Genomic DNA, 113,699 nt, shown 5'->3' with positions numbered 1-113,699 from the left:
ACGACTCGCTGCGCAGGCCGGTGCCGCCGCTCCAGACCTCGAAGCCCGCCTGCACCCGGCACAGGTAGGACTCCTTCGGGACGTATCCGCGCGCCATGGCGTCGGCGGTGAACAGCCGCAGGTTGAGGCCGCGCGTGGTGTGGGTCGGCGCTGTGCGCACGTAACTGATCACGCTGTGCGGGCCGGTGATCGGCGCCTGGAACACGTTGTAGGCGGCGTCCCCGACGGTCTGGGCGTCCGTCACCTTGGCCCCGGCCGGCTTGACGTTGTCGGTGGCGTCCAGCCAGATCATCACCTCGGCACTCTCCCCCGGCAGGCAGTTGTCCGGGCTGGAGCCGTACCAGAGGTCGAAGGAGAGGTTGAAGGAGCCGCTCACCCGGCCGTTGGCGTCCCAGTCGGCGGTCGCGTCGCCCAGCGCGCTGACCGGGACGGGCAGTCCACTCGCGCCGGGGGCGGTGGAGATGTTGGGGTAGGCGCCCGGGGCCAGCGGGTTGTGCGGGACGAAGTCGCGCACCTGGGTCACCGTGAAGCCGGTGCCCCCGGAGGCGTCCAGGCAGACGGTGCCGGCGGTGTTCCACGGGTTCGGTTCGAGGATCTTCGTCCCACCGTCGACCTGCAGCTTGGGGAAGGGGTTCTGCGCGGACGAGCACAGCCCCTGCGCGGACGGCCGCCCCGCTTCGGGTGACTCCTCGCCGCCCGGCGGTCGCGTCGAGGCCCCGAACCCGCCACCGCAGCCGACCAGCAGTGCGGCGGCCGCGCAGAACGCGGCGACCGCCCGCAGTCTTCGCGCCGGCCGTCCGGCGGTACCGTCCACGACGCTCATCACTCTTCCTCTGAACCGTTCTCGCTCGCCGGGCGACAACCGTACACAGGTGCTCCGCCCGCACCCGGTCCACGTCACGATCGGAACTCGATATCGGTTCCGTATGGCCGGCGGAAGAGGGGGGAGAGAATTCAGGACGGCCGGTCCCGTACGATCCTGCCGTCCCCGCGCTGACCGTACGACAACGGCTGCCGGGCGGGATAGGTTCAGATCAATTCGGCTTCCGGGGGAGTAGAGCCACGTGACTGTCACCGAGGGCACCCGTCTCGCGGGCAGCCGCAGGGCACCCGTCTCGCGCCGGCGCAGCCGCCGGGACCCGGCCGCCCGCAGTCAGTGGGGCCTGTTGCCGCAGCCGCCGGACAACACCGAGAAGTACACCTACGCCCGCAGCCGGCTGTGGATCCTCACCTGCTTCTCCCTCATCAGCTTCGCCTGCATGGTGGCCAGCGAGATCGGCCTGCTCAGCGCGACGCCGTGGTTCCTCCTCTTCGTCCCGCCGCTGGCCTTCACCATCGTCTACTACCTCATCTCCCGCTGGGTGCACGGCTTCAACGAGACCTTCGACCTCGCGGCGCACCGCGCGCTGGTGAAGGACTGGCGCCCGGAGCACTACCCGACCGTCGACATCTTCCTGCCCGTCGCCGGTGAGCCGATCGAGGTCCTGCACAACACCTGGACCCACGTCGCCCGGCTGCGGGACCAGTACCCGGGCGAGGTCACGCCCTACGTCCTCGACGACAGCAACAGCCCGCAACTCGCTCAGATGGCGGTCGATTTCGAGTTCGTCTACGGCACCAGAAACAAGCTGGGCTGGTTCAAGAAGGCCGGGAACCTCCAGTTCGGCTTCCGCAACTCCGACAGCGAGTACGTCCTCATCCTGGACGCCGACTTCGCCCCCCGGCCGGACCTGCTGACCGAGATGCTCCCCTACATGGCGGCCAACCCCCGCCTCGGCATCATCCAGTCGCCTCAGTTCTTCCGCATCCTGGACACCCAGAACTGGATCGAGCGCGGCGCGGGCGCCGTCCAGGAGCTGTTCTACCGGACCGTCCAGGTCTCCCGGCAGCGCAACAACGGCGCGATCTGCGTCGGCAGTTGCGCCGTCTACCGGCGGGCCGCCCTGGAGGAGAACGGCGGCACCACGCTGATCGGGCACTCCGAGGACGTGCACACCGGCTTCGACCTGCGCCGGCTCGGCTGGGACCTGCAGTACATTCCGATCGCCCTGGCGGCCGGGGTCTGCCCGGACAACGTCGGCGGCTTCTTCAACCAGCAGTACCGCTGGTGCACCGGGTCGATGAGCCTGCTGGGCAGCCGCAAGTTCTGGGAGACCAAGCTGCGGCCGGTCACCCGGGCCTGCTACCTGTCCGGGTTCTTCTACTACATCCACACCGCGCTGTTCACCCTCGTCTCCCCGCTCATCCCGATCGTGCTGCTGCTGGCCAGACCCGACCTGATCCGCTGGCAGAACACCATGCTGGTGCTGCCCGGCCTGCTCTACGCGACCGTCGTCTTCCCGCTCTGGCACCGCAACCCCTACCGGCTGGAGGCCTGGGCCGCCCGCATGATGTACGGCTGGGCGCACGTCTTCGCCATCTGGGACATCGTGCGCCGCAACCGGATGGCCTGGCAGCCGACCGGCTCCAGCGGGGCCAAGAAGAACAAGACCCGGCGGTTCTGGATCGGCATGACCGTCTGGAGCGGCGGGACGGCCGTGCTCTGGGTCGGCATCGGCATATGGCGGATGCTCACGATGGGCCCGCTCAACTTCACCCTCGTCCTCGCGTCCGGTCTCTTCTACGCGACCATCGTGGGCCGGGTCCTCGTCCAACCGCGCCCCACGGAAGCTGTGTGATCGCCATGTCCGCCCACCCCCGACGGGCCGGCCGGTACCGTCGGCTGACGCTCCCACTGCTGACGGCCGCACTGCTGCTCGTCACCGCCTGCGGCCCCGAGGACCCGGGCTTCGCGATGCAGGACACCGAGGACCTCGCCCAGCCCGCGCCGGCCGCCGCCGCCACCCCCGCCGCCGCCACCCCCGGCGCCGCCACCCCGAACGCGTCGGGCGCCCCGAGCGCGCCGGCGAAGCCGAAGGCCGTCCCGGTCGGCGTCCCGTACGACGTCACCCCGCTGCTCAAGCCGGCCGGCAAGTACCTGGGCGCCGCGCTGCCCGACGTGCCCGGCTCGATGGACGCGCTGGCCCCCTACACCGCCGCGATCGGCAAACAGCCGAACGTCCTGGAGTACTACGCCCACTGGCGGGGCGGCTTCGACACCGCGGGAGTCCGCCGGATCTACGAGGCCGGGGCCCTGCCCTACATGGCGTGGGAGCCGCTCGACCACTCGCTGGCGGGGATCGCGGCCGGCGAGACCGACGACTACGTCCGGGGCGTGGCCAAGGCCGTGGCCAGGCTCGACCTGCCCATCGCCGTCAGCATCGCGCACGAGATGAACGGCGACTGGTACCCGTGGGGGCGGCAGGCCGCCAGCCCTGAGGACTTCGTCGCGGCCTGGCGCCACGTCCACGACATCTTCGACCGGGCCGGCGCGACCAATGTCATCTGGGTCTGGAGCCCGAACATCACCGACCCCGCGCCCAACACCCGGCTGGCGCCGTACTACCCCGGCGACACCTACGTCGACTGGGCCGGCATGACCGGCTACTTCACCCGCACCGGCCCGAAGACCTTCGACACCCTGTACGGGCCCACCATGGCCGAGATCCGCACCTTCAGCAAGAAGCCCTTCTTCATCAGCGAGACCGCCTCGGAGCAGGGCAAACGCCAGCGCGCGGACATAGACCAGCTCTTCTCCGGCCTCGAAGCGCACGACGACGTCATCGGCTTCGTCTGGTTCAACATCGTCAAGCGGGCGGACTGGCGCGTCGAGGCCGTCCCGGACACCCTCGCCGCCTTCAGGCAACGCGTGGCCGACCCCCGCTACGGCTTCGACATCAGGAACCCACGATGAGCGCGGCCTCCGAGCCACCCCTGACCCCGGACAGCCCCGTCCCTGCCCCCGGCGGCACCGCGACGCGCGCCGGGAGCAGCCGCCCCCGGCCGGACGCGGACACCCTGCCCCGGCCCGCCGCCGAGCGGGGCACCGCCGCCCCCGAGGACGACAACCAGGCCGTCGAGCTGGCGCCGTACACCATCCCGCAGGTCCCCGCGATCGGCTGGGACCCGGCCCCCAGCCCCCGGCGCCGCTGGATAGCCCGCGGTCTGCTGCTCGCCGTGCTGATCGTCCAGGCCGCGCTCTCGCTGCGCCTGCTGGCCGCCGCGCACCCCGACGAGGCCGCGACCATGGTGGCCGGCCGCCAGCAGCTCGCCCACCTGCTGCACGGCACCGCCGTCACCTCCGACCTGGTCGGCCGGACACCCGGCTCGCCCTGGCTGTACCCGCCGCTGGCCGGCGCCGCCGCCAACGCCAACGGCATCTTCGGCGCCCGGGTACTCAGTCTCTGCTTCGCCCTGCTGACCACCGTGCTGCTGTACTCGCTGACCCGCCGGCTCTTCAACGAGCGGGTGGCCATCTGCTCCATCGCCGCCTACGCGGTGGTGCAGTCGACCGTCGTCGTCGGCTTCTACGCCGCCCCCGAGGCGCCGGCCGTTCTTCTGGTCGCCCTCGCGGCCTGGATCACGGTGTTCACCGCCCGCCGCCCGGTGGCCCTGGTCCTGCTCGCCGCACCGGCCGCCGCCCTCGCCTGCGCGGTCGCGTACGCCTCGACGCTCGCCATGCCCGCCCTGGCCGCCCTCGCGCTGGCCACCGCCTGGCCGCACCGGCGGCTCGGCCCGGCCGCCCTGCGCGCGCTGCTGCTCGCCGCCGGCACGGCCGGCGCGCTGCTCCCCTTCGGCGTACTCGGCACGATCGCGGGATGGTCCCCGGCCCGCGGCCAGGCCGGCCGCACGGTCGGCGGGATCCTCCTGGACACCGTCCAGTGGGGCGGCCTGTTCACCGTCCTGGCGGTGGCCGGCACGATCGCCTACGTCCGCCGCGAGCAGATGCACGAGTCCCCGGAGAACGGCGGCGTCACCACCACCCGGGCCCAGCGCGCGCTGCTGGGCACCGCGCTGACCGCCACCGCGCTGCTGGTCCCGGCGATCCACCTGGCGCTGGGCTCCTCCGGGGCGATGTTCCGCCACCTCGGCTTCGGGATGCTGCTCGCCGCCCCGCTGGCCGGGGTCGGCCTCACCCGGCTGGTCGGCGCGCACTTCCGCCACCCGCAGCTGGGCATCCTGGTGTGGGTCGCCCTGCTCGCGCTGGGCCTCGAACAGTCCGCGCTGCGCTACCAGAACGGGCCAGACTCCGGGCGGCTGCTCGCCGTCCTGCGGGTGCACGCCGAACCACAGGGCCGCTACCTCACCGAGGTCGACGGACTCGCCGAGTACTACCTGGGCACCGTCAGTACACCTGAGCAGTGGGTCTCGGCGCGCAACGGGACCGACTACCGGGACGCCGCCGGGGTGCAGCACCACGGCGACGACGGCAGCGCGGCCGCCATCCGGGACGGCTGGTTCACCATGGTCGTCCTCGACAGCACCGCGCCGGCTGCCACGGACCGCGCCCTGGCGGCCGCTCTGGCCGCCGGCGGACAGTACCGGCTGATCGCCCAGTTCACCTCGCCGACGGGCGACTCCAGCACCTACAAGGTCTACCTGAAGCACTGACGCCCCGCCGAGCCTGTCCGGGCTCGCGACACGACGGCCACAACATATGGTGCCGCCACAGTCGACCGCCACTAGATGTATGCTCACTCCTGCTGTCGACGCAGGGGAACCCGGTGCGAGTCCGGGACTGCCCCGCAGCGGTGTGCGGGCCTCTGGAAGCAGGGCCCGCGAGTCCGAGTACCTGCCGGCGGCGTGCCACCGGCCTCCCCGCAGAGGCCCCGAAGCACTGCACCACGTCCGGGCCTCGCGGGCGGGCCGGGGATGACACTGTCGCGCGACGCCACCGGGCGTTCGCGCCGTGCTCCCCTGCCCCGAACGGTCCGGCACCCCGATGCACCGACGCCGATCGCCGCCAGGAGAGAGCGCCTTGACCACCGCTGCCTCAGCCACCCTGCCCGCCCAGGGTTCCAGCTTCGCCCCCGTCGACCCGACGGTCTCCGACCCCGGCGGTGCGCTGCTCCGGCTGCTGACCGACCGCAGCGCCGATCTCCCCCAGGTGGACCCCGGCCATGTCGCCGCCGCCGCGCTGCGCGGCCGCCACGCCGGCTCGGACTTCGCCGAGCTGCGCGGGCTGGCCGTGGACGCCGCCGCGTCGATGATCGCCGAGGACCCGCAGTACTCGAAGCTGGCCGCGCGCCTGCTCGCGCTGGAGATCGTCGACGAGGCGGTCAGCCAGGGCTCGGTCTCCTTCTCCGCCTCGGTCGCGGTCGGCCACGCCGAGGGCCTGATCGGCGACACCACCGCCGCCTTCGTCGCCAAGCACGCCGCGACCCTGGACGCGCTCGTCGACCCGCGGGGCGACGACCGCTTCGAGTACTTCGGCCTGCGCACCGTGCAGTCCCGCTACCTGCTGCGCCACCCGATCACCCGCAAGGTGGTCGAGACCCCGCAGCACTTCCTGCTCCGCGTCGCCAGCGGCCTGGCGGTCGGCGACAACGAGCAGTCGGTGCGCGAGGTGGCCGAGCTGTACGGCCTGATGAGCCGGCTGGAGTACCTGACCTCCTCCCCGACCCTGTTCAACTCCGGCACCCGGCACCCGCAGATGTCGAGCTGCTACCTGCTCGACTCCCCGCTGGACAACCTGGACTCGATCTACTCCCGGTACGCCCAGATCGCCCGTCTCTCCAAGCACGCCGGCGGCATCGGCCTGTCCTACTCGCGGATCCGCTCGCGCGGCAGCCTGATCCGGGGCACCAACGGCAAGTCCAACGGCATCGTCCCGTTCCTGCGCACCCTCGACTCCTCGGTCGCCGCCGTCAACCAGGGCGGCCGCCGCAAGGGCGCGGCCTGCGTCTACCTGGAGACCTGGCACGCGGACATCGAGGAGTTCCTGGAGCTGCGCGACAACACCGGTGAGGAGGCGCGCCGCACGCACAACCTCAACCTGGCGCACTGGATCCCGGACGAGTTCATGCGCCGGGTCAACGCCAACGCCGACTGGTCGCTGTTCTCCCCCGCCGACGTGCCCGAGCTGGTCGACCTCTGGGGTGCCGAGTTCGACGAGGCGTACCTGAAGGCCGAGCAGTCCGGCAAGGCCGTCCGCACCATCCCCGCGCAGACCCTGTACGCCCGGATGATGCGCACCCTGGCGCAGACCGGCAACGGCTGGATGACCTTCAAGGACGCCTCCAACCGCGCCGCCAACCAGACCGCGCTGCCCGGCCGCACGGTGCACAGCTCCAACCTCTGCACCGAGATCCTGGAGGTCACGGACGACTCCGAGACCGCCGTCTGCAACCTCGGCTCGGTCAACCTCGGCGCCCACGTCGCCGCCGGCGCCACCGCCGACGACCTGCTGAACGCGCTGGACTGGGACCGCCTGGACGCCACCGTCCGCACCGCCGTCACCTTCCTCGACCGCGTGGTGGACATCAACTTCTACCCGACCCCCGAGGCCGGTGCCTCCAACTCCCGCTGGCGCCCGGTGGGCCTCGGCGTGATGGGCCTGCAGGACGTCTTCTTCCAGCTGCGGATCGACTTCGACTCCGCCGAGGCGAAGCGGCTCTCCACCCTCATCGCCGAGCGCATCATGCTCACCGCGTACGAGCGCTCCAGCGAGCTGGCCGAGCAGCTGGGCCGCCACGAGGCGTACGGCGAGACCCGGGCCGCCCGCGGCGAGCTGCACATCGACCACTTCCCGAGCGCCGCTCCGGAGTGGGCCGACCGCTGGGCCGCCCTGCGGACCAGGCTCGCCGAGACCGGCCTGCGCAACTCGCTGCTGCTGGCCATCGCGCCGACCGCGACCATCGCCTCGATCGCCGGCGTCTACGAGTGCATCGAGCCGCAGGTCTCCAACCTGTTCAAGCGCGAGACCCTCTCCGGCGAGTTCCTCCAGGTCAACCCGTACCTGGTGCGCGAGCTGAAGGAGCTCGGCGTCTGGGACCAGCAGACCCGGGACGCGCTGCGCGACGCCAACGGCTCCGTCCAGGACCTCAACTGGCTGCCCGCCGAGGTCCGCTCGCTCTACCGCACGGCCTGGGAGCTGCCCCAGCGCGCGCTGATCGACCTGGCCGCCGCCCGGATGCCGTACATCGACCAGAGCCAGTCGCTGAACCTCTTCATGGCCGCGCCCACCATCGGCAAGCTCAGCTCGATGTACGCGTACGCCTGGAAGGTCGGTCTGAAGACCACCTACTACCTGCGCTCGCGCCCGGCGACCCGGATCGCCCAGGCCGCCTCGGGCGCCGCCCGCGCCGCCGCCCCCGTCCCGGTGGCGTCCCCGACCCTCACGCCGGAGGAGGAGGCCGCCCTGGCCTGCTCCCTGGAGAACCCCGAGTCCTGCGAGGCCTGCCAGTAATGTCCGACGATCGCCAGAAGATGCTGCTCGACCCCGGCTTCGAGCTGACCCTGCGCCCGATGCGCTACCCGTCGTTCTACGACCGGTACCGCGACGCGATCAAGAACACCTGGACCGTCGAGGAGGTGGACCTGCACTCCGACGTCGCCGACCTGGCCAAGCTGAGCGAGGGCGAGCGCCACCTGATCGGCCGGCTGGTGGCGTTCTTCGCCACCGGTGACTCGATCGTCTCCAACAACGTGGTGCTGAGCCTCTACAAGCACATCAACTCGCCCGAGGCCCGGCTCTACCTGTCCCGGCAGCTGTTCGAGGAGGCCGTGCACGTCCAGTTCTATCTGACGCTGCTCGACACCTACCTGCCCGACCCCGAGGACCGCGCGGCGGCCTTCGACGCGGTGGAGAACATCCCCTCCATCCGCCAGAAGGCGCAGTTCTGCTTCAAGTACATGAACGCGGTCGACCACATCGACTCGCTGCAGACGAAGGAGGACAGGCGGGCGTTCCTGCTCAACCTGATCTGCTTCGCGGCGTGTGTGGAGGGGCTGTTCTTCTACGGTGCGTTCGCGTACGTGTACTGGTTCCGGTCGCGTGGTCTGCTGCACGGCCTGGCCACCGGTACGAACTGGGTGTTCCGCGACGAGTCCATGCACATGGACTTCGCGATGTCGGTCGTGGACACCGTTCGCGAGGAGGAGCCCGACCTCTTCGACGACGAGATGGCCAAGCAGGTGACGGAGATGCTGGAGGAGGCCGTCGAGGCCGAGCTCCAGTTCGCCCAGGACCTGTGCGGCGACGGCCTGGCCGGCATGAACACCGAGTCGATGCGGCAGTACCTGGAGGCCGTGGCGGACCAGCGCCTCGCGCGGCTCGGTCTGCCGATCCGGTACGGGTCGACCAACCCGTTCGGCTTCATGGAGCTCCAGAACGTGCAGGAGCTGACCAACTTCTTCGAGCGCCGGGTGTCGGCGTACCAGGTGGCGGTCGAGGGCTCGGTCGCCTTCGACGACGACTTCTAAAGAAGAAGACGAAACGACGCTGCCCCGCACGGCCTGTGGCCGTGCGGGGCAGCGCTGTTGGTTCAGAGGGACGGAAACTCCCCGCCCTTGACCCCGGCGAGGAACGACGACCATGCGTCGGCCGCGAACAGCAGCGCGGGCCCGTCCGGGTCCTTGGAGTCACGTACGGGCACAGCGCCGATCAGACCACTGGCCACCTCGATGCAATCGCTCTGTGCGCCGGAGTAGGAGGACTTGCACCACTCAAGTCCGGCAGCGGAAACAGACGGCAGGAACATACTCACCATTTCTAGACCTTGTCCTTTGCACGCTCGATGAGTGCGACCGATTCGGTGCGCGGCAGCGACTCCGCCAGAGCACGGCGAAACAGGTTGGTGTACTTGAACACTTCCTCCGGCTCCTCGATGTAGAGCGTGCTGAGGAGGCTGTCGACGTACACCACATCCGTCTCTGTCGCCTCGGGGAAGCTCAGGATGGCAACAGGGCCGAAGAGTGCAGCGTGAACGTCAGATTCCTCCGGCAGGACCTGGACGTTGATGTTCGGCTGTTCGGCACTCGCCATCAGGAAGTCGAGTTGCTCCCGCATGACCGACCGGCCACCAATCCGATGCTTCAGCACGGATTCCGAGAGAACGACCCACATGCGAAGTGGCGCCTCCCGCGTCAGCACTGCCCGCCGTTCCTGACGAACCTTCGTGAGCCGCTCGACCTGCTCCGCGGTCGCATCCTCTATCTGGGCACGGACCACCGCACGCGTGTAGTCCTCCGTCTGCAGCAGTCCCGGCACCAGGAACGTCTGGATGCTGTACATGTCCGACGCGTCGGATTCCAGCGCGATGTAGTCGGCATAGAGCGGCGACAGCGTGTCCGAGTAGCGGTCCCACCATCCGCGCAGACGACCTTCGCGCGACAGTGCCTCCAGCCTGCTGCGGGTCGCCGACTCCACCACCCCGTACAGGTCGAGCAGCAGCCGAAGATCCACCAACCGAATCCCTGACTGCGCGGCCTCGATTCGACTGATCTTGCTCTCGGCGCAGGCAAGCTGCCGAGCCGACTGGGCAATCGTCAGATCCGCTTCCGCCCGCAGCTCCTTGAGCGTTCGAGCCAGCCGTCGCTGCCGAACTGTCGGATTCCGGTTCACGGGCACCGTCGCGACCTCCCCACTTCTGTGATCTGCCAGTCTGCCCTCCCCTGCCACCCGACAACAATCTTTGACCGGTTCCAAAGTGGGGACTTGCACTTTGGAATCCCCCAGGAGCATGCTACTCAACGTAGCTCACCATTCGACACAGCGTGATGATTGTGGGCTCATCACCCGGGCATCCCCATGCCTTCTTCAGTCGTCTTCACCCCTCACCCCTCAGAGGTGGCGCCGCCATGCCTGAAACCGTCTCCCCCGCCCCCACCGAACACGCCTGCTGGCTCCCCCGGCACCGAAAGTCCGCCGGCGCGGCCCGCCAGGAGCTGCACCACTTCCTCGCCCACCACCAGGGCGTCGAATACCTGCTCTACACCGGCGAGTTGCTGCTTTCCGAGCTGGTCGCCAACGCCGTGCAGCACGCCCGTACGCCCCAGGGCCGCCTGATCCAGATCCGTTTCGGACTCTCCGAAAACCTCCTGCGCATCGAAGTCCACGACGCCGACAGCGAGAAGCCCGCGCTCCGAACCACCTCCACCTCCGACGAATCCGGCCGAGGGCTGTTCCTCGTCAAGGAGTTGGCCGCCCAGTGGGGCTGCTGCCCGCGTGCGGGCGGCATCGGCAAGTTCATCTGGTGCCACATCTCCGCCCCCGCCGAGGCCGCCGCGTGAACGCCGTGCGGGCCGAGATCACCGGCATCATGCTCCCGACCGTCTTCCCGAGCCTCGACCACGCGCTCCCCGTCCTCTGGGAGCACGTCCGAACGCGCCCGATCCGCGCGGCCCACCGCGACTTCATCCGCCTCTGCATCGGCCCCGGCGGCGGCGACGGTGTCGCCCGCTGCCTCACCCGCGGCGGCCTCTGGAGCATGACCCTCTGCATCGGCGAGCTCACCGACTGGACCGCCCACCCGATCACCATCACCACCCACCAGCCCTGAACTCCCCCGCCCCGCCCGCGCGCGGGGCCTGCACCTTGCTTCGACGCCGCACCACCACGGCCGAGCCACAGCCATCCGTTCCGGCGGACCCTTGCCCCCCGCAAGGGTCCGCCACAGAAGCGGCACCGTCGTAGCTGAACTTTTGAGTGCCTGTTCGAAGTTGAGCTGGTTTCCAGTATCGGAAACGCGAACCTCTTGCCTGCGCCCGGCTCAACTCGGGAGCATCGTCGGGAGACCGAGCGAGGAGACAACGTGGAGCTGACACGGCTTGTGGGTTCCTGCGACGAGGGCGAGTGCCCGACGCTCTACCTGACGGACCGAGGCACCCTCGCCGTCCAGGGCGAGCATCTGACCGAGCACGATCTTAAGATTCCGGCGCACGAGACGCTGGTCGAAATTCCCATCGAACTCGTTCGAAAGGCCATCCGTGACAACCTCATCTAGGACCCTCGGAGACTGGTTCTCGAATTTCAATCGAGAGGCGTTCCGGCTGGAAACGCTGGACGACTACAGCCAGTCCGGCGGAGTGGACGCCTATCACGCCTTCCTCGCAGGCGAGGAGCAACCGGAGGGCTACAAGTCCGCTGGCTGGGTCACGACCGTAGCCGATGCCACCCAGGCCGGTAAGCGCATGTATCGGGTGCACGTCCTCTCTCGCCCGCTCACGGATTACCTCCGGTTCGAGCTCGCGTGGGGATACCACCGCAACATGGCGGCTGGTGAAGAGTTCTTCATCCTCGACACCACAGGCCAGGAGAACCCTGTTCCCGAGGCGCCGGACTTCTGGCTCTTTGATGACGAGACCGTTGCCGAGATGAACTATGACGGCAACGGAAAGTATCGCGGAACTGGATTCCTCACCGGCAGCCGGATCGCCCAGTTCAAGGCATACCGTGACATTGCGATGGCGAAATCCGTCCCGTTCACGGAATGGTGGGCCGAACACGGCGAGTGAACAGAACACGGCTCGGGGCAGCACTGCGGGAACTTCGGCAGGCTTCTGGCAAGGAAGCCAAGGCCGTGGCCCGTGGCGCTGTCATGTCCCCGAGCAAGTTGAGCAAGATTGAAACTGGCAAGGTACCACCCACCGTCGCAGACGTGGAACGCATCCTTACGGCCATAGGCGTGTCCGACGAGGTCAAGGCCGAGTACATGGCCGCTGCGAGAGCCGAGGCCACGGAGACGACGGCCTGGCGCCTGATCCGACGTCTGGGGCACCACCGCAAGCAGCAGCAGATCAAAGCGCTGGACGACTCGACCGAGCTTCTTCGCGTGTTCCAGCCGTCTCTTGTTCCTGGGCTGCTTCAGACCCCTGAATACGTGCGAGCCGTATTCGGGAGGAAAGACCTCAGTGAGGAGCAGCTGTCTCGGGCGGTTTCAGCGCGGCTTGTAAGACAACAGTCCCTCTACGACGCCACCAAGACGCTGCAGTTCGTCATCACCGAGCCCGTTCTTCGCTGGCGCCTCGTTCCCGCCGCGATGATGGCCGGACAGCTGGACCGCATCATCTCCGCTTCCCGCCTCGGCCATGTCGACATTCGGGTCGTTCCGCTGGCTGCACCTCAGTCCGACGTGCCGGCGCACTCCTTTGTCATCCGCGATGACCGCATGGTCACGGTCGAGACCGTGCACGCTGAGGTAACGGTCACCGACCCGCGCGACATTGAGGTGTACGTGCGGAAGTTCAACGGGTTCTCCGACGCCGCCGTGTCCGGCGACGTGATGCGGCACATGCTCGAAAACATCCGGGACGAGTTCCTGGGGGACCAGGAAGGCGCCCCGTAGCACCTCCCATCTCACCGCCAACGCTTGGCAAATGGTTCCGACGGCCCCCTTGCTCCTCGCAAGGGGGCCGCAGGAAGTCAGCCGTATGGTCCCCCTGAAAATCCACAACGCCTTTGTGGCGCTTCCTCGTTGGCCGGCAGGATTCCTGGGCGAGATCTTCAGTCCAGAACGGGAAACGCCTCCCTCCCACCGGGACAGGGCTTCATGCAGATCCCTGGCATCGTGACCAAGAAGCCGAGGGAGTAGCGATGGACAACAGGTCGGATTCAACACGGATCGCGGGTACAGAGTGCACGAGTGGGCTTCCCGCCATCGGGAGACGCCGCAGGATCTCTGCCGATAGCCGAGTCACCCGACAGGAACCGACCCCAGCAGGCCTTCGCGGCGCAGGAAGTCGGCCGGTCCGAGTTGATTCCCGGGTTGCTCCAGAGCGCCGAATACGTCTCGGCCGTTTTCGCCCTGCACCCAGAGTTGTCGTCAGAGGCCAAGACAAAGACCATCGCGGCTCGACTGGAGCGCCAGGCCGTCCTGTACGACCGCCATCGAGAGTTCCATTTCGTCATCTGCGAACATGTACTGCGGTGGCGGATATGCCCTCCCGCCGCCATGGCCACACAGCTCGATCGCCTGGTGTCACTGTCCCGACTTCCCAATGTGACCATCGGAGTTCTTCCTCTCTCCAGGCTCATGCCTGACTTCCCGATGACCTGCTTCAGCATGTATGACGATCGCCTGGCCATCGTGGAGACGTTCCATTCGGAGATCACCACGCACGATCCGAGGGACGTCGGAATCTACTTGTCAAAATTCGCCGCATTCGATGCTGCGGCACTATATGAAGATGACATGCGCGCACTGACCGAAGGAATCCGAGACGAGTTCTTTCAGGAACAGGAAAGCGCGTAGGAATCTCCCCGCATCTCTCGTAATTTGGTGACTCGCCGAAACGATCCGAGAGTCACGGGAGCACTCCATGTCCGCCGCCGATCTCGCACAGCCGGCCGACACGAACTGTCCGCCGAAGCGTCGCCGTACCCACGCGGAACTCATGGAGCGGATCGGCGACAACCCGGTCCGGAAGGACCTGGCGATCGGCCATCTGGCCGAGCTGGTGGGGTGCGGGACGGCAGGGCCCTGGCCCGGCCGCTGTTCGAACCGGGTACCTCGCCGTGACCGCCTCCCGCGGCTCCTCCCCTTGAATCTTCCCGCCCAAGTCCTGGGCGGGACGGGGCCGTTCCATGCCCCGAAGTGATACCGGAAGGTGCAGGCGATGACTGAGCGCAACCTGTACGAACTCGACCTCTCGCAGGTCGAGTTCAACCGTGCGTGCGGCGGCAACCAGGGCGGGGGTGACGACGGCGAGTCGTGTGTGACCCTCGGCGTCGTGCCGCAGGCCCCGGGTGTCTTCGCCCTGGGCGACAGCAAGCGTCCCGACCACCAGCCGCTGCTGTTCACCGTCGAGGAGCTGACCGAGGCGGGGATCGACCCGGCGCGGTTCGGTCTGTCCGTCTGAAGTCCCCTGACAGCCCCGGCCGCCCGCAGCCCCGTGCGGCCGGCCGGGGCACCAACGCCACCGAGGAGAAGCGCAGTTGCACTTCCACGGCTACAAATGGGCCGGCGACGGCCGACTCCTCGCCAAGGAGTCGGAGCGCCGACCGATCGAGAGCGGCGGGTTCCGGCTCTCGGAGCTACCGCCGATGATGACGGGCTGGTGGCTGCTGCGGCCGACCTCCCAGCTCCGGGGCACCTGGGAGACGCCGACCAGTGCGGCCGACTGGCTCGCGCAACGGTACGGGGAGCACACACCGGGCGGTGATCCCTGGCTGCCGATCGAGGCACGGCGGCTCCGCGCGGTCGAACAACTGGCCAGGGCCGCTGACGTCGTGTGGTCCCGATGGATCTCCGACAGCCGCTGGACGGGCCACTACGCAATCGCCTGCCCCAACCGCACCTGGCCGAATATCCCCTGCCCCACCAAGCACGCCACCCGGCCGCCGGCCTCGGACTGACACAGTGCCCCGCCCCGCCCGGCGCCCACGCCGGGCGGGGCGGCCACATCCGCGCGTGGCCCCATGCACAGGAAGTCGACGACGCCGACTTTCTGTGCACATGCTCCCGTCGGCCCCAGTGGCCCGGACACCGCATCGATCGCCACCGCGACCGGGCGCGGCCCCTGCCCGTAGATCGCGGTCACCCCCGGCTCGCCGTACCGGTGCCAGGACGCGCTGTCCTCCCGGCCCCTCGAAACGCCGGCGACCACCCCACCCGGAGCAGCCTCGACCGGCTCGGGGGCCATCCCGAACCGCAACGGCCCGACCCCCACCATCCGGATGAACTCCCGGGCCACACCGGCAGCACACGCGTACGCACGATCCGCCCCCCGCTACGGTCCGGCGCACAGCCGAACGAAAGGGGTACGCCGTGACGACCGGAATCCTGGACTACCGGAGCGACGCGATCGTCCAGCTCATGAACATCCCGGAGGAGGACTGGACCGGGCAGGAGCTCAAGGACGCGCTCCAGCGGGCGATCATGCTGGAGTTGTCGACCATCCCGCCGTACGCCACCGCGCTCTGGTCGATCACCGATCCGGACAACAGCCAGCCGGTCCGCCACACCATCCGTGAGATCGTCTTCGACGAGATGTCGCACTTCGGCCTGGTCTGCAACATGCTCACCAGCATCGGCGGCACCGTCGTCCTCACCGACCCCGCCACGGTGCCGAAGTACCCGGGCGAGCTGCCGGGTGGCGTCAACCCCGGGCTGGAGGTCTTCCTCAGCGGGCTGACCCGCGAGTCGGCGGGCCTCTTCTCCGACATCGAGAAGCCCGAGAACCCGCTCGCCTTCGCCGCCGACGGCAATACGATCGGCGCCTTCTACCAGCGGATCGTCAATGTCTTCCCGAACTTCGCCCACCTCCTCACCGGGCAGCGGCAGGTGAGCTTCCCGCTCGGGTCGAGCCACGGCGCCGGCAACGACATCGTCCCGATGAACACCATCGACGACGTCCTGAAGGCGCTCGACATCATCCGGACCCAGGGCGAGGGCACCGACGCCTCCCCGGACAACCCCTTCCCCGGCGCCCCCGGCGAACTCGCCCACTACTACGCCTTCAAGGAGATCGCCGTCGGCAGGAAGCTGGTCCAGAACCCCACGACGAAGAAGTTCGAGTTCACCGGCCCCGACCTCCCGCTGCCGGACGCCCACCCGGTCGCCCGCGTCCCCGCCGGCGGCTGGGCCAACGACCCCGGCAACAAGCCCGACCAGGCCACGGCCGACCTCCTGCACACCTTCGACCAGCAGTACAGCGACATGCTGCGCGCCCTCGAACAGGCCTGGGGCGTTGCCGGGTCGGACTCGCTCTTCCAGGCGATCGGGCTGATGGGCCAGTTGCGCGGCACCGCCCAGCAGATCAACGGCGTGAAGCTCCCCGCCGACCCCCGCTTCACCTACGGCCCGGAGTGGCTCTTCGTCTCCGCCTGACAGAACGCCGCCGCCCCGTACGGAACTCCGGTACGGGGCGGCGGCGTTCGGCCGCTCAGCCCTTGACCGACCCGGCGGTCAGGCCCTGGGCGAGGCAGCGCCCCCGCCATCCACGATGGGCCACCGAGGGCCGTCCGGATCGCGCAGCCACACCCACTGGCGCTCCGGCGTGACGGTGATCCCGTAGTCGTACGGCGTCGGCCGGCCGTGCGCCTCCCACTGTTCCCACGCGGTCAGCAGTTCGTCGCCGATGCGCCGCCGACCGCCCTGGTGCAGCACCGCACTGCCGTCGCCACACGCGGACAGGGCCGCCCACGATGCGTTGCCGTCGTGGATCCAGGCGTTGACGCCGTCCTCGTCCCGGCCGGTGATCACCACGGCGTCCGGAACGGCGACGCGCACCGCGAACCGCAGGTCCCAGTCACCGGCGAGCGGGGCGAGGGCGCGTTCCAGGATCCGCTCGGCGCCGGGATCGCCACTGCCTCGCACCTTCACATACCCGTCGTAACCGGCTGACGCCGGAACCCGGCCGCACCGGTCAGCCATGAACCGCCCGAGACCCTGCACCCAGCCGCTCGCACCGCGCCCGTCGGCGGCCACCGTGAGCGCCACGTGCCCGAGCCGTCCCCACGGGTAGACGATCCGACCGCCCGGTCTGACGGCCTCGATCCACTCGTACGGGACGGTCTCCACCGCGTAGGTCGCGTGGATCCGGTCGAACGGACCCCCGGGCGGCACGCTGCTGGTGCCGTTGCCGACGAACACCTCGGCGTCGACCCCACCGGCGGCAAGCCGCTCGCGAGCAGGCACGACGAGGTCCTCGTCGATCTCCGTGGAGACGACCAGGCCGGGCCCGGCCCGCCACGCCGCGAGCGCGCAGCTCCAGCCCTGCCCCGTACCGATGTCCCACACCGTGTGACCGGGCTCCAGCATCAGGCTGTCCAGCATGTCCGCCACCACGGCGGGCGCCGAGAGGCTGGAGGACGGAAGCCCGTCGGTGACCTGGGTGACCGCCGCCGCGTCCGGGCCGGCGTACAGCTCGTCCGCCCACGCCGCCGGATCGGTCTGCCGGTCGAGCGGCACATAGGCGTGGCCCTCCCAGCGCCACAACCGATCCGGCGCGAACGCGTCGCGGGGCAGCGCGGCCATGGCCTCGCGCAGCCACGGCGAGTCGGCCGGCCACGCCCCACGCTGCTCCATCACCGCGTCCATCCGGGTACGACGGCCGGCCAGGTCGGCACTCACTTCTTGTGCTTCCCGCCGCCCGGCGGCGGAGGCGGCACCTGCCCGTCGGCATTGCCCGGCGGCGGGGTCCCCTGGCCCGGGTCCGGCGGCGGCTTCTCGTGGTCACCCATGCGTCGCTCCCTTCGGGTACGGAACACGTCCGGCCGGCCAACTCTGCCCGGCCCCGACGCTCGACGGCAGCCGCGCAGAGGATCACCCGGAGGTGGTGCGCCCACCCGAGGGGCGCGCCGGTGCGACCGCCCGCCCGCCGGAGTCGCGATTCGGAAGGACCTGGCAACCGGGCGCCTGGTCGAGTGGCACCGCCGGGCGGGCCCCGAACGCCACTCTGGACTCTTATGACGACTCCGGTACCGGCCGAACCGGTGAGGGAGGACGCTGGTACCGGTCCCGCCCGCACGAGACTTCCGGAGGAACGGTGAGCGCAGCACCCCTGCACGGCCGCCACGACGACCAGCAGCCCATCCCGCGGACCCAGGACGCCGTCGCCGTCGCCCTCCCACCAGCACAGCGGATGGAGTTCTACCGGGAGATGGGCGAGGCCGACGACTCGACGATCGGCGGCGTCCTGCGGCGTTGGTGGCTGCGCGCCCAGCTCTACCGCGACCCGGAGGGCGACCGTATCCACGCCGCCATCCAGTCCGGCACCGCCCCCGGAACCCCGGCCTCCACAGTTCTGCGCCGTCTCGGGGCCCTGTGAGCGACCGCATCCAGAACCCGGACGAGGACGACCCGAGCACGTCGGCCGACGTCTTCTCCGCCGTCGTCGCTTTCCTCGTCGATCTGCGCGAGAACCCCTCCCCTCATCTGAGCATGCCGATTCCAGGGAGACCCGGCATGCACTCGGCGCCGCTACGCCGGGATCTCGGGCTGGTGGAGTACGCGGTGGACGAGGGCCAGGATCCGTCTCGTGTCTACGTGTCCCGGATCCTGCGCGCGGACTGATCAGCCCCGCCTTGGGAGGGCGGACCTGTCCTACAACTATGGGTCCGGCCAGTACGTGGTCGTGTGCCCCGGCCAGATGCCCGCCCCGTACGGATCTCCCGTCCGGGGCGGCGGCGTCCGGCCGTTCAGCCCTTGACCGACCCGGCGGTCAGGCCCTGGGCGAGGTAGCGCTGGAGGAACTGGTAGACGACGATCACCGGCAGCGAGGTCACCAGCGCCCCGGCCGCGAACAGGCCGTAGTTCTGGTCCTGCTGGCCGGAGATGATCCCGTACAGGCCGACCGCGACCGTCTTGGAGTCGTTCGAGGTCAGGAAGATGTTCGCCAGGATGACGTCGTTGAGCGCGGCGGTCAGCGACAGGATCGAGATCACCACCAGCATCGGCGCGGCGAGCGGCAGGATCAGCCGGAAGAAGATCTGCGCGTGTCCGGCGCCGTCGACCTTGGCGGCCTCGTCGATCTCGCGCGGGATGGTGTCCAGGTAGCCCTTCATCAGCCAGGTGTTCACCCCCATCGCGCCGCCGAGGTAGACCAGCACCAGCCCCCACGGGGTGTCCAGGCCGATCGCCGGCACGATGTCGCCGATCTCGGCGAACAGCAGGTAGAGCGAGATCACCGCGAGGAACTGCGGGAACATCTGCACCAGGAAGACCGCCATCAGCCCGATCCGCCGGCCCCGGAAGCGGAACCGCGAGAAGCCGTACGCGGCGCACATCCCGAGGAAGACGTTCAGCACCGCGAAGCTGCCGCAGACCAGCGCCGTGTTGCCGAGCCAGCGGGCGAACGGGTACTGGTCGTTGGTGAACAGCGCGGTGAAGTTGGCGAGCGAGGCGTGCTCGGGCACCAGCGTGGACGACTGGAGCGTGCCGAGCGGGTTGAGCGCCGCCGAGAGCACGAACAGCAGCGGGAACAGCGCGAAGCAGACGGCGAGCACGGCGATCAGGTGCCGCCAGCCGAAGCGGCGCAGCCATCGGGTGGTGGTCATGCGTTCAGCTCCTCAAGGGCGCGGGTGCGGCGGAAGCCCACCAGGGTGATCAGACCGACCAGCAGGAAGATGACGATGGAGAGCGCGGCGGCGAAGCCGTACTGCGCGCCCTGCCCGCCGAAGGCCAGCCGGTAGGTGTAGCTGATCAGGATGTCGGTGGACCCGGCCGTGCCGCCCGCGCCGTCGAACGGCCCGCCGCCGGTGAGCAGTTGGATGGCGTTGAAGTTGTTGAAGTTGAAGGCGAACGAGGAGATCAGCACCGGCGCGGCGGCGACCAGCAGCAGCGGGAAGGTCACCGCCCGGAACGCCGTCCAGGGCTCGGCACCGTCGATCCGGGCGGACTCGTTGAGTTCGGCGGGCATCGCCTGCAGCACCCCCGTACAGATCAGCAGCATGTTGGGGAAGCCGAGCCAGAGGCTGGTGAGCAGGACCGCGAACCGGGCGTTCCACGGATCGCCCAGCCAGTCGATCCGGGTGTGCAGCACCTGGTTGAGCAGGCCGAAGTCCCGGTTGTACATGCTCTGCCAGATCAGGATGCCGATGAACGCGGGCATCGCGTACGGCAGCAGCAGCAGCGAGCGGTAGGCCCGCTGCCCGCGCAGCCGGGGGTGGTGCAGGGTGAGCGCCAGGCCGAGGCCGAGGGCGAAGGACGCGCCGGTGGAGAGCAGGGCGAAGCCGAAGGTCCAGGCGAGCACGCCGAGGAACGGGCCGCGGATCGCGGGGCTGGTGAGCACGGCGGTGAAGTTGGCGAAGCCGACGGTGCGGTGCCAGCCGGTGGGCAGGGTCCGCCCGGAGCCGTCGGTGGCGGTGAACCAGCCGTCCCGGGGCTGGTAGACGGTGCCGTCGCGGGTGTCGGTGAGGGTGTCGGCCTGCCGGTCGTACACCAGGACGGGCCGGGCGGTGGTGGCCGTGGAGAGGCCCTGGCTGACGATGAAGCCGCCGTCCACCGGCACCCGGAGGTCCTTGAGCTCCCCGGCCCTGCCGTTGATCTGGCCGAAGGTCAGGACGGTCAGGCCGGGCGCGGCGGTCACCCGGCCGTCCGGCGCGGTCGTGGTCCCGGCCGGGGCGGGGGCGAGGCCGCGTGCGGTGCCGGCCGAGACCTGCCCGGTGGCCGGGTCGGTGAGCAGCAGCACCAGGGGGCCGCCGTCCGCGCCGGTGGCGACGGTGAGCGTGTACGCGGGGCTGTCCGGCACCGGTTCGGCGGAGTGGTCGACGAGGGTGCGGACCGCCTGGTCCTTGGTGAGCAGGTGCCCGTCGCCGTAGTCGGTGAAGGAGACGGCGACGATGTACAGCACCGGGTAGGCCACGAAGGCGAGGAACAGCGCGGTGGCCGGGAGCAGGTACTTGGCGGGCAGCCGGCGCGGCGACAGGTAGATCCAGAACGTCGCGCCGACGGCGGCGGCCAGCACGCCCAGCGCGGCCCAGTGCCCGGCGTCGTACAGCTTGGGCGCGGCGTACAGGGCGACGGCGGCGACACCGGCCAGCAGGGTGATCTTCACCAGCTGCGCGGTGGCGGCGCCGGCCCGGCGCGGGGGCCGGCCGGGCGGGCGGCCCGGGGCCCCGGCGGAGGGGTCGGCCGGGCGCCTGCTGTCCTGAAGGGTGGGGGAGGTCATGGGTGGTCCCTGGTCCGGAGGGCGCCCGGCGGTGGTGGCCCGTCCGGGTGTCGGTGTTCGGGCGGTCCCACGGGGCGGCCGGGCGTGCCGACCCGTGGGACGGGCCCTACTTCGCGAGGGCCGCGCGGATGGCGTCGCCGGCCTGGCGCATGGTCTCGGCCGGGTCGGCACCGGCGACGATGCCGGCCTCGGCCTGGCCGAGCGGCCCCCAGATCGCGTTCATCGCGGGGATGGTCGGCAGCGGCTGGCCGCCGGCCCCGGCCGCCGCGAAGGAGCCGATGTCCGGGTCGGTGGCGGACACCTTCGCCAGCGCGGAGCTGAGCGCGGGCGGTTCCGGCGAGGCCTGGTAGAGCGCCAGCTGGCCCTCCTCGGAGCCGACCTCGCGGAGCAGGAACTCCTGGGCCAGCGGCTGGTTCCTCGCCTTGGCGGAGAGGTAGAAGCTCTGCACCCCGATGAACGGGCGGGCCGGGCCCTTGCCCGCCCAGCCGGGCACCGGCGAGATCGCGTACGGCAGACCGGCCTGCTTGACCTGTCCGAGCGCCCACGGCCCGGCCACCAGGAACGGGGTCTTCTTCCCGGTGAACAGCGAGATGGCGTTGGTGTCCACCGAGCGGTTGAGGAGCCCGGCGCCCTTCTCGCCGTACTGCCTGAACAGCTCGCCGGCCGCGATCGAGCCCGGCCCGCCGACGCCGAGGTCGGCGGTGTCGTAGCTGCCGTCCGCCTTGGTGCCGAACAGGTAGCCGCCGGCCGAGGTGAACAGCGGCTGGAGGGCGTACGCGTTGCCCTGCTGGCCGACCGGCAGGGCGAGCGGGACCTCGGCCGTACCGGCCTTGACGGCGGCCTGCGCGGCGCCGGCGAGGTCCTCGAAGGTGCCGGGTGCGGTGGGCGCCAGCTCGGTGTTGCGGAAGAGCACCAGGTTCTCGGTCGCGTACGGCAGCCCGTACTGCTGGCCGTTGTAGGCGACGGCGTCCAGCGCGGCCGGCTGGAACAGCGCCTTCTGCTGCCCGGTCAGCGGGACGGGCGCGACCACGCCGTTCTGCACCAGGTTGCCCAGCCAGTCGGAGGCGCCGACCACGAGGTCGGGGCCCTTGCCCGCGTTGGTGGCCGAGACGTACGCCTGCTGGGTGTTGACGGACTGCGGGACGACGGTGACCTTGACCCCGTGCTCCTTGCCGAACCGGTCGGCGAGCGGCTGCAGGGCGGCGGCCTGCTGGGTCTGCGCCCAGATCACCAGGTCGCCCTCGGCGCTCCCGATCGGCGGGGCGGTCATCGGGTCACCCGCCGCGGCCGTGGCCGGGCCGCTCGCGGACGGGGTGCCGGCGGGCGAGGTGCCACCGCAGGCCGTGGCGGTGGCCAGCAGGGCGAGGACGCCGAGCACGGCGTGTCTCCGGTAGCGCATGGTCCGAGACTCCTTCGTCCGGGAGGGGGCGGGGTTGCGGGGGGCGGGGATTGCGGGGGCGGGCGGGCGCGGACGGTCAGATGCCGTCCGCGGGCCGGTTCCAGCGGTCGACGGTGATGTCGAGGCGGGTGTGGCGGTCCACCCGCAGCGGGTGCAGCACCCGCAGGCCTTCGGCGTCCACGGCGTCCAGGCCCCAGCCGCGCGAGACCCCGCCGTCGAAGCCGGTGCCGCGCGGGACGGCGATCCGCCCGCGGAACCGGCCGGGTCCGTCGGGCCGGCAGGGCACCGGGCCGTACATCACCGGCGCGTCCTCGGGGGTGCCGGCCGGGACGGCGACGGTGACCTCCAGGACCGGCCGGGCCGGCAGCTCCGGCTCCACCCGGACCTCGGTCCTGGCGGTCAGCCCGTGGGCGCGGACGGTGAGCTCCGTCCGCCCGGCGGCGAGCGGGCGCAGCAGTCCGTGCGGCGAGACGGCCGCGACCTCGGGGCGCTCCACCCGGTAGCCGGCCTCCAGCGCGGTGTACCGCACCCCGTCGGCGCGGACGGCGACCGGGTTGACGGCGCTCCACGTCTCACCGGGCGCGAGCGGGATCGACGGCTCGGCGGTGAGCGAGACGACCGGCGAGGGGCCGCCGAACAGGTGCAGCAGCGCGTGCCGGGCGCGCGGGCGCCAGGCGTTCTCGTGGTGCGGCGCGACCGGGTCCTCGTAGTAGAGGAGGTCCGTGCCGGAGGTGTAGCCGGCCTCGTCGATCAGCTGGACGGCCAGGTCCCGGGCGGGCCGGGCCATGATCAGGCCCTCCCGCCCGCCGATGTCCAGCCAGAGCCGGCGCGGCCCGCGGCGGCGGTAGCTCTCGTAGACCACCCGCTCGCCGAGGTCGGCCGGGTCGACGTGGGTGAGGAACGGCGAGAGGACGGCGGCCAGGCCGAAGACCTCCGGGCGGCGGAACGCGATGTGGTAGCTGACCAGGCCGCCCATCGAGGAGCCCATCAGCGCGGTGTGCCCGGAGCCGGTCCTGGTCCGGTAGCGGGCGTCGACGAACGGCTTGACCTCGTCGGTCAGGAACGCCTCGTAGCGGTGGCCCTTGAGCGGGGTACCGGGGGTGCGCCAGTACTCGGCCACGTGCGAGTACTCGGTGCCGCGCTCGGCGCCGGCGTTGGGCACGCCGACCGCGATCAGCTCGGGGATCAGCCCCTCCGCGTACAGCTGCTCCAGTGTCCGGTCGACCGCCCAGGTGGGCTGCTGTCCCTGGTCGAAGACCTGCTGGCCGTCGTGCAGGTAGAGCACGGGGTAGTCGGCGGCCGGGTCGTCGTCGTAGCCGGGCGGCAGGTGGACCAGCAGGTCCCGTTCGTTGCCGAGGAGTTCGGAGCGGAAGCCGGGGATGCGCTCGATCCGGCCGCGGCGCGGGGTGGTGGTCACCGGGCCACCGACCAGACGTGCACGGCCGGGCCCTCGCAGGGCAGGTCGCGGCCGGGGACGAGCTGGGGCCCGCCGAGGAGGTGGGTGGCGTGCCACTCGCCGGCCACCGGCGGGTGGTCGGCCCGGCTGATCTGCACCAGGATCCGCTCCCGCTCGTCCTCCCGCTCGAACAGCAGGACGTCGCGCTCGGCGAGCAGCCAGCGCAGCCCGCCGCCGCTGAGCGCGCTGTGGCTGCGGCGCAGCCGGATCAGCTCGCGGTAGGTGCGGTAGGTGTGCTGGTCCCAGGCGGACTCGTCCCAGGGGAACGGCTTGCGCCCTTCCTCCAGGCCCTCGCCCTCGACACCCACCTCGTCGCCGGAGAACACCATCGGGGTGCCGGGCAGGGTGAACAGCAGCGCCGCGCCGAGCAGTTGGCGCTCCGGGCCGGCGAAGGTGCGGAACCGGGCGGTGTCGTGGGAGTCGAGCAGGGTGAGGTTGTGCGCGCGGCTGCGCCAGGGCAGCGCGGCGCCGAACGCCGTCATGGTGGCGCGCAGTTGGGCGCCGGTGTAGTCGGGGATCGGCCCGGGCACCGCCCAGAAGTCCTTCTGGTCGTGCCGTTCGGCGAGCCAGCTCCAGACCGGCCGGGTGAAGCCGGCGTAGCTCATGGTGCCCTGCCAGCCGTCGCCCTTGAGGGCGAGCGAGGCGTCGTGCTGGTGCTCGGCGAGCAGCACCGCGTCGGGGTTGGCGGCCCGGACGGTGGCGGCGGTGGTGGTGGCGACCAGTTGGTTGAGCTCGACCTCGCCGCGCCGGCCGGCCATCTGCGCCACGTCGACCCGCCAGCCGTCCAGGTGGAAGGGCGCCCTGAGGTACTTGGCGATCACCGAGTCGGGGCCTTCGTAGAGCCGGCGGCGCAGTTCGGCCGAGCGGTGGTCGAAGGTCGGCAGGGTGTGGACGCCCAGGAAGGTGGCGTAGTCGTCCGGGCCGCCCTCGCCGAAGAAGTAGAACCCGGCCTCGGGGCTCTCCGGGTCGGCCTGCGCGGCGCGGAACCACTCGTGCTCGTTGCCGGAGTGGTTGAGGGTGATGTCGCCGATCACCTTGATGCCGCGCCGGTGCGCCTCGGTGATGAGCGCGACGAGCGCCTCGTCGCCGCCGAGCGCGGGGTCGACCCGGTCGAAGGAGACGGCGTCGTAGCGGTGGTTGGAGCGGCCCTCGAAGAACGGGGTGAGGTAGATGACGGTGGCGCCGAGGCGCTGGATGTGGTCGATCTTCCGGGCGACGCCCCACAGGTCGCCGCCGTACATCTGCTGGAGGGCGGCGGCGTCGCCGGTGTGCAGCGGGGTGTCCCAGTCGGCCGGGCGGGCCCAGGCGGCGAGCGGGGCGTCGCCTGCGCGGGCGTAGCGGTCGGGGAAGATCTGGTAGACCACCGCGTCGGCGGTCCAGGCGGGCGGGGCGGGGTGGGTGGTGAGGCGGAAGTCGCTCGCGTCGGGCAGGTCGTGGTCGTGCAGGCCCGCGGCGGTGAGCCAGCGCCCGCCGGCCGGGGTGTGCAGCCAGAACCGGTAGTTCATCTCCGGGTTGACCATCGTCAGGGTGGCCCGCCACCACGTCCCGTCGGCGTCGGTGCGGTCGACCGCGGCCGCCTCGAAGTGCGGCTCGCCGTCCGGGACGGAGCGCAGGAAGACCCGTTCGACCTGGTCGCCGGCGGGCACCCGGACCAGCAGGTCGACCTTCTGCCCGAGCTGCGGGGCGAGGTCTCCGACATACCGCGCGGAGCCGTCGTGGTGCGGCTGGTGGCGGGCGGCGAGGCGGTGACTGCTGGCCGTGTCCATGGGGCTCCTCGGGACGGGTGGACAGGTTAACGGATGCCGGCATTCCGTTTACCGGGGCCGACGAGGGAACCGTAACGGCGATGAAACCGTTGCGCAATACTTTGCTAAGATTGTTTCAACCACCTCGCGGGCCTGCCTGCCGGGGATTTGTAAGATGCAGGCTCGACCAGTCGGGAGGACCAATTGAGCGGCCCGTCACTGCGGGACATCGCCGCCCGGGCGGGCGTCAGCGCCGCCTCGGTGAGCAGGGTGATCAACGACCGGCCGGGCGTCTCGGACGACACCAAGGTCAAGGTCGCCGAGGCCATGCGCGAACTCGGCTGGCAGCCCGACCAGGGCTACGACCCGCACCAGGGCGCGCTGATCGGCATCGTCGTGCCCGAACTCGACAACCCGGTCTTCCCGCTGCTCGCCTCCGCGATCGAGGTGCAGCTCGCCAAGCACGGCCTGACCGCCGTGGTCGGCACCTCCACCCGCCAGGGCACCGCCGAGCTGGGCTACATCGACGTCCTGCTCCGCAAGGGCGTCTCCGGCCTGGTCCTGGTCTCCGGCCGGCACGCCAACCCGCACGCCGACCACGGCTTCTACCGGCTGCTGCACGAGCGCGGCATCCCGATGGTGCTGGTCAGCGGCAAGGTCGAGGGGCTGGCCGTCCCCACGGTCGCCACCGACGAGGCGCTCGCCGCCCGGGCCGCCGTCGCCCACCTGCGGGAACTCGGCCACCGGCGGATCGGGCTGGCGGGCGGCCAGGGCTATCTGCGCCCCTCCATCAACCGGCTGGACGGCTACCGGCGCGCGATGCGCGAACTGCTCGGCGAGGACGCCCCCGCCGACTGGTACGCCGAGTCGTCCTACTCCATCGCCGGCGGCGCCGCCGCCGCCCGCCAGCTGCTCGACGCGGGCGTCACCGCGGTCGTCGCGGGCAGCGACCTGATGGCCCTCGGCGTCGTCCAGGCCGCCCGCGAGGCCGGCCGCACGGTACCCGGCGACCTCTCCGTGGTCGGCTACGACGACTGCTACCTCGCCGCCCACAGCAATCCGCCGCTGACCACGGTGCGCCAGCCGATCGAGGAGATGGGCGCCGCCGTCGCCGAAGCCCTCTGGCGCCAGCTGGAGGGGCACGGCGGCCGCGCCCGGGACTACCTGTTCACGCCGGTCCTGGTCGCCCGCGAGTCCACCGGCCGGCTGCGCGACTGACGGTACGCCGAAGGGCCGGGACACCCGTCCCGGCCCTTCGGCGCACGCGGTACCGGACCGTCAGCCGTTCGCCACCGTGGCGTACCGGGGCGTGCCCTCGGCCATCTGCCGCAGCGCGTCCTTGCGGTCCCGCTTCGACAGCTTGTCGATGTAGAGGAAGCCGTACAGGTGGTCGGTCTCGTGCTGCAGGCAGCGGGCGAAGAAACCGGTGCCCTCGACCCGGATCGGGTTGCCGTCCTTGTCCTGGCCGGTCACCACCGCGTAGTCCGGACGGGGCAGCTCGGCGTACGCGGTGGGCACCGAGAGGCAGCCCTCGTTGCCGTCGTCCAGCACCCGCTTGCGACCGGCCGGCAGCTCCTCCAGCACCGGGTTGATGACATGGCCGACGTGGCGCACGCCCTCGTCGTCCGGGCAGTCGTAGACGAAGACCTTGAGGTCCACGCCGATCTGGTTCGCGGCCAGGCCCACGCCCTCGGCCGCGTACATCGACTGGAACATGTCGTCGATCAGCGCGGACACCTCGCCGTCGAAGGCGGTGACGTCCTTCACCTCACGGTGCAGGACGGGGTTGCCGTAGACGGTGATCGGGCGCGCGGTGCCCTTCGAGAGGTCCGGCTCCTCGCCGACCACCTTCACCGGCTGGGCCTCGCCCTGCGCGGGCTCGTGGTCGTGGTCGTGCTGGTGGTCGTGCTGCTCCGCCATCGCTGCTTTTCCGCTTCCGCTTCCGTGGACTGCCTGGGTCTACCGGTCAAGGGTAAGCGGCCCGATCAACAGACTTCTTCGAGATCCCGATATGCGCGGGTGGCCGGCGCGGCCGCCACCCAGCGGTCCAGCAGGGTGCGCACCAGTCCGGCCGGGGCCGCGATCCCGCACTCGCGTTCGACCAGCCACGACATCCCGCCGGCGCCCTGGCTGAGGTGGCTCAGATGGCCGGGGTGCGCGGCGTCGCCGTCGTCGTGCGGGTCGTGGTGCGCGGTGTGCCCGTCGTCCGAGGCCATCCGGCTCTCCGAACAGGCCCGGCAGAGCAGCCGTACCGAGGACGTCCAGTCCTCCGCCGCGTAGCCCGCCTCGGCCACCATCCGCTCCAGCGCGTCCCGGTCCACCGCCGCGGCGGCCTGCAGCAGCACCACGTACGTCGGCACCGGGGACGGCGCCCACAGCTCGATCTCGTCGAACACCGGGTACGCGACCCCGTCGGTGACCCGCTCGCCGTGCGGGGCGCCGTCGTGCAGCACCACCTCGCCCCAGCGGCGGCCGGAGGACGGCAGCGGGATGGACAGCACCTCGATCCGGGCCGGGTCCAGCCGGCGGCCCCAGACCACCTCGGACTCGCCGTCCGGCGAGAGCCGCACCGGCGTGGTGCCGAGGTCCAGGCTGACCGGCCCGTCCGGCTGGGTGCCCGGCCCCCCGGGCAGCCGCAGGCCGTACGCCTGCCAGGCCCGGCGGGCCAGCGGCCAGTCCTGCAGGGCGGTGGCCGTGATGCCCAGGTTCCACCAGTCGGGGGCGCCCTGCTCGCGGTCGAGCAGCGCGACGGCCCGCAGACCGGCCGCCCTGGCCTGCTCCCAGTCCCGGCGGAACTTGTGCAGCAGCGCCAGGTTGAACCAGGAGTCGGAGAGCCACGGCTCCAGGTCGGCGGCCATCACCAGCAGGGCGCCGGCGTCCTCGAAACGGCCGTCGCCGATCAGCGTGAAAGCCCGATCGGTCGTCTGCCGCCAGGTGGCGGACGGCCGGTGCCGTGCCCGGTGGAAGATCCTCACGTTCGTCCCTGCCGTCGTCGTCCGCTCAAGTCCCGTACCGGCGCTCCCGTGTCCGCTCCCGCGGCGCGGGCCCGGTGCCCCGGGTCGGTGTTCCACGCTACGACCGCATCCAACCACGCCCGCCACCGCCCGCGCTCCCCACCGCCGGGGTTGCATCCGCTTCCTGCCCCGCCCCTACCCAGCCTGCCCGCCCCACCGCCCCGCCTCAACCCCGGCGGCCCCCGGCAGCCCCCGAAGTGCGCCCGCGGCACCCCGGTACGCCCGGCGCTCCCGCCGGTCAGCGCCGGCCCCGGCCGCCCAGCCGCGCCAGCGCATCCACCACCCGCGCGTCGTAGACCCGGCCCCGGCCAAGCCGCAGCGCCTCCAGCGCCTCCAGCCGCCCCACCGCCTCCCCCGCCCCCCGGCCGCGGGCGGCCGTCAGCAGGTCGTCATGGGCGTTGGCCACCCGGATGATGCGAGCCGCCAGCGGCACCGGGCGCCCGGTGCCGTCCGGACCGTGGCAGGGATCGGCCAGCCGGGCGACCTGCTCGGCGACCTTGTGGGGCACCCCGGTCCGGCTGATCACCTCACTGCCCAGCCGGGCGATCCGCTGCTGCTCCGCGTCCGGCAGCAGCGCCGTCGCGCCGTCCGGCACCGGCTCGACCAGCGACAGCTGCCCGATGTCGTGCATCAGTGCCGCGTACTCCAGCAGGGCGAGCTCGCGGGTGGAGAGACCCAGCTCGCGTCCGAGCGCGCACGCCGTGTCCGCGACCCGGCGCGCGTGGCCGGGCGGGGTGTAGCCGGCCACCTCGGTGGCCTTGGCCAGGCTGGCGATGGCCTGCCCGGTGGTGGCCCGGATTCCGGCGGCCCGCCGGAACGAGACCTGCGCCAGCAGCAGCGGCGCGCAGAACAGCGGCAGCGCCCAGAGCCCCACCTCGCCGGCCGCGAGGCTGACCAGCATGCCGGTGGCCACGATCGCCGAGCCGATCCCGAACAGCGACCGCAGCTCGTCCTCCAGCACCGCCGGGAACCGCAGCCCGCTCCTGGCCCGGCGCAGCAGTGCCGCGAGGGTGGCGTCGCAGAGCGCGGCCAGGGCGGCGACGGCGGTCAGGAACGCCCCGTACGTCGGCCCCTCCGCCGAGAACCGGTCCACCAGGCCGCTGGTGTAGAGCGGCTGGAAGACGGCGGCCGCGAAGCCGACCCCGAGCAGCCGCCGGGCGGCACCGTCCCGCCGGGCCGGATCGGCCCAGGGCGGGCGCCGGCGCGGTCCGGCGCCGCGGGGCAGCAGGACGGGCGCCGGCAGGGCGAGCAGCACGGCGACCAGCAGGCCCGCCCCGGTCACCGCGACCACCTGGAGCCCGCCGTGCGCGGTCGGCAGGCCGCGCAACGGCCCGAGCAGGGCGTACGCGAGGGCGCCGGCCGCCCCGATCGGGGCCTGTTCCCGGTCGCCCGGAAGGGTGATCCGGACGCACTCGCCGACCGCGATCAGCGCGACGAAGGCCAGGGCCACGCCGGGGTCGGCCACCCCGCGCACCGCGACCGCGCCGAGCGCCACGGCCAGCAGCGCGGCCGCCCCGGCGTGCACCGCGGCCACCTCGCGCGGGAAGGTGCCCGTCCCACCCGCGCACCGGTCGCCGGCACCGTCCCCGGCCGCGCCACCCTCCATCGCGCCACCTCCCGCCGCGCCACCTCCCGCCGCACCGCCTCCGCCGGCCCCCCGGCCGGCCGGCGCGCTCACGGCTGCCCGGCCGTCGGCACGGTGCCGCCCTGGGCGGGCAGCCCACCCGGGGCGGGCAGGACCGGCGCGGGCCGGACCGGTTCGGGGACGCCCAGCGGGATGTCCGGCACCGCGCGGATGCAGTCCCCGGGCGGCGGCAGCACCGGCTGCCAGTCGTGCACGGCGAGCGCGTCGATCAGCGCCCGGACCATCACCGGGTCGAACTGGCTGCCCGCGCAGCGCTCCAGCTCGGCGACGGCCTCGGCGACCGGCCGCCCGCGCCGGTAGGACCGGGTGGAGGTCATCGAGTCGAAGGCGTCCGCGACCGAGATGATCCGCGCGAACTCGGGGATCCGCTCGCCCGCCAGCCCGCTCGGATAGCCCCGGCCGTCCATCCGCTCGTGGTGGTGCAGGATCCCGTCGTGCGCCTCGCCCAGGAAGGCGATACCGCGCACCAGCTCGTACCCGTGCACCGGGTGGATCTCCACGGCCCGCCGCTCTGCCTCGCTGAGGGGACCGTTTCTTCGCAGCAGCTCGGTGGCGACGCCGAGCTTGCCGACGTCGTGCAGGATGCCCGCGAACCGCAGGGTGCGCAGCCGGTCGGCCTCCATCCCGAGCTGACGGGCGATCAGCACAGAGGCCCGGCCGACCCGTTCGCTGTGCCCCCGGGTGTAGGAGTCCTTGATCTCGACGGCCTGCACCAGGGCCTGGACGGTGGCCTGGTGGGCGGCCCGCTCACGGTGGCCCTGGGCGAACACCCAGGCCGAGATGGAGAGCGGGAGCAGCGCCAGCAGCGCCGCGAAGGCACCGTACGGGCCCTGCCAGAGCACCGCGACCATCAGCCCGCCGGCCGCGTGCACCAGCACCGGCAGCCCCGCCGCGGCGGCCGAGCGGCGCAGCAGCACGATCGGTCGGCGGCCCTCGGCCAGCACCAGCATGCCGCCCACCAGCACCCCGTTGACCAGGCAGAACGCGGTGACGGCGGCGAGCCCGGGCAGCAGCGCGGCCGGGAAGCGGGAGCCGAGCAGCAGTTGCGGCCCGGCCAGCAGATGAAAGGCCACCGAGGCGGCGAACGCGGAGAGGGCGAGCTGCGCGCCGTTCCACACCTGCCGCGGCCGGCCGTGCGCCTCGGTGGGGCCGAACAGCCCGGCCGGCACCGCGACCAGGGCGGCAGCGGACGGCGGCAGCATCAGCGCCCCGGCGAACAGCACCGGGAAGAACGCGTTCGCGCACGGCCGGGCCGGCGCCCGGTCGGGCACCGGCGGCCGGCGCAGCAGGGTGCGGACCAGCCGCAGGCAGGGGGTGGGCAGCCCCTGGGCCAGCGACTCCCAGCACCCGTGCAGGCAGGCGAGCAGGCCGACCTTGGGCCAGTCCACCGACGCGCCGAGCCAGCGCGGCAGCCCGAGCGGGCCCGACGCGGGCAGCAGCGGCAGCAGGCAGCAGACGGCCGCCACCGGGACGGCCAGGAGGTAGCGCGTCGCGCCTGTCGGCAGGACCGCGTCTCCATTGTCGATAGCGATCTGGACCTCCCCGCCGTCCCGGCACGCTCCGCACTCAGCGCGCCGGACGGACCGGCGGTGAGCGTCCGTCAGGAGGATAGGCCGCCACCCCCGCACGGGGACGCGCGATCGCGGAACGGCGCAGCTGGCGCACCGTCAACTCACTCGAACGAGTGAGGGTGCACGCCCCACAGACAGCGCGGCCCCGGGAGCTGCACGCTCCCGGGGCCGCCCGGTCGTTCATCCTGTCGAACTCGCGCGCCCTGACCGGCGCGTGACGCCCCCGCGGCCCGCCGGACCGGCGGGCGGCGCTCACTCCGCCGGGGCACCCGCCTCGACCGGAGCGCCCGGCCGGACCGCCGCCTCCGCGGTGACCTCCCGGGCCTCCCGGGCCTCCCTGACCTGACGGCCCTGCTGAGCCGCCTCGGCGTGGCCCTCGACCGCGGCATCGACGGCGACCACCACCGCCTCGCCCGAGCGCTGCCCGGCCCGGATCGAGTCGATCCTGGCCAGGACCTTCCCGCGCAGGTCGGCCGGGGTGTCGTCACACCCGCAGCAGCGCTTGATCAACGCCTTGATGGCCTGCTCCAGACCGTACTTCTCCAGGCATGGCGAGCACTCTTCGAAGTGCACCCGCAACTTGTCGTAGTCGCCCTCGGCCATCTCGTTGTCGAGGAATTCATAGAGGTGGTCGAGGACCTCGCCACACTCGGTGTCGTGCGGATCGCCGCAGCTCATGAGCCCGAGCCCTTCGCTTCCTGCCCTGCCCCGCTACCGGCCGGGACCAGCCCGCGCTCACGGGCGTAATCCTCCAGCATGCCGCGCAGCTGACGGCGGCCGCGGTGCAGCCGGGACATCACCGTACCGATAGGAGTACCCATGATGTCCGCGATCTCCTTGTACGCAAAGCCCTCTACATCCGCGAGATACACGGCGATACGGAATTCCTCCGGGATGGCCTGGAGGGCGTCCTTCACATCGCTGTCCGGGAGGTGGTCGAGCGCCTGGGTCTCGGCGGACCGCAGACCGGTCGACATGTGCGACTCGGCCCGGGCCAGCTGCCAGTCCTCGATCTCCTCGGCCGCGGTGCGCTGGGGCTCCCGCTGCTTCTTGCGGTACGAGTTGATGAACGTGTTGGTGAGGATGCGGTACAGCCAGGCCTTGAGGTTCGTCCCCTCACGGAACTGGTGGAAGGACGCGTACGCCTTCGCGAACGCCTCCTGGAGCAGGTCCTCCGCGTCGGCCGGGTTGCGGGTCATCCGCAGCGCGGCCGAGTACATCGGATCCAGGTAGCCCAGGGCGTCGCGCTCGAAGCGCTCCCGCCGGGCCGCCTCGCTCTCCTCCGCCGACACCCTGAAGGTGTCCTCACCGATCGCCTCGGCCAGCTCCTCACCGGTGAGCGCCTCGCCCGTGGGCAGGCCCTCCTCCGGGCCCCGGCCCGGTTCGGCCTCGTGCTCGGTCCCGACGACCGGACCCACCTCCTCGGCATGGCGGGCACGACCCACGGCGGGCCGCCCCGAAATGGAGGATATCGGCCCGACGGGCTTCTCGCCCGCGACTAGCCAGTCCGACCACGTGGGGGCGAAGGCCGCTCCGGCCTCACGCTCCTCTGGCCGCTCGGGGCACGCGATCGAACCCATCTGTGCTGCCTTCCATCGGGACTCAAGCTGACGAGCTTGTCAACCATGCCGATGACGCCCGCATTCCCGCCCCGACGGCCCGTTCACTCGCACGGGTGAGCGGACGGAAAGGTCCCGCGTCCGGGCCGCTCAGAGCAGCCCGAGCACCCAGTCGCCGACGGCCCCGGTGATCAGCTCCAGCACCTCGTCCTGCCCCATCGGCGCCCGCTTCGGCACCTCGAAACCGTGGCCGCCGTACGGCACCGGCACCAGCGCGCACCCGGGCGGCGGCTCCGGGAACTCGGCCGGCCCGCCGAACGGATCGGCCACGCTCTGCACCACCAGCGTCGGCAGGCCGGCCCCCAGCAGCTCCTCCGCCCGGCTCTTCTCCGGCTTCCCCGGCGGATGCAGCGGGAACGCCAGCGCCACCACCCCGACCGCCCCGGTGGCCGCGCCCGTCCGGCAGGCCACCCGGGCCCCGGCGCTGCGCCCGCCGACCACCAGCGGCACGCCCTCCCCGGCCAGCAGCTCCGCGACCGGGGTCCAGCCCGCGTCCAGGGTCTTCGGCGCGGGTGCCACCCGCCTGCCCGCCACCCGCCACGGCTGTTCGACCAGCGCCACCGTGATCCCCAGCGGCGGCAGCGCCGCGGCCAGCGCCACCAGGTCCCGCGCCTCGATCCCGCCGCCGGCCCCGTGGCCGAGCGCGAGCACGGCCTTCGGCGCCGCCGCGCGGTGGTAGGTGATCCGGGCCTCCCCGGCCGGGGTGGGGACGAGTTCGGCGGTCATGGCGGCGGGGCTCCGGTTCGGCGGGTCAACGGATCGACGGGGAGGCGGTCAGCGGTCAGCGGTCAGCGGTCAGCGGTCAGCGGTCAGCGGTCAGAACAGCGTCGTCTCGTGCTCGACCTCGGTCCACGGCCGGGTCAGCTCCGGGCTGTTGTTCCGGATGCTGCCGACCGCCGGCGAGACCGGGGTGGCCAGCAGCGCACCGGGCGGCGGCGGTATCAGCAGCCGGCGCAGCTCGTCCGGGTCGCTCAGCCCCGGGTCCAGCCAGTCGTCGAACGACGCCCGGTCGAGGAAGAGCGGCATCCGCTCGTGGATCGGCGCGAGCAGTTCCTCGGCCTCGGTGGTGACGACGGTGAAGGTCACCAGCCAGGCCTCCGGGTGGTCGGCGGGCACCGTCCGGTTGCGCCAGAACTCGTACAGGCCGGCCAGCGCGAGCGGGCCGCCGTCCGCCCGGGAGACGAAGAAGGGCTTCTTGCGGGGCTTGCCGCGCTCGCCCGGTAGGGTCTGCCACTCGTAGTACCCGTCCACCGGCAGGATGCAGCGGCGGGAGGCGAAGGCCTGGCGGTAGGCCGGCTTCTCGTGCACCGTGTCCGACCGGGCGTTGATCATCTTCACCGCCGTCTCGGCCGACTTCGACCAGGCCGGCACCAGGCCCCAGCGCAGCACCCGCAGCTGCCGCACCGGCGCCGGCTCCCCCTTGGGCACCCGCTCCAGCACCGCGAAGGCGCGGTCCGTGGGCGCGACGTTCCAGCTGGGGGCGAGCGTCTCGGCCGGGTCCCACTGCTGGACGCCGAAGAGCTCGACGATGGACTCGGGCCTGCTGCTGGAGGCGAAGCGACCGCACATACCGTCAGCTTGCCATGTCCGTCACTCTCATCACTTCCTCATCCCCGAAGAGAACCGCCCGTTCCCGCCGGACCGTCCCCGCATGGGAGGCTGCCACCCCGGTACGGCCGAACGGAGGCGAGCGCGCACATGAGCGGACAGATCAACGGACAGATCAACGGACCGAGCGGCGGCCAGGGCACCGCGCAGACCGTCGGCGAGCTGTGGGACCGCGTCACCGGCACCCAGGCCGCCCCGCCCTCCTGGCTCGTCCTGGCCACCGGCGCCGTCGCCCTGGTCGCCGTGCTGTACCGGCCGGTCTGGCGGTACAGCCGCAACGCCGTCACCATCGCCCACGAGGGCGGCCACGGCCTGGCCGCCGTCCTCACCCGCCGTCGGCTGGCCGGCATCCGGCTGCACTCCGACACCTCCGGCCTCACCCTCTCCTACGGCCGCCCGACCGGCCCCGGCATGGTGCTCACCCTCATCGCCGGCTACACCGCCCCCGCCCTGCTCGGCCTCGGCTGCGCCGCCCTGCTCGCGACCGACCGGATCACCGCGCTGCTCTGGCTGGCCGTCGCGCTGCTGCTCGCCCTGCTGATCCGGATCCGCAACGCCTTCGGCCTCTTCTCCGTCCTGCTCACCGGCGCCGCGTTCTTCCTGGTCTCCTGGTTCGGCAGCGCCGAGGTGCAGGCTGGCTTCGCCTACCTGGGCAGCTGGTTCCTGCTGGTCGGAGCCGTCCGGCCGGTGCTGGAGCTCCAGCACCAGCGCCGCGGCGGCCGGGCCGGCGGTTCGGACGCCGACCAGCTGGCCCGGCTCACCGGCATCCCCGGCCTCGCCTGGGTGGGGCTGTTCCTGGTCACCGCGCTGGCCTGCCTGGCCCTCGGCACGAGCTGGCTGCTGCGCCCGCTGTGAACCCCCCGGCCCCGACCGCCGGACCACTCGCGGGGACAGTTCCCCTGCGGCCCCTAAACTTGCCCCATGACCGAGACCCTGTGGCCCGCCCCCGTCGCGACCGCCCCCGTTGACGCCACCGTCACCATCCCCGGCTCCAAGTCGGTCACCAACCGGGCCCTGGTGCTGGCCGCCCTCGCCGGCGAGCCCGGCTGGGTGCGGCACCCCCTGCGCAGCCGCGACTCCCAGCTGATGGCCGACGGCCTGCGCGCCCTGGGCGTCGGCATCGAGGAGCGGGTCAACAACGACGCCGGCGGCACCGGCGGCGGCGAGGCCTGGCGGATCATCCCCGCGCCCGCCCTGCTCGGCCCGGCCAGCGTCGACGTCGGCAACGCCGGCACGGTCATGCGCTTCCTGCCCCCGCTCGCCGTCCTGGCCGACGGCCCGGTGCGCTTCGACGGCGACCCGCGCAGCTACGAGCGCCCCCAGCACGGCGTGATCAACGCCCTGCGCGCGCTCGGCGCCCGGATCGACGACGGCGGCCGCGGCGCCTTCCCGCTCACCGTGCACGGCACCGGCTCGCTGGACGGCGGCACGGTCGAGCTGGACGCCTCCGCCTCCTCCCAGTTCGTCTCCGCCCTGCTGCTCTCCGGCGCCCGCTACAACCAGGGCGTCGAGGTCCGGCATGTCGGCGGCCCGGTCCCCTCGCTGCCGCACATCCGGATGACGGTCGAGATGCTGCGGCTCGCCGGGGTCCAGGTGGACGCCCCCGAGGACGGCGGTGAGAAGGACGTCTGGCGGGTCACCCCCGGCGCCCTGATCGGCCGCGACATGGTGGTCGAGCCGGACCTCTCCAACGCCGCGCCGTTCTTCGCCGCCGCCCTGGTCACCGGCGGCCGGGTGACCGTCCGCGACTGGCCGAAGCACACCACCCAGCCCGGCGACCAGCTGCGCGACCTCTACACGCGGATGGGCGGGCGCTGCGAGTTCACCGACGAGGGCCTGCAGTTCACCGGCACCGGCCGGATCCACGGCATCGAGGCGGACCTGCACGACGTCGGCGAGCTGACCCCGGTGATCGCCGCCGTCGCCGCGCTGGCCGACTCCGAGTCCCACCTGTACGGCATCGCCCACCTGCGGCTGCACGAGACCGACCGGCTCGCCGCGCTCGCCAAGGAGATCAACGACCTCGGCGGCGATGTCACCGAGACCGAGGACGGCCTGCGGATCCGCCCGCGCCCGCTGCACGGCGGCGTCTTCCACACCTACGAGGACCACCGCCTGGCCACCGCCGCCGCGGTGATCGGCCTGGCCGTCGACGGCGTCCGGGTGGAGAACGTGGCCACCACCGCCAAGACCCTGCCGGACTTCCCGAAGATGTGGGCGGAACTGCTCGGCGAAGCGGTGGCGGGCGCCTGAGCGGAGACTGAGCACATGCGCCGCTACGGCAAGGACGCCGACGAGGACGACATCCGCAACCGCCCGGGCCGCAAGGGCTCCCGGCCGCGGACCAGGATCCGGCCCAAGCACGAGGACGCCGCCGAGGCGATGGTGCTGACCGTCGACCGGGGCCGGCTGACCTGCCTGGTGGACGCCGGGACCAGGCAGGAACGCGAGATCACCGCCATGAAGGCCCGTGAGCTGGGCCGCAAGGGCGTCGTCGTCGGCGACATCGTCAACCTGGTCGGCGACCTCTCCGGGGACGCCGACACCCTGGCCCGGATCGTCCGGGTCGAGGAGCGCACCTCGGTGCTGCGCCGCACCGCGGACGACGACGACCCGTACGAGCGGATCGTCGTCGCCAACGCCCAGCAGCTGGCCATCGTGACCGCGCTGGCCGACCCGGAGCCCCGGCCCCGGCTGATCGACCGCTGCCTGGTGGCCGCGTACGACGCGGGCATGGAGCCGCTGCTGGTGCTCACCAAGTCCGACCTGGCCCCGGCGGCGCCGCTGCTGGAGTCCTACGCCCCGCTCGGCATCACCTATGTGGTGACCCGGCGGGACGAGCTGGCCACCGCCGGCGCCGAGGCCGTCCGCGCGTACCTGCGCGGCCGTTCCACGGTGTTCATCGGGCACTCCGGTGTCGGCAAGACCACCCTGGTCAACGCCCTGGTGCCGGAACACCAGCGGTCCACCGGCCGGGTCAACGCGGTGACCGGCCGCGGCCGGCACACCACCGTCTCCGCCCTGGCACTGCGGCTGCCCCCGCCGCCGGGCGCCAAGCCCGGCTCGAAGAAGGCGCTCGACCCGGGCTGGGTGATCGACACCCCGGGCTTCCGCTCCTTCGGTCTCTCCCACATCGACCCGTCCCGGGTCATCCTCGCCTTCCCCGACCTGGAGCCGGGCACCGCCGACTGCCCGCGCGCGTGCAGCCACGACGAGCCCGACTGCGCGCTGGACGCCTGGGTCGCGGAGGGCCACGCCGAGGCCGCCCGGCTCTACTCGCTGCGCCGGCTGCTGGCCAGCAAGGACACCCGCGAGGGCGACTGACGGGCGTTCGCCTCGGACCGCCCCGCGGGTTTTCGGGGCGTTCGAGGTGTCGGAGCACCCATGCCTGGTGATCATAGGAAAGTCGGGCCGGATCGCGGTCCGGCCCGTCGATCGACAGGGAGAGCACGCGATGGCATGGGCCCTGGTGATCCTGGCCGGTCTGCTGGAGACGGGCTTCGCGATCAACCTCAAGCTCAGCGAGGGCTTCACCAAACTCTGGCCCACCATCAGCTTCTGCGTCTTCGCCCTCAGCAGCTTCGGCCTGCTCACCCTCTCCCTGAAGAACCTGCCGGTCGGCCCCGCGTACGCGGTCTGGACCGGCATCGGCGCGGCCGGCACCGCGATCTACGGCATGGTCTTCCTGGACGAGGCGACCTCGGTGCTCAAGCTGGTCTCGATCTCGCTGGTGATCGCCGGTGTGATCGGCCTGCAGCTCAGCGGCTCGGTGCACTGATCCGGGCGGACGGCCCCCGGGGCGCCGTCCGCTCCGCGTGCCCGGCTGTCCCGATCGGGGCGGGCTCGCTAGGGTTTCTGGCATGGCCGATTACCACGACGATCTCCGACTCGCCCATGTCCTCGCCGACTCGGCCGACTCGGTCACCCTGGAGCGTTTCCGCGCGCTCGACCTGAAGATCGAGACCAAGCCCGACCTCACCCCCGTCAGCGACGCCGACAAGGCCGCCGAGGAACTGGTGCGCGGGGTGCTGCAGCGCGCCCGCCCGCGCGACGCGGTGCTCGGCGAGGAGTTCGGCCTGCAGGGCTCGGGCCCCCGTCGCTGGGTGATCGACCCGATCGACGGCACCAAGAACTACATCCGCGGTGTGCCGGTCTGGGCCACCCTGATCGCTCTGATGGAGGACGGCCCGGACGGCGTGGAGCGCCCGGTGGTCGGCATGGTCTCCGCCCCGGCGCTGAACCGCCGCTGGTGGGCGGCCAAGGACCTCGGCGCCTTCGCCGGCCGCAGCCTGGCCAAGGCGAGCCGGATCCACGTCTCCGGCGTCTCCCGGATCGAGGACGCCTCGTTCTCCTACTCCTCGCTCACCGGCTGGGAGGAGCGCGGCCGTCTCGACCCGTTCCTGGACCTCACCCGGGCCTGCTGGCGCACCCGCGCCTACGGGGACTTCTGGTCCTACATGATGGTCGCCGAGGGCGCGGTCGACATCGCCGCCGAACCCGAGCTGTCGCTCTGGGACATGGCCGCCAACTGCGTCATCGTCGAGGAGGCCGGCGGCCGCTTCACCGGTCTGGACGGCATCCCCGGCCCGGGCGGCGCCGACGCGGTCGCCTCCAACGGCCTGCTGCACGAGGAGGCCCTGCGCCGCCTCAGCGTCTGAGGTCCCCCTGCCCCCGGCGAGCAGCAGGCACGGGCCTGCTGCTCGCCCGGGTGTCCTACTGCTGCTGCTTGCGCAGCTCCCGCACCGCCGCCTCCAGGCGCCGGCCGTAGTCGGCGTCGGCCTTGCGGAAGTTCTCGATCGCCCGCTCGACGATGTCGTCGCGGTCGGCCGAGACCTTGGCGATGAAGCCGGCCAGGTTGGCGATCAGCCGCTGCTTCTCGTCCTCGTCGAACAGCCGGTACAGGTTGCCGGCCTGCACGAAGTCGTTGTCCTCGGCGTGCGAGGGCGCCTCGTGGGTGCCGGTGCCGCCGGTGACCTGGGTCGGGGCCCAGAGCGGACGGCCGGTCTGGACCGGGCCGCCGAAGCTGTTCGGCTCGTAGTTCTTCTGCCGGCCGTGGCGGCCGTCGTACAGGGAGCCGTCCCGGCTGTTGGTGCGCGCCTCGGTGGCGTGCGGGCGGTTCACCGGCAGGTGGTCGGCGTTGATGCCGACGCGGTAGCGGTGGGCGTCCGCGTACGCGAACAGACGGCCCTGCAGCATCTTGTCCGGGGACGGGCCGATGCCGGGCACGAAGTGCGCCGGGGAGAAGATCGACTGCTCGACCTCGGCGAAGATGTTGTCGGGGTTGCGGTTGAGCTCCAGCTTGCCGATCTCGATCGGCGGGTAGTCCGCGTGCGGCCAGACCTTGGTCAGGTCGAACGGGTTGAAGCGGTACTGCGCCGCGTCCGCCGCCGGCATGATCTGGACCTGCACCGTCCAGGTCGGGAACTCGCCGCGCTCGATCGCCTCGCGCAGGTCGCGCTGGTGGCTGTCCGGGTCCTCGCCGGCGAGCCTGGCGGCCTCCTCGGCGGTCAGGTTGCGGATGCCCTGGTCGGTCTTGAAGTGGTACTTGACCCAGAAGTGCTCGCCGGCCTCGTTCTGCCACTGGTAGGTGTGCGAGCCGTAGCCGTTGAGGTGGCGGTAGGACGCCGGGATGCCGCGGTCGCCGAAGAGCCAGGTCACCTGGTGGGTCGCCTCGGGCGACAGGCCCCAGAAGTCCCAGACGTTGTCCGCCTCCTGCGAGCCGGTGTACGGGTCCCGCTTCTGGGTGTGGATGAAGTCCGGGAACTTGGTGGCGTCCTTGATGAAGAACACCGGGGTGTTGTTGCCGACGAGGTCGTAGTTGCCCTCCTCGGTGTAGAACTTCAGCGCGAAGCCGCGCGGGTCGCGGACGGCGTCGGCGGAGCCGAGGTTGCCGGCCACCGTGGAGAACCGCAGGAACGTCTCGGTCTGCTTGCCGACCTCGGAGAGGAAGGCGGCCCGGGTGTAGGCGGACACGTCGGCGGTCACCGTGAAGGTGCCGTACGCGGCGGCGCCGCGGGCGTGCACCACCCGCTCCGGGATGCGCTCGCGGTTGAAGTGCGCGAGCTTCTCGAACAGTTGCTGATCCTGGATCAGCGCCGGGCCGCCGACACCGGCGGTCTCGGTGTTCTGGTTGTCGGCGACGGGGGCACCCGCCTCCGTGGTGAGGGTGGGGCGCAGCTCGTCCTGGGTAGTCATATGAGGGTGCCTCCGCGTGATCCGGTCGTTACGACTCGATCCTAACTTGGACTTTGTCTAAGTCAACACTGGAACCAAGTTCGGAGTGTCACCTACCCTGTATCCATGAACGACCTGCTGGAACGACTTCGCGGACGTGGGTGGCGGCTGACCTCGCAGCGCCGGGTCGTGGCCGAGGTCCTCGATGGTGAGCATGTCCACCTCACGGCGGACGAGGTGCACGCCCGCGCCGTGGAGCGCCTGCCCGAGATCAGCCGCGCGACGGTCTACAACACGCTCGGCGAACTCGTCTGCCTCGGCGAGGTCCTGGAGGTCGCCACCGACGGCCGCGCCAAGCGGTACGACCCCAACGCCCACCACGCCCACCAGCACCTGGTCTGCTCCGGCTGCGGCGCGATCCGCGACGTCCACCCCCAGGGCGACCCGCTGGCCTCGCTGCCCGCCTCCGAGCGGTTCGGCTTCGTCGTCTCCGGGGCCGAGATCACCTACCGCGGGCTCTGTCCGGACTGTACGACCGGGCCCTGAGCCCGCACGGGCACAGCCCCCCGCCGGGGCGCTACGCGCTCAGCTCGGCGTGCAGCGCGCCCAGCAGCCGCCCGGCCCGCTCCGCCACCTCGGCCGGACCGTGGTCGGCGGCCCGCCGGCACCAGTTCTCCGCCTGCACCGGCTCGCCGCGCCGCAGCGCCAGCAGGGCCAGCCGCAGCGCCGCCCGCCCGTGGCCGGCGTCGGCGGCCCGGGTGTACCAGAGCATCGCCTCCGCCTCGCTGTCCTGCCGGGCCAGCAGCAGCCCCAGATTGAACGCGGCACTGCGGCTGCCCGCCTCCGCCGCCCGCCGGTACCAGCTCTCCGCGATCTCCAGCGCACCCCGCTCGGCCGCCCGCACACCCATCCGCACCTGGGCCCGCCGGTGGCCGGCGTCCGCCGCGAGCGCGTACCAGTGCTCGGCCTCCTCGTCCGCGTCGCCGCGCCGGTCCAGCACCGAGGCCAGCCGGAACGCGCCCTCCGCCGAACCGCCCGCCGCCGCCTGCCGGTAGCGCTCCAGCGCGCCGGCCAGGTTGCCCCGCTGCTCCTGGACCACGGCCAGTTGGAGCGCGGCCTCGCCGTGCCCCTCGGCGGCGGCGCGCGCGTACCACTCGTACGCCTGCCGGTGCTCCCCGCGCCCGGCGTGCAGGACGCCCAGGTTGAAGGCGCCGTCCACGCTGCCCGCCTCGGCCGCCTTGGAGAACCACGGCTCGGCACCCGACTCGTCCCCGCGCTGCAGCAGCACCACGGCCAGCGCGTTGCACGCCTCCCGGTGCCCGGCGTACGCGGCGCGGCGGTACCACTGCTCGGCCTGCTGGTCCCGGCCCGCGCCGGCGCAGAGCAGACCGAGGTTGAACGCGCCGTTCTGGTCGCCCGCCTCCAGCGCGCCGCGGTACCAGTGCTCGGCCTCCTTGGCCTCGCCCCGGCTCGCGTGCAACGCCCCCAGGGCGTTGGCGGCGTTGCCGTCCCCCGCCTCGGCGGCCTCCCGCCACCACTCGGCGGCGGCCGCCGGGTCCCCGGCGTCGCGCAGCAGGAAGCCCAGCGCGCAGGCGGCCCGCGGCTCGCCGTTCTGCGCCGACTGCCGGTACCAGCGGGCGGCCTCGTCCAGCAGGGAGCGGTCGGTGCGGGCGCGCTCCTCCAGCAGCACGCCCAGCCGCAGCGCGGCGCGGGGGTGGCTGCGCGCGGCGGCGGTGCGGTACCAGGTCTCGGCGGTCTCCTTGTCCCCGGCGGCCTCGCGCATCCGGGCCAGCCGGTAGGCGGCCTCCCGGTGCCCGGCGTCGGCGGACACCTTGAACCAGCGCTCGGCGCGCACGTCGCGCCGGTGCTCCATCAGGTCGCCCAGCGCGTAGGCGCCCAGCGGGTGGCCGTGGTCGGCGGCGAAGTGCAGCCAGTACTCGGCGGCCTCCTCCTCGCCCTGGTCCCGCAGTTGCAGCCCGAGCGCGTGCGCGGCGGGCGCGCTGCCGGCCACCGCGGCCTGCCGCCACCACTGGGCGGCCTCGGCCCGGTGGCCCTGCTGGTGCAGCAGCACACCGAGGTTGTTGGCGGCGGCGCGCAGCCCGGCGGCGGCGGCGCCGCGCAGGTACGGCTCGGCGTCCTCCAGGTCGCCGCGGCGCAGCAGCAGGGTGCCGAGCCGGCCGGCGGCCTCCGCGTCGCCCCCGTCGGCGGCCTGGCGGTGGCGGGCCTCCAGGGCGGCCTGCTCGCGGGCGGCCAGGGCGGTCTCGAAGCTGGTGGAGTCCAGCCCGGCGGTGTCGAGGCCGGCGGAGCCCCGCTCGCCCGGGCGGTCGGCGGCCTCGGCCGCGGCGCCGTACGGGCCGATGCCGGCGGCGAACTGCCGGGCGGAGACGTGCACCAGGCTGTCCGGGCCGTAGCCGTCGACCGGACGGCGCTCCGTCAGGCCGCTGGTGCGCTGGGCCGGGAGGGCGCCGGGGTGCTTCGCGGGACTCTCCGCCCAGGCGTCGGTGTCCGCCTCGGTGGTCGCAGCGGGCTTGGCTCCTGGTCCGTTCCTGCCGATCAGCCTCATGCCGACTCCCGCTCCCCCAGAGTGTCGCGGCATCCTCCCCCAGCCTTCGGCCGGGGGGACCCCCAGGGGACCCGCCGGATCCGACGGCTGGTCAGCAGCCGTGCACCGTCCCCCATGTGCCCCATCGTCGCATCACCCGCAACCCGCGTACACCTGCCCCGGCCGATTTCGGCGGGGCAGACCCGAAGCCGACGAAATTGCTTCGGCGCTTTGTCGATTTCCCGACACTTGGGCCCCACAAACCCCGATGCCGGCGTCATTGGCGACGGTCGATCCTACCGGAGCGCACCCTGCCACCCCCGGGCGAAAACGCCAGAGGCCCGGAGGATTGAATCCTCCGGGCCTCTGTGCTACTGAGTAGCGGGGACAGGATTTGAACCTGCGACCTCTGGGTTATGAGCCCAGCGAGCTACCGAGCTGCTCCACCCCGCGTCGGTAGCTGAACCATAGCACGGGTCCGGGGTGGAACAGGAATCGGTTCTCCCAGCTCAGGGGCTCGTGCTCGCCCCGGCGCTCGGCGAGGTGCCCTGGGTGGGTGTCGGGGCGGGCGTGGCCGGCGCGGTGCCGCCGTCCTTCTGCTGGGCCGCCCCGGCCGCCTTGATCGCGTCCCCGATCGCCTTCTGGGCCTGGCCGAAGGCCGCCCAGTCACCGCTCTTCAACGCGTTCTGGCTGTCCGTGTAGGCCTTGTCCAGGTCCGTCAGGGCCTTCTGCAACTCCGGCGAGGCCGCCGTACCGGTGCCGGTGCCCGGTGTGGGCGCCGGCGTGGTGGGCGCGGTCGGGCTGGTCGGCGTGCCCGGGCTGGTCGGCGCGGTCGGCGTGGTCCCGGGGGCGGCGTTGGCGAAGACCTTCTTCAGCGCCTCCTCCAGGGTGTTCTCGAACGCCACGTTGTCGTTCCCGTACACCGCGAGGACCTTCTGCAGCGTCGGGTACTTGGCGCCGCGGCCACGCACGTACACCGGCTCGACGTTGAGCAGTCCGCCGCCGACCGGCAGGGTCAGCAGGTTGCCGTACTCCAGCTCGGAGTCACCGCCGCTCTTCAGCAGGGTGATCTGCTGGGCCACCTCCTGCCGGGAGTTGAACTGCGACTGCACCAGGTTGGGGCCGAGCGTCTTGCTGTCCCCGGGCACCTTGAGGATGCGGATCTTCCCGTAGTCCGGCCCCGGATCCGCGTCGACCGCCATGAAGGCCGCCAGGTTGTCCCGGCCGCTCGGCACGAAGGTGCTGGTGAGCGAGAAGCTGGCCGAGGTGACCGCCGGGTCCGGCATCCGCACCGTCAGGTAGTACGGCGGCTGGACCTGCTTGGTGTCACTGGTCGGGTCCACCGGGACCTGCCAGATGTCGCTGCCGTTGAAGAACGAGTTGGCGTCCGTCACGTGGTACTGGCCGAGCAGGTCGCGCTGCACCTTGAACATGTCCTGCGGGTAGCGCAGGTGCGGCATCAGCGTGTCCGGGATGTCGGCCTTGGGCTTGACGGTGTCCGGGAACGCCTTCATCCAGGTCTTCAGCACCGGGTCGTTCTCGTCCCACTGGTAGAGCGTCACCTCGCCGGTGTACGCGTCCACGGTGGCCTTGACCGAGTTGCGGATGTAGTTGACCTGGTTGGCGACGGTCAGCAGCTCACCACGCTGGTTGGTCAGCGAGTCCTTGGTGGCCGTGCCCAGCGTCGTCTTGGACGCGAACGGGTAGCCGTCCGAGGTGGTGTAGCCGTCCAGCACCCAGACCACCCGGCCCGGCTGCCCGTTCACGCCCGGCTCGACCACCGGGTACGGGTCGGCGTCGATGGAGAGCCACGGGGCGACCTTCTCGACCCGCTCCTTGGGCGTCCGGTCGTAGATCACCTTGGCGCCGTCGGTGATCGCGCCCGCGTACAGGATCTGCGGCTCGGCGAACTTCACCGCGTACGCGGCACGGGTGATCGGGTTGTCCAGCGACACCCCGCTGCCGGCGGTGTACTGGTACTCCTTGTTCTCGCCGGAGTCGGTGGTGTAGTCGATCTCCTGGTTGGACCCGCCGACGATCGAGTACGTGCCCGTCTTCTCGCCGTAGTAGATCCGCTGCTGGTAGTCGCCCAGCGAACCGGTGGCCGGCAGACCGGACTCGGTGAAGACCGGCTGGCCCTTGTCGTTGACCTGGTTGCCCTTGGCCACCACGGCGCCGTAGCCGTGCGTGTACTTGAAGTGGTCGTTGATCCAGTTCCGCTGCACGCCGTTGAGGTCCAGCTCACGCAGACCGATCACGGTGTCCTGCGCACCCTCGCCCTTGCCGTACCGGTCCACGTCCAGGGTGGACGGGAACGCGTAGTACGAGCGCTGCTGCTCGATCGACTGGAAGGTCGGGGAGACCACGTTCGGGTCCAGCAGACGGATGTCCGCGATGGTCTGCGCGTCCGGCTTGAGCGCCTCCGCCGTGGTCGAACCCTGCGGGGTGTACTGGGTGGTCTGGCTGTCCGCGATGCCGTACGCCTGCCGCGTCGCGTCGATGTTCTTCTGGATGTACGGCGTCTCCTTGGCCTGCTCGTTCGGCTTGACCTGGAACTGCTGCACGATCGCCGGGTAGACCCCGCCGATCAGCACCGCCGACAGCACCATCAGCCCGAGGCCGATCAGGGCCGGCGCCCAGGTGCGGCGGATCGGGGTCAGGAAGAACAGCACCGCGCAGATGATCGCGACGAAGAACAGGATGGTCTTGGCCGGCAGGAACGCGTTGGCGTCCACGTAACGCAGGCCCGTCCAGCCCGAGACTCCCTTGTACGAGCCGGTCTTCACGGCCAGCGCGTACCGGTCCAGCCAGTACGCGACCGCCTTCAGCAGCACGAACACACCCAGCAGCACCGCCAGGTGGCCCTGCGCGCCCGCACTGGCCCGACGGCCCGGGCCCTGCAGCCGCAGGCCCCCGTACAGGTAGTGCACCAGCACCGAGGTCAGCAGCGAGACGATCACCGCGCTGAACGCGAAGCCCAGCAGGAACTCGTAGAACGGCAGCTCGAAGGCGTAGAACGAGACGTCCATGCCGAACTGCGCGTCCTTGACGCCGAAGGACGTCTCATTGGTCCACAGCAGCCAGGTCCGCCACTGGCCGGACGCCGCGGCACCGGCCACCAGGCCGATCACCAGCGAGACGCCGATCAGCGCCCAGCGCTTGAACGGCGCCAGGCCGGCCCGGTAGCGGTCCAGGCTCTGCTGCTCCACCGACATCGCCGACAGCGGCGGCCGGAGCCGGTGCGCCAGCCAGATGTTGGCGCCCACGATCAGCGCCATCAGCAGGCCGAAAACGGCGAACAGGCCGATCTTCGTCCAGAGCTGGGTGGTGAACACCGAGGAATAGTGGACCGACTTGAACCAGAGCCAGTCCGTCCAGAATCCGGCGAACATGACGAACAGCAGGAAGAGCACCGCGAGCACGCCCAGGGTCAGCAGGAGTACCCGCGCGCGCCGGGAGGGCGGGCCTACTCTGCGCCGGAAACCCGGCCCTGAGCGTTCCGGCATCTGGAATACCACGGTGGCACCTCAGCTGTGTCGTCTGGAAATGGGTCGGTCGTCAGTGCAACTTAACCAGGCTTTAGCCGAGTTCCCACCGTTAGCAGACGGTTACGACAACGTTCCCCCTCCCTCCCCCCGGCACGCGGCACCGCCCCGGCGGTCCGGCGTGTGAGGATTGAGGCATGTCCGATGTCTCCCCTTCCCCCGACGACGTCTCCAAGCTCCCGGCCGCGACCCCGCTCACCCGGGCCGCCCTGGAGATCGACGAGTACGCCGCCACCCTCGGCTGGGACCTCCCGGCCCGGCTGTTCGCCCTGGTGGACAGCGCCCAGCTGCGCAAGGCCGACCCCCGGATCGCCGAGCAGCTCGGTCTCTCCGGCGGCGACGAGCCCGGCCTCACCCCGGTCGAGCAGGACGAACTGCCGGACGGCATGGAGCTGGACAAGTTCCTCGGCACCATCGCCTGGCCCGCCGCGGTGGCCGGCTGCGCCCTGGTGGTCGAGCGGCTGATGCTGCCGCCCGGCGCCGAGCAGTCCCGCCCGCGCAACGCGACCGACGCCCAGCTCGCCGACTGGGTGGCCGGCCACCCCAAGCGCGAGGAGGTGCGGATCACCGCCGCCGTGCTGCGCGACGGCAAGAAGGAGATCGCCCTGCGGCTGCGATCCAAGGACACCGCCCGCGAGGTGCTGACCGGCCCCGACCTCGTGCCGGGTCTGACCGCCGCGCTGCTGGCGACGTTCTCCTGACCGACGGGCGCTCGCCCGCGGCTACTTGACGCAGGACGGCAGCGCGGAGGCCTGCCCGGAGCGGATCTGCTCCAGCGACTTCAGCGCGCCGTCCAGCGTCTCGGCCTTGACCAGGGTCAGCCCGGACGGGGTGTTCTTGGCGGCCTCGGTGCAGTTGGCGGCCGGGGTGAAGAAGTACTCGGCGCCGGCGTCCCGGGCGGCGATCAGCTTCATCGATATCCCGCCGATCGGGCCGACCTTGCCGGAGTCGTCGATGGTGCCGGTGCCCGCGACGAACTTGCCGCCGGTGAGGTCGTCGGGCGTCAGCTTGTCGATGATGCCCAGCGAGAACATCAGGCCGGCGCTCGGCCCGCCGACGTCCTGCAGCCCGATGTCGATCTGGAACGGGTAGGTGTGCCGGATGCCCGGGTAGATGCCGACCATCGCGTTGCCCGTCTCGGGGGACTTGGCGGTGGTGACGGTGACATCGGTGCGCGCCGCCGGATCGGCCTTGCCGCCGTCCTTGACCCGCGGCACCACGGTGAAGACCGTCTTCTCGCCCGGCTGGTGCCTGGTGACCGCCTCGGTCACGCCCTCGAGGGTGGAGACCGGCGTGCCGTCGATCGCGACGATCTGGTCACCGGCGTGCAGCACGCCCTCCGCCGGGCTGTGGGCCGTCACGGCCTTGACGATCAGCTCGTTGCCCACCGGAATGCCGAGTTCGGTGAGCGCCGCCGTCCGCGCGCTGTCCTCCGACGACGCGAACTCCTCGGCGTTCTGCCGCTTGGCGTCGGCGTCCGTCTGCCCCTTCGGGTAGACGTTGTCGTGCGGCACCACCAGCACGTCGTCCCGCAGCCACCCGACCACGGCGGAGACCAGGCTGGGCTCGTACTTGGCCCCGGTGACCTGGACGGTGGTCATGTTGAGGTGCCCGCTGGTCGGGTACGACTCGCGGCCGGTGATGGTGATCACCGGCGTGCCCGTCTTGTCCTGCGTCCCGAGCGTGTTGTACGTCGGCCCCGGGCTCATCTCCGTGTACGGCACCTTCATCAGCACCGAGACGCAGAGCAGCGCTATGAGCAGCAGGGTGGCGGCGAGCATCGTCGCAGAGCGGCGTGGCATGCCTCGACAGTACGGGACGCGCGTGACAGCACGCCCGCCGGGCTATCGGCCGGGACGCTCACCGGGGCCGGTGGCCGCGGTGCTGTCGGCGGTGGTGCGTTCCATCGCCGCCATGAAGCGCCGGTGCTCGGCGAGCGAGGCGGGATCCCCCGTGGCCTTCGGCGCCCGCTGGGCCCACCCCGCCCAGACGGCGGCGACCAGCGCGGCGACAACCGGAATGATCAACCAGGCGAGCGCAGCCATATCCGTCACTCCCAGCTCGTCGTGTCTATGAGCAGATTAACCACTCCGGCGGACAACGCGGACGGCGCCACCCGGGTTACGGCACCGCCGATCGGCTCACCGCCGGGGAGTATTCGGAGCAGCCGGCCACACCCGTTCGGGTGAGGAACCGGCGCGCCTGCGTGCAGAGCCGCCACGGCCGCCATCGGGGCGGCAACACGAGCCACGCGGGGTCAGCAGCCTCCGGCGCCGACCCACTCCTCCTCGCCGTCGGAGAACACCTGGTGCTTCCAGATCGGCACCTCGTGCTTGAGGTCGTCGATCAGCCGGCGGGCGGCGGCGAACGCCTCCCCGCGGTGGGCGCACGAGACGGCGACGATCACGGCCTTGTCGGTGATCTCCAGCCGCCCGATCCGGTGCACCGCGGCGAGCGCCCGGACCGGGAAGTCCGCGACGACCTTCTCCGCGATCCGGCGCATCTCCTGCTCCGCGGTGGGGTGACAGCTGTACTCCAGCGCGGCGACCGGCTTGCCGCCGTCGTGGTCACGGACCGTCCCGACGAAGACGGTCGTACCACCGGCCGCGTCGTCGCCGACCGCCTCGTACACCTCGTCGAGCGAGAGCGGGGTGTCGCGGACGGCGAGCAGACGGATGGGGTCGTGATTCTCGGACATGACCTTATGATTCCCCATCCCTGGCGCTTTCGGACAAGAGTCTTCCGCATCACGACGGTGAAATTTCGCATCGCGAGAATGCCGCCACCGGTCGCGGCCGGTGGGCCACGGCCGACGACCGGAGACCGACGGCCGCCGCCGGGGGCCGGGCACGGGTCAGAAGCGCCGCCGCTTGCGGGCCCGGCGCACCAGCGCGGCCGTACCGACCAGCGCCACCGTCGCCCCGGCCGCGCCCAGGCTGGTGGCGGCCTCCTTGCCGCCGAGCCGGCGGCCGGCCACCGCGTGCTTCCCCGAGACCTGCGCCAGCAGCTCGGCCAGCACCTGCTCATTGGTGTACACCGGACGCCACCCCGCCTCGTGCAGCCGGCTGCCGGAGACCACCCACGGGTACATCGTGTAGGCGAGGTCACCGGCCGGGGCCGGGGTCAGACCGAGCCGGTGCAGCCGGGCCGCGGTGCCCAGCGCCAGCGAGGCCGGCAGCTCCATCCGCCGGATGCCCGACAGCCGCTCCACGTCCTCCTGCTCCAGCCAGCCGTCGCAGCCGACCGTGACCTCCCCCTCGACCAGCCCCAGCGCCGCGTACTCCAGCGCCGCCGCCAGATCGTCCACGTGGCAGAACTGCCAGCACGGCCGGGACCCCGCCACCACCAGCAGCCGGGGCGCCTCGAAGTGCCGGGTCAGCACGGTGTCCACCCCCGGCCCGACCACGACGGCGGGCCGCAGCACGGTCACCTGCAGCCCCGGGTGGGCACGGGGTGCCCGCCGGGCGAGGCGCTCGATCTCCAGCAGGTCCCCGACCAGCGAGGCCTCCTCGGTGGCCCGCAGCTCCGAGTCCTCGGCCAGCGGGACCTCGTTGTCGGCCAGCGCGCCGTAGACCATCGCCGAGGTGCAGAGCACCACCCGGTGCACCCCGGCGGCCGCGGCGGCGGTCAGCACGGTCTGCGCGCCCCGCACGTTGTAGGCGCTGCGGGCGCGCGGGTCGGACTCCATGCCGAGGTCCATCGCCAGGTGGACCACCACGTCGACCCCGGCCAGCCGCTCGGCCACCGCGGGGTCCCGGACGTCCAGGACGCGCCACTGCACGCCGGGCACCTCCCCGCGCCGGTCGTCGACCGCGAGGACCTTCCTGACCCCTGGCGAGGCCACCAGCCGGGCCGCGACGCGTTCGCCGAGGACACCGGCGGCGCCGGTCACGGCCACGGTCAGCGGTCTCCCGCCGTAGGCTGGAGGCGGCGACGCCGTGGTGTCCAGGGCGTCCTCTCCTCCGGTCAGCCCAGAGCGAACGTCCGAAGGCGGGGAACTCACCGGCCATCCTCCACGGTTAGCTTTATGTGCGTGCGTACGTGTGTCACGTACGCCCATCCTGCCCGAGGCGAAGGCCCGGCGGTGCACCCGGCGCGGTCCAGCCGTGCGGGAGCCGCCCACCGGCCGCGAGTCCCCCACTCCGCCGACCTCCTCGGGCGCCGAGACTTTTCCGCCACCACCCGCATGACGGCCGACCGGATCGAGGACCCCGTGAGCGACCTTCCCTTCGGATTCGGCGTTCCGCCAGAGGAGCCCGAGGACGGCAAGGCCAAGCCCGAGGACGAGCAGAAGAAGAAGGACCAGGAGCAGAGCGGTCCCCCGTCGTTCGGCTTCGCCGGGAACCCCTTCGGCGCGCTGTTCGGGATGGGCATGCCCGGCGGTCCCGGTACGCCCGGGGCACCCGGCGCTCCCGGCGGTCCCGGCGCGGACAACCCGTTCGCCGCGATGTTCGGCGGCCTCAACCCCAACGACCTCGGCGCCGCCTTCCAGCAGCTCGGGCAGATGCTGTCGTTCGACGGCGGCCCGGTGAACTGGGACCTCGCCAAGGACATCGCCCGCCAGACCGTGGTCGCCGAGCCCACCGAGGGCAAGAGCAAGGACCGCTCGGTCAGCGCCGCCGAACGCTCGGCCGTCGCCGAGGCCGTCCGCCTCGCCGACCTCTGGCTGGACGGCGCCACCGAGTTCCCCTCCGGCGCCGGCACCGCCGTCGCCTGGAGCCGGGCCGAGTGGATCGAGGCCACCCTGCCGGTCTGGAAGGACCTGGTCGACCCGGTCGCCGAGCGCGTCGGCAACGCCATGGGCGGCGTCCTGCCCGAGGAGATGCAGGCCATGGCCGGCCCGCTGATGGGCATGATGCGCTCGATGGGCGGCGCCATGTTCGGCACCCAGATCGGCCAGGCGCTCGGCGCGCTCGCCGGCGAGGTCGTCGGCTCCGCCGATGTCGGCCTGCCGCTCGCCCCGGCCGGCAAGGCCGCGCTGCTGCCGCAGAACGTCGCCGAGTTCGGCGAGGGCCTGAGCGTGCCCGCCGACGAGGTCCGGCTCTACCTCGCCCTGCGCGAGGCCGCCCACCAGCGTCTGTTCGCCCATGTGCCGTGGCTGCGCGCCCACCTGCTGGGCGCCGTCGAGGCCTACGCCCGCGGCATCAAGGTCGACAGCTCCCGGATGGAGGAGCTGGCCGGCCAGCTCGACCCGAGCAACCCCGAGGCGCTCCAGGAGGCACTGGCCGGCGGCCTGCTCCAGCCCGAGGACACCCCCGAGCAGAAGGCCGCGCTCGCCCGCCTGGAGACGGCGCTCGCGCTGGTCGAGGGCTGGGTGGACGCCGTCGTGCACACCGCCGCCGAGCCGCACCTGCCGCAGGCCGGCGCGCTGCGCGAGACCGTCCGCCGCCGTCGCGCGGCCGGCGGGCCCGCCGAGCAGACCTTCGCCACCCTGGTCGGCCTGGAGCTGCGCCCGCGCCGGCTGCGCGACGCCGCCCGGCTCTGGGCACTGCTCGCCGACGCCCGCGGCATCGAGGGCCGCGACGACCTCTGGCAGCACCCCGACATGCTGCCCACCGCCGCCGACCTCGACGACCCGGACGCCTTCGTGCACCGGGGCACCGGTGACCTGGAGGGCGGCATCGACTTCGACGCGATCGACAAGCTGCTCGGCGAGGCGGCCGCGGGCGGCTCCCCGAAGCACGACCTCACCAAGGACGGCGGCGAGGACGGCAAGAACGACGACGGGAAGGGCGAGCCCACCGCATGACGGTCACCGAGACGGGCGCGTCCGCCCTGCACGCGGACGCCGTCCGCACCCTGAGCCGCTGGCAGCCCGCCGACCCGGACCAGGACCGGTTGCGCCGCGACTACCTGGACCACCTCGCCGAGCAGCCCGAGGGGCTGTTCCGGTCCTGCCTGCCCGCCCACATCACCGCCAGCGCGGCGGTCGTCGACCCGACCGCCGGGCGGGTGCTGCTCACCCTGCACCCCAAGGTCGGCATCTGGCTGCAGATGGGCGGCCACTGCGAGCCGGGCGACCGGGACCTGGCCTCCGCCGCACTGCGCGAGGCCACCGAGGAGTCGGGCATCGCGGACCTCACCCTGCTGGCCGTCGACGGCACGCCGGTGCCGACCAGGCTCGACCGGCACCAGGTCCGCTGCACCGGCAAGGACCAGCCGGAGAACATCCACCTGGACGTCCAGTACGTCGCGGTGGCCCCGCCGGGCGCGCAGGCGCTGATCAGCGAGGAGTCACTGGACCTGCGCTGGTTCGACTACGACCGGCTGCCCGAGCTCACCGACCACTCGGTGCGCGACCTGGTGGCACGGGCCCGGAGGCTGACGGCCTGAGGTACGACGGATAAAGGGGGCGCGGGCCGCATCGGCCCGCGCCCCCTTCGTCCGTCCTCGCCACCGTGCCGCCGGACCCGAGCCGGGCGCGGCTCCGGGGGAACCTAGCCGCAGGATTCGGCCGGATCGGGCTCCGGGTCCGCATGCCGGGCGCCGGGGATGTGCGGCAGCCGGGCCGCCGAGACCACACCCTCCAGATAGCCGCGGGCCCGCTCGGTCCGCGGATACGCCTCCAGCAGCGCCCAGAAGGCGGGGCCGTGGTCGGGCACCAGCAGGTGGGCGAGCTCGTGCAGCAGCACATAGTCGACGACGTACTCCGGCATGCCCTGGAGGCGGTGCGAGAGCCGGATCGTCCGCTCGCTGGGGGTGCAGGAGCCCCAGCGCGAGTTCTGGTTGGTGACCCAGCGCACCTGGGCCGGCTGGGCGCGACCGCCCAGGTAGGCGGCCGACAGCTCGCGGGCCCGGGCCGCCAGCGCGTCGTCCCCGAGGACCCGGCGGCTCTCCTGGGCGGCCAGCTTCTCCAGCATCTGCGCGACCCAGCGCTGCTCCTCGGCGTGCGACATCCGGGCCGGGATCAGCACGACGGTGCGATCGCCCTCGCGGTACGCGGACACGGTACGGCTGCGACGGGCACTCCGGCGGACCTCCACCCGGGAGCGGTCGGCATGCTTCCCGTCGAACCGCTCGGTATGCGACTCGGGGGGCTGCGCGGCGGGGGGCTGCGGCGGTTGCGGGGGCCTCTGCTGCTGATCCGGGCGCCCGCGTGTGCTCGGCGCGGCGACCTGCGACCCGGACGCTGCGCGGGCACGCCGACGCGACGCCGGGGGATGGGAGTCCCGTTCGGCTGCCATGCCACACGACGTTACCCGGTACCACTGACAGAAGTCCGCTGCCGTGGCCGAAATCTTTCGTGGAGTGATCGGGAACGAAAAGCCGACAGCGGGTGTCCGGAAACCGTCTCGGGACCGCACGGCAAGTTATCCACAGGGCGTGCGAACAGATCTTCCGATCATGAGGCCGGACCTGTGGACAACGCACAGCACGATGTCGGGCCGATCGGGCATGCTGCCGTCAGCCGTCCGGAAACGATCGGAAGGAGAACCGTCGTGCGCCTTGTGCTGAAGCCCGCCCTCTCCCGCAGCTGGCGGGACTCGGAGACCCTGCAGTTCGGCACCGTCCGCCAGTACGCGGGGGTGCTCGAACGCGCCGACAAGGCCCTGTGCGACTTCCTCGGGCTCGTCGACGGGACGAGGGACCGGCCCGCGCTGCTCGACGCCGGTGAACGGGTGGGCTTCGGCCGCGACCCGGCCGACGCCCTGCTGGACGAACTCGAACAGGGCGGGCTGCTCGACGACGCCGACGCGGTGGGCGGCGCGCTGGCCCGCTTCCCGCAGCCGCATCGCGAACTGCTCGGGCCGGACCTCGCCTCGCTCTCCCTGGTGCACTCCAGCCCCGGCGCCGCGCCCGCCGTACTGGCCCGCCGGGCCGACACCCGGGTGGAGGTCCGCGGTGCCGGACGGGTCGGGGCGGCGCTCGCCGCCGTCCTCGCCGCCGGCGGCACGGGCACGGTCACCGTGACGGACGGCGGCCGGGTCACCCCCGGGGACTGCTCCCCCGCCGGGCTGCCACCGGGCGAGGTCGGGCGGCTGCGGACCAGCGCCGCCCGCGAGGCCGTCCAGCGGGCCTCGGCGCGCCGCCCGGCGGCGGGCGCCCGCCGTGCCGCCCCGAACGGGCCACCCGACCTGGTGGTGCTGGCGCCGAGGGACGGCAGCGGCGCGTTCGCCGGCGGCACCTACGAGGCGAGACAGCTGCTGCGGGCCGGGGTGCCCCATCTGTACGCCGGGGTGGTGGAGGAGATCGGGGTGGTCGGGCCGCTGGTGGTGCCGGGCCGCTCGGCCTGCGGCCACTGCCTGGTGCTGACGAGGGAGGACGAGGACGCGGCCTGGCCCCGGGTGCTGGCGCAACTCGCCGACGAGGGGCCGGGGCGGGCCCGTACCCCGGCCTGTAACACCGCCCTCGCGACGGCCGTCGCCGGTCTCGCCGCGCTGCATGTGCAGGTGTATCTGGACGGCGGACGCCCGCCCAGCGTCGACGGCTGGTGCGAACTCTCCGCCATCGACGGCATGCCCCGTCGGTTGCGGCTCAAGGGCCACCCCGACTGTGGCTGCCTCTGGCAGCCGCTGCCGCCGAACTGAGCGGAGGCCCAGGGACGGAACTCCGGCGGTCCGCCGGCAATACCGTCGTCTGGCGGGTCGGCTGCTGCAGCAGCCGACCCGGACCGGCGAGCCACCACGCGGGGCCCGACGTGGGCTGCGCGGGAACGCGCAGGTGGGCTGCGCGGGAGCATGCACGTGGGCTGCGCGGGAGCGGGCAGGTGTGCTCGCTCCCCGTCCGGCCCGACAAGCCAAGATCACGGGAGGCGGGTGGGTGGGAGGGGGTGGGGGGTGGGCCCCCGGAAGCTCAGCCCAGCCCAGCCCGTCGGCCTCGGCCGCAAGCGCCCGAGGCCGACGAAACAGCCGACAGACCCGGCCCGCTGCCCGGGGCGGCGGGCCGAATGGAAGCCCAATCGCCTCGAACCACCGCGCACAGGAAGTCGGCCCGACCGACTTCCTGTGCGCAACGCCACCCGGTGCGGTCGAGGCGCGGCCCTCCGCCCCACGGCAGCGGGCAAGGCCCACCCCTGGCCCTCTGCTGGCGCTCTGCTGGCCCTCTGCCGACGGACGGGCCCCGGGCGGGGCGCGCGAGGAGAGCGGCGGAACCGGCCGGAGGCGGGTGCCCGGTGAACCGTTGCAGCAAGTGGCAAATGCGGCCGGGGGCGGAGTGGGGAGCGGGCACAATGGCGTAGTGATGGTCGGCCCCCGGTCGTGGGGTGCCGGGGGCGTGTGGATTGGAGGCCCGGGTGAGCGATCTTCCGCGCAAGGCAGTGACCCGCACGGCACGGCTCGCCGCCCTGCCGCTGGGGATAGCCGGCCGGGCAACGCTCGGACTGGGCAGGCGGATCGGCGGGCGCTCCGCCGAGGTGGTGACCGCCGAGCTGCAACAGGCCACCGCGGACCAGCTGTTCAAGGTCCTGGGCGAGCTCAAGGGCGGGGCGATGAAGTTCGGGCAGGTGCTGTCCGTCTTCGAGGCCGCGCTGCCGGAGGAGGTCGCCGGGCCGTACCGGGCCGCGCTCACCAAGCTCCAGGACGCCGCTCCCCCGATGCCCGCCGCCAAGGTGCACACCGCGCTGGAGCAGCGGCTCGGTGAGGGCTGGCGCGAGCTGTTCCGCAGCTTCGACGACCGCCCGGCGGCCGCCGCGTCGATCGGGCAGGTGCACCGGGCGGTCTGGCACGACGGGCGCGAGGTCGCGGTCAAGGTCCAGTACCCGGGCGCGGGGGACGCGCTGCTGGCCGACCTCTCCCAGCTGAGCCGGGTGGCCTGGCTGCTCGGCCCGCTCATCCCCGGGCTCGACATCAAGCCGCTGATCACCGAGCTGCGTGAGCGGGTCGCCGAGGAACTGGACTACGAGCTGGAGGCCGGTGCCCAGCGCCGGCACGCCGAGGAGTTCGCGGGCGATCCGGACATCGTGGTGCCCGGGGTGGTGGCGCAGGCCGACCAGGTACTGGTCACCGAGTGGATGGACGGCGTCCCGCTGGCCGAGGTGATCGCGAACGGCACCCAGGAGGAGCGCGACCGGGCCGGGCATCTGCTGGCCCGGTTCCTGTTCGCGGGCCCGTCCCGGACGGGTCTGCTCCATGCCGACCCGCACCCTGGCAACTTCCGGCTGCTCAAGGACGACGGCCCGGCGGAAGGCTGGCGGCTCGGGGTCCTGGACTTCGGCACCGTGGACCGGCTGCCGGGCGGGCTGCCCGCCCCGATCGGCGCCTCGCTGCGGATGGCGCTGGCCGGGGACGCGGCGGGCGTGCTGGACATGCTGCGCGAGGAGGGCTTCGTCAAGCCCTCGATCGAGCTGGACCCGGACGCGGTGCTCGACTACCTGCTGCCGATCATCGAGCCGGCCGCGGTGGACACCTTCCACTTCACCCGCAGCTGGATGCGGTCCCAGGCCGCGCGGATCGCCGATCCGCGTTCGCCCGCCTACAACCTGGGCAAGCAGCTCAACCTGCCGCCGGCGTACCTGCTGATCCACCGGGTCACGCTGAGCACCATCGGGGTGCTCTGCCAGCTCGGCGCGAAGGCGCCGTTCCGTACGGAGATGCTGGCGTGGCTGCCCCAGTTCGCGGACGAGGCCGCGGGCGGGGGCGCCGACCAGGCCGAGGCGCCGGAGCCGGAGCCCGCGAAGAAGCGCGGCGGCGGCACCCGCAAGCGCTGACCCCCGGCACAACGGCCGCAGGCCGCTCCCCATGGTGGGGAGCGGCCTGCGGCACGACGGGGGTGGGGCGAATCCGGCCCCGCGCCTACATCAGCGCGACGGCGAGGGCCTTGCGGGCGCGCAGCGAGGCGCGTTCGGCCTTCTGCTTGAGCCGGCCGGCCCGGGCGATCCGGGTGACGAGCCGTTCGTGCTCGGCTTCCTGCAAGCGCTCTTGCATATGGGCACGGGCCAGGGATTCGTGGAGAAGTTGCATCTCGAGGGTCCTGTTCTGGATCTGAAGTTCGGTGGTCTGCTCTGCGCGGACGGTCGGATCGATGGCGGCGGCGGTCATGTCGTGGTCCTGCTCGTGGTGCGACGTGGGGAAGTGGACGGTGCGGGCTGCGTCGGCTTTGGCGGCGGCGAGACGCACGGAGCGGCGCAGGGCGCTGTCCAGCGGGGGCTGCTCTCCCCGACGGACGGCCGCGGCTCCGAGCGCGGGGTTCACGCTGCGACCTCGGTCTTGCGCGGGCGGCCACGCGGCCGCTTGCGGGCCACGACGACACCCTGGACGAAGAGCTCGCCGCCCCAGACGCCCCACGGCTCACGCCGCTCCAGCGCGCCGGTCAGACAGACGTCCTTGACCGGGCAGGTGCCACAGAGGGACTTCGCGTACTCGACGTCGGCCGGCGTCTCCGCGAAGAAGACCTCCGGGTCGAAGGCGCGGCACGGGATGGGGAGACCGAGCGCCTCGGCCTGCTCGATCGAGGTGAGCTGCATAAGAGAAACCTCCGGGGGGTCGGCCTGGTCGGCCTTGGTGTTCTGGCTTGTCGGCGGTACGGACGGGATGGGCGGTGTGATGACCGTGGACACTGTGGGCGTCTTCCTCGTCTTTTCAGTGGGTCCGGCTCAGCTGACTGGTGGGGCTGGGCCGGAGGCCCCGGGGGGCCTGGGTGGTCTTGCGTACCGGACAAAACAGAAGGGCCGCGGATCCCGGTGTGACGGGTTCCGCGGCCCTGGAGGTGCCGACCTGAGGCTTCCTCAGGTTCGTTCTCTCCAGGGTTCAGGCCCGCGGAAGGCCCGCATCCGGACGGCCATGGCGCCGGTAAAGGCGGCCTTGGCCTGGTTAATCTGCTGCTCGTTCTGCTTCTGGGCGTTTCCGGCACCGATGACCTGCGCATAGCCGCCATGCATGGCAAGGGCTACTGCCGCCTTCGGTGCCTGGGTCGGTCGCTCATCACGCAGGGAGCGCGACGTGCCGGCCGACGCCCAGTCACGGGACAGACCGGTCTCGACGGAGGTGCCTTCGATGCCGCCCGTGACACCCGTGATGCAGAGATCAGTGTGTCCAGGACCACTGACAACGGGGACGACGGAGACACCGGTGGTGTCGAGACCCAGACCGGTTCCACCCAGCTCGGCGAGAGCCCGCAGGCGGGCGGCACGCAGGGAGGAGGTAGCGACGACGGTCTGGCCAGTCAGTTTGGTGATCGTGATGGTTTCCACTGTCTTCGCCTCCTCTCGGCGCCTCGCGAGGCCTGGTCTCCCGGGCCTCGAACTGTTCGGATGTCTGTCTCGGTGGTGCGGGTGGAGCTGGTGAAACTGTAGATGTGGCTCTGGTGCGCAAGGGAACAAGGCGCAGGTGTCACCCCGCACGATCGCGTCCCCTTGACCGCTCCGGCAGGCTATTGCGCTCCCGGTACGACGCGCAAACTATTTTTCCGGCGAGTTTCCCGGCGGGTTCCGAAGCACCCCGGGCGACCGCTTCCGGGCCGGCTCGGACCAGCCCGGTCCGGCTCAGGCCGGTTCGGCCGGATCGCCGTCCTCGACGTCGACCGGATCGTCCTCGGGCTCCTCCCCCGCGCACAACGAGAGCACGGCGGCCCCGTACTTGTCCAGCTTCATCGCACCGACCCCCGAGATCACGGCCAGCTCCTGCCGGTTCGCGGGGACGTCCTCGGCGATCGCCATCAGCGTCGCGTCGGTGAAGACGACGTAGGCCGGCGCGCCCTGCTTCTTCGCCTGCCCGGCCCGCCACTCGCGCAGCCGCTCGTACAGCCCCTCGTCCATCGTGGAGGGACAGCTCTCGCACCGGCGCAGCTTGCGTTCGACCGCCTCGGTGAGCACCCGCTCGCAGACCCGGCACTTGACCGGCCCGCGCACCCGGCGCCCGGCGGAGCGCTCGCCGGGCTCGACGCCGCCCCGCCCGCTCCGGCCTCCGGCGCGTGCGCCCGGTGCGCCGGAGTTCGGCCGCAGGCCGTCCAGGAAGCGCGTCGGCTTGCGGCTGGCCCGGCCGCCCGGGGAGCGGGAGAGCGCCCAGGAGAGCGAGATGTGCTTGCGGGCGCGGGTGACGCCGACGTAGAGCAGCCGACGCTCCTCCTCGATCTGCTCGTCGGTCTTGGCGTAGATGATCGGCAGCGTGCCCTCGGTGAGGCCGACCAGGAAGACCGCGTCCCATTCCAGGCCCTTGGCGGCGTGCAGCGAGGCCAGGGTGACGCCCTCCACCGCGGGTGCGTGCTGGGCGGCGGCGCGGGCGTCGAGTTCGGCGACGTACGCGGCGAGGTCGGCGCTCTGTCCGTCGGCGGTCCGGGTGCGCTCGAACTCCTCGGCGAGCCGGACCAGCGCGGCCAGCGACTCCCAGCGCTCGCGCACCGCGCCGGAGCCGGCCGGCGGCTCGGGGGTGAAGCCCCGGGTGGCGAGGACGGCACGGACCTGGGCGGCCAGCCCGGGGGCGCCGTCGGTGAGCGGGTCGGAGCCGGCCCGGGCGGCGCCGCGCAGCAGCACTCCGGCGTCGCGGACCTCGGGCCGCTCGAAGAACCGCTCGGCGCCCTTGAGCTGGTAGGAGACGCCGAGGTCGGCGAGCGCCTGCTCGTAGACCTCGGACTGGCCGTTGGTGCGGAACAGCACGGCGACCTCGCTGGCCCGCACGCCCGAGGCCAGCAGCTCCTTGATCCGGCGGGCGGTGGTCTCGGCCTCGGTCGGCTCGTCCTCGTACTCGGTGTAGACGGGTTCGGGGCCGGCCTCGCGCTGCGAGACGAGCTCCAGCCGGTGCCGGGCGGCCTGGCCGCGGGCCTGTGCGAGCAGGCCGTTGGCGAGGTGGACGACCTGCGGGGTGGAGCGGTAGTCGCGGACCAGCTTGACCACCGTCGCCTCGGGGTGGCGGGTGCGGAAGTTCAGCAGGTAGTCGGGGGTCGCGCCGGTGAAGGAGTAGATGGTCTGGCTGGCGTCGCCGACGACGCAGAGGCTGGCGCCGCCGCCGGGGCCGGTCCACTGGTCGAGCAGCCGCTGCTGGAGCGGGGAGACGTCCTGGTACTCGTCGACGGTGAAGTGCCGGTACTGGGTGCGGACCTGGTCGGCGATGTCCGGGCGGTCCTCCAGGATGGCGGCGGTCAGCAGCAGGACGTCCTCGAAGTCGATGACGCCGCGGCGGCTCTTGGTCTCCTCGTAGACCCGGTAGACCTGGGCGGTCTCGGCCGGGTCGCGGGGGGCGTCGCGGCCCGACTTCTGCACCGCGGCCGGATAGTCGTCGGGGCCGATCTGGGTGACCTTGGCCCATTCGATCTCGGCGGTGAGGTCGCGCAGTTCGGTGCGCTGGACCCGCAGCCCGCAGCGTCCCGCGGACTCGGCGACCAGCTGGACCTTGCGTTCCAGCAGCTGGGGCACCGGCCCGCCGACGGCGCGCGGCCAGAAGTACTGGAGCTGGCGCAGCGCGGCGGCGTGGAAGGTGCGGGCCTGGACGCCCTCGGCGCCGAGCTGGCGCAGCCGGCCGCGCATCTCGCCGGCGGCGCGGGCGGTGAAGGTGACCGCGAGGACCTGCTGGGGCTGGTAGACCCCGCTGCGCACGCCGTAGGCGATCCGGTGGGTGATGGCGCGCGTCTTGCCCGTGCCGGCGCCGGCCAGGACGCAGACGGGCCCCTGCAGGGCGGTGGCGACGGCCCGTTGCTCGGGGTCGAGCCCGGCGAGCACCGCGTCGGGGCCGGAGGGGGCCCGGTAGTCGTCGAACGGGCTGCCGCTCAAGAGGTCTTCCTGCATGCCTTCCATCCTCTCAGCCCGGTGGGACAACTCGGGCGGGCTTGTCCACAGGCGCGGTGTGATCGCAGGATGATCACCACGCCTCCCGGCGTGCGGAATGGCGGCTGCGCCCCCAAGGGTGAGAGGTCGCCCCTCACTCCGGGCGTCCGCGGAATGACCGTCGCGCGGCGGACGTTCTCGCCTGAGACCGTACGCCCCCTCCCGAAGGAGCCCCCTCGATGTCCGGCAGCGTCACGATGTACAGCACGACCTGGTGCGGGTACTGCAACCGACTCAAGAGCCAGCTGGACCGTGAAGGCATCGGCTACACCGAGATCAACATCGAGGAGGACCCGGCGTCGGCGTCCTTCGTCGAGTCCGTCAACAACGGCAACCAGACCGTCCCGACCGTGCTGGTGCAGCCGGTCGGCGGCGGCGAGCGGGTCGTGATGACCAACCCGAGCCTGATCCAGGTCAAGAAGGCCCTCGCGGCCTGAGTCCACGGCGTCCCCGGGCCGGTGCGCTACGGCGCGTCGGCCCGGGCCGCGTCCGCCCTGGCCTGGTCCGCCCTGGCCGGGTCCACCGGGGTGGCGGGCGCGGGCAGCGAGGCGCGGGCGGCGAGGTCGCCCACGCCGTAGACGAGCCGGCTGCGGTCGGCCGAGTAGCGGGTCTCGATGACCCGGACGGGCCCGCGCCGGTCGTAGGTGACCCGGGTCTGGACCATCAGCGGCACCCCGGGGCCGCCCTGGAACCACTGCGCCTCCTCCGGCCCCGGCATCCGGGCGACCAGGTGGTCGACGGCGCCGATCTCGGTGCGGCCGAGCACGGCGAGCACCGCCTCGTCCCCGCCGTCGATCTGGTCGGGCTCCATCAGCGGGGTGCCCGCGGCGAGGCCGGCCCGGTAGTGGCTCTCCTCGATCGAGTACGGCTCGCGGTCCAGCATCCGCAGCTGGCGGCGGACCACGATGGCCTCGCCGGGCCGCAGTCCGAGCCGCTCGGCGATGTCGACCCGGGCCCGGACGATCATCATCTCGAAGTCGACGGTGAGCTCCCGGCCGGCCTCGACGGCCTCGCCGAGGTAGACGGCGGTGGGCACGGCCAGACAGTCCCGTGGCGCGGGCGGCAGGGTGGGGCCGAAGGCGCGGTGGTCCAGGACGGGATGCTCCCGGAGATAGGTGCCCTTGCCCTGGAGGCGGACCAGCCGGCCCTCGTTGACCAGCACGTCGACGGCCAGCCGGACGGTGTTGCGGGCGACTCCGTACTGTCGCTCCAGTTCGCTCTCGACCGGCAGGGCCGCGTCGGCGGTGAACTCGCCCTCGGCGATCCGGCGGCGCAGATCGGCGGCGAGACGCTGGTATTTGGGGGATTGGGCGGTGCCCCGTGGAATTGTCACCCGAGTGAATGTAGCGAGGGAGGTGACCCCGTCCGGCCGATTCCGGCAATGTCCTCCGTATCGGTGACGGCGCACCCGGGGCGCACGCCCTCCCCCGGGGGCCTAGGTCCCTCCGGATACGAACATCCGCACGGCAGGTCGGCCGGGCCTCGGCCGCAGCAACCGGCCCCGACGGCCAGGACCGCGATGACCCGAGCAGCACGGGGCTCGAAACGGAAAATTGGGGCGCACGAATTTATCCGCACGCCCCATTTCGCCGCATTACCAGCGCGCCGCCGACGGCAGCGGTTCGCCGTACCAGAGTTCGACCAGGTGACGTGCGATCGAAATCCCGGACGGCGGCAGGATCTCGCCCGCCGCCATCCCGGCCCGCAGCTCCTCCCGGGAGAACCAGCGCGCCTCGGCCAGCTCCTCGCCGTCCACCGTGATCGCCGTCCCGTCCGGGGCCGCCTTGCCCATGAAGCCCAGCATCAGGCTGGACGGGAACGGCCAGGGCTGGCTGGCGACGTAGCCAACCTCGGCGACCCGCACACCGGCCTCCTCGAAGACCTCGCGGATCACGGCCTGCTCGATCGACTCCCCCGGCTCCACGAAGCCGGCCAGGGTCGACCAGCGGCCCTCCGGCCAGATGGCCTGGCGGCCGAGCAGGCAGCGGTCCTGCTCGTCGGTGATCATCATGATCACCGCCGGGTCGGTGCGCGGGTAGTGCTCGGCCGCGCAGGAGGTGCAGCGGCGGATGTGCCCGGCACCGGCCTTCTCGGTCGGGTGCCCGCAGCGCGAACAGAAGCTGTGCAGCCGGTGCCAGTGCTCCAGCGCGACGGCGTGCACCAGCAGCCCGGCGTCCCGGTCGGAGAGCAGCCCGCCGACCTCGCGCAGCCCGGCCGGCCGGGCGTCGCCGTCCAGCCGCCCGGGCAGGCTCTCGCCGGCCAGTGCGAAGTACGAGACGCCGTCCTCGTCGGTGCCCAGGAAGTAGCGGTCACCGGTCTGCGGCGCCTCGAAGGAGGGCAGCAGGACCAGTTCGGTGCCGTTCCCGGTGTCCACCACGAACGCCTCGCCCCCGGCGATCGGCAGGACCTTGGTGTTCGGGTGGCTCCACGCGGCCGCCAGCCAGGGTTCGTCGAACCGGTGCTGGGCCGCCCGGTCCACCCCGACCCGGGCCAGCGCCAGGTGCCGCGGGCGTTCGGTCTCAGGCACGGTGCTCACTTCGTTCCATCCCCACGTGATGAATCATCCGGATGAGTGATCTCGCTGTCAGGGCGGGCCCTGTGGCCCTCACACGCCCTCGCCGCCCGGCCGCCAGTTCTCGGCCAGGTCGCCCCAGAGATAGGCGGCCGTCTCCACGCCCTTGGCCAGCAGGTCCAGCTCGACCTTCTCGTTGACCGAGTGCCAGCCGTCCGACGGCACCGAGATGCCGAGGAAGAGCACCGGCGCGCCGAGCACGTCCTGGAGGTCGGCGGCCGGGCCGGAGCCGCCCTCGCGGGTGAAGAGGATCTTCTGCTGGAACGCCCGCCCCATCGCCCGGACGGTGGACTGCAGCGCCGGGTGGTCCAGCGGGGTCAGGCAGGGCCGGGTCGCGCCCGGGAACACCAGCTCGTACCGGATGCCCTCGGGCACCCGCGCGGCCACCCAGTCCCGGACGGCCGCCCGGACCTGCTCCACCTCCTGCCCGGCGACCAGCCGGAAGGAGAGCTTGAGGTGCGCCGAGGACGGCACGATGGTCTTGCCGCCGGGGCCGGTGTAGCCGCCCCAGATGCCGTTGACCTCGGCGGTCGGCCGGGCCCAGACCCGCTCCAGGGTGGAGTAGCCGGCCTCGCCCCGGGTGCCGTACGACTTGGCGACCTTCAGCCACTGCGCCTCGTCGAAGGGCAGCTCGGCGAAGAGCTCCCGCTCGCGCTCGGTCAGCTCGACCACGCCGTCGTAGAAGCCGGGCACGGAGACCCGGCGGTCGGCGTCGTGCAGCGCGGCGGCCAGCTCGGCCGCGACCGCGGCCGGGTTGGGCACGGCGCCGCCGAAGGAGCCGGAGTGGATGTCGGTGTCCGGGCCGTACAGGTCGATCTGGGCGTCGGCCAGACCGCGCATGCCGGTGCAGACGGTCGGCGTGGTCTCCGACCACATGCCGGTGTCCGAGATGATCACCACATCGGAGGCCAGTCGCGCGGCCTCCCGGCGGACCAGGTCGGCGAAGTGCGGCGAACCGGACTCCTCCTCACCCTCGATCAGCAGCTTGAGGTTGACGGCCGGGGCGGTGCGCCCGGTGGCGGCCAGGTGGGCCCGGACCCCCAGCGTGTGGAAGAAGACCTGGCCCTTGTCGTCGGCCGCGCCGCGGGCGAACAGCTGCTTCCCGACCACGGTCGGCTCGAACGGCTCGGTCGCCCAGCCGTCCTCCCTGGCCGCCGGCTGCACGTCGTGGTGCCCGTAGACCAGCACGGTCGGCGCGGACGCGTCCCCGGACGGCCACTCGGCGAAGACCGCCGGCAGGCCGTCCGTCTCCCAGATCTCGGCCACCGGGAACCCGGTGTCGCGCAGCTTCGCGGCCAGCCACTCGGCGGAGCGGCGCACCTCGCCGGCCCGGCCGGGGTCGGCGGAGACCGAGGGGATGCTCAGCCACTCGGAGAGGTCGGCCAGGAAGGCGCTCTGGTGCCGGTCGATGAAGGAGCGGACGACGCTGTCCGGGGTTTTCGTCATACGGACGACTTTAGTTCGCCCGCGCGGGTGTCCGCCCCGGCCGTCCGGCGCACGAGACCTGTAACGTCCGTCACCCCCGGCCGCACGGAGACGGCCGGGGGTGACGAGGGGTGGTGGCGGCGGACCGCGCGTCAGCCGGAGCGGCGCAGCAGCGAGATCCGCGAGCGGGTGAGCAGCGTGGCCAGTACCACCGCGAGCAGCGGCAGGACGACCACGGTGACCCCCACGTTGAGCCACGGGAAGACCACCAGCGACCGGTTCGCCACCTGCTCGGGGCTCATCCCCGGGAAGACCGCCGCGGCGGCCTCGACCTTGAGCAGCGCCACGGCCGGCACCACGCCGGCGACGACGCCGAGCAGGGTGCCCATGGTCGCGATCACTCCGCACTGGAAGCCGGAGAGGGTGCGGCGGATCCTGGGCTCGGCGCCGACCGCCGCGAGGGTGGTGAGGTCGCGCTGGGAGTCGGCGGCGGCGAGACCGGTGGCGATGCCGGCCGCGCCGAGCGCGACCAGGGCGGCGAAGGCGGTCAGGCCGAGGGTGACCAGGTCGCGCTGGGAGTGGTAGCCGCGCTCGACCTGGAGGTAGGTGTGGTCGGCGAGCTTGCTCAGCGCGCCCATGGCCTTCTGTTCGGCGCCGTCGGTCGGGGCGGTCTCGGGCAGCCAGACCGAGCCGGCGTCGGTGGTGGTCAGGCCGAGCCGGTGGGCGGTGTCCGGGGTGATCAGGGTCTGGCCGGCGGTCGGGATGACCGCGGTGGCCAGGTAGGCGTCGACGGCGACCTCGTGGACGACCTCCTCGACCGGCTTGCCGGGCTTGGCCGCCGACCGGTCCTGGGGCTCGGTCAGCTCGACCAGGACCGTGCCGTCCTTGACGTACTTGGGGTCGAAGACCACGGCCTTGCCGGCCGCCAGCGCCTGGCCGACGGCCGGGTCGGTGATGCCGAAGAGGTTGTGCAGCACGGTGGCGTCACCGGACACCAGGGCGCCGAAGGTGTTGGACCGGCTGGTGTGGCCGCTCTTGCAACGCTCGTCCTCCTTGCGGAGCCGGTTCGCCTCCTCGTCGCTGATGTCGACGAAGCCGTTCGCGTCCAGCGGGCAGCGCCGTTCCTTGGGCATGTTGACGGTGACGAAGCCGCAGCTGCCCTCGGTCACCGAGCAGTCGCCCTTGTAGCCGACCTTCTGGACGTCGGCGCGGGTGCCGAGGCCGGGGATGCTGCTCTCGACGGCGTTGCGCATCTGGGGCAGCAGTTTGCCGTCCGCGGCGGAGCCCCAGCCGCTGTCCAGGGTGACCGCTCCGGCGGGCGCTCCGGCGGTGTACTCCCGGCGTTGCTGCTCGTCGGTGCTGAAGGTGTAGATGCCCATGGCGACCGACCCGGCGACGGCGGCCATCACGGCGGCGACGGCGGGTGCGGTGCGCCCGCGGTGGCGGACGGAGTCGCGCAGGGCGAGGCGGGGGCCGAGCGGCAGCCAGCGGCCGATCCGGCCGAAGAGTCCGACCAGGTAGGGGGTGAGGGCGACCATGCCGAGTTCGGCGACCGCCGAGCCGCCCAGGACGGCCAGGCTGGTGTTGCCGAAGCCGCCGGTGGAGCCGAGCAGGGCGAGGGCGGCGCCGCCGCCGAGCATCAGCAGACCGAGCAGGGCCAGCTTGCGGCTCGGCGGCTTGAGCGAGTCACGGCCGGTGAGCGCGGCGACCACGTCCTGCCGGGAGGCCTGGACGGCGGGGACGACGGCCGCGAGCAGGCCGGTGACCAGGCCGATGGCGAGGACGCCGAGCAGGTCGAGCGGCTGCACGTCGAAGTGGCCGAACCGCTGCCCGGCGTACTCCTCTGCGTGGGTGCGCACCAGGGCGACGGTGCCGAGGCCGAGGCCGAGGCCGAGTGCGGCGCCGGTGGAGCCGAGGACGATGCCGCCGCCGAGCACGACGGCCCGGATGTTGGCGCGGTCACCGCCGCCGGCGGCGAGCAGGCCGAGCTGCCGCCGGGAGCGCCTGGCGCCGACGGCGAAGGCGGGGCCCGCGAGGAGCACGATCTCCAGCAGGGCCATGCCCATCACGGTGGCCAGGATGACGACCCGGGTGCGGTCGAAGTAGCTGGTCCCGCCGGATTTCCGCTGGTCCTCCTTGACGTAGTAGGGCACGTCGGAGCGGGCCGGCGGGTCGAGCATGACGTTGCGCGCGGCGAGGGTGAAGCCGTACCGGTTGAGCTCGCTCACCTTGGGCCAGTCGAACGTGGCCCCGGCGGGGAGTTTGACCAGCCACCGGTCGGTCCGGTCGTCGGACGGGGTGCGGCGCGAGCCCTGGCCGGCGGCGTACGCGTTCAGGGGGTCGATCAGGGAGCCGGGCCGGGCGACCAGTTCGGTGGCCCGCAGCTCGCCGGGGTACTCGACGACGGCGGTGATGGTGTAGGGGGTGGCTTCGAGGCCGCGCGGGGCGGTGCGGTCGCCGAGCTTGAGCCCGGAGCGGTCGAGGAAGGCCTGGGTGACGGCGATCTCGTGGCCCGCGCCGGGGGCACGGCCCTTGACGAGGTCGATCCGGCCCTTCCAGACCGGGTCGTTGAGGTCGGCCTCGGTGGTCTGCACGCTGAGCAGGCCCTGGGCGGTGCTGGTGGAGGTGAACGGGCCCCGGCGCTCCGGGATGAGCGTGCTGCCGGGCGGGAGCAGTTGCCGGGCGAGTTCGGCGGGCTCGGTGTCGAGGCTGCGGCGCTGCTCGGGGGTGTACTTGGGCCGGCCGTTCTCCTGCTCGGCCGCTTCGGGGCTCTCCATGTCGTAGCCGGTGTCCGGGTCCGGGGCCTGCATGATGATGGCGCCGCGCTCCACGAGCTGGAGTTGGGCGTTGGCCTGGCCCATGGCGCGGACGACCCGCTCGGCGGGGTCGAGGTCGGCGCTGCGGAAGACCACGTCGGCGCCGGTGACGCCGAGGACGGGCAGGGCGACCATGGCGACGACGAGGGCGCTGCGGCCCTTGGCGCGCAGGGCGTCGCGGCGGGCGATGCGCAGGGCGACCCGCCAGGCGGTGAGCTTCACTGCTGCACCGGGCCCTTCCCGCTGTTGGCGGCGGCGGTGACGAGCAGGCTGGCGGCGTCCTGGCTGATGCTCTCGTCGACCATGCGGCCGTCGCGCAGGAAGACCACGCGGTCGGCCCAGGCGGCGTGCCGGGCTTCGTGGGTGACCATCATGGCGGCGGCGCCGGCGTCGCAGCGGGCCCGCAGGACGGCGAGGACGGATTCGCCGGTGGTGGAGTCGAGCGCGCCGGTGGGTTCGTCGGCGAGGACGAGGCGGCGTTCGCCGATCAGGGCGCGGGCGATGGCGACGCGCTGCTGCTGGCCGCCGGACATGTCGTCGGGGAAGCGGTCGGCGAGTTCCGGGATGCCGAGCTCCTCCAGGGCGGCGAGGGCCTCGCGGCGGGCCGCGCGGGTGGAGAGGCCGTCGAGTTCGCGGGGCAGTGAGATGTTCTCGGCGGCGGTCAGGGCCGGTATCAGGTTGTAGTCCTGGAAGACGTAGCCGATGGAGCGGCGGCGGACCTCGGCCAGCCGCTTGCGGCTGAGGCCGCCGAGGCCGACGCCCTCGACCAGGACCTGGCCGGTGGTCGGGGTGTCCAGGCCGCCCGCGAGGGTGAGCAGGGTGGACTTGCCGGAGCCGGACGGGCCCATGACGGCGACGAACTCGCCGGGGTGGACCTTGAGGTCGACCCCGCGCAACGCGTGTACTTCGGACGCGCCCTGTCCGTGGACCCGGGTGACGTTCTCCAGGTGCAGAACGGCTTGGGTGCCGCTGCGGGTCGGATCGGTGTGGGTCACGCTTCCCCCTGCTGTTCTGGGCTCCTGGTCGGGAGCCGGTGGTTCTGGTGGTGGTGCGGGGCCGCGGTCCGGCCCCCGGCCCGTGCTGCGGGGCACGGGTTCAGGCCTTGGTCCGCCGGCGGCCGGGGCGGCGGGTGGTCCTGGTCTCGGTCTCGCGGGCCTCGGCGGCTCTGGCCTGTTCGATCTCGGCCTGCTGGGCGAGGCGGGTCTCGCAGTGGTCGAGCCAGCGGATCTCGGCCTCGGTCTGGAAAATGAGCTGTTCGAGGACGAGCAGCCAGGCGAGGTCGGCGCCGGGGCTGGTGGACCGGCCCTGGCTTCCGGCGTTTCCGGGGCGGGTCTCGCCGGCCAGGGCGCGGCCCTTGAGCCGGGTGTAGTCCTGGAGGGCCTTGATGCTGTGGCGTCGCTGGCCCTGGACGACGGCGGGCACGTCCACCCCGGGGACGGTCACCGCCATGGCGAGCTTGATCGCCAGTTCGTCGCGCGGCGGGTTGGTCCGGGGCACCGGGGTGTCGAACCAGGCCCGCAGTTCGGCCCGGCCGGCCTCGGTGACGGCGTAGAACTGGTGCCCCTCCTCGTCCTCCCCGGCGGGCTCGACCAGGCCGTCGCGCTCCAGGCGGGACAGGGTGGTGTAGACCTGGCCGACGTTGAGCGGCCAGGTGGCACCGGTGCGCGCCTCGAACTCGGTGCGCAGCTGGTAGCCGTAGCGGGGGCCCTGGTCGAGCAGGGCGAGCAGACCGTGACGGATGGACATACCGAGTATGTATACCCGGTATGCCCGGTGGCCTCAAGCGGCGCCCCCTCCCCCGGCGAGCGGGTACCGTCGTGCGGTGTGAGCCAGTTGCGCATCGCCACCTTCAATCTGCTGCACGGTCAGCCGCTCGCGGCGGACGGCACCCCGCTGCCCTACCCGGCCGACCCCGGAGGGCCGTTGGCGGAGGCGGTGGCCGCGCTGGACGTCGACGTGCTGGCCCTTCAGGAGGTGGACCGGCACCAGTCGCGCTCGGGCGGCGCCGACCAGGCGGCCGTCGCCGCCAAGGCGATGGGTGCGGCCGACTGGCGGTTCGCGGCGGCGCTGCACGGCCGCCCGGCGCCGGTGGCCGGCTGGCTCCCGGAGCCGTCCGCCCCCGAGTTCCAGGTGTACGGGCCGGGCGAGGTCGGCGACGGCGCCCCGCCCTCGTACGGCACCGCGCTGCTGACCCGGCTGCCGGTCCGCCACTGGCGGGCCCGCCGGTTCGCCCCGGCGCCGTTCGGGCTGCCGCTGCGGGTGGCCGGGCGGCGCGGGCTCACGCCCGTCCCGGACGAGCCGCGGGCGGCGGTGGCGGCGGTTCTGGAGGGCGAGCGGGGGCCGTTCACGGTGGTGGCCGCGCACCTGTCGTTCGTCCCGGGCTGGAACATGGCGCAGCTGGCCGGGATCCGGCGCTGGATCGCCGACCTGCCGGGGCCGTACCTGGTGCTGGGCGACTTCAACCTGATCGGCGCGGTGCCCCGGACGGTGCTCGGCGGGGCCACCGCGCTGGACCGGACCGCGCCCCGGGCGCGGGTGCGCGAGCTGCGGGCGGCCCGCCGGGCCCGGCCGCGGCTGGTGGAGCCGCGCCGGCGGCGGGTGCGCGAGCCGCGGGCGCGGCTCCAGGGCTGGCACGACCTGGCGCGCACGCCCACCTATCCCTCGCACCGGCCGGCCGTGCAGTTCGACCATGTGCTGGCGGTGGGCGTGCCACGCACCGCGGTGGGTCCGGCGGCCGCACCGCGGGCGGCGGTCTCCGACCACCGGCCGCTGGTGGTGGCGGTGTCGCTGTAGTCCCAGGAAGCTACCGCCGGGTCAGCAGCCCGTTCTGGTGCGGCAGCTGGGCTCCGGCGGCCGGCGGGGGATCGTACTGGAGCAGCAGCATCGCGGCGTCGTCCCCGAGCTGGCGGCCGACGTGCCGGACGACGTCCTCGTGCAGCCGCCGCAGGACCTCGGCGGGCCGGCCGTCCGCGTGCCGCGGCAGCCGGTCGGCGAGCGGGTAGAAGGCGCCGGAGCGGTCCCGGGCCTCGATGACGCCGTCGGTGAAGAGCAGCACGCGGTCCCCCTGGAGCAGCGGGACCCGGTGCACGGGCGGCCGGACGTCGGCCGGGTCGAGGACGCCGAGCGGGGGCACCGTCTCGGCGAGCTCCAGCGGCCGGACGGGCTCGGTACCGCGCAGCAGCAGGGGTGAGGGGTGGCCGCAGTTGACGATCTCGGCGGTGCCGTCGGGCCGGACGCCGATCAGCACCAGGGTGACGAACTCCTCCTCCACACCGGGGTGGTCGTTCTCGTGCAGCGCGCGGTCGAGGCTGACGGCGAGCCAGCCGGCCACCCGGTCCAGCGCGGACTCCTGGTGGGCGGCCTCGCGGAAGGCGCCGAGCACGGCGGCGGCGGTCTCCACCGCGCCGAGCCCCTTGCCGCGCACGTCACCGACCACCGCCCGGACGCCGTGCCGGGTGTTGACCACCTCGTAGAGGTCTCCGCCGATCCTGGCGTGGGCGGCCGCGGCCTCGTAGTGGACGGCGGCGCGCACCGTGCCGACCCGTTCGGGGACGGGCCGCAGCAGTACCCGGCGGGCGATGGAGGCGACCAGCTGGGCGTCGGCGAGCGCCTCCTCCTGGCGCAGCCGCAGGGTCGCGCTGACCCAGCCGATCGCGGCGACCAGGAGGATGGCGAAGACGGTGGCGCTGTGCACGGACTCGCCGAGCACATCGTTGTGGAAGGCCATCAGGAAGGCGCCGGCCTCGGTGCAGGCGCCGATGGCGAGCGGGTACCAGGTGCGTCGGCTGACCACGGCGGCCAGCGCGGGGACGGCGGTGAGGGCCGGTTCGACCGTCACCGCGGTGTTGCTGATGTAATCGAGGACGACGACCAGCGTCATGCCGATGAACGGCAGCGCGAGCGCCGTTCTCGGCCAGGTGCCGGTCGCACCGGCCGCGGGCCCCGGGGCCGGCCCGGCGAACCGCTCTCTGATCCATCCGGTCGCGCTCAACTTCGGTCTCTCCAGCAGAAGACGCCGATGCCGGGGGCACCTGCGGCGATGACTGAGGGTTAGGGAATGCGGGCCTCGCTGGCGGCCGGAGCACGGGGGTTGACCGGTTACCGACCCCACAATAGGCGCGAAACGTGCACGACGCACAGGTTTCGCGCGATGCCGTGATGACTTGACTGCTCTCTGTGACTCATTCTTCACTGTTCCCGATCAGGAGCCGTTCCAACTCTTTTCGGTCGGGAAGTCCTGCGGGTTGTTCGATCCGGCCGCTGCGGACATACAGGAACGACGCCGTGACCTGCTCCAGTGGAACGCCCAACTGTTCGGCCCAGGCGACCCGGTAGACGGCGAGCTGGAGCGGGTCGGCGGTCTCCTCGCGATGGGTCTTCCAGTCCACCACTTCGTAGCGTGACGCCGCACCGGATTCTGACCGGCCGTCACCTTCACGATAGACCGCGTCGATCCGGCCGCGCACCACCCGGCCCGCCAGCACCAGCTGGAACGGCGCCTCGACCCGGTACGGCGTCCGGTGCGCGTACGGGGTGCGCAGGAACGCCTCCTTGAGGCGCTCCAGGTCCTGCTCGTCCTCGATCCCGTCGTCGTCCGCGCCCGGCAGCGCGCCCGGCCCGATGAGCAGCAGCGGCTCGATCCTGGCCTGCACCCAGGCGTGGAAGCGGGTGCCCCGGCGGGCGGCGGGCTGCGGCGGGCGCGGCATCGGGCGGGCCAGGTCGTGGGCGAAGCCGTCCGGATCGGCGGCCAGCCGCAGCAGCTGGGTGGCGGAGAGCGCGGGCGGCAGCGGCACCTCCCGGACGCCACGCCGGGAGCGCTCCAACTCGCCGAGCAGCGCGGTGAGGTCGCGGTCCCAGGACTCCACCTGGCGGCGGTCCTCGACGCCCATCGGCTCCGGCTCCGGGGCCGGCTGCCCGGCCAGCCGGCGGCGGACCACCTCGGCGACCCGGCGGCGGGCGTGCTGGGCGGCCGGGTCCAGCGGCAGCGGCCAGGGCCGTTCCACCGGGGCGGCCAGCGCGGGGTTCTCCGCCCCCTTGGCGGGCTGCTCCGCCCAGTGCTCGGTCTCGCCCGCGCCGGGCCGCTCGCAGTGGGCGCGCAGCGCCTCCAGGAAGGCGGACGGGCCGCGGACGGTCTTCTGGGTCGGCCCCCACCAGTGGCCGGAGGCCAGCAGCAGGGAGCGCGGCCGGGTGAAGGCGACATAGCCGAGGCGCAGCTCCTCGGTGGCGGAGTGCTCGGCGAGCTGCTGCCTGAACGCGGTCATCGACTTGCCGGTCCAGCCGCCGCGGACGTCGGGCAGGGTGGCCGCGTCGCCGCGCAGCGCGTGCGGGAGCACCCGTTTGGTGCTGGTCCAGCGCTCGCGCGGGGCCGAGGACGGGAACGCCCCCTTGACCAGGCCGGGGACGGCGACGACGTCCCACTCCAGGCCCTTGGACTTGTGGGCGGTGAGCACCTTCACGGTGTCCTCGCCACCGGGCAGGCTGCTGTCCAGGCCGCGCTCGTACTGCTGGGCGGCGCGCAGGAAGCCGAGGAAGGCCGGCAGGCCCGGGTCGCCGTCCAGGTCGGCGAAGCCCGCCGCGACGTCCAGGAAGGCGTGCAGGGTCTCCCGGCGGCGGGCGGCCAGGGCCTTCGGCGAGGCGGCGAGTTCGACCTCCAGGCCGGTGACCGCGAGCACCCGGTGCAGCACGTCCATCAGCGGCTCGGCGAGCGAGCGGCGCAGCTCGCGCAGCTCCCGGGCGAGGCGGGCGAACCGCACCCGGGCCTCCGGGGAGAACGGCAGTTCGTCGGGCTGGTCGGCGTCCAGGAAGGTCTCCAGCGCGTCGGCGAGCGAGACCACCTCGGTGGGGTCGGTCTCGGCGACGGCGGCGGCCAGCGCCTCCACGCCCTCGGGCCGGGCGGTGCGGACCAGGTCGGCGGCGCGGCGCCCGAGCAGGGCGAGGTCGCGGGCGCCGATCCGCCAGCGCGGGCCGATCAGCAGCCGGACCAGCGCCGCGTTGGCGGTCGGGTCCTGCAGCACCTCGCAGACCGCGACCAGGTCGGCCACCTCGGGCAGTTGCAGCAGTCCGCCGAGGCCGACCACCTCGACCGGCACCTCGCGGGCGACCAGCGCCGCGTGGATGTCGGGGAACGCCGCGCCGCCCCGGCAGAGCACGGCGATCCGGCCGGGCGCGGTGCCGGTGCGCACCAGGTGGGCGATCGAGTCGGCCAGCCAGTCGATCTCGGCGGCGTGGGTGGGCAGCAGCGCGGCCCGGACGTATCCGTCCTGCTCGGCGCCGGGCGCCGGGCGCAGCGCCTCGACGCCCGCGTGCATGGCGCGCAGCGGCGCGGCCAGCTCGTTGGCGAAGGCGAGCAGCCGGCCGCCGCTGCGGCGGTTCTCGCTGAGCGCGTACCGGGCGGCCGGGGTGCCGCCGGCCTTCGGGAAGTGCCGGGGGAAGTCGTCCAGGTTGGCGACGGAGGCGCCGCGCCAGCCGTAGATCGCCTGGCAGGGGTCGCCGACGGCGGTGACGGCGTGGCCGCCACCGGCGCCGTCCGGGCCGGCGCCGAAGAGCCCGGCGAGCATCAGCCGCTGGGCGACGGAGGTGTCCTGGTACTCGTCGAGCAGGACCACCCGGAACTGGCCGCGGAGCAGTTCGCCGACCTCGGGCCGCTGCTGGGCGAGGCGGGCGGCGGCGGCTATCTGGTCGCCGAAGTCCATCAGCCCGGCGGCGGCCTTGCGGCGCCGGTACTCCTCGACCAGGCGCAGCAGTTCCAGCCGGGCCCGGGCGGTGCCGGGGACGGCCCTGAGGTCGTCGTTGGTGAGTTTGGCGGTGGCCAGGGTGTCGAGCAGTTCCTCGTCGTACGCGCGCAGGGCGGCGGGCTCGACCAGGTGCTCGGCGAGTTCGCCGTCCAGGGCGGTGAGGTCGGCGACCAGGTTGGCGAAGGTGCCGGTGAGCGCCGGGAAGGGGCCGCGGGCGGTGCGCAGCACCTTGGCGGCGAGCTGGAAGCGGGTGGCGTCGGCGAGCAGCCGGACGTCGGGCTCGATGCCGATCCGCAGGCCGTGCTCCTTGAGCAGCCGGCCGGCGAAGGCGTGGTAGGTGGAGATCTCGGGTTCGCCGAGCGGCTCCTCGTCCGGTTCGGCGACGCCGGCGCGCAGCAGGGCGGCGCGGACGCGTTCGGAGAGTTCGCCGGCGGCCTTGTTGGTGAAGGTGAGGCCGAGCACCTCCTCGGGCCGGACGGCGCCGGAGCCGACCAGCCAGACCACGCGGGCGGCCATCACGGTGGTCTTGCCGGAGCCGGCGCCGGCCACGATGACGGCCGGTTCCAGCGGGGCGCCGATGGCCGCCATCTGCTCCGGGTTGAAGGGGATGCCCAGCAGGTCCTTGAGCTGGTCGGGGCGGCTGAGCACGGCGGTCACCCCCCAACGCTAACCGGACGGGCGGACAGTCCCTCACCCGAACGGCCCCGGCGCTCCCCGGCCGGTTACTCGACGAGCTGCGCGCCGTCCCGCTGGGCGGAGCAGCTGCGGCGGAACGAGCACCGGTCGCAGCCGCTGCCGGTCTGCGGGACGAAGCGTTCGGCGAGGACCCTTCCGGCGGCGTCGGCGAGCAGGTTCTCGATCCAGGGCTCGCCCTCGGGCGGGTCCTGCCGCTGCACCTTGGGCGCGTCGGGCAGGGCCTTGGCGGACGGCTCGCGCAGGTGCACCAGTTCGGCGCCGCCGGTCTGCGGCGGGTGGTCGTCGAAGCCGGGCAGTTCGTTGAGGGCGCCGGCCCGGACGGCGAGCTGGTAGACGGCGAGCTGCTTGTGCTCGGGCAGCGACTTGTCGGTCGGGATCTGCTTGCCGGTCTTGAAGTCGACCACGTAGGCGCGCCCGGCGTCGTCCTTCTCGACCCGGTCCATCGAGCCGCGGATGCGTACCGAGACGCCGCCGACGTCCAGGCTGACGTCGAAGCCGTGCTCGGTGGCGACGAGATCGCGGCCGCGTTCCAGCACGTGCCAGTTGAGGAAGCGCTCCAGGGCGGCGCGGGCCTCGGTCTTCTCCTGCTGGGACTTCCAGGGGGCGTCGAAGGCCAGCGCGTCCCAGACCGTGTCCAGCCGCTCCATCAGCACGGCGAGGTCGGCGGGGGTGCGGCCGGAGCCGACCTCGTCGGCGAGGGCGTGCACCACGTTGCCGAAGCCCTGGGCGGCGGAGCCGGCGCCGCGCGCCTTGACCTCCTTGTCCAGGAACCACTGGAGCGAGCAGTTCTCCAGCTGTTCCAGGCCGCTGCCGGACAGCCGCACCGGCAGGCCGGCGTCGCGCAGCGGGTCGGGGGCGGCGGTGGCGTCGTCCAGGCCCCACCAGCGTTCGGGGTGGGCGGCGGGGACCAGTGGCAGGCCGTCCTCGTCGGCGGCGGCCGCGAGGGTGGCGAGCCGTTCGGCGGCGGCGCGGCGCAGTTCCGGCGAGCGGGCCGGGTCGACGGTGACCGCGCGCAGCTCGGCGACCAGCGCGGGCACCGAGAGCGGGCGGCGCGGACGGTGGGTGATGTCCTCGACGGTGACCTGGGGGGTGCGGCGCAGCACCCGGCCGGTTCTGGGGTCGAGTTCCTCGCGGTAGAGCTCGCGCAGGAAGCGGGAGGGTTCGTCGCCGTCCTCGGCGGGCGCCTTGACGGCGGTGACGATCAGCCGTTCCCTGGCCCGGGTGGCGGCGACGTAGAAGAGCCGGCGCTCCTCGCCGAGCAGGGCGGCCGGGGAGAGCGGTTCGGCGAGGCCGTCGCGGCCGATCCGGTCGGCCTCCAGCAGCGAGCCGCGGCGGCGCAGGTCCGGCCAGAGGCCGTCCTGGACACCGGCGACCACGACGAGGCGCCATTCCAGTCCCTTGGAGCGGTGGGCGGTCATCAGCCGGACGGCCTCCGGGCGGACGGCCCGCACGGTGAGGGTGTCGGCGGCGATGTCCTGGGCCTCCAGCTCGGCGAGCAGGTCGAGGGCGCCGCGGTGCCCAGTGACCTGTTCCTCGGCGCGGGCGGCGGTCTCGAACAGGGCGCAGAGCGCGTCCAGGTCGCGGTCGGCGTTGCGGCCGGCCGCGCCGCCGCGCAGGGCGGCCCGTTCCAGGCGTTCGCGCCAGCGCCGGCTGCCGTCCCAGAGGTCCCAGAGGGCCTCCTCGGCGGTGCAGCCGCCGGCCAGCCGTTCGCGGACCTTGCGCAGCAGGGTGCCGAGGTCGCGGGCGCGGCGGGCGTAGGCGGGGTCGAGGGCGACGAGGCGCTCGGGCTCGGCCAGGGCCTCGCGGATCAGTTCCTCGGCGGGGCGCAGCGCGGCGGCGGGCAGGTCGGCCGCGCGCAGCACCGCGCGTTCCTCCTCGCGCAGGGCGCGGCCGAGGCGGCGCAGGTCGGAGCCGTCCATGCCGCCGAGCGGGCCGGTGAGCAGGGTGTGGGCGAGCTCGGTGGTGAGGGGGTCGGCGGTGTGGAGGTCGGCGGTGGTCTCCTCCTCGTGGTCGTGCCGGTCCCGGGCGGCCTGCCGGACCGCCTGCTCGGCGCAGACCCTGAGGGCGAGCAGCAGCTGGGCGACGGCGGGTTCCTCGCGCAGCGGCAGGTCGTCGCCGTCGATCTCCAGCGGGACGCCGGCCGCGCTGAGCGCCCGCCGGACGCCGGGGATGGAACGGCCGCCGGCCCGGACCAGCACGGCCATCTCGCCCCAGGGCACGCCGTCCTCCAGGTGGGCGCGGCGGAGCAGGTCGGCGATGGAGTCCAGCTCGGTGCCGGGGGTGGGGTAGGTGTAGACCTCGACCCGGCCGCCCTCGCGGGAGGGCAGCAGGGCGCGGTGCTGGGCGAGCTTGTCGGCGGGCAGCCGGCCCATCGGCATCCGCCGGGCGAGTTCGCGGGAGGCGGCGAGCAGGACGGCGCCGGAGCGGCGGGAGACCCGCAGGACCTTGACCTCGGCGGGGCCGCCGTCGGCCCGCCGGAAGGCCTGCGGGAATTCCAGGATGCCGTTGATGTCGGCGCCGCGGAACGCGTAGATCGACTGGTCGGGGTCGCCGACGGCGACCAGCTCCCGCCCGCCGCCGGCCAGCCGGCGCAGCAGCCGGACCTGCGAGGGGTCGGTGTCCTGGTACTCGTCGACGAAGACGGCCTCGTAGCGCTGCCGCAGGTCCTCGCCGACCTCGGCGCGTTCGGCGAGCAGCACGGCGCGGTGGACGAGTTCGGCGTAGTCGAGGACGCCGCGCAGGTCGAGGACGTCCAGGTAGTCGGCGAGGAAGTGCGCGGCGGCGGCCCAGTCGGGGCGCTGGACGCCCTCGGCGAAGCGGCGCAGCTCGTCCTCGCCGAGGCCCAGTTCGCGGCTGCGGGCGAGCACCGCGCGGACCTCGTCGGCGAAGCCGCGGGTGGTCAGGCAGGCGCGCAGGTCGAGCGGCCAGCCGATCCGGCCGCCCGTGGCGGGGCCGTCGTCGGACGCGGCGAGGCGGGCGTCCTCGGCGCCGCCGGCCAGCAGCTCGCGGACCATGACGTCCTGCTCGGGGCCGGAGAGCAGCCGCAGCGGCTCGGCGTAGTCCTGCGGGTCCTGGTGGGCGCGGAGCAGGGCGTAGCAGAAGGAGTGGAAGGTGGTGGCCTGCGGGGCGGCGGCCGAGGCCCCGAGCCGGCCGGACATCCGGTCGCGGAGCTCCATCGCGGCCTTGCGGCTGAAGGTCAGGACCAGGATCCGCTCGGGGTCGGTGCCGCGTTCGATCCGCCGGGCGACGGCCTCCACCAGGGTCGTGGTCTTGCCCGTCCCGGGCCCGGCGAGCACCAGCAGCGGGCCGCCCGTGTGCTCGACCACGGCGCGCTGGTACTCGTCCAGCACGGGCGGGGCGGGCTGGGCGAGGGGGCTGCGCACCAGACGGTAGGGGGAGGTCACGGAGTTCCTGGGGGTTGTGCTGCGGGCAACGTCGGACGGGCCCGCCCGGGGCCCGCCCGTATCGAGCCTACGATCCTGCCCCGTCATTCCCGTCCGCGCACCCGGTTCCGGGAAGGTCCGGGGTCACCGGCCGTCCCAGCGGGCCCGCTTCAGGTCGACCCGGGGCGGGTCGGCGAGTTCGCGCAGCGGGGTGCCCTCCTCGCCGTAGTGGGCGAGGGCGCGGTGCTCGTGGCCGGGCAGGAACCGGCCGTCCGCGCGGATCACCCGCCACCAGGGCACGGCGCCGCCGTAGAGTGCCATGACCCGGCCGACCTGGCGGGGTCCGCCCTGGCCGAGGTATTCGGCGACGTCTCCGTAGGTCATCACCCGGCCGGGTGGAATCCGCTCGGTCAGGTCGAGCACCAGTTCGGCGAAGGGTGGCAGCGCGTCGTGGCCGCCGTCGTCGGTAGCGTCCGTCACCTGCGGCATTCTTCCCCATCCGGGCGCCCGGGAGGTCCGTCGTGGACGATCCGCCGCGCCCGATCCGCCCCCTGTCCAGCACGGGGCGCCGAGGCATGCCACCATCTTCGGGGCGGTGAGTGGTGATACGAGGACAAGACCAGATGACCGGGACGGCTGACGTGGGCGTGGACGAGGACTCCGACGAGTCCGCCGACGCCGTGCCCGCACGTCCCGGCGGCGAAAGCGCCGCCGAGCCGTCACCGGAAGTCTCCCTGATCAAGGACCGGACGATCAAGACCCCCCAGCCGACCGGCCCCGAGGCCGGGCTGCCCGGGCCCGCACCCGAGCCGACGACGACCGGTGTCCCGGCCCAGCAGCCCGCCCCCGGGCCGGCGCCCGCACCGTACGAACCGGCCGGGCCGCACGGGCCGCACGAGCCGTTGGACGACACCCCGCACCTGGACGTGGACGAGCCGCTGCTCGCCGCCCGGGCGCACCGCCCGTCCGATCTGATCCGCTTCCTGGCCGGCGTCTTCGGCATCGTCGCGGTGTTCGTCCTGGCCGGCGTCGCGACCTCGACCACCACCGGCATCGAGCTGGACATCGCCTCCAACGCGCCCCGGTTCTCCCCGGTGCTCTCCACCATCACCGGCCTGGTCTCCAGCGTCGCGGTGCTCGCCGTCCCGCTCGCCTTCGCGGTGGAGCGGCTGATCAAACGCGACGGCCTGCGGGTCGCCGACGGTGTGCTCGCCTCGGTGCTCGCCTACGGCGTCTCGCTGGGCATCGACTGGTGGGTCGCCGAGGGCGCCTCCGATCACATCCGGGACGCCCTCACCAGACTGCCGCTGGACAGCAACGGCACCCTCACCGACCCGGTGCACGGCTATCTGGCGCCGGTGATCGCCTATATGACCGCGGTCGGCATGTCGAGCCGGCCGCGCTGGCGGGTCGCCCTCTGGGTGGTGGTGATCTTCAGCGGGATCACCGAGCTGCTCGGCGGCTACACCACCCCGCTGTCCCTGCTGCTCACCGTGCTGATCGGCTGGTCCGTCGCCTACGGCACGCTGTACGCGATCGGCTCGCCGAACATCCGGCCCACCGGCCAGCACCTGATGATCGGCCTGCGCAAGGTCGGCTTCACCCCGGCCAGCGCCCACCGCGCCCCCGACGCGCCCGGCGGCACCCGCCGCTACTACGTCGCCCAGCAGAGCGGCCCGCCGCTGGACGTCCACATCATCGACCGCGAGCAGCAGGCCTCCGGCTTCTTCTACCGCGCCTGGCGGCGGCTGCGGCTGCGCTCGGTGGCCGTCCGCCGCAGCCCCCAGTCGCTGCGCCAGGCCCTGGAGCAGGAGGCGCTGATCGCCTACGCGGCGGCCGCCTCGGGCGCCCGCGCCCCGCAGCTGGTCGCCACCTCCGAGCTCGGTCCGGACGCCGCGATCCTGGTCTACGAGAACGTCGAGGGCCGCATCCTGGACGACCTCGGCGAGGGGGAGGTCACCGACCAGGTGATGGCCTCGCTCTGGGAGTCGGTCGCCGCCCTGCACGAGCGCCGGATCGCCCACCGCCGGCTCACCGGCGAGTCGCTGCTGGTCGTCGACGAGAAGGCGGCCTGCCTGGTCAACCTCTCCGGCGGCGACATCGCGGCCACCGATCTGACGCTGCGCATCGACATCGCCCAGCTGCTCACCACCTTCGCGCTGCGGATCGGCCCGGAGCGGGCGGTCGCCACCGCCAACGCCGTCCTCGGCGCCGAGCGGGTGGCGCAGGCGCTGCCGCTGCTCCAGCCGGTCGGCATGAGCCGCTCCACCAGGGTCGACCTGAAGAAGCTCACCAGGGAACGCAAGGCCGCCGCCCGGGCCCGGGCGCTGGAGCAGGTCGCCGCCGGCGAGCGCACCCAGCAGCAGGCCGAGGAGGACATCGCGGCGGCCGGCGAGGACCTGCTCAGCCGGCTCCGCGGCCAGATCCTCCAGATCGCCCCCGAGGCACCGACCGAGACGGCCAAGCTGGAACGGCTCAAGCCGAAGAGCCTGATCATGGTGATCGCGCTCACCTTCGCCGCCTATCTGGCCCTGACCACCATCAAGCCGGCCCAGCTCAAGCTCTCCCAGATGGACTGGGCCTGGGCTGCGGTGGCCCTGGCCGGTGCCGCGTTCAGCTACGTGGCCGCCTCGATGAGCCTGACCGGGTTCGTCCCGGAGAAGCTGCCGTTCCGGCGCACCGTCGCCGCCCAGCTGGCCGGGTCCTTCGTCAAGCTGGTCGCGCCCGCCGCGATCGGCGGCATCGCGCTGAACACCCGCTATCTGCAGAAGGCCGGCATCCGCTCCGGCCAGGCGGTCGCCTCCGTCGGCGCCTCCCAGCTGGCCGGGCTGGCCGGGCACCTGCTGCTGCTGTTCAGCTTCGGCCTGATCACCGGCAGCCAGACCAACGGCGACCTCTCCGCCTCCCGGGCGGTGATCATCGGGGTGCTGACCGCCGCCGTGCTCGCCCTGGTGGTCGCGGCCGTCGCCCCGCTGCGGCGGTTCGTGCTGAACCGGCTGCGCTCGCTGTTCTTCGGCGTGGTGCCCCGGATGCTCGACCTGATGCAGACCCCCAGGAAGCTGATCACCGGCTTCGGCGGCATCCTGCTGCTGACCCTGTCGTTCACCGCCTGCCTGGACGCCTCGGTGCAGGCCTTCGGCGGCAGCATCAGCTTCTCGGCGGTCGCGGTGGTCTTCCTGACCGCCAACGCGGCCGGTTCCGCGATCCCCACACCCGGCGGGATCGGCCCGGTGGAGGTGGCCCTGATCAGTGCCCTGACCTTCGCCGACGTGCCGGCCGCGGTCGCCACCCCGGCGGTCTTCCTCTACCGCGCGCTGACCTTCTGGCTGCCGGTGCTGCCCGGCTGGATCTCCTACAACGTGCTCCAGCGCAAGGGCGCGCTGTAGGTCCGCGCATGCGAAAGGGCCCGCCGGGAACGGCGGGCCCTTCGCGCGTCAGGCCTGGTACGGCAGGCCTAGTAAACCGGCTTGTGCGGCTCGATCTGGCTCACCCAGCCGAGCACGCCGCCGCCGAGGTGCACGGCGTTGGCGAAGCCGGCCGCCTTCACCACGGCCAGCACCTCGGCCGAGCGCACGCCCGACTTGCAGTGCAGCACGATCTTCTTGTCCTGCGGCAGCGACTCCAGGGCGTCGCCCATCAGGAACTCGTTCTTCGGGATCAGCACCGCGCCGGGGATGTTGACGATCTCGTACTCACCGGGCTCGCGGACGTCGATCAGGAAGATGTCCTCCTTGTCGTCCTGCCACTGCTTGAGCTGCTTCGAGGTGATCGTCGAACCGGCGGCGGCGGCCTGCGCCTCCTCCGACACCACGCCGCAGAAGGCCTCGTAGTCGATCAGCTCGGTGACCGTCGGGTTCTCGCCGCAGAGCGCGCAGTTCGGGTCCTTGCGGACCTTCACCTGGCGGTAGGTCATCTCCAGGGCGTCGTAGATCATCAGCCGGCCGACCAGCGGCTCGCCGACCCCGGCCAGCAGCTTGATCGCCTCGGTGACCTGGATCGAGCCGATGGAGGCGCAGAGCACGCCCAGCACGCCGCCCTCGGCGCAGGACGGGACCATGCCGGCCGGCGGGGCCTCCGGGTAGAGGCAGCGGTAGCACGGGCCGTGCTCGGCCCAGAACACGCTCGCCTGGCCGTCGAAGCGGTAGATCGAACCCCACACGTACGGCTTGCCGAGCAGCACCGCGGCGTCGTTGACCAGGTAGCGGGTGGCGAAGTTGTCGGTGCCGTCGACGATCAGGTCGTAGCCGGAGAAGATCTCCATGACGTTGTCGTTGTCAAGGCGCTCCTCGTGGAGGATCACGTTGACGTAGGGGTTGATCTCCTTGACGGAGTCCCGCGCCGACTCGCCCTTGGAGCGGCCGATGTCCGACTGGCCGTGGATGATCTGCCGCTGGAGGTTGGACTCGTCCACCACGTCGAACTCGACGATGCCGAGCGTGCCGACACCGGCCGCGGCCAGGTACATCAGCGCGGGCGAGCCCAGGCCGCCGGCGCCGACACACAGCACCTTGGCGTTCTTCAGCCGCTTCTGCCCGGCCATGCCCACATCGGGGATGATCAGGTGGCGGGAGTACCTGCGGACCTCGTCGACGGTGAGCTCGGCGGCCGGCTCGACCAGGGGTGGCAGCGACACGGGGACTCCGATGGTCGTCGGTTCAGGTGGCCTGGGCCAACCTCTTGTGGCTTGTTGCTCCGCCACCGAGGTGGCTCTGCTACGCCAACAGTGTCATGCCGCCCCGGTATTCCGAGACAGCTCGTCCGACTGGCGAGACGGGCGGCACCGGATGGTGGGACCGCCCGCCGGCCCCGGGACCCAGCAGGTCCGGGGCCCCGCGAAAGGGCCGCGGAAGAGCCGCGGCGGGCCGCCCGGCCCCGGCCGCCGCCCCGGACCGGCCCGCGCTCAGACCCGGCAGGCCGTCTCCAGCCAGACGTCCCCGAGCGACTCCTCCAGCGGCACCTGCGTCCGCCAGCCGAGACGGTCCCGGGCGGTCCGGACGTCCGCCTGCCGCCACGGCACCGGCTCGCCCGCCGGACCACGCCCCTCGGCCGGCCGCGGCTCCGGCGCCCGGTGGCCCGGCAGATGGTGCCCGGGCAGGTGGTCGGCCGGTCCGGCGGACTGCGCGGGCAGCAGCATCTGCCGGTTCTCCTCCAGGACCGTCCCCTCGAAACCGGCCGCCCGGACCAGCAGCTGCGCCGCGTCCCGGGCCCGGACGGCGTGCCCGCTGCCGATGTTGATCACCCCGGTGGCCGCCGACACCGCCGCCGCCTGGATCGCCCGGGCGACGTCCCGGACGTCCACGAAGTCCCGGTAGCCGGACAGGTCCGGCATCCGCACCTGGGACTCCTCCCGCTCCAGCGCCCGGCGCAGGCCCTCGGCGAGCCGTCCGAACAGCGAGGCGGTCGGCGCGCCCGGACCCACCACGTCGAACACCCGCAGCACGGCCGCGTCCAGCCCGGAGGCCAGCACCAGCTCCGTCCCGGCGAGCTTGGACACCCCGTACGGGCCCACCGGGCGCGGCTCGGCGCTCTCCGCCACCGGCACACCGCCCGGCACCGGCCCGTACTCCGCCGCCGAGCCGACGTGCACCAGCCGGGCCGGCTCCCGGCTGCGCCGGATCGCCTCGCAGACGGTGGCCACCGCCAGCGTGTTCGCCCGGATCAGGGTGCGCGAGCTGCCGTAGGTGGCGCCCGCGCAGTTGATCACCACCTGGGGCGCGACCGCGTCCAGGAACCGGGCCAGCGCGCCCGGACTGCCGGTGGTCAGGTCGAAGCGGATGTCGGCGGAGTCACGCCGGCCGAGCACCGTCACCTGCAACTCCTGGTCCATGAGCAGACGATCGGTGACCCGACGGCCGATAAAGCCGTCGGCGCCCAGCAGCAGCACCCTCATCGGGGGTGTCCTTCCACGAAGCGAGGTCGGTACGACCTGGCGGACAGAATGAACAACAGGACAGTGGATCGGTGGCGGCACCGGCGCGGGCCCGGTCAGCGGTGCGAGCCGGCCCGGCCGCCGAGCGGGCCGGCCCGGCCCAGCGCGAGCAGCGCGAGCCAGAGCGCGGGAGCGGCGAGCGCGCCCGGCGCGGCGGCCGGCCGGTACCCGGTGGGCCGGGCGAACGGGCGCGGACGCTCCCCGGCCCCGCCGTCGGCCCCGGCCGCCGGGAAGGCCGGCCACCGCGAGACCGGCTCCGGGCAGATCTCGCGGAACGCGCCGACCACCCGTTCCACGGCGAAGCGTTCCTGCGCCCTCAGCCGCCCGGCCGACCCCGGCCGGGACCCCCGCTCCTCGTCCCGCGGCAGCGCCGGGCAGGCACCCGCCGGCGCGTCCGGATCCCGGGGCGGGACCAGCGGCCCGGTCGGCCCAGCCGCCTCGCGTGCCACCCCCACACCGGCGGGGACCACCGCCCGACCGCTGAGCATCGCGTCCGCCGGCAGCCGCGGACCGCGCGGGGCGAGCGCCGAGAAGACGACCACGGTGCCACCCTCCCAGGCCCGCGCCGACGATGCGGGCCGTCCGGCGAATTCCACCGCCCCGGCCACTCCCGGCCGGCCGGGAGTGGCCTCGCGGTGCGCCCGGTGGCCGGGCGCCGTCTCCTCACCGTGGATCACCGGCCGCGCCGCGGGCCGCCCGGCCCGGACCCGGGCGAAGGCGTACGGCATCGGCTCGGCGTCCCGGCCCGCCCCCGGCGCGGGCAGCGCCGCCGCGCCGCCGCCCTCCACATGGCAGAGGCCCACCGCGGCCAGGCCGCCGGAACCACGCCGGGAATACGGGCGGGCACCCTCGGTGAGCAGGGCTATGCGCACGGGAGACCTCCAGAGCAGAGCGGGATCGACGGATTGCTTGAGCGGCCTGGGCGGCCACCCGGAATGGCCCCGCGACCGGCCCGGGAACAGCCCGGGGCCGAGGGGCCCGGTCGGCCGGCGGCATCGCGGCCCGGCCGGGGTGCCGCCGGCCGGCGGGGCGGCCGCCCGGCGGTCACCTCCGACCCGCCGTCACCCTGCGTACGGCCGCCCTCCGGATCCTCCGGCTGCCGCGACGCCCCCACATGTGTTCGGTCCGACAGCAGAAAGGTAGGACCGGCCCCCGGCGATCCATCGGTCACATGCCTGGCTGCCACCTGAACGAGTGAACCCGCGTGACCTCGCCCGGGCCGGGGCGTTGGGGCTCTCCCGCTCCGGGCGGGTCAGCCGCGCCCGAGCAGCTCCCGGACCGCGCGCGCCACCTGCTCGGGGTGCTCCATCATCGCCACGTGCCCCGAGTCCGGCAGCACCAGCAGCCGGGCGTCCGCGAACGCCGCGCAGGCCCGCCGCGCCGAGCGGTAGGAGACCAGCTTGTCCCGCAGCCCGTACACCAGCAGCACCGGCACCCGCACCTGTTCGGCCTGCCGCCAGAGCGACTGGTCGCCGCGCTCGGTGTAAGCCGAAACGATTCCGCGCGCCGACCCGGTCAGCGCCCGCATCGCGTACGGCACCGCCAGCCGGCTCCGGTACTCGGCCACCGCCGCGGCCCGGGCGGCCTCGGACAGGCCGTCCGGGTCTCCGTAGACCAGCCTCAGCAGTTCCTCGGTGGCGGCCTCGGGGGCCCGCCCCTTCGACGGCAGCCGGCGCAGCAGCGCGGGGACCCCGGGCACCGCGAGCAGCCCGGTCGGCCAGGCCGTGCGCTGCGGCGGCAGTTCGGGCAGCGCGGGCGAGATCAGGGTGAGGCTGCGCACCAGGTCGGGGCGGAGCGCGGCGAGCCGGACGGCGACGGCCCCGCCCAGCGAGTTGCCGAACAGGTGCACCGGACCGCGCCCGGCCGCCTCCAGGTGGCCGATCACCGCGCGGACGTGGCCGGAGACGGTCAGGTTGCCGTCGGCCGGCGGAGCGGACCGGCCGAAGCCGGGCAGGTCCACGGCCTCACCGTCGACCAGGCCGCCGAGGCGGTCCATCAGCGCCGTCCAGTTGGCCGCCGAGCCGCCGAGCCCGTGCACGAAGAGCGCCGGCTCCCGCCCGTCCGCGCCACCACCGTCACCGCCGGGCCGGTGCGCCGCCGGCACCGGACCGGGGACCTCGACCGTGCGGAGCGGCCCGGGCCGCCCTGCCTCCGTCCGTACCTGCTGCTCAGCGCTGCTCATGGTGGACGATGGTAGTGAGACGCCACCCCGCGCCCCCGGGCCCGGGCCGCCCTCCCGTCCGACGTCACACCACTGCCGTCAGCCGTGGTCAGCGCCGTATTGTGGGCTCCTGACAAGGGGGCTCGGTGCTTTTCTCACGCTCGCCAAGCGCGAAGGCGGTTACCGAAAAGTAGAATCGGTCATCTTGCCAGCCCCGAACAACCCGTGAAGTGAGGAGCGCCGTGACGGCCATCCAGGAGGCGCAGGAGCGCCCGCGCGGTGCCCGCCTGCCGCGAAGCGCCCGCCGTGAACAACTGCTCGGTGCCGCCCAGGAGGTGTTCGTCGCGCAGGGTTACCACGCGGCCGCCATGGACGACATCGCCGACCGCGCCGGGGTCAGCAAGCCGGTGCTGTACCAGCACTTCCCCGGAAAGCTGGAGCTCTACCTGGCGCTGCTGGACAAGCACTGCGACGCCCTGGTCGAGTCGACCCGCGCGGCGCTGGCCGCGACCACCGACAACAAGCAGCGGGTGGCCGCGACCATGGAGGCGTACTTCAACTACGTCTCCAGCGAGTCCGGCGCCTTCCGGCTGGTCTTCGAGTCGGACCTGACCAACGAACCGGCCGTGCGCGAGCGCGTCGAGCGTGCCTCGGACGCCAGCGCGACCCTGGTCAGCAAGGTGATCCAGGAGGACACCGACCTGCCGGAGGCCGAGTCCAAGCTGCTCGCCGCCGGGGTCTGCGGCCTGGCCCAGATCACCGCCCGCTACTGGCTCTCGCAGGGGCTGGAGATCCCCCGCGACGAGGCGGTCCGGCTGGTCGCGAGCCTGGCCTGGCGCGGTCTGAAGGGCTTCCCGATGCATCCCGTCGCCGAGGCCGCGGAGGCGGCGGGCGAAGAGCGGTGATGCGCTGACCTTCGCCTCGGCGCTGATCGTGTGCTCTATGGTGAAGCCGTACGGCGCGGTCGTCGCGAACGCTTGTCCCAGGCGGTCCGGTGCCCGTGCGTGGATGGCTGCAACCCCGGAGGGACGGAAGCCGTGGAGGTCAAGATCGGCGTGCAGAACGCGCCGCGCGAGATCGTGATCGAGAGCTCGCAGACTGCCGAAGAGGTCGAGAGCGCGATCGCCAAGGCGCTGGAGGGCACCTCGAAGCTCTTCTCGCTGACCGACGAGCACGGCCGCCGCGTCATCGTCCCGGCCGAGCGCCTGGCGTACGTGGAGATCGGCGAGTCGGCGGCCCGCAAGGTCGGGTTCGGCACCAGCTGAGACGCTGCCCGGTGCCCCGCCCCCTCACCGAGGGGGCGGGGCACCGCTGCGTGTACGGCCGGGTCATCAGGGGTAGGGCGACAGTGCGGCCGTCCGCACGCCGCACCCGCACCCCGGGAGGCAGCCTTGCTGGTCGAGTCGATCGCCTTCGTCCTCATCGGCCTGATCGTCGGCTCGGCCGCGCTGCTCGCACTGCCCGCCCACTTCCCGGCCGGCCGGGGGCTGACGATCGGGACGGCGCTGGTGGCGGCCCTGGTCAGCGGGGTGATCACGCACTTCACCCTGAACGGCGGGTACCCGGCGGTGACGCTCGGCGTCTCGGCCGTCGTCTCCGCCCTGCTCACCTCGGTACTGGCCCGGCCCGACCTGGCGGCCGGGCGGGCGCCGGCCCACCGGCACCGCCCCCACCGCCCGGGCGCGCACCGCGCGCAGCGGCGCCACCGGCCTGCCTGACGGGGCGCGGTCTCAGGAGGCGAGGCCCAGCGCGGCCATCCGCTTGGTGTGCGCCTCGGTGATCCGGTTGAACATCTTGCCGACCTCGACCAGGTCGAAGCCCTGCAGCTGCACACCGCCGACCAGCAGGTTGGAGAGCGCGTCCCGCTCCGCGACCACCCGCTGGGCCTGGCTCAGCGCCTCGCCCATCAGCCGTCGGCCCCAGAGCGCGAGCCGGCCGCCGGCCCGCGGGTCCGCCTCGATGGCCTGGCGGACCTTGTCGACGGCGAACTGGGCGTGCCCGGTGTCCGACATCACGCCGAGCACCAGGTCGCGGGTGTCGTCGTCCAGCCGGACGGCCACCTCGCGGTAGAAGTCGGTCGCGATCGCGTCGCCGACGTAGGCCTTGACCAGGCCCTCCAGCCAGTCCGAGGGCGCGGTCATCCGGTGGAAGAGCTCCAGCGGCTCGACGAACGGCCGCATCGCCTCCTGCGGGTCCGCGCCCACCTCGGCGAGCCGGTCGTGCAGGCGCTGGTAGTGCTGGAACTCGGCGGAGGCCATCCGGGCCAGCGCCGCCTTGTCGGCGAGGTCGGGCGCGAGCTTGGCGTCCTCGGCGAGCCGCTCGAAGGCGCTCAGCTCGCCGTACGCGAGGGCGCCGAGCAGGTCCAGCACGGCCGCCCGGTATCCCGGATCGGCCGAGCGGGCCGCCCAGTCCCCGATCGAACCGGCCGCGTCGTCCTGCGTCTCACCATGGGTCTCCATGACCTGCCACCTTAGTCCGGCCCGCCCTGCGGTACACGTCTCCGGCCGCCGCCGCGGGCTCCCCGGCCCGGCCCCGGACCCCCCCGCGCCGTACCCGCCCCCGGTCGCCCGGGCCGGCCGCCGGCGCCTCCGCCCCAGGACCACCACCGAAAAGTTCCGCCCCGGACACCCCCCGCTCACCCCGATGTCAGAAGCGTCACGTGTTCGAGTCGTCGCGTGACTGTATGGTGGTAGGGAGGCCCGTAGTGCTCGCACGGTGTCACCGCCGTCTCGGTGCGCCGGGCAAGCCCGCTCCGTAACGGCACCGTCCATCAGGACGTGTCCGTACCGGAAGCCGGGTACTCACGTACGCGGATGCCCGGTCGGAGAGCCGATCGGCTCCGACCATGGCTTGGACTTCAAGCCTTGGCACCGCATCAGTGGCCGAGCGAGGGCCGCCGCGGACCGCGCCGCCAGGCGAAGGTCCCGCGCAGGTCCCTCACGGGAATCCTCCCCGACGCCGCCGGCGACGCGCCCCGTACCGGGCCGCGCGGACCGGCCGGCCGCAGGGACCGGCGCGGTTGTGCGTCCGCGCAGCTGTATTCAGGGCCGTCCAGGCCCGTACGCAGCCGCGCGGCTGCCCGCCCGCCGCTCGCTCTCGGCCCCTCCCACACGGAAGAGGCAGCACCCTGTCCACCACCGCTGAACCCATCAAGACGACGTTCCGGGATCTGGGGATCCTCCCGGAGACCGCCGAGGCGCTCGAGTCCGTCGGCATCGTCCATCCCTTCCCCATCCAGGAGATGACCCTCCCGGTCGCGCTGACCGGTCACGACGTCATCGGCCAGGCCAAGACCGGCACCGGCAAGACGCTCGGTTTCGGCCTCCCGCTGATCGAGCGGGTCGTCGTCCGGGCCGACATCGACGCCGGCCGGGCCACCGAGGAGCAGCTCTCCGAGTCCCCGCAGGCGCTGATCGTCGTCCCGACGCGTGAGCTGTGCACCCAGGTCACCAACGACCTGCAGACCGCCGGCAAGGTGCGCGACGTCCGCGTGCTGGCCGTCTACGGCGGCCGGGCGTACGAGCCGCAGGTCGAGGCCCTGAAGAAGGGCGTCGACATCGTCGTCGGCACCCCGGGCCGTCTGCTGGACCTCGCCGGGCAGAAGAAGCTGAACCTGTCCACGGTCCGCGCGCTCGTCCTGGACGAGGCCGACGAGATGCTCGACCTGGGCTTCCTGCCCGACGTCGAGAAGATCCTCACCATGCTGCCCGCCAAGCGGCAGACCCTGCTGTTCTCGGCCACCATGCCGGGCCAGGTGATCAGCCTCGCCCGCCGGTACATGAACCAGCCGACCCACATCCGGGCCGCTGCCCCGGACGACACCGGCCACACCGTCGCCAGCGTCGACCAGCACATCTTCCGGGCGCACTCGCTCGACAAGGTGGAGATGGTCTCGCGCATCCTGCAGGCCGACGGCCGCGGGCTGGCGATGATCTTCTGCCGCACCAAGCGCACCGCCGCCGACGTCTCCGACCAGCTCACCCAGCGCGGCTTCGCGGCCGGCGCGGTGCACGGCGACCTCGGCCAGGGCGCGCGCGAGCAGGCCCTGCGGGCGTTCCGCAACGGCAAGGTCGACGTCCTGGTCTGCACCGATGTCGCCGCCCGCGGCATCGACGTCGAGGGCGTCACGCACGTCATCAACTACCAGTGCCCCGAGGACGAGAAGACCTACCTGCACCGGATCGGCCGCACCGGCCGGGCCGGCGCCTCCGGCACCGCCGTCACGCTGGTGGACTGGGACGACATCCCGCGCTGGCAGCTGATCAACAAGGCGCTGGACCTGTCGTTCAACGACCCGGAGGAGACCTACTCCACCTCGGCGCACCTGTACGAGCTGCTGAAGATCGCCCCGGGGACCACCGGCGTGCTGCCCCGCTCCGAGCGGACCCGCGCCGGCCTGGGCGCGGAGGAGGTCGAGGACCTCGGCGAGACCGGCGGGCGCGGTTCGCGTTCGGCGGCCGGCCGGGGCCGTGGCGGTAACGGCGGCGGTAACGGTGGCGGTGGCACCCGGGGCGGCTCCGGCCGGACCGGTACGGCCACCGCCGAGGCCGTCGAGGAGAAGCCGGCCCGCCGCACCCGTGAGCGCCGGCGCACCCGTGGCGGCTCCGCCGTCGAGGGCGACGCGGTGGTGGAGAGCCCGGCCGGCGCCGCTTCGGCGGTCGAGGCCCCGGCCGCTCCTGCCGTCGAGGGCGCCGAGGGCGAGGCCGCTCCGCGCCGCCGCCGTCGCCGCCCGCGCGGCACCGCCGCCGCCGGCGAGGGCACGGCCGTCACGGTGACCGAGGCGCCCGCCGAGGCTCCGGCCGCCGCGGTCGCCGAGGAGAAGCCGGCCACCAAGCCGCGGACCCGCAGCCGGGCCAAGGCGAAGGCCGAGACCGCCGTCGAGGCCGCGCCCGAGGCCACCGCGGACGCCCCGGCCGAGGCCGCCGCCCCGCGCCGCCGCACCCGCACCCGCCGCCCGGCCGCCGCCACCGAGGCGACCCCGGAGAGCTGACGCACCGCCCCGGAGGGGACGGGCCGGTCCGCGACCGGCCCGTCCCCTTCGGCGTTCCCCGCCGCGCCGGGCCCGCCGGGCAGGCCCTAAGCTCGGGTTACCGGCCAGTCGCATGCCCCTGAGGAGATCCGCCCATGAGCACGCCGCCGTTCCTCACCCTTCCCTCCTGCGCGCGTGCGCTGCGGATCGCGACCGCCCGCGGGGAGTTCGCCGCGCTGCGGGCCGAGCCGGCCGGGGAGGTGCGGGGGGCGGCGCTGCTGGTGCCCGGCTTCACCGGCAGCAAGGAGGACTTCATCGCGCTGCTGGAGCCGCTGGCGGCGGCCGGCTACCGGGTGACCGCGGTCGACCAGCGCGGCCAGTACGAGACCGGCGGTCCCGACGACCCGGCCGTCTACGCCGTGTCCGCGCTGGGCGCGGACGTCCGGGCGCTGTCCGCGGCCCTGCTGGCCGAGGGCGGCCCCGGGGGCGGACCGTTGCACCTGCTCGGCCACTCCTTCGGCGGCCAGGTGGCCCGGGAGGCCGTCCTGGGGGCCGGGGCGGGCCCGCTGCCGTGGCGCTCGCTGACGCTGATGTCCACCGGACCCGGCCCGATCGAGCCGGGCGAGGCGGCGCGCACCAAGCTGCTGATCGACGTGCTGCCGACGATGAGCCTGGAGGAGATCTGGCAGGTGCTCCAGCAGTTGGAGGAGGGCGCCGGCGACCGGGAGCGGCGCCCGTCCGCGGAGGTCGCGGAGTTCCTGCACCGCCGCTGGGTGGCCAATGTGCCACAGGCGCTGAGCACCACCGGTGCCCATCTGATCTCCGCGCCGGACCGGGTGGACGAGCTGGCCGCGACCGCCGCCGTCCTGCCCGCCCTGGTGCTCTCCGGCGTGCGGGACTACGCCTGGCCGGTGCCGGAGCAGACCCGGATGGCCGAGCGGCTGGGCGCCCGCCGGGTGGTCGTCGAGGACGCCGGGCACTCCCCCAACGCGGAGCGGCCGGCCGCGACCGCCGAGGCGCTGCTGGACTTCTGGGCCTGAGCCCGCCGGGGCCCGGACCGGACCGGTCTGGACCACTCGTGACCACTCCGGGCCCTCCGTTGTTCGATCAACTTCGGGCGGCACAGAGGACAAAATTCGTTAGTTGCGGTAATATTTGATTCTGTCCGGGAATCATCGTCGACATCGACGTCGGCGCGAGTCAGCCGAAACCAGGACTTTACGGACGGGCAACGGCCCGGTAGCACCGCCACGTCACCGTGGTTCATGAGGCACCAGACGCACTTGGCAAGCAGGGGGGAGCCCTTTGCCGCAGCAGATCGTCGACCGTTCGACCCGACAGATCGCACAGATCCGACCGATGCGACGGATCCGACAGTCCCCGAGTGGGCTGATATCGAGTCAGCCACGACCGCCCCGCCCGACGGGGCCAGGAAAGGAGAGGCCCATGCGCTTCGAGATCCTCCGACTGGACGACGCCCACGGTGGCGCCACCAACCCCCTGATCGCCGATGCCGAGACCGTCCGCGAGGTCGTCCAGGCCGCCGCCCACACCGGCGAACGCCTGCTGATCCGTCCGTGCCCGACCGTCTGACCCAGCGCGGCGCCTCCGACCGGGAGCCCTCACCCGCCGCCGAAGAGCCGGGAGCGTCCGATCCCGACGTTCCGATACCCGACTGACGCCCTGTCACCGCAACCGACGATGACGGGGCGTCAGTGCGTCCGGGGCCGCCCCGCTCCGTCCACCGGGCGCGGACCGGCCGACGTTTGCCGCCGCCCGCCGCTGGACATCCCCTAGCGGGAGCCGCCCACGCCGCGCCGGCCCGGGCGCCCGCCAGCGACAGGTGCCGCCGAGCCCTCCGTACGGGTGATCGTCCTTGACGCGGCGGTCCGGAGGGAGGAGCGTTGTCGGCTATGAGGGGCGAGCCAAGCTGCCCGAGGTGCGCCGGTCGGGTGCGCGCCCCCGGTCTGTTCTCAGACACCTGGCAGTGCGACCGGCACGGAGCCGTGCATCCGATGCAGCCGGTGCTGCCTCCGAGCGTGGAGGCGCTGAACGTCGCCGTCGCCCGTTCGCAGGTCCCCGTCTGGCTGCCCTGGCCACTGCCGGTCGGCTGGCTCTACACCGGTATCGCGCACGTCGGTGACGATGTCTCGGGCGCCCGGGCCACCGCCGTCGCCTGCTCGGGCCCGGCGCCGCTCGGCGGTTTCGGCGAGCTGGTGCTGGTCGCCGAGGAGCTGGGCGTCGGGCTCGGTGCCCGGTACGCGGGGCTGGCCGGGCCGGATCCGGGCGAGACCGTCGCGCTCTACAAGCCCGCCGACGCCAAGCTGATGGCGGCCGGACGGCCCACCCCGATGTTCCACGTCCCGGACGCCCCGGCCGACCGCGCGGTCTTCGTCGGCGAGGCCCGGGGCCTCTGGCTCTGGGCGGTGGCCTGGCCGGAGCAGTCGGCCCTGGTGATGTACGACGAACTGGTGCTCACCGACCTGCGCGAGGCCGGCGCCGAGCTCGACCTGCTGCCCTGCGGGGCGCTCTCCCCCCGCCTGTTCGGCTGACCGGCGGCCGCCGCGTCTATCCTGGGCGGCACCCGCGAGCGTCCACCCCAGGAGAGCACTCCGTGCGCATCGACCTGCACGCCCACAGCAACGCGTCCGACGGCACCGACAGCCCGGCGGAGCTGGTCAGGGCGGCCGTCGCCGCGGGCCTGGACGTGGTCGCGCTCACCGACCACGACACCGTGGCGGGCCACGCCGAGGCCGCCGGGGCGGTGCGCGCGCTGCCGGCCGGGGCCCGGCTGACCCTCGTCCCGGGCGCCGAACTGTCCTGCGTGGTGGACGGCATCAGCATGCATCTGCTGGCCTACCTGTTCGACCCGGCCGAGCCGGAGTTCGCGCGCGAGCGCGAGCTGGTCCGCACGGACCGGTTCCGGCGCGGGCGGGCGATCGTCGAGCGCTGCCGCGCCCTGGGCGCGGACATCAGCTGGGAGCAGGTCGAACGGATCGCGGGCACCGGCTCGGTGGGCCGGCCGCACATCGCCAGCGCGCTGGTCGAGGCGGGCGTGGTGGCGACCGTCTCGGACGCCTTCACCGCCGACTGGCTGGCCAACGGCGGCCGGGCGGACGTCCGCAAGCACGAGACCGACCCGGTCACGGCGGTCCGGCTGGTCCGGGCGGCCGGCGGGGTGCCGGTCTTCGCCCACCCGGGCGCGGTCAAGCGCGGCCGGACCGTCTCCGACCAGGTGATCGCCGATCTCGCGGCGGCCGGCCTGGCAGCGCTGGAGGTCGACCACATCGACCACGACGAACCGGCCCGGGCCCGGCTGCGCGCGCTGGCCGCCGAACTCGGCCTGCTGACCACCGGCTCCAGCGACTACCACGGCACCCGCAAGACCGTGCGGCTCGGCGAGCACACCACCGACCCGGCCGTCTACGAGGCGCTGCTGGCCCAGGCCACCGGCGCGAAGCCGATCGGCGGCTGACCGCTCACGCGGGCGTACGGGGGCACCGGGCGTGGTGCGGCCGACGCCCCGCGCCCCCGGCTGACCGGCCGTCAGTCCAGCGGGACGCCGCGCCGCTCCGGGTCGCGCAGATCGGTGCCGTGCTTCAGCCAGCGCTCCTCCAGCGCGGCCGCGCCGTGCACCCGCTTCCAGCCGGCCTCGTTGGGCGTCATCGGCAGCAGCGGCAGGAAGCGGACCGGGTCGGCCGGCCCCTCCAGCTCCAGGTCGGCCACCAGACCGCCCGGTTCGGCGGCCAGTACGGAGGTGAACGGCGCGCCGTCCCAGAGCGGGGCGCCGAGGTCCAGCGAGCCGCCGGGGGCCACCACCAGGCCCTCCACCTGCGGCGTCGCGGCGAAGGTGGCCAGCGAGCGGAGCACGCTGTCGCGGCCCCCGCGGACCGTCAGCACCAGTTCGACGCGCGGGCCGCGCACCTGGTCGGCGACCGGTGCGGCCGGGTCGGCCATCGGCGCGGCGGACATCCCGAGCGTCGCGTAACGGACCAGCCCCTCGGCGTCCGGGCCGAAGCGCAGCACCTCGATCCGGTCCGCGCCGAGGAAGGTGACCGCGGCACGGCCACCGGGCTCGCCGAAGGCGGTCAGCAGCCGGGCCTCCACGGCGGCCAGCACCGCCTCCCGGGAGGCGCCGTGCGGGCTGCCGTGAGGGTCCTCCCAGCCGGAGGCCGGGGGGAGATCGCCGAAGGGCGGGAAGTCGTGCGCCATGCCGGTGAGCGTAACCCGGCGCACCCCCGCGGTTGGCACGGCCGCCACCGGAACGCCCCAGCGCCGACAGCCGGTCAGATGTTAGTGTGAGCGACTGGCCACCGGGGATCCTTACCTCCGGGGCAGCGGCGTGAAGGAGGTGGTTGCGGTGGATACCAGCCGACCATGCAGTACCGGCAGCTCTACCCGGCCCGGACGCCTTCCCCGTACCCCTCGCCACGCAGGCTGAAACAACAGCAGCAGCTGGAACAGCCGCGTCCGTCGAGATGACCGAGGCAAGTGTCGGGCCGGCCGGGAGAGCACCCCACCGACGCCCGGTCGCTCCACCACGTGCCCCAGCAAGGCCGAGGACCGACCGCAGGCGCCGGAATCCATCGGTGTTCCTCGCCGTCGCACCACGGCCCTTCCGCCACCGCGCCGCCGTGCGACGGCTCCTGCCCAAGGGAGCCTGCCATGTCGATGATCAACAGCCTGCGCGCCGCCGTCCGCACCAACCGCCGCCGCACCGCGGCCGGCCTGTTCGACTCGGTCCACCCGGACCGGTCCGCCTCCTCCGTGGTGGACTGCGCGGTCTACCAGCACGGCCGCCGCCACGGCGAGAGCTGCAGCCCGCGCGAGGCGGCCCGCCAGGTCAAGGCCTCGCAGCAACTGCCCGAGGGCGCCGGGTCGTTCAGCTGGATCGGCCTGCACGAGCCCACCGAGGCCGAGTTCGAGGGCATCGCCCAGCGCTTCGGCCTGCACCCGCTCGCGGTCGAGGACGCCGTCCACGCGCACCAGCGGCCCAAGGTCGAGCGGTACGACGACGTGCTGTTCGCCGTCTTCAAGACGATCCGCTACGTCGAGCACGACCAGCTCACCCCGACCAGCGAGGTGGTCGAGACCGGCGAGCTGATGGTCTTCGCCGGGCGGGACTTCGTGATCACCGTCCGGCACGGCGGACACAGTTCACTGCAGGAACTGCGGCACCGTCTGGAGGCCGACGCGGACGGCGCCGGGCTGCTCGCCAAGGGCCCGTCCGCCGTGCTCCACGCCATCGCCGACCACGTGGTGGACAACTACCTGCTGGTCGCCGACCGGCTGCAGACCGACGTGGACGAGATCGAGTCCGACGTCTTCTCCAACAAGGGCGGCCGGGGCACCGACGTCGGCCGGGTCTACCAACTCAAGCGCGAGGTACTGGAGTTCAAGCGGGCGGTGGCACCGCTGCTGCGCCCGATGCAGCAGCTCTCCGAGCCGCTCCAGCGCCTGGTCGACCCGGACATCCAGAAGTACTTCCGGGACGTCGCCGACCACCTCGCCCGGGTCACCGAGCAGGTGCACGGCTTCGACGAACTGCTGAACTCGCTGCTCCAGGCCAACCTGGCACAGGTCTCGGTGGCGCAGAACGAGGACATGCGCAAGATCACCGCCTGGGCGGCGATCTTCGCCGTCCCCACCATGATCACCGGCGTCTACGGCATGAACTTCAAGTACATGCCCGAGCTGGACACCAAGTACGGCTACCCGGTGGTGCTCAGCGGGATCGTCATCGTCTGCATCGGGATGTACCGGGGCTTCCGCCGCAACGGCTGGCTCTGAAGCCGTCGCCTACCTCCGGCCGCCCCGCGCGACCAGGACCAGACCGAGCAGGATCAGCACCACCGCCGGGTACGCGGCCGCCGGGGGCCACTGGCCCAGCCAGACGGCCGCGATCAGCGCGGCGCCCGGCGTCTCCAGCAGGATCGCGGTCGAGGTGACGGACGGGCCGAGCGTGCGCACCACCCGGTTGCTGAGCGAGTGGCCGAGCAGCTGGGCGGTGACCATCAGCAGCACGATCTGCCACCAGACCCCGGCCGGCCAGCCCGTCATCGGCGTCCCGGCGGCCAGGCAGACCACCAGCAGCACCGCCGCCGTGGTGGCGTAGCAGACCAGCGTGTACGCGGTGGTGCTCACGGTCCTGCGGACCTCCGCACCCAGCAGCAGGTACCCGGCTGCCGCCAGTCCGGCGCCGAGCGCCAGCGCGTCGCCGAGCAGCGCGCGGGGCGAGAGCGAGAGGTCCACCCCGGTGAGCACCAGCACCCCGGCGAAGGCCACGCACGTCCCGGTCCAGACCGGTCGGGGCGCCCGCACCCCGAGCAGCCGCAGCAGCAGGATCGTCCAGAGCGGGGTGGTGGTCACCAGCGCGGTCGCCGAGGCCACCGAGGTCATCCGCAGGCTCGGCATCCAGAGCGCGAAGTGCACGGCGAGCAGCACACCGGCCGCCACCGCCAGCAGCAGCGCCCGCCGGCCGATCCCGCGCAGCTCCGCCCGGTGCCGCAGCAGCGCGTACGGGCCGAGCACGCCGACCGACATGACGTTGCGCCAGAACGCGATCGCCAGGGCGGGCGCGGCGGTGGCGCTGATCAGCGGCGCGGAGAGCGAGATGCCCGCGACGGAGACCGCGAGCAGCAGCAGGTCGAGGGTGGGCAGCGGGTGCGACGGCACCGGGGCGGTGCGGACGGGGGCTGCGGTCTCGGACCGGGCGGCGGGCACGGCGCTCCTTCGGCTCGTGGCGGGGGCGGACACCCCGGAGGGGCGCTCCCAAGGTAAGGCCCGTGCCACGCTCACGGAACTGTCGCCCGACGGGTGAGACATCTCCCGGACGGCCCAGGACGTACGCTGTCCGCCATGGACCGTACGCCTGCCGCGACCGCGACCGCCGACGACTTCCTCGACCGGGCCCTGCTGGAGGAGGCCGCGAAGAAGTCCGGTCTGCTCTGGGTGCGGGCGGACGGCCAGGAGCAGAGCCGGGCGCTCTGGCACGCCTGGTACGACGGCGCCGTGGTGGTGGTCGGTGACGGCGACGAGCAGCCGCTGCACGGTCTGGCCGCCGGGGCGGGCGCCGTGGTGACCGTCCGCAGCAAGGACAAGGGCGGCCGGCTGACCGGCTGGCCGGCCCGGGTCACCGAGCTCGCCCCGCGGGGCGAGGCCTGGCTCGGCGCGGTCGAGGAGCTCAAGGGGAAGCGGCTGAACGCGCCCGACACCGACACCATCACCGAGCGCTGGGCCCGCGAGTGCCGCGTCCTGCGGCTGGAGCCGGCCGGCCGCGGCGACGGCCTGCTCACCGAGCGGCCGGGCGCCATGCCCGACGACTCGCACGCCGTCGTCCCGATGCCCACCCCCGCCACCACCCGCCGGCCCGTCCCGGCCGGCCTGCCCCGGCTGCTGTTCAAGCGCCGCACCGGCCGCACCGGGAGCTGAACCACGCCTCGCCAGGCCGGTCCGCCGCGGCCCGGGTAGCCTGTGCACGCGGGGCGCGCCGCGCGCGCCCGACCGGGCGTCGAGCGAGTCGAGGGAGTCCATGGCAGGTCCAGGGGGCCGGGTCTTCATCTCGCACCTCGCCGGTATCGCCGTCTTCGACCCGAACGGCGACCAGGTCGGCCGGGTTCGCGACGTGGTGGTCTCGCTGCGGCTCGGCGGCCGCCCGCCGCGGGTGCTCGGGCTGGTGGTCGAGGTGGTCGGCCGGCGCCGGATCTTCCTCCCGATGACCAGGGTGACCAGCCTGGAGTCCGGCCAGGTGCTGACCACCGGCGTGATCAACATGCGCCGCTTCGAACAGCGCCCGTCCGAGACCCTCGTCCTCGCCGAGCTGCTGGACCGCACCGTCACCTGGAGCAAGACCTCCGAGGAGGTCACCGTGCTGGACGTGGCGATGGTCCAGGCCCGGGTGCGCGAGTGGGAGATCAGCAAGGTCTTCGTCCAGGTCGGCCGGGCCGGCCGGCTGCGCAAGGGCAAGGGCGAGCGGCTGACCCTGAACTGGAAGGACGTCACCGGCTTCGCCCTCCCCGAGCAGGACCAGGGCGCCGCCAACCTGCTCGCCACCTTCGACCAGCTGCGCCCCGCCGACCTCGCCAACGTCCTGCACCACCTCTCCGCCAAGCGCCGCGCCGAGGTCGCCGCCGCCCTCGACGACGAACGGCTCGCCGACGTCCTGGAGGAGCTGCCCGAGGACGACCAGGTCGAGATCATCGGCAAGCTGAAGGACGAACGGGCCGCCGACGTCCTGGAGGCGATGGACCCGGACGACGCCGCCGACCTGCTCTCCGAACTGCCCGGGGACGAGGCCGAGCGGCTGCTCCAGCTGATGGAGCCGGACGAGGCCGAGCCGGTGCGGCGGCTGCTGACGTACGAGGAGAACACCGCCGGCGGCCTGATGACCACCGAGCCGATCGTGCTGGAGCCGGACGCCACGGTGGCCGAGGCGCTCGCCCGCGTCCGGATCTCCGACCACAAGCCGGCCCTCGCCGCACAGGTCTTCGTCTGCCGCCCGCCGAACGAGACCCCTACCGGCAAGTACCTGGGCACCGTGCACTTCCAGCGGCTGCTCCGCGAGCCCCCGTACGTCCTGGTCGGCTCGCTGGTGGACGACGACCTGGACCCGCTGCCGCCGGACACCCCGCTGTCCCTGATCACCAGCTACCTGGCGACGTACAACATGGTGGCCGCGCCCGTCGTCGACGACGGCGACCACCTGCTCGGCGCGGTCACCGTCGACGACGTGCTCGACCACCTGCTGCCCGACGACTGGCGCGAGGCCGCCCTGCACGGGCTGGACGACGAGAGAGAGGCGACCGGTGGACGCTGACCGCAAGGGCCGACGCGACGACTCCCCCCGCAAGCGCCTGCAGGGCGAACTGCGGGAACTGCGCCAGCTGCGCGAACTGCGCACCCGCGAGGGCGGCCGCCTCCAGCGCACCGAGACCTCGGTCACCGGACCGGCCCGCACCCGGCTCGACCAGCCGCGCACCGCCCGCCCCGGGCTGATCACGCTGCCGGCCTACGACCCGGAGGCCTTCGGCAAGCTCTCCGAGCGGATCGCCCGCTTCCTCGGCACCGGCCGGTTCATCGTCTGGATGACGGTGGTGATCATCGTCTGGGTGGCCTGGAACACCCTGCTGCCCAGCTCGGTGCGGTTCGACAACTACCCGTTCATCTTCCTCACCCTGATGCTGTCGCTGCAGGCCTCGTACGCGGCGCCGCTGATCCTGCTCGCGCAGAACCGCCAGGACAACCGGGACCGCGTCAACATGGAGCAGGACCGCGCCCGCAGCGACCGCAACATCGCCGACACCGAGTACCTGACCCGCGAGGTCGCCGCCCTGCGGCAGGGCCTCGGCGAGGTCGCCACCCGCGCCTTCATCGCCTCCGAACTGGGCGGTATCCGCTCCGAACTCCAGTCCCTGCTCAGGGAGATCGACGAGCGCCGGGAGCCCTCCGAGGCGCTGTGATCCGCGGCACGCTACCGGCCGGTCGGCCACCCCCCTGAGCGCCGTACCATCAAGGCATGGCCAACGAGACAGAGGTCGCGGCCGGCGTCACGGAGGATTCCGTACGCCAGGCGCTGGCGACCGTCAACGACCCGGAGATCAACCGCCCGATCACCGAGATCGGCATGGTGAAATCGGTCGAGATCGCCGAGGGCGGCGCGGTGCGCGTCGCGGTCTACCTGACCGTCTCCGGCTGTCCGATGCGCGACACCATCACCACCCGGGTCCGCGAGGCGGTCGGCAAGGTCCCGGGCGTGACCGGCGTCGAGGTCGAACTCGACGTGATGAGCGACGAGCAGCGCAAGGAGCTCTCCCAGCTGCTGCGCGGCGGCGCCCCCGAGCGGGAGATCCCGTTCGCCAAGCCCGGCACGCTGACCCGGGTCTACGCGGTCGCCTCCGGCAAGGGCGGCGTCGGCAAGTCCTCGGTGACGGTGAACCTGGCGGCCGCGATGGCCGCCGACGGCCTGAAGGTCGCCGTCGTGGACGCCGACATCTACGGCCACAGCGTGCCGCGCATGCTGGGCGTCGAGGGCCGGCCCACCCAGGTCCAGGACATGATCATGCCGCCGCAGGCACACGGCGTGAAGGTCATCTCGATCGGCATGTTCACCCCGGGCAACGCCCCGGTGGTCTGGCGCGGCCCGATGCTGCACCGCGCGCTGCAGCAGTTCCTCGCCGACGTCTACTGGGGCGACCTGGACGTCCTGCTGCTCGACCTGCCGCCCGGCACCGGCGACATCGCCATCTCGGTGGCCCAGCTGGTGCCGAACGCCGAGATCCTGATCGTCACCACCCCGCAGATGGCCGCCGCCGAGGTCGCCGAGCGGGCCGGCACCATCGCGGTGCAGACCCACCAGAAGATCGTCGGCGTGATCGAGAACATGTCCGGCATGCCCTGCCCGCACTGCGACGAGATGATCGACGTGTTCGGCACCGGCGGCGGCCAGACCGTCGCGGACGCGCTCACCCGGACCGTCGGCGCCACCGTGCCGGTGCTCGGCTCGATCCCGATCGACGTCCGGCTGCGCGAGGGCGGCGACGACGGCCGCCCGGTCGTGCTCGCCGCCCCCGACTCCCCGGCCGGCGCCGCCCTGCGCTCCGTCGCCGGCAAGCTCGGCGGCCGTCAGCGCGGCCTCTCCGGCCTCTCCCTCGGGCTCACCCCGAGGAACAAGTTCTGACCCGAGCGGTGAACGGGCCGGGCGCGGGCGTCCGGCCCGTTGCCGTCTCCGGGGGCCGCGGAGCCCCCGGGCGGGCGGCTCAGGGGCGGGTGTAGGCGGTCAGGTCGGGGACGGTGGCGAAGCCCGCGCCGTACGCGCTGACGCCCCGGCCGTAGGCGCCGAGCAGGACGCCGGGGGCCTCGCCGGCGAGCACCCAGCCGTACTCGGACTCGCGGTAGCGGAAGGGCTGCGGCAGGCCGTTCACCGGGAGGCTGAGGGTGGACCAGCCGGGGCCGGCCAGGTCGTCGGCGAGGTCCCAGGCGAGCGTGCTCTGCTGGTCCAGCCAGTCCTGGCGCAGCGTGCGGTCCAGCTGGCCCGGCCAGGTCGCCGCGAGCAGGCCGGAGCCGGCCAGCCAGGCGGCGGAGGAGGCCGAGGTCGCCTCGAGGGTGCCGGTGTTGTCGACGCTGCGGCGGCTGTCCCGGCGGGCCATCGTGACGACCACGGCGAACTTGCGCATGTCACGCGGCTCGTACTGTCTGGCCGGCTCCTCGCCGTGGCCGAGGGTGCCGTAGTCGACGTTGCCGGCGGCCCCGGCGCGCGGGCCCCCGGCGCCGGCCTGCATCAGATAGCGGCGCCCGGTCCAGCCGTCGTCCAGGCCGTACCAGGGGAAGTCCGCCGACAGGTAGGGCACCAGCGGGTCCGCCGGGCCGGGCTGCCCGCCGACCACCGGGCCACCCGCCGTGGCCGTCGTCCCCACCGCATGACTCGTCACCGCATGACTCGTCGCGTCCATCCCGGACCTCCTCAACGCACGTTTTTCCCTGCCGCGGTGCGCTCCCATGGTGGCCCACCCCGGCGTCTCCGCCGTGCGCCTTCGGTCCGGATCGGACCGGAAGTGACAGACGGCACAGCGGGAACAATCAGCACAATAGCGGCGCACACACCACCGCCCCGCTCAGCCGGGCGGCCGGACGGGGCGGTGGTGTCGCTCGCGGGGTGCCGGCGCCGGGTCGCGGCAGGCCTCGTCAGGTCGCGTCGGGGTCGAACGGGGGTCGCTCACCGGGCTGGAGCGGGGCCCCGGCGGAGGCCGCCGGAGCGGCGGCGGACTTGTCCATGCTGACGGTGCCCGCGCGGCCGTTCACGGTGGCGGCGGGCTTGTCGTCCAGCACCGACCGGATGTCCAGGGTGTCCCGCATCTCCTTGAGACCCAGCGGGTCCTCGTTGCCGCCCATGAGCTGCTTGCGGACGAAGGTCTTGGGGTGCAGGTCCTCGAACTCGAAGTCCTGGAACTCGGGGCCCAGTTCGCTGCGGATGTCCTCCTTCGCGCTGTCGGCGAAGGACCGGATCTTCCGGATGAAGCCCATGGTGTCCTGGATCAGCTTCGGCAGCTTGTCCGGACCGAAGATCACGATGGCCATGATGACCAGGGTCAGGACCTCCAGTGAGCCTACGTCGCTGAACACCTAAGCTCCCTAGCTCCTCCGACGGCGGTTCCTAACAGCGTAATGGCCACCGGCCGGTCCCTGACCCACACGGTGATGAAGCCGTGGTAAAGACCTGCCGATGGCCATAACCGTCACGAGCGGCCCGCGAGGCCCGTTCTAGCGGTTCTCGTGGTGCATCCCGGCGAGACCGGAGCCGGTGACGCGGTCCGGCAGGTCCCGGGGCGGGACCGCGGAACGGGTGGCGGCCACCGGGTGGACCGGGAAGTCCACCGGGACCTGCGCGTTCATCGGGACCGGACCGCCGCGGCCGGGGCCGCCGACCGGGCTCACCGAGGTGCCGTGCTGCTCGTCGGCCGGACCGGCGAAGCCGCCGACCCCGCCGAGGGTGACCGCGGCGACCGAGAAGGCGCCGGCGGCGGCGAAGACGAACCGGCGCCCACGCGGCGGGGCCTGCCGGGCCACCGCGGTGGCCGCCGCGGCCGGCTGCGGCCGGACCGGAGCCTCGGGCCGGCCCGTGCGCCGGCCCATCAGCGGGCGCAGCACCGAACCGCCGCGCCCGAACGCCCTCGGGTCGACCCCGGGCAGCGGTGCGTCGGCGCCGAGCGCGCCCGCGCCGAAGGAGGCACCCGCGCCCCGGCCGAACGAACCGCCGGTGAGCCGGCTGCCGCCGAGCGTGCCCGCGGCCGCCACGCCGCCGCCGGGGAGGTCGTCGTCGTCGCGGCGGGGCCGGCCGCCCGGCCGCTCGTCGTCCGGGAGGGCACCGACGGCCATCAGCCGGGCCATCAGCGCCGAGGACGGGCCGGGGGTGCCGGTACGGGTCAGCAGGTGCTTGACGGCCCGGCCCTCGTCGGCCTCGGCGAGGCACTCCGGGCAGGTCGCCAGGTGGGCCTGGACACGGTCACGGGAGTCATGGCCGAGTTCGCCGTCGACGAAGGCGGAGAGCCGCTCCCCGAGATGGTGCTCCTCGGCGGCGGGCTCGGTCGGCCGGACGGCCACCGCGCGCAGCGCCGACTCGCCCGGCAGCGGGCCGGCGAGCACCGCGGGCGCGTCGGGCTCCTCGTGGCCCCGGCGCCCGAGCTGGGCCCAACCGCTCCTCCGGGCCGCGGCCTTGCCGACCGCGTCCGGCCCTGACCGGCCGGTTGCGCTCACGATCGCCTCCGTCCGCGCCCACCAGGCGCCCCGACGGCCTCACCGGCGACGGCACCGACCGGCACCGGCTCCTCGGAGCCGCCCCGGCGCTCACGGCCGGGGGCCGAGCCGGGGGCGCGGTGCTTGAGCGCGGCACGCAGGTGGGAGCGGCCGCGGTGGATGCGGCTGCGGACGGTGCCGAGCTTGACGCCCAGCGTCGCGGCGATCTCCTCGTAGGAGAGGCCCTCGATGTCGCAGAGCACCACGGCGGCGCGGAACTCCGGGGCGAGGGTGTCGAGCGCCTGCTGGACGTCGGCGTCGAAGTGAGTGTCGCTGAAGTGCTGGGCCGGGCTCGGCTCGCGGCTGGCCAGGCGCTCGGCCGCGTCCTCGCCGAGCGCGTCGAAGCGGATCCGCTGGCGGCGGCGGACCATGTCCAGGAACAGGTTGGTGGTGATCCGGTGCAGCCAGCCCTCGAACGTGCCGGGGGTGTAGGTCGACAGCGAACGGAAGACCCGGACGAAGACCTCCTGGGTGAGGTCCTCGGCGTCGTGCTGGTTGCCCGTCAGGCGGTAGGCGAGGCGGTAGACGCGGGCGCTGTGCGCCTCGACGATCTCCTCCCAGGTGGGCGGAGTCCAGGTCTGCGCGTCGGGACCCTCGGTGAAGGTCGCGAGGGCGGCGGGGGCCTCGGCGGCACCGGCGACCGGCGTCTCGGCGGCCGGCTGGTCCAGGGTGGAGTGCGCAGGCTGGTTCATCACGGGCTTCGGCGTACGGACTGACGCGGTGCCGCGGATGTGCCGCCGCACAGGGACGTCGCCCTCGGCCACACCTCCTCGGTCGGCTCTTCTGCCCAGCAGGGCCACCACCATATCCACCTCACCCGTCAAGCCCGGATAAAAGTGCCCGGGGGGTATCCGCAGGCCGGTCCCTTCTTCAGCAACGGCCCGCCGCCGTACGCGGTTCCCGGTCGGCCAGTAATCTGTGGCAGGAAATATCGACATCCCCTCGGCACCGGGCCGCCACCCGGGGCTCCGAAAGAGGCAGCCATCAGCGAGTTCGGGCCCGCGCGTGCGGCCCTCGCCGACACTTTTGTGGGCGAGGACGCGGTGCTGACCTACGCCCGGGCCCAGTCGGCGCGGACGGGAATAAGGTCGATCGGGCCGAGCGGCGGTGCCTGCCTGCGGCTGCTGGCCGCGGCGCTGGACGCCAAGGCCGTCGCCGAGATCGGTACCGGGACGGGCGTCTCCGGCGTCTACCTGCTGCGCGGGATGCGGCCGGACGGTGTGCTCACCACGGTGGACTCCGAGCCGGTGCGCCAGCAGCTGGCCCGGGAGGCCTACCACGCGGCCGGATTCGCGGCCAACCGCTCCCGGTTCATACCGGGCCGGGCGCTGGAGGTGCTGCCCCGGCTCGCGGACGGCCAGTACGACCTGGTGTTCTGCGACGGGGACCCGGCGGAGTCCCGGGAGTACCTGGCGGAGTCGCTGAGGCTGCTGCGACCGGGCGGGATGGTCTGCTTCGAGGGCGTGTTCCAGGAGGGCCGGCTGGCCGAGCCGGAGCAGCAGGACCCGCAGACCCACGCGGTGCGCGACCTGGTCCGGGACGTCCGGGAGAGCGACGACCTGCTGCCGGCGCTGCTGCCGGTCTCGGACGGCCTGCTCTGCGCCGTCAAGCGGTAGCGGGCCCGACGGGGCCGGGGGCCCGGCCGGGCAGCGGGGCCCGGCAGGACCCGGGCCCGGGGCGGAAACCACAGAGCCCGGGCCGACACATCGTGTCGAACCCGGGCCCGGCGGCACATCTCCAGGAGATGGGGAGTTCCCGCTGCGGTCAGCCGCAGGCCTTCTTCAGGGCCTCGCCGAGGGCGTCGGCCTCGTCAGGCGTGAGCTCCACCACAAGGCGTCCGCCGCCTTCGAGCGGAACGCGCATGATGATGCCCCGCCCCTCTTTGGTGACTTCGAGCGGGCCGTCACCCGTCCGCGGCTTCATGGCCGCCATGCTCGTTCCCCTTCCTGCAACGCTCAGCTACGCACCGGCAGTCCGTCCACCGCCGGTATCGAACGCATTGATCGGAAGCCATTATCCCGCATGCCACGGGCTGATGACCAACATCACTCTCGGTGCAACCACGGCCGGATTGGGCCCAAGCGGCACATTTCCCGGCATAAGCCCCGGCGCGGCGGCGGTCGGCGCGGCACCGAAAGGTGCGATACCTCACACTCCCCACCCGGCCGCGCACTCCGGCATCCTGGCAGACGACCGACCCCGCGACGATCACAAGGGAGCCCTCGCCCATGTCCGATTCCGTCCTGTACGAGCTCGACGGCGGCCTGGCCGTCATCACCGTCAACCGCCCGGAGGCGATGAACGCGCTGGACACCGCGACCAAGGTGGCGCTGCGGGACACCGTGGCGGCCGCCGCCGAGGACCGGGCGGTGCGGGCGGTGCTGCTCACCGGCGCCGGTGAGCGCGCGTTCTGCGTCGGGCAGGACCTCAAGGAGCACCTGGAGCTGCTCAAGCGGGCCGGGGAGACCGGCGAGGGCGCGCTGAAGACCGTCGCCGAGCACTACAACCCGCTGCTGCGGGCGCTGGCAGGGATGCGCAAGCCGACCGTGGCGGCGGTCGGCGGGGTGGCGGCGGGCGCGGGCGCCTCGCTGGCCTTCGCCTGCGACTTCCGGATCGTCGCGGACACGGCCGGCTTCAACACCGCCTTCGCCGGGATCGCGCTGACCGCCGACTCGGGCGCGTCCTGGACGCTGCCGCGGCTGGTCGGGCACGCGAAGGCGACCGAACTGCTGATGCTGCCGCGGACCGTGAAGGCCGCCGAGGCGATGGAGCTGGGTCTGGCCACCAAGGTGGTCCCGGCCGCCGAGCTGGCCGCCACCGCGCGGGCCTTCGCCAAGGAGCTGGCCGCGGGCCCCACGGTGGCGTACGGCGCCATCAAGGAGTCGCTGGCGTACGGCGCTTCGCACACGCTGGACGAACTGCTGGACAAGGAGGACGAGCTGCAGACCCTGGCGGGCGACAGCGAGGACCACCGGATCGCGGTCCGCGCCTTCATCGCCAAGGAGAAGCCGGAGTACCTGGGGCGCTGACGCCCGGGCCCGAGGGGCCGTCCGGGCCGCCTCAGCGCGTCAGGGCCGCCCGGACGTGGCAGTCGGCCAGGTGGTCGTCGACCAGGCCGCAGGCCTGCATCAGGGCGTAGGCGGTGGTCGGGCCGACGAAGCGGAAGCCCTCCTTCTTCAGCGCCTTCGCCAGCGCCGTCGACTCGGGTGTGATGGCCGGCACCTCGCCCATGGTGCGGGGGGCCGGCCGGTCCGGGTCACCGGCGAACCGCCAGATCAACGCGTCGAGTCCGCCGTCGAGTTCGCGGGCGGCCCGGGCGTTGGCGATGGCCGCCTCGATCTTGGCGCGGTTGCGGATGATGCCGGTGTCGGCGAGCAGCCGCTCCACGTCGGCCGGTCCGAACTCCGCGACCCTGGCGATCTCGAATCCGGCGAACCCGGCCCGGAAGCCCTCGCGGCGGCGGAGGATGGTGATCCAGGACAGCCCGGACTGGAAGGCCTCCAGGCAGACCCGCTCGAACAGGGCGTCGTCGCCGTGCACCGGGCGGCCCCACTCGGTGTCGTGGTAGACCCGGTAGTCGTCCGCCGAGTCGCCCCAGGCGCAGCGCCGCAGCCCGTCCGGGCCGACCACGGCGCCGGTCCCGGCGCGGGGCTCGGTCAGCGGCTCGGTCACTGGTCCCGCCCCGGCTTCGCGTCCTCGGAGTCCTTGGTCAGCACCACGGCGGGCTCGACCACCTTGGCGAACTCCTCCAGGCCCGGCAGCGGTTCGGCGCCGGTGTCCGGGCCGGCCTCGACCGCGCCGCGCAGCGCGGCGCCCGCCTCCAGCTCGGCGATCCGCGAGTCGCGGTACGCGAGTTCCGCGCCGAGGCGGTCGAGGACGTCGTCCACCTCGTCCATCCGATAGCCGCGGACGGCCATCGGCAGCCTGATCCCGTCCACGTCGTCCCGGCTCAGCGGACGGTCCTGCGGCAGCCGCGCGGCGATCCGGTCCTGCACCGCCTCCGGCAGCGAGCCGCCCCCGCCGAGCGCCACCAGCGCGGCGCCGCCGACCACCACGGCCATGGCCACCACGATCACCCAGAACACGAGCTGTCCTCCCGACTTCCCGGCCGGCCCTGACAACAGTGGGATCATGGTCCCCGATAGGCCGGGGGCCATCATCGCACCCGGAGCAGCTGTGGAGGAGACATCGGTGGCACTGCGTCTGGGACCACGGGAATTCGGTGACGACGAGCTGGTGATCATGGCGATCGTCAATCGCACCCCGGATTCGTTCTTCGACAAGGGCGCCACCTTCGCCGACGAGGCCGCGTTCGCCGCGGCGGACCGGGCGATGGCCGAGGGCGCGGCCATCCTGGACATCGGCGGGGTGAAGGCCGGGCCGGGCGACGAGGTCACGGTCGAGGAGGAACTGCGGCGCACGGTGCCGTTCGTGGCCGAGCTGCGCCGGCGCCACCCGGGGGCCGTGATCAGCGTGGACACCTGGCGGCACGAGGTCGGCGAGGCGGTCTGCGAGGTGGGCGCTGACCTGCTGAACGACGCCTGGGGCGGGGTGGACCCGCGACTCGCCGAGGTGGCCGCGCGCCACGACGTCGGGCTGGTCTGCACCCACGCGGGCGGCGCCGAACCGCGGACCAGGCCGCACCGGGTCGGCTACGAGGACGTGATGGCGGACATCCTGCGGGTGACCGTCGGGCTGGCCGAGCGGGCCGCCGGGCTCGGGGTGCGGCGGGACGCGCTGATCATCGACCCGGGGCACGACTTCGGCAAGAACACCCGGCACTCGCTGGAGGCCACCCGGCGGCTGCCGGAGATGACCGCGACCGGCTTCCCGGTGCTGGTCTCGCTCTCCAACAAGGACTTCGTCGGCGAGACGCTGGACCGGCCCGTGGACGAGCGGCTGCTCGGCACCCTGGCGACCACGGCCGTCTCGGCCTGGCTGGGCGCCCAGGTGTACCGGGTGCACCAGGTGGCGGAGACCCGGCAGGTGCTGGACATGGTCGCCTCGATCCGGGGCACCCGCCCCCCGGCGGTGGCCCGCCGGGGGCTGGCGTAGGCCGGTCAGATCCCGTTCACCGGCCGACGGGCGTCGGCGAGGATCTTCATGACCTCGTCGACGTCGTCGGTGATGTGGAACAGTTCGAGGTCGTGCGGGGCCGCCTTGCCCTGCGCGACCAGGGTGTTCTTCAGCCAGTCGAAGAGGCCGCCCCAGTACTCGCTGCCGAAGAGGATCACCGGGAAGCGGGTGACCTTCTTCGTCTGCACCAGGGTGAGCGCCTCGAACAGCTCGTCCAGCGTGCCGAGTCCGCCGGGCAGCACCACGAAGCCCTGCGCGTACTTGACGAACATCGTCTTGCGGACGAAGAAGTAACGGAAGTTCAGTCCGAGGTCGACGAACTCGTTGAGCCCCTGCTCGAAGGGCAGCTCGATGCCGAGGCCGACGCTCAGCCCGCCCGCGTCGGAGGCACCGCGGTTGGCGGCCTCCATCGCGCCCGGGCCGCCGCCGGTGATCACCGCGTAGCCGGCCTCGACCAGCGCCCGGCCGATCTCCACGCCCGCCGCGTACTCGGGCGAGTCGACCGGGGTCCGGGCGGAGCCGAAGACGCTGATCGCGGGAGGGAGTTCGGCCAGCGCACCGAAGCCCTCGACGAACTCGGAGGTGATCCGCAGCACCCGCCACGGATCGGTGTGCAGCCAGTCGGTCGGCCCGGTGGTGTCCAGCAGGCGCTGGTCCGTGGTGCTCGTGCCGACCTGGTCCCGGCGCACCAGCACCGGGCCCTTCTGCTTCTCGGGCCAGGCCTTCTTCTGCGGCGGCTCGCCCACCTGCTCGGGGCCGTGTCCGTAGTGCTTGTCGTCTCCTGTGCCTGTCATGACGAAACCCTACGCCCGTTGATCCCCGTTTTCAGGCAACGGGGGAAGGTCGGTTGGGCGTCCGGAAGATGGCGTGTTCGGCGGCTGCTCAGCTGGTCAGCCAGGCGCGCAGCCGCTGCTCGGTCTCGGTGACGGCGCTGAGCGAGCAGTGCTCGTCCCGCTTGTGCGCGAGGTTCGGTTCGCCGGGGCCGTAGTTGACCGCGGGGACGCCGAACGCGCTGAACCGGGCGACGTCGGTCCAGCCGAACTTGGCGCGGGCGACGCCACCGGTGGCGGCCAGGAAGGCCTGCGCGGCGGGCTGGGCGAGGCCCGGCAGCGCGCCCGGGGCGGAGTCGGTGACCGTCACCTCGTAGCCCTCGAAGACCTCGCGCACGTGCTTCTCGGCGTCGGCCTCGCTGCGGTCGGGCGCGAAGCGGAAGTTGACCGTCACCACGCACTCGTCGGGGATGACGTTGCCGGCCACGCCGCCGTCGATGCGGACGGCGTTGAGGCCCTCGCGGTACTCCAGGCCGTCGATCTCCACCCGGCGCGGCTGGTACCGGGCGAGCCGGCCGAGCACCTCGGCGGCGTGGTGGATGGCGTTGTCACCGAGCCAGCTGCGGGCCGAGTGGGCGCGCACACCGGTGAGCCGGATCTGCGCCCGCATGGTGCCCTGGCAGCCTCCCTCGACGGTGGCGCCGCTGGGCTCCAGCAGCACCGCGAAGTCGGCGGCCAGCCAGTCGGGGTGCTCGGCGGCGAGGTGGCCGAGGCCGTTGCGGTGGGCCTCCACCTCCTCGCAGTCGTAGAAGACGAAGGTGAGGTCGCGGTTGGGCTCCGGAAGGGTGGCGGCCAGCCGCAGCTGGACGGCCACACCGGACTTCATGTCGGAGGTGCCGCAGCCGTAGAGCAGGTCGCCCTCGACGCGGGAGGGCAGGTTGTCGGCGATCGGCACGGTGTCCAGGTGGCCGGCGAGCAGGACGCGCTCGGCGCGGCCCAGGTCGGTGCGGGCGACCACGTTGTTGCCGTGCCGGTCGACGGTGAGGTGCGGGTAGGCGCGCAGGGCGGCCTCCACGGCGTCGGCGAGCGCCTGCTCGTCGCCGCTGACCGACGGGAAGTCGACGAGCCGGGCGGTCAGCGTGCCGCCGTCGAGGGTGAGGTCCAGGGGCGTGTTCGGGCTGCTCATGGTCGTCCAGCCTATCGCCGCGCCACCGGGGGGCGAAGGGCGAACCCGCCCTGAGCCAAAGGGCGCGCCGGTGCCGAAAGCGAAGGAGCGCGGGAGCAACCGACGAAGGAGGGCGCGACGAAGCGAGGAGCGTCGGCACCGGGTACGAGCGCCCGGCGGCGAAGGGCGAACCCGCCCTGAGCCAAAGGGCGCGCCGGTGCCGAAAGCGAAGGAGCGCGGGAGCAACCGACGAAGGAGGGCGCGACGAAGCGAG

General features: G+C 73.1%; 99 protein-coding genes, 1 tRNA gene, 3 pseudogenes and 1 riboswitch (1 of these 104 only partly in view). Of the genes and pseudogenes, 47 read left to right on the top strand and 56 right to left on the bottom strand.

Annotation, left to right across the window (positions count from 1 at the left end):
* Positions 1–823: the 5' portion of a ricin-type beta-trefoil lectin domain protein gene (locus tag ACIP82_RS21440; RefSeq protein ID WP_400655211.1), read on the bottom strand. The gene continues 410 nt to the left of window position 1, outside the view; 823 of the gene's 1,233 nt are visible here — the first part of the coding sequence; its start codon is at positions 821–823; its stop codon lies off the left edge, out of view.
* Positions 824–1,259: 436 nt separating this feature from the next.
* Here ACIP82_RS21440 and ACIP82_RS21435 point away from each other — a divergent pair, with 436 nt between their 5' ends.
* From ACIP82_RS21435 to ACIP82_RS21415, 5 genes are all read left to right on the top strand, one after another.
* Positions 1,260–2,678, top strand: coding sequence for a glycosyltransferase family 2 protein (locus tag ACIP82_RS21435; protein WP_363604901.1), 1,419 nt, complete (start codon positions 1,260–1,262; stop codon positions 2,676–2,678).
* A gap of 5 nt (positions 2,679–2,683) precedes the next feature.
* Positions 2,684–3,793: a glycoside hydrolase family 26 protein gene (locus ACIP82_RS21430; RefSeq protein WP_400655263.1), complete on the top strand. Its 1,110-nt coding sequence runs from the start codon at positions 2,684–2,686 to the stop codon at positions 3,791–3,793.
* Complete coding sequence (locus ACIP82_RS21425; RefSeq protein WP_363604681.1) at positions 3,790–5,490, top strand: glycosyltransferase family 39 protein; 1,701 nt, start codon at positions 3,790–3,792, stop codon at positions 5,488–5,490. Before ACIP82_RS21430 ends, ACIP82_RS21425 begins: the two co-directional genes overlap by 4 nt.
* Positions 5,491–5,562: 72 nt before the next feature.
* A riboswitch (cobalamin riboswitch) is annotated at positions 5,563–5,694 on the top strand.
* A 187-nt stretch (positions 5,695–5,881) separates the two neighbouring features.
* On the top strand, positions 5,882–8,287 hold the full coding sequence (locus ACIP82_RS21420) for a ribonucleoside-diphosphate reductase subunit alpha (protein WP_363604899.1): 2,406 nt from the start codon (positions 5,882–5,884) through the stop codon (positions 8,285–8,287).
* Positions 8,287–9,303 carry a ribonucleotide-diphosphate reductase subunit beta gene (locus ACIP82_RS21415; RefSeq protein WP_363604680.1) on the top strand — a complete coding sequence of 339 codons (1,017 nt, stop codon included), beginning with the start codon at positions 8,287–8,289 and terminating at the stop codon, positions 9,301–9,303. The genes ACIP82_RS21420 and ACIP82_RS21415 overlap by 1 nt, the downstream gene beginning before the upstream one ends.
* A gap of 62 nt (positions 9,304–9,365) precedes the next feature.
* Here the strand turns inward: ACIP82_RS21415 and ACIP82_RS21410 are convergent, their stop codons facing one another.
* Together ACIP82_RS21410 and ACIP82_RS21405 are read right to left on the bottom strand one after the other, a co-directional pair.
* Positions 9,366–9,590, bottom strand: a complete 225-nt coding sequence (locus ACIP82_RS21410) for a DUF397 domain-containing protein (RefSeq protein WP_400655208.1) — start codon at positions 9,588–9,590, stop codon at positions 9,366–9,368.
* Between the two features lie 2 nt (positions 9,591–9,592).
* Positions 9,593–10,450, bottom strand: a complete 858-nt coding sequence (locus ACIP82_RS21405) for a helix-turn-helix transcriptional regulator (RefSeq protein WP_363604679.1) — start codon at positions 10,448–10,450, stop codon at positions 9,593–9,595.
* 230 nt (positions 10,451–10,680) lie between these two features.
* Between ACIP82_RS21405 and ACIP82_RS21400 the strand changes: the two genes are divergently transcribed.
* The 9 genes from ACIP82_RS21400 (at position 10,681) to ACIP82_RS21360 (ending at position 16,649) form a co-directional block, all read left to right on the top strand.
* A complete protein-coding gene (locus ACIP82_RS21400) occupies positions 10,681–11,112 on the top strand; it encodes an ATP-binding protein (RefSeq protein ID WP_400655206.1) in 432 nt (143 codons plus the stop codon).
* Positions 11,109–11,381, top strand: a complete 273-nt coding sequence (locus ACIP82_RS21395) for a hypothetical protein (protein WP_400655204.1) — start codon at positions 11,109–11,111, stop codon at positions 11,379–11,381. The genes ACIP82_RS21400 and ACIP82_RS21395 overlap by 4 nt, the downstream gene beginning before the upstream one ends.
* Before the next feature lie 252 nt (positions 11,382–11,633).
* A complete protein-coding gene (locus ACIP82_RS21390; RefSeq protein WP_363604675.1) occupies positions 11,634–11,825 on the top strand; it encodes a hypothetical protein in 192 nt (63 codons plus the stop codon).
* Entirely contained in the window at positions 11,809–12,336 is a 528-nt protein-coding gene (locus tag ACIP82_RS21385; protein WP_363604674.1) for a DUF6879 family protein, read from the top strand. The genes ACIP82_RS21390 and ACIP82_RS21385 overlap by 17 nt, the downstream gene beginning before the upstream one ends.
* Complete coding sequence (locus tag ACIP82_RS21380; RefSeq protein ID WP_400655201.1) at positions 12,333–13,166, top strand: helix-turn-helix domain-containing protein; 834 nt, start codon at positions 12,333–12,335, stop codon at positions 13,164–13,166. The genes ACIP82_RS21385 and ACIP82_RS21380 overlap by 4 nt, the downstream gene beginning before the upstream one ends.
* A 297-nt stretch (positions 13,167–13,463) precedes the next feature.
* The gene (locus ACIP82_RS21375; protein WP_400655199.1) at positions 13,464–14,072 is read left to right on the top strand and encodes a DUF5753 domain-containing protein; all 609 of its coding nucleotides are present in this window, start codon (positions 13,464–13,466) and stop codon (positions 14,070–14,072) included.
* A gap of 364 nt (positions 14,073–14,436) precedes the next feature.
* Entirely contained in the window at positions 14,437–14,679 is a 243-nt protein-coding gene (locus ACIP82_RS21370; RefSeq protein WP_363604668.1) for a DUF397 domain-containing protein, read from the top strand.
* Positions 14,680–14,755: 76 nt separating this feature from the next.
* Positions 14,756–15,175: a hypothetical protein gene (locus ACIP82_RS21365; RefSeq protein WP_400655197.1), complete on the top strand. Its 420-nt coding sequence runs from the start codon at positions 14,756–14,758 to the stop codon at positions 15,173–15,175.
* A gap of 412 nt (positions 15,176–15,587) precedes the next feature.
* Positions 15,588–16,649 (top strand): ferritin-like protein, encoded by a 1,062-nt coding sequence (locus ACIP82_RS21360; protein WP_363604665.1) that lies wholly within the window; start codon positions 15,588–15,590, stop codon positions 16,647–16,649.
* A gap of 78 nt (positions 16,650–16,727) precedes the next feature.
* On the opposite strand, the gene ACIP82_RS21355 is transcribed toward ACIP82_RS21360, so the two are convergent.
* The gene (locus ACIP82_RS21355) at positions 16,728–17,894 is read right to left on the bottom strand and encodes a protein-L-isoaspartate O-methyltransferase (RefSeq protein WP_400655194.1); all 1,167 of its coding nucleotides are present in this window, start codon (positions 17,892–17,894) and stop codon (positions 16,728–16,730) included.
* Between the two features lie 415 nt (positions 17,895–18,309).
* On the opposite strand from ACIP82_RS21355, the gene ACIP82_RS21350 reads away from it, so the two are divergent.
* Both ACIP82_RS21350 and ACIP82_RS21345 read left to right on the top strand, forming a co-directional pair.
* On the top strand, positions 18,310–18,591 hold the full coding sequence (locus ACIP82_RS21350; RefSeq protein ID WP_363604661.1) for a hypothetical protein: 282 nt from the start codon (positions 18,310–18,312) through the stop codon (positions 18,589–18,591).
* On the top strand, positions 18,588–18,836 hold the full coding sequence (locus ACIP82_RS21345; protein ID WP_400655190.1) for a hypothetical protein: 249 nt from the start codon (positions 18,588–18,590) through the stop codon (positions 18,834–18,836). Before ACIP82_RS21350 ends, ACIP82_RS21345 begins: the two co-directional genes overlap by 4 nt.
* A gap of 125 nt (positions 18,837–18,961) precedes the next feature.
* On the opposite strand, the gene ACIP82_RS21340 is transcribed toward ACIP82_RS21345, so the two are convergent.
* The 5 genes from ACIP82_RS21340 to ACIP82_RS21320 form a co-directional block, all read right to left on the bottom strand.
* Complete coding sequence (locus ACIP82_RS21340; RefSeq protein ID WP_363604658.1) at positions 18,962–19,819, bottom strand: sugar ABC transporter permease; 858 nt, start codon at positions 19,817–19,819, stop codon at positions 18,962–18,964.
* On the bottom strand, positions 19,816–21,432 hold the full coding sequence (locus tag ACIP82_RS21335) for an ABC transporter permease subunit (protein WP_400655187.1): 1,617 nt from the start codon (positions 21,430–21,432) through the stop codon (positions 19,816–19,818). Before ACIP82_RS21335 ends, ACIP82_RS21340 begins: the two co-directional genes overlap by 4 nt.
* A 106-nt stretch (positions 21,433–21,538) precedes the next feature.
* The gene (locus tag ACIP82_RS21330) at positions 21,539–22,831 is read right to left on the bottom strand and encodes an extracellular solute-binding protein (protein ID WP_363604655.1); all 1,293 of its coding nucleotides are present in this window, start codon (positions 22,829–22,831) and stop codon (positions 21,539–21,541) included.
* 76 nt (positions 22,832–22,907) lie between these two features.
* Complete coding sequence (locus ACIP82_RS21325) at positions 22,908–24,248, bottom strand: alpha/beta hydrolase-fold protein (protein WP_400655184.1); 1,341 nt, start codon at positions 24,246–24,248, stop codon at positions 22,908–22,910.
* Positions 24,245–26,053, bottom strand: a complete 1,809-nt coding sequence (locus ACIP82_RS21320) for a glycoside hydrolase family 13 protein (protein ID WP_400655182.1) — start codon at positions 26,051–26,053, stop codon at positions 24,245–24,247. Before ACIP82_RS21320 ends, ACIP82_RS21325 begins: the two co-directional genes overlap by 4 nt.
* Before the next feature lie 183 nt (positions 26,054–26,236).
* Here ACIP82_RS21320 and ACIP82_RS21315 point away from each other — a divergent pair, with 183 nt between their 5' ends.
* Positions 26,237–27,250, top strand: a complete 1,014-nt coding sequence (locus ACIP82_RS21315) for a LacI family DNA-binding transcriptional regulator (protein ID WP_400655179.1) — start codon at positions 26,237–26,239, stop codon at positions 27,248–27,250.
* Between the two features lie 60 nt (positions 27,251–27,310).
* Here the strand turns inward: ACIP82_RS21315 and def are convergent, their stop codons facing one another.
* The 8 genes and pseudogenes from def to ACIP82_RS21275 all read right to left on the bottom strand — a co-directional run bounded on the left by def (position 27,311) and on the right by ACIP82_RS21275 (position 35,450).
* Positions 27,311–27,952 (bottom strand): peptide deformylase, encoded by a 642-nt coding sequence (gene def / locus ACIP82_RS21310; RefSeq protein ID WP_400655177.1) that lies wholly within the window; start codon positions 27,950–27,952, stop codon positions 27,311–27,313.
* 65 nt (positions 27,953–28,017) lie between these two features.
* The gene (locus ACIP82_RS21305) at positions 28,018–29,007 is read right to left on the bottom strand and encodes a hypothetical protein (RefSeq protein WP_363604647.1); all 990 of its coding nucleotides are present in this window, start codon (positions 29,005–29,007) and stop codon (positions 28,018–28,020) included.
* Positions 29,008–29,284: 277 nt separating this feature from the next.
* The gene (locus tag ACIP82_RS21300; RefSeq protein ID WP_400655174.1) at positions 29,285–30,652 is read right to left on the bottom strand and encodes an HD-GYP domain-containing protein; all 1,368 of its coding nucleotides are present in this window, start codon (positions 30,650–30,652) and stop codon (positions 29,285–29,287) included.
* Between the two features lie 68 nt (positions 30,653–30,720).
* The gene (locus ACIP82_RS21295) at positions 30,721–32,157 is read right to left on the bottom strand and encodes an HD-GYP domain-containing protein (RefSeq protein ID WP_400655173.1); all 1,437 of its coding nucleotides are present in this window, start codon (positions 32,155–32,157) and stop codon (positions 30,721–30,723) included.
* 486 nt (positions 32,158–32,643) lie between these two features.
* Positions 32,644–32,940, bottom strand: a pseudogene (gene rsrA, locus ACIP82_RS21290) (mycothiol system anti-sigma-R factor); the annotation flags it as partial.
* Entirely contained in the window at positions 32,937–33,680 is a 744-nt protein-coding gene (locus ACIP82_RS21285; RefSeq protein WP_363604642.1) for a sigma-70 family RNA polymerase sigma factor, read from the bottom strand. The pseudogene rsrA and the gene ACIP82_RS21285, both read right to left, overlap by 4 nt.
* A gap of 291 nt (positions 33,681–33,971) precedes the next feature.
* A complete protein-coding gene (locus tag ACIP82_RS21280) occupies positions 33,972–34,607 on the bottom strand; it encodes an alpha/beta family hydrolase (RefSeq protein ID WP_400655171.1) in 636 nt (211 codons plus the stop codon).
* Positions 34,608–34,697: 90 nt separating this feature from the next.
* On the bottom strand, positions 34,698–35,450 hold the full coding sequence (locus ACIP82_RS21275; protein WP_363604639.1) for an SOS response-associated peptidase: 753 nt from the start codon (positions 35,448–35,450) through the stop codon (positions 34,698–34,700).
* A 129-nt stretch (positions 35,451–35,579) separates the two neighbouring features.
* On the opposite strand from ACIP82_RS21275, the gene ACIP82_RS21270 reads away from it, so the two are divergent.
* The 5 genes from ACIP82_RS21270 to hisN all read left to right on the top strand — a co-directional run bounded on the left by ACIP82_RS21270 (position 35,580) and on the right by hisN (position 40,147).
* Entirely contained in the window at positions 35,580–36,344 is a 765-nt protein-coding gene (locus ACIP82_RS21270; protein WP_363604638.1) for a M50 family metallopeptidase, read from the top strand.
* A 66-nt stretch (positions 36,345–36,410) separates the two neighbouring features.
* Positions 36,411–37,742, top strand: a complete 1,332-nt coding sequence (gene aroA, locus ACIP82_RS21265; RefSeq protein ID WP_363604637.1) for a 3-phosphoshikimate 1-carboxyvinyltransferase — start codon at positions 36,411–36,413, stop codon at positions 37,740–37,742.
* 15 nt (positions 37,743–37,757) lie between these two features.
* Positions 37,758–38,813 carry a ribosome small subunit-dependent GTPase A gene (gene rsgA, locus ACIP82_RS21260; RefSeq protein WP_363604635.1) on the top strand — a complete coding sequence of 352 codons (1,056 nt, stop codon included), beginning with the start codon at positions 37,758–37,760 and terminating at the stop codon, positions 38,811–38,813.
* A 130-nt stretch (positions 38,814–38,943) separates the two neighbouring features.
* The gene (locus ACIP82_RS21255) at positions 38,944–39,267 is read left to right on the top strand and encodes a multidrug efflux SMR transporter (RefSeq protein ID WP_363604634.1); all 324 of its coding nucleotides are present in this window, start codon (positions 38,944–38,946) and stop codon (positions 39,265–39,267) included.
* A gap of 82 nt (positions 39,268–39,349) precedes the next feature.
* Positions 39,350–40,147: a histidinol-phosphatase gene (gene hisN, locus ACIP82_RS21250; RefSeq protein ID WP_363604632.1), complete on the top strand. Its 798-nt coding sequence runs from the start codon at positions 39,350–39,352 to the stop codon at positions 40,145–40,147.
* 55 nt (positions 40,148–40,202) lie between these two features.
* Here hisN and ACIP82_RS21245 read toward each other — a convergent pair whose 3' ends face one another.
* A complete protein-coding gene (locus ACIP82_RS21245; protein ID WP_363604631.1) occupies positions 40,203–41,684 on the bottom strand; it encodes a catalase in 1,482 nt (493 codons plus the stop codon).
* 105 nt (positions 41,685–41,789) lie between these two features.
* On the opposite strand from ACIP82_RS21245, the gene ACIP82_RS21240 reads away from it, so the two are divergent.
* Positions 41,790–42,209 carry a Fur family transcriptional regulator gene (locus tag ACIP82_RS21240; RefSeq protein ID WP_400655168.1) on the top strand — a complete coding sequence of 140 codons (420 nt, stop codon included), beginning with the start codon at positions 41,790–41,792 and terminating at the stop codon, positions 42,207–42,209.
* Between the two features lie 31 nt (positions 42,210–42,240).
* Here ACIP82_RS21240 and ACIP82_RS21235 read toward each other — a convergent pair whose 3' ends face one another.
* The 3 genes from ACIP82_RS21235 to ACIP82_RS21225 form a co-directional block, all read right to left on the bottom strand.
* A complete protein-coding gene (locus ACIP82_RS21235) occupies positions 42,241–44,226 on the bottom strand; it encodes a tetratricopeptide repeat protein (RefSeq protein ID WP_400655166.1) in 1,986 nt (661 codons plus the stop codon).
* A 358-nt stretch (positions 44,227–44,584) separates the two neighbouring features.
* Positions 44,585–44,658: transfer RNA gene (locus ACIP82_RS21230), tRNA-Met, on the bottom strand.
* Between the two features lie 56 nt (positions 44,659–44,714).
* Positions 44,715–47,711 carry a UPF0182 family protein gene (locus ACIP82_RS21225; protein ID WP_363604628.1) on the bottom strand — a complete coding sequence of 999 codons (2,997 nt, stop codon included), beginning with the start codon at positions 47,709–47,711 and terminating at the stop codon, positions 44,715–44,717.
* Positions 47,712–47,887: 176 nt separating this feature from the next.
* Here ACIP82_RS21225 and ACIP82_RS21220 point away from each other — a divergent pair, with 176 nt between their 5' ends.
* Entirely contained in the window at positions 47,888–48,451 is a 564-nt protein-coding gene (locus tag ACIP82_RS21220; protein WP_400655164.1) for a PPA1309 family protein, read from the top strand.
* A gap of 21 nt (positions 48,452–48,472) precedes the next feature.
* On the opposite strand, the gene ACIP82_RS21215 is transcribed toward ACIP82_RS21220, so the two are convergent.
* The 4 genes from ACIP82_RS21215 to ACIP82_RS21200 form a co-directional block, all read right to left on the bottom strand.
* Positions 48,473–49,552 carry a PDZ domain-containing protein gene (locus tag ACIP82_RS21215; RefSeq protein ID WP_363604625.1) on the bottom strand — a complete coding sequence of 360 codons (1,080 nt, stop codon included), beginning with the start codon at positions 49,550–49,552 and terminating at the stop codon, positions 48,473–48,475.
* 42 nt (positions 49,553–49,594) lie between these two features.
* The gene (locus ACIP82_RS21210) at positions 49,595–49,795 is read right to left on the bottom strand and encodes a hypothetical protein (RefSeq protein WP_363604624.1); all 201 of its coding nucleotides are present in this window, start codon (positions 49,793–49,795) and stop codon (positions 49,595–49,597) included.
* 212 nt (positions 49,796–50,007) lie between these two features.
* On the bottom strand, positions 50,008–50,448 hold the full coding sequence (locus ACIP82_RS21205) for a molybdenum cofactor biosynthesis protein MoaE (RefSeq protein ID WP_363604623.1): 441 nt from the start codon (positions 50,446–50,448) through the stop codon (positions 50,008–50,010).
* Positions 50,449–50,604: 156 nt separating this feature from the next.
* A complete protein-coding gene (locus ACIP82_RS21200) occupies positions 50,605–51,753 on the bottom strand; it encodes an NAD-dependent epimerase/dehydratase family protein (protein ID WP_363604622.1) in 1,149 nt (382 codons plus the stop codon).
* A gap of 210 nt (positions 51,754–51,963) precedes the next feature.
* On the opposite strand from ACIP82_RS21200, the gene ACIP82_RS21195 reads away from it, so the two are divergent.
* Positions 51,964–53,499 (top strand): zinc-dependent metalloprotease, encoded by a 1,536-nt coding sequence (locus ACIP82_RS21195; protein ID WP_400655160.1) that lies wholly within the window; start codon positions 51,964–51,966, stop codon positions 53,497–53,499.
* Positions 53,496–54,083 carry an NUDIX hydrolase gene (locus ACIP82_RS21190; protein WP_400655158.1) on the top strand — a complete coding sequence of 196 codons (588 nt, stop codon included), beginning with the start codon at positions 53,496–53,498 and terminating at the stop codon, positions 54,081–54,083. Before ACIP82_RS21195 ends, ACIP82_RS21190 begins: the two co-directional genes overlap by 4 nt.
* A 104-nt stretch (positions 54,084–54,187) precedes the next feature.
* Here the strand turns inward: ACIP82_RS21190 and ACIP82_RS21185 are convergent.
* Positions 54,188–54,739 (bottom strand): annotated as a pseudogene (locus ACIP82_RS21185) (M48 family metallopeptidase); the annotation flags it as partial.
* A gap of 450 nt (positions 54,740–55,189) precedes the next feature.
* Here ACIP82_RS21185 and ACIP82_RS21180 point away from each other — a divergent pair.
* Complete coding sequence (locus ACIP82_RS21180) at positions 55,190–56,278, top strand: ThiF family adenylyltransferase (protein ID WP_400655156.1); 1,089 nt, start codon at positions 55,190–55,192, stop codon at positions 56,276–56,278.
* A 704-nt stretch (positions 56,279–56,982) separates the two neighbouring features.
* A complete protein-coding gene (locus ACIP82_RS21175) occupies positions 56,983–58,395 on the top strand; it encodes an ABC1 kinase family protein (RefSeq protein WP_400655154.1) in 1,413 nt (470 codons plus the stop codon).
* An 85-nt stretch (positions 58,396–58,480) separates the two neighbouring features.
* On the opposite strand, the gene ACIP82_RS21170 is transcribed toward ACIP82_RS21175, so the two are convergent.
* The 4 genes from ACIP82_RS21170 to ACIP82_RS21155 form a co-directional block, all read right to left on the bottom strand.
* Positions 58,481–58,726, bottom strand: a complete 246-nt coding sequence (locus tag ACIP82_RS21170; protein ID WP_400655260.1) for a hypothetical protein — start codon at positions 58,724–58,726, stop codon at positions 58,481–58,483.
* Between the two features lie 149 nt (positions 58,727–58,875).
* Positions 58,876–59,244 (bottom strand): WhiB family transcriptional regulator, encoded by a 369-nt coding sequence (locus ACIP82_RS21165; protein WP_400655151.1) that lies wholly within the window; start codon positions 59,242–59,244, stop codon positions 58,876–58,878.
* Positions 59,245–59,412: 168 nt separating this feature from the next.
* Entirely contained in the window at positions 59,413–59,877 is a 465-nt protein-coding gene (locus ACIP82_RS21160) for a hypothetical protein (RefSeq protein WP_363610925.1), read from the bottom strand.
* 291 nt (positions 59,878–60,168) lie between these two features.
* Complete coding sequence (locus ACIP82_RS21155; protein WP_400655149.1) at positions 60,169–62,412, bottom strand: ATP-dependent DNA helicase UvrD2; 2,244 nt, start codon at positions 62,410–62,412, stop codon at positions 60,169–60,171.
* 209 nt (positions 62,413–62,621) lie between these two features.
* Between ACIP82_RS21155 and ACIP82_RS21150 the strand changes: the two genes are divergently transcribed.
* Positions 62,622–62,879, top strand: a complete 258-nt coding sequence (locus tag ACIP82_RS21150; protein ID WP_363610921.1) for a mycoredoxin — start codon at positions 62,622–62,624, stop codon at positions 62,877–62,879.
* A 26-nt stretch (positions 62,880–62,905) separates the two neighbouring features.
* On the opposite strand, the gene ACIP82_RS21145 is transcribed toward ACIP82_RS21150, so the two are convergent.
* The 6 genes from ACIP82_RS21145 to ACIP82_RS21120 form a co-directional block, all read right to left on the bottom strand.
* On the bottom strand, positions 62,906–63,775 hold the full coding sequence (locus tag ACIP82_RS21145; protein ID WP_363610919.1) for a GntR family transcriptional regulator: 870 nt from the start codon (positions 63,773–63,775) through the stop codon (positions 62,906–62,908).
* Positions 63,776–64,036: 261 nt separating this feature from the next.
* Entirely contained in the window at positions 64,037–64,978 is a 942-nt protein-coding gene (gene nudC, locus ACIP82_RS21140; protein WP_400655145.1) for an NAD(+) diphosphatase, read from the bottom strand.
* A 69-nt stretch (positions 64,979–65,047) separates the two neighbouring features.
* On the bottom strand, positions 65,048–66,460 hold the full coding sequence (locus tag ACIP82_RS21135) for a dipeptidase (RefSeq protein WP_400655143.1): 1,413 nt from the start codon (positions 66,458–66,460) through the stop codon (positions 65,048–65,050).
* 131 nt (positions 66,461–66,591) lie between these two features.
* Positions 66,592–69,477 (bottom strand): FtsX-like permease family protein, encoded by a 2,886-nt coding sequence (locus tag ACIP82_RS21130; RefSeq protein WP_400655141.1) that lies wholly within the window; start codon positions 69,475–69,477, stop codon positions 66,592–66,594.
* On the bottom strand, positions 69,474–70,250 hold the full coding sequence (locus ACIP82_RS21125) for an ABC transporter ATP-binding protein (protein WP_363610911.1): 777 nt from the start codon (positions 70,248–70,250) through the stop codon (positions 69,474–69,476). Before ACIP82_RS21125 ends, ACIP82_RS21130 begins: the two co-directional genes overlap by 4 nt.
* 100 nt (positions 70,251–70,350) lie before the next feature.
* Entirely contained in the window at positions 70,351–71,001 is a 651-nt protein-coding gene (locus tag ACIP82_RS21120) for a PadR family transcriptional regulator (protein WP_363610909.1), read from the bottom strand.
* Positions 71,002–71,079: 78 nt separating this feature from the next.
* Between ACIP82_RS21120 and ACIP82_RS21115 the strand changes: the two genes are divergently transcribed.
* Positions 71,080–72,048, top strand: a complete 969-nt coding sequence (locus ACIP82_RS21115; RefSeq protein WP_400655138.1) for an endonuclease/exonuclease/phosphatase family protein — start codon at positions 71,080–71,082, stop codon at positions 72,046–72,048.
* 10 nt (positions 72,049–72,058) lie between these two features.
* Here ACIP82_RS21115 and ACIP82_RS21110 read toward each other — a convergent pair whose 3' ends face one another.
* The 4 genes from ACIP82_RS21110 to ACIP82_RS21095 form a co-directional block, all read right to left on the bottom strand.
* Positions 72,059–73,246, bottom strand: a complete 1,188-nt coding sequence (locus ACIP82_RS21110) for a PP2C family protein-serine/threonine phosphatase (protein WP_400655136.1) — start codon at positions 73,244–73,246, stop codon at positions 72,059–72,061.
* A 190-nt stretch (positions 73,247–73,436) separates the two neighbouring features.
* Entirely contained in the window at positions 73,437–76,646 is a 3,210-nt protein-coding gene (locus ACIP82_RS21105; protein WP_400655134.1) for a UvrD-helicase domain-containing protein, read from the bottom strand.
* A gap of 65 nt (positions 76,647–76,711) precedes the next feature.
* Entirely contained in the window at positions 76,712–80,176 is a 3,465-nt protein-coding gene (locus ACIP82_RS21100; protein ID WP_400655132.1) for an ATP-dependent helicase, read from the bottom strand.
* A 36-nt stretch (positions 80,177–80,212) separates the two neighbouring features.
* The gene (locus ACIP82_RS21095) at positions 80,213–80,557 is read right to left on the bottom strand and encodes an MGMT family protein (RefSeq protein ID WP_400655130.1); all 345 of its coding nucleotides are present in this window, start codon (positions 80,555–80,557) and stop codon (positions 80,213–80,215) included.
* A gap of 134 nt (positions 80,558–80,691) precedes the next feature.
* Between ACIP82_RS21095 and ACIP82_RS21090 the strand changes: the two genes are divergently transcribed.
* Positions 80,692–83,454: a flippase-like domain-containing protein gene (locus tag ACIP82_RS21090; RefSeq protein ID WP_400655128.1), complete on the top strand. Its 2,763-nt coding sequence runs from the start codon at positions 80,692–80,694 to the stop codon at positions 83,452–83,454.
* 68 nt (positions 83,455–83,522) lie between these two features.
* Here the strand turns inward: ACIP82_RS21090 and moeZ are convergent, their stop codons facing one another.
* From moeZ to ACIP82_RS21070, 4 genes are all read right to left on the bottom strand, one after another.
* Positions 83,523–84,701, bottom strand: a complete 1,179-nt coding sequence (gene moeZ / locus ACIP82_RS21085; RefSeq protein WP_363610895.1) for an adenylyltransferase/sulfurtransferase MoeZ — start codon at positions 84,699–84,701, stop codon at positions 83,523–83,525.
* A gap of 267 nt (positions 84,702–84,968) precedes the next feature.
* Positions 84,969–85,958: an NAD-dependent epimerase/dehydratase family protein gene (locus tag ACIP82_RS21080; protein WP_363610893.1), complete on the bottom strand. Its 990-nt coding sequence runs from the start codon at positions 85,956–85,958 to the stop codon at positions 84,969–84,971.
* Between the two features lie 95 nt (positions 85,959–86,053).
* Entirely contained in the window at positions 86,054–86,869 is an 816-nt protein-coding gene (locus ACIP82_RS21075; protein WP_400655125.1) for a hypothetical protein, read from the bottom strand.
* Between the two features lie 380 nt (positions 86,870–87,249).
* Entirely contained in the window at positions 87,250–88,179 is a 930-nt protein-coding gene (locus tag ACIP82_RS21070; protein WP_400655123.1) for an alpha/beta fold hydrolase, read from the bottom strand.
* Between the two features lie 221 nt (positions 88,180–88,400).
* Here ACIP82_RS21070 and ACIP82_RS21065 point away from each other — a divergent pair, with 221 nt between their 5' ends.
* The 3 genes from ACIP82_RS21065 (at position 88,401) to ACIP82_RS21055 (ending at position 89,876) form a co-directional block, all read left to right on the top strand.
* Positions 88,401–89,063 carry a TetR/AcrR family transcriptional regulator gene (locus ACIP82_RS21065; protein WP_363610887.1) on the top strand — a complete coding sequence of 221 codons (663 nt, stop codon included), beginning with the start codon at positions 88,401–88,403 and terminating at the stop codon, positions 89,061–89,063.
* A 132-nt stretch (positions 89,064–89,195) separates the two neighbouring features.
* Positions 89,196–89,423: a DUF3107 domain-containing protein gene (locus tag ACIP82_RS21060; RefSeq protein ID WP_363610885.1), complete on the top strand. Its 228-nt coding sequence runs from the start codon at positions 89,196–89,198 to the stop codon at positions 89,421–89,423.
* 126 nt (positions 89,424–89,549) lie between these two features.
* The gene (locus tag ACIP82_RS21055) at positions 89,550–89,876 is read left to right on the top strand and encodes a hypothetical protein (RefSeq protein ID WP_363610883.1); all 327 of its coding nucleotides are present in this window, start codon (positions 89,550–89,552) and stop codon (positions 89,874–89,876) included.
* Between the two features lie 12 nt (positions 89,877–89,888).
* Here the strand turns inward: ACIP82_RS21055 and ACIP82_RS21050 are convergent, their stop codons facing one another.
* Positions 89,889–90,617 carry a ferritin-like fold-containing protein gene (locus ACIP82_RS21050; protein ID WP_363610881.1) on the bottom strand — a complete coding sequence of 243 codons (729 nt, stop codon included), beginning with the start codon at positions 90,615–90,617 and terminating at the stop codon, positions 89,889–89,891.
* Between the two features lie 668 nt (positions 90,618–91,285).
* On the opposite strand from ACIP82_RS21050, the pseudogene ACIP82_RS21045 reads away from it, so the two are divergent.
* From ACIP82_RS21045 to ACIP82_RS21025, 5 genes and pseudogenes are all read left to right on the top strand, one after another.
* Positions 91,286–93,130: pseudogene (locus ACIP82_RS21045) on the top strand (DEAD/DEAH box helicase); the annotation flags it as partial.
* A gap of 152 nt (positions 93,131–93,282) precedes the next feature.
* Positions 93,283–94,167 (top strand): alpha/beta fold hydrolase, encoded by an 885-nt coding sequence (locus ACIP82_RS21040; protein WP_400655120.1) that lies wholly within the window; start codon positions 93,283–93,285, stop codon positions 94,165–94,167.
* 406 nt (positions 94,168–94,573) lie between these two features.
* Complete coding sequence (locus tag ACIP82_RS21035) at positions 94,574–94,720, top strand: hypothetical protein (protein WP_363610875.1); 147 nt, start codon at positions 94,574–94,576, stop codon at positions 94,718–94,720.
* Positions 94,721–95,040: 320 nt separating this feature from the next.
* Positions 95,041–95,679: a DUF6758 family protein gene (locus ACIP82_RS21030; protein ID WP_363610873.1), complete on the top strand. Its 639-nt coding sequence runs from the start codon at positions 95,041–95,043 to the stop codon at positions 95,677–95,679.
* Positions 95,680–95,741: 62 nt separating this feature from the next.
* On the top strand, positions 95,742–96,602 hold the full coding sequence (locus ACIP82_RS21025) for a PHP domain-containing protein (RefSeq protein WP_363610871.1): 861 nt from the start codon (positions 95,742–95,744) through the stop codon (positions 96,600–96,602).
* Between the two features lie 71 nt (positions 96,603–96,673).
* Here the strand turns inward: ACIP82_RS21025 and ACIP82_RS21020 are convergent, their stop codons facing one another.
* Positions 96,674–97,339 carry a suppressor of fused domain protein gene (locus ACIP82_RS21020; RefSeq protein WP_363610869.1) on the bottom strand — a complete coding sequence of 222 codons (666 nt, stop codon included), beginning with the start codon at positions 97,337–97,339 and terminating at the stop codon, positions 96,674–96,676.
* A 453-nt stretch (positions 97,340–97,792) separates the two neighbouring features.
* Here ACIP82_RS21020 and corA point away from each other — a divergent pair, with 453 nt between their 5' ends.
* A complete protein-coding gene (gene corA, locus ACIP82_RS21015) occupies positions 97,793–98,917 on the top strand; it encodes a magnesium/cobalt transporter CorA (protein WP_400655114.1) in 1,125 nt (374 codons plus the stop codon).
* 9 nt (positions 98,918–98,926) lie between these two features.
* On the opposite strand, the gene ACIP82_RS21010 is transcribed toward corA, so the two are convergent.
* Positions 98,927–99,850 carry a DMT family transporter gene (locus ACIP82_RS21010; protein ID WP_400655111.1) on the bottom strand — a complete coding sequence of 308 codons (924 nt, stop codon included), beginning with the start codon at positions 99,848–99,850 and terminating at the stop codon, positions 98,927–98,929.
* A 135-nt stretch (positions 99,851–99,985) separates the two neighbouring features.
* Between ACIP82_RS21010 and ACIP82_RS21005 the strand changes: the two genes are divergently transcribed.
* The 4 genes from ACIP82_RS21005 to ACIP82_RS20990 all read left to right on the top strand — a co-directional run bounded on the left by ACIP82_RS21005 (position 99,986) and on the right by ACIP82_RS20990 (position 103,802).
* Positions 99,986–100,558, top strand: a complete 573-nt coding sequence (locus ACIP82_RS21005; RefSeq protein WP_400655108.1) for a hypothetical protein — start codon at positions 99,986–99,988, stop codon at positions 100,556–100,558.
* Positions 100,559–100,658: 100 nt separating this feature from the next.
* Positions 100,659–101,942, top strand: a complete 1,284-nt coding sequence (locus ACIP82_RS21000) for a magnesium transporter MgtE N-terminal domain-containing protein (RefSeq protein WP_363610863.1) — start codon at positions 100,659–100,661, stop codon at positions 101,940–101,942.
* A 76-nt stretch (positions 101,943–102,018) separates the two neighbouring features.
* Positions 102,019–102,585, top strand: coding sequence for a DUF1003 domain-containing protein (locus ACIP82_RS20995; RefSeq protein WP_363610937.1), 567 nt, complete (start codon positions 102,019–102,021; stop codon positions 102,583–102,585).
* A gap of 56 nt (positions 102,586–102,641) precedes the next feature.
* Positions 102,642–103,802, top strand: a complete 1,161-nt coding sequence (locus tag ACIP82_RS20990; RefSeq protein ID WP_363610861.1) for an Mrp/NBP35 family ATP-binding protein — start codon at positions 102,642–102,644, stop codon at positions 103,800–103,802.
* A gap of 79 nt (positions 103,803–103,881) precedes the next feature.
* On the opposite strand, the gene ACIP82_RS20985 is transcribed toward ACIP82_RS20990, so the two are convergent.
* The 4 genes from ACIP82_RS20985 to sigE form a co-directional block, all read right to left on the bottom strand.
* Entirely contained in the window at positions 103,882–104,574 is a 693-nt protein-coding gene (locus tag ACIP82_RS20985) for a hypothetical protein (RefSeq protein WP_400655105.1), read from the bottom strand.
* 232 nt (positions 104,575–104,806) lie between these two features.
* On the bottom strand, positions 104,807–105,244 hold the full coding sequence (locus tag ACIP82_RS20980) for a sec-independent translocase (RefSeq protein ID WP_363610857.1): 438 nt from the start codon (positions 105,242–105,244) through the stop codon (positions 104,807–104,809).
* A gap of 138 nt (positions 105,245–105,382) precedes the next feature.
* Entirely contained in the window at positions 105,383–106,375 is a 993-nt protein-coding gene (locus tag ACIP82_RS20975; protein WP_363610855.1) for a zf-HC2 domain-containing protein, read from the bottom strand.
* Positions 106,372–107,106, bottom strand: a complete 735-nt coding sequence (gene sigE, locus ACIP82_RS20970; RefSeq protein WP_400655258.1) for an RNA polymerase sigma factor SigE — start codon at positions 107,104–107,106, stop codon at positions 106,372–106,374. The genes ACIP82_RS20975 and sigE overlap by 4 nt, the downstream gene beginning before the upstream one ends.
* A gap of 291 nt (positions 107,107–107,397) precedes the next feature.
* Between sigE and ACIP82_RS20965 the strand changes: the two genes are divergently transcribed.
* Positions 107,398–108,030, top strand: a complete 633-nt coding sequence (locus ACIP82_RS20965; RefSeq protein ID WP_363610933.1) for an O-methyltransferase — start codon at positions 107,398–107,400, stop codon at positions 108,028–108,030.
* Positions 108,031–108,178: 148 nt separating this feature from the next.
* Here the strand turns inward: ACIP82_RS20965 and ACIP82_RS20960 are convergent, their stop codons facing one another.
* Positions 108,179–108,346 (bottom strand): DUF3117 domain-containing protein, encoded by a 168-nt coding sequence (locus ACIP82_RS20960; protein ID WP_014137929.1) that lies wholly within the window; start codon positions 108,344–108,346, stop codon positions 108,179–108,181.
* Positions 108,347–108,642: 296 nt separating this feature from the next.
* On the opposite strand from ACIP82_RS20960, the gene ACIP82_RS20955 reads away from it, so the two are divergent.
* Positions 108,643–109,443 carry an enoyl-CoA hydratase-related protein gene (locus ACIP82_RS20955; protein WP_363610853.1) on the top strand — a complete coding sequence of 267 codons (801 nt, stop codon included), beginning with the start codon at positions 108,643–108,645 and terminating at the stop codon, positions 109,441–109,443.
* Positions 109,444–109,474: 31 nt separating this feature from the next.
* On the opposite strand, the gene ACIP82_RS20950 is transcribed toward ACIP82_RS20955, so the two are convergent.
* Complete coding sequence (locus tag ACIP82_RS20950) at positions 109,475–110,086, bottom strand: DNA-3-methyladenine glycosylase I (protein ID WP_400655099.1); 612 nt, start codon at positions 110,084–110,086, stop codon at positions 109,475–109,477.
* Positions 110,083–110,499, bottom strand: a complete 417-nt coding sequence (locus tag ACIP82_RS20945; protein ID WP_400655096.1) for a DivIVA domain-containing protein — start codon at positions 110,497–110,499, stop codon at positions 110,083–110,085. Before ACIP82_RS20945 ends, ACIP82_RS20950 begins: the two co-directional genes overlap by 4 nt.
* Before the next feature lie 157 nt (positions 110,500–110,656).
* On the opposite strand from ACIP82_RS20945, the gene folP reads away from it, so the two are divergent.
* The gene (gene folP / locus ACIP82_RS20940; RefSeq protein ID WP_363610931.1) at positions 110,657–111,469 is read left to right on the top strand and encodes a dihydropteroate synthase; all 813 of its coding nucleotides are present in this window, start codon (positions 110,657–110,659) and stop codon (positions 111,467–111,469) included.
* A 5-nt stretch (positions 111,470–111,474) separates the two neighbouring features.
* Here folP and ACIP82_RS20935 read toward each other — a convergent pair whose 3' ends face one another.
* Both ACIP82_RS20935 and dapE read right to left on the bottom strand, forming a co-directional pair.
* Positions 111,475–112,284, bottom strand: coding sequence for a TIGR00730 family Rossman fold protein (locus ACIP82_RS20935; protein ID WP_363610848.1), 810 nt, complete (start codon positions 112,282–112,284; stop codon positions 111,475–111,477).
* Positions 112,285–112,372: 88 nt separating this feature from the next.
* Positions 112,373–113,446, bottom strand: coding sequence for a succinyl-diaminopimelate desuccinylase (dapE, locus tag ACIP82_RS20930; RefSeq protein WP_400655094.1), 1,074 nt, complete (start codon positions 113,444–113,446; stop codon positions 112,373–112,375).
* Between the last annotated feature and the right edge of the window lie 253 nt (positions 113,447–113,699).

Origin of the sequence: Kitasatospora sp. NPDC088548 (genome assembly GCF_044753005.1) — a bacterium.
GTDB lineage: Bacteria > Actinomycetota > Actinomycetes > Streptomycetales > Streptomycetaceae > Kitasatospora.
Note: the sequence above shows the minus strand (reverse complement) of the source record. Positions and strands in the feature narration are given on the sequence as shown.

What these genes read in the sequence shown, in the direction of transcription:
- ACIP82_RS21435 (WP_363604901.1), top strand. Translation starts at nt 1,260, where the DNA reads ATGGTGGCCAGCGAGATCGGCCTGCTCAGCGCGACGCCGTGGTTCCTC.
- ACIP82_RS21430 (WP_400655263.1), top strand. Translation starts at nt 2,684, where the DNA reads ATGTCCGCCCACCCCCGACGGGCCGGCCGGTACCGTCGGCTGACGCTC.
- ACIP82_RS21425 (WP_363604681.1), top strand. Translation starts at nt 3,790, where the DNA reads ATGAGCGCGGCCTCCGAGCCACCCCTGACCCCGGACAGCCCCGTCCCT.
- ACIP82_RS21415 (WP_363604680.1), top strand. Translation starts at nt 8,287, where the DNA reads ATGTCCGACGATCGCCAGAAGATGCTGCTCGACCCCGGCTTCGAGCTG.
- ACIP82_RS21410 (WP_400655208.1), bottom strand. Translation starts at nt 9,590, where the DNA reads ATGGTGAGTATGTTCCTGCCGTCTGTTTCCGCTGCCGGACTTGAGTGG.
- ACIP82_RS21400 (WP_400655206.1), top strand. Translation starts at nt 10,681, where the DNA reads ATGCCTGAAACCGTCTCCCCCGCCCCCACCGAACACGCCTGCTGGCTC.
- ACIP82_RS21370 (WP_363604668.1), top strand. Translation starts at nt 14,437, where the DNA reads ATGACTGAGCGCAACCTGTACGAACTCGACCTCTCGCAGGTCGAGTTC.
- ACIP82_RS21340 (WP_363604658.1), bottom strand. Translation starts at nt 19,819, where the DNA reads ATGACCACCACCCGATGGCTGCGCCGCTTCGGCTGGCGGCACCTGATC.
- ACIP82_RS21335 (WP_400655187.1), bottom strand. Translation starts at nt 21,432, where the DNA reads ATGACCTCCCCCACCCTTCAGGACAGCAGGCGCCCGGCCGACCCCTCC.
- ACIP82_RS21330 (WP_363604655.1), bottom strand. Translation starts at nt 22,831, where the DNA reads ATGCGCTACCGGAGACACGCCGTGCTCGGCGTCCTCGCCCTGCTGGCC.
- ACIP82_RS21320 (WP_400655182.1), bottom strand. Translation starts at nt 26,053, where the DNA reads ATGGACACGGCCAGCAGTCACCGCCTCGCCGCCCGCCACCAGCCGCAC.
- def (WP_400655177.1), bottom strand. Translation starts at nt 27,952, where the DNA reads ATGGCGGAGCAGCACGACCACCAGCACGACCACGACCACGAGCCCGCG.
- ACIP82_RS21300 (WP_400655174.1), bottom strand. Translation starts at nt 30,652, where the DNA reads ATGGAGGGTGGCGCGGCCGGGGACGGTGCCGGCGACCGGTGCGCGGGT.
- ACIP82_RS21280 (WP_400655171.1), bottom strand. Translation starts at nt 34,607, where the DNA reads ATGACCGCCGAACTCGTCCCCACCCCGGCCGGGGAGGCCCGGATCACC.
- ACIP82_RS21275 (WP_363604639.1), bottom strand. Translation starts at nt 35,450, where the DNA reads ATGTGCGGTCGCTTCGCCTCCAGCAGCAGGCCCGAGTCCATCGTCGAG.
- ACIP82_RS21270 (WP_363604638.1), top strand. Translation starts at nt 35,580, where the DNA reads ATGAGCGGACAGATCAACGGACAGATCAACGGACCGAGCGGCGGCCAG.
- aroA (WP_363604637.1), top strand. Translation starts at nt 36,411, where the DNA reads ATGACCGAGACCCTGTGGCCCGCCCCCGTCGCGACCGCCCCCGTTGAC.
- rsgA (WP_363604635.1), top strand. Translation starts at nt 37,758, where the DNA reads ATGCGCCGCTACGGCAAGGACGCCGACGAGGACGACATCCGCAACCGC.
- ACIP82_RS21255 (WP_363604634.1), top strand. Translation starts at nt 38,944, where the DNA reads ATGGCATGGGCCCTGGTGATCCTGGCCGGTCTGCTGGAGACGGGCTTC.
- hisN (WP_363604632.1), top strand. Translation starts at nt 39,350, where the DNA reads ATGGCCGATTACCACGACGATCTCCGACTCGCCCATGTCCTCGCCGAC.
- ACIP82_RS21245 (WP_363604631.1), bottom strand. Translation starts at nt 41,684, where the DNA reads ATGACTACCCAGGACGAGCTGCGCCCCACCCTCACCACGGAGGCGGGT.
- ACIP82_RS21240 (WP_400655168.1), top strand. Translation starts at nt 41,790, where the DNA reads ATGAACGACCTGCTGGAACGACTTCGCGGACGTGGGTGGCGGCTGACC.
- ACIP82_RS21235 (WP_400655166.1), bottom strand. Translation starts at nt 44,226, where the DNA reads ATGAGGCTGATCGGCAGGAACGGACCAGGAGCCAAGCCCGCTGCGACC.
- ACIP82_RS21225 (WP_363604628.1), bottom strand. Translation starts at nt 47,711, where the DNA reads ATGCCGGAACGCTCAGGGCCGGGTTTCCGGCGCAGAGTAGGCCCGCCC.
- ACIP82_RS21220 (WP_400655164.1), top strand. Translation starts at nt 47,888, where the DNA reads ATGTCCGATGTCTCCCCTTCCCCCGACGACGTCTCCAAGCTCCCGGCC.
- ACIP82_RS21215 (WP_363604625.1), bottom strand. Translation starts at nt 49,552, where the DNA reads ATGCCACGCCGCTCTGCGACGATGCTCGCCGCCACCCTGCTGCTCATA.
- ACIP82_RS21210 (WP_363604624.1), bottom strand. Translation starts at nt 49,795, where the DNA reads ATGGCTGCGCTCGCCTGGTTGATCATTCCGGTTGTCGCCGCGCTGGTC.
- ACIP82_RS21205 (WP_363604623.1), bottom strand. Translation starts at nt 50,448, where the DNA reads ATGTCCGAGAATCACGACCCCATCCGTCTGCTCGCCGTCCGCGACACC.
- ACIP82_RS21190 (WP_400655158.1), top strand. Translation starts at nt 53,496, where the DNA reads ATGACGGTCACCGAGACGGGCGCGTCCGCCCTGCACGCGGACGCCGTC.
- ACIP82_RS21170 (WP_400655260.1), bottom strand. Translation starts at nt 58,726, where the DNA reads ATGACCGCCGCCGCCATCGATCCGACCGTCCGCGCAGAGCAGACCACC.
- ACIP82_RS21155 (WP_400655149.1), bottom strand. Translation starts at nt 62,412, where the DNA reads ATGGAAGGCATGCAGGAAGACCTCTTGAGCGGCAGCCCGTTCGACGAC.
- ACIP82_RS21150 (WP_363610921.1), top strand. Translation starts at nt 62,622, where the DNA reads ATGTCCGGCAGCGTCACGATGTACAGCACGACCTGGTGCGGGTACTGC.
- ACIP82_RS21135 (WP_400655143.1), bottom strand. Translation starts at nt 66,460, where the DNA reads ATGACGAAAACCCCGGACAGCGTCGTCCGCTCCTTCATCGACCGGCAC.
- ACIP82_RS21120 (WP_363610909.1), bottom strand. Translation starts at nt 71,001, where the DNA reads ATGTCCATCCGTCACGGTCTGCTCGCCCTGCTCGACCAGGGCCCCCGC.
- ACIP82_RS21100 (WP_400655132.1), bottom strand. Translation starts at nt 80,176, where the DNA reads ATGACGGGGCAGGATCGTAGGCTCGATACGGGCGGGCCCCGGGCGGGC.
- ACIP82_RS21095 (WP_400655130.1), bottom strand. Translation starts at nt 80,557, where the DNA reads ATGCCGCAGGTGACGGACGCTACCGACGACGGCGGCCACGACGCGCTG.
- ACIP82_RS21090 (WP_400655128.1), top strand. Translation starts at nt 80,692, where the DNA reads ATGACCGGGACGGCTGACGTGGGCGTGGACGAGGACTCCGACGAGTCC.
- ACIP82_RS21080 (WP_363610893.1), bottom strand. Translation starts at nt 85,958, where the DNA reads ATGAGGGTGCTGCTGCTGGGCGCCGACGGCTTTATCGGCCGTCGGGTC.
- ACIP82_RS21070 (WP_400655123.1), bottom strand. Translation starts at nt 88,179, where the DNA reads ATGAGCAGCGCTGAGCAGCAGGTACGGACGGAGGCAGGGCGGCCCGGG.
- ACIP82_RS21050 (WP_363610881.1), bottom strand. Translation starts at nt 90,617, where the DNA reads ATGGAGACCCATGGTGAGACGCAGGACGACGCGGCCGGTTCGATCGGG.
- ACIP82_RS21040 (WP_400655120.1), top strand. Translation starts at nt 93,283, where the DNA reads ATGAGCACGCCGCCGTTCCTCACCCTTCCCTCCTGCGCGCGTGCGCTG.
- ACIP82_RS21035 (WP_363610875.1), top strand. Translation starts at nt 94,574, where the DNA reads ATGCGCTTCGAGATCCTCCGACTGGACGACGCCCACGGTGGCGCCACC.
- ACIP82_RS21030 (WP_363610873.1), top strand. Translation starts at nt 95,041, where the DNA reads ATGAGGGGCGAGCCAAGCTGCCCGAGGTGCGCCGGTCGGGTGCGCGCC.
- ACIP82_RS21020 (WP_363610869.1), bottom strand. Translation starts at nt 97,339, where the DNA reads ATGGCGCACGACTTCCCGCCCTTCGGCGATCTCCCCCCGGCCTCCGGC.
- corA (WP_400655114.1), top strand. Translation starts at nt 97,793, where the DNA reads ATGTCGATGATCAACAGCCTGCGCGCCGCCGTCCGCACCAACCGCCGC.
- ACIP82_RS21005 (WP_400655108.1), top strand. Translation starts at nt 99,986, where the DNA reads ATGGACCGTACGCCTGCCGCGACCGCGACCGCCGACGACTTCCTCGAC.
- ACIP82_RS21000 (WP_363610863.1), top strand. Translation starts at nt 100,659, where the DNA reads ATGGCAGGTCCAGGGGGCCGGGTCTTCATCTCGCACCTCGCCGGTATC.
- ACIP82_RS20990 (WP_363610861.1), top strand. Translation starts at nt 102,642, where the DNA reads ATGGCCAACGAGACAGAGGTCGCGGCCGGCGTCACGGAGGATTCCGTA.
- ACIP82_RS20985 (WP_400655105.1), bottom strand. Translation starts at nt 104,574, where the DNA reads ATGGACGCGACGAGTCATGCGGTGACGAGTCATGCGGTGGGGACGACG.
- sigE (WP_400655258.1), bottom strand. Translation starts at nt 107,106, where the DNA reads ATGAACCAGCCTGCGCACTCCACCCTGGACCAGCCGGCCGCCGAGACG.
- ACIP82_RS20960 (WP_014137929.1), bottom strand. Translation starts at nt 108,346, where the DNA reads ATGGCGGCCATGAAGCCGCGGACGGGTGACGGCCCGCTCGAAGTCACC.
- ACIP82_RS20955 (WP_363610853.1), top strand. Translation starts at nt 108,643, where the DNA reads ATGTCCGATTCCGTCCTGTACGAGCTCGACGGCGGCCTGGCCGTCATC.
- folP (WP_363610931.1), top strand. Translation starts at nt 110,657, where the DNA reads ATGGCGATCGTCAATCGCACCCCGGATTCGTTCTTCGACAAGGGCGCC.
- ACIP82_RS20935 (WP_363610848.1), bottom strand. Translation starts at nt 112,284, where the DNA reads ATGACAGGCACAGGAGACGACAAGCACTACGGACACGGCCCCGAGCAG.
- dapE (WP_400655094.1), bottom strand. Translation starts at nt 113,446, where the DNA reads ATGAGCAGCCCGAACACGCCCCTGGACCTCACCCTCGACGGCGGCACG.